The 111377-nt window shown below is 70.3% G+C and carries 105 protein-coding genes, 1 tRNA gene and 1 pseudogene (2 of these 107 cut by a window edge); 36 read left to right on the forward strand and 71 right to left on the reverse strand.

Annotated features, from left to right (window positions below; genetic code table 11):
• From bcsZ to ACESMR_RS17320, 7 genes are all read right to left on the reverse strand, one after another.
• On the reverse strand, positions 1-332 hold the start of the coding sequence (gene bcsZ, locus ACESMR_RS17290) for a cellulose synthase complex periplasmic endoglucanase BcsZ (RefSeq protein ID WP_373048359.1). 922 nt of this gene lie to the left of the window's left edge; only the first 332 of its 1254 coding nucleotides appear in the window; the start codon lies at positions 330-332; the stop codon falls past the left edge of the window.
• The gene (locus ACESMR_RS17295; protein ID WP_373048360.1) at positions 329-2458 is read right to left on the reverse strand and encodes a cellulose biosynthesis cyclic di-GMP-binding regulatory protein BcsB; all 2130 of its coding nucleotides are present in this window, start codon (positions 2456-2458) and stop codon (positions 329-331) included. The genes bcsZ and ACESMR_RS17295 overlap by 4 nt, the downstream gene beginning before the upstream one ends.
• Complete coding sequence (gene bcsA / locus ACESMR_RS17300; RefSeq protein WP_373048361.1) at positions 2455-4560, reverse strand: UDP-forming cellulose synthase catalytic subunit; 2106 nt, start codon at positions 4558-4560, stop codon at positions 2455-2457. Before bcsA ends, ACESMR_RS17295 begins: the two co-directional genes overlap by 4 nt.
• A 36-nt stretch (positions 4561-4596) precedes the next feature.
• Positions 4597-5589 (reverse strand): cellulose biosynthesis protein BcsQ, encoded by a 993-nt coding sequence (bcsQ, locus tag ACESMR_RS17305; RefSeq protein WP_373048362.1) that lies wholly within the window; start codon positions 5587-5589, stop codon positions 4597-4599.
• Between the two features lie 325 nt (positions 5590-5914).
• Entirely contained in the window at positions 5915-6718 is an 804-nt protein-coding gene (locus ACESMR_RS17310; RefSeq protein WP_373048363.1) for an ABC transporter permease, read from the reverse strand.
• Entirely contained in the window at positions 6715-7662 is a 948-nt protein-coding gene (locus ACESMR_RS17315; RefSeq protein WP_373048364.1) for an ABC transporter permease, read from the reverse strand. Before ACESMR_RS17315 ends, ACESMR_RS17310 begins: the two co-directional genes overlap by 4 nt.
• Complete coding sequence (locus ACESMR_RS17320) at positions 7659-9170, reverse strand: ABC transporter substrate-binding protein (RefSeq protein WP_373048365.1); 1512 nt, start codon at positions 9168-9170, stop codon at positions 7659-7661. The genes ACESMR_RS17315 and ACESMR_RS17320 overlap by 4 nt, the downstream gene beginning before the upstream one ends.
• A gap of 168 nt (positions 9171-9338) precedes the next feature.
• Here ACESMR_RS17320 and ACESMR_RS17325 point away from each other — a divergent pair, with 168 nt between their 5' ends.
• The 4 genes from ACESMR_RS17325 to trhA all read left to right on the forward strand — a co-directional run bounded on the left by ACESMR_RS17325 (position 9339) and on the right by trhA (position 14183).
• Complete coding sequence (locus ACESMR_RS17325; protein ID WP_373048522.1) at positions 9339-9998, forward strand: ABC transporter ATP-binding protein; 660 nt, start codon at positions 9339-9341, stop codon at positions 9996-9998.
• On the forward strand, positions 9995-12361 hold the full coding sequence (locus tag ACESMR_RS17330; protein ID WP_373048366.1) for an ABC transporter permease: 2367 nt from the start codon (positions 9995-9997) through the stop codon (positions 12359-12361). The genes ACESMR_RS17325 and ACESMR_RS17330 overlap by 4 nt, the downstream gene beginning before the upstream one ends.
• 2 nt (positions 12362-12363) lie before the next feature.
• Positions 12364-13503, forward strand: coding sequence for an efflux RND transporter periplasmic adaptor subunit (locus ACESMR_RS17335; protein ID WP_373048367.1), 1140 nt, complete (start codon positions 12364-12366; stop codon positions 13501-13503).
• A gap of 62 nt (positions 13504-13565) precedes the next feature.
• The gene (gene trhA, locus ACESMR_RS17340; protein WP_373048368.1) at positions 13566-14183 is read left to right on the forward strand and encodes a PAQR family membrane homeostasis protein TrhA; all 618 of its coding nucleotides are present in this window, start codon (positions 13566-13568) and stop codon (positions 14181-14183) included.
• Here trhA and ACESMR_RS17345 read toward each other — a convergent pair.
• The 4 genes from ACESMR_RS17345 to wrbA form a co-directional block, all read right to left on the reverse strand.
• Positions 14180-15157: a glutathione S-transferase family protein gene (locus tag ACESMR_RS17345; protein WP_373048369.1), complete on the reverse strand. Its 978-nt coding sequence runs from the start codon at positions 15155-15157 to the stop codon at positions 14180-14182. The genes trhA and ACESMR_RS17345 overlap by 4 nt on opposite strands.
• A gap of 42 nt (positions 15158-15199) precedes the next feature.
• The gene (locus ACESMR_RS17350) at positions 15200-15994 is read right to left on the reverse strand and encodes a metal-dependent hydrolase (RefSeq protein ID WP_373048370.1); all 795 of its coding nucleotides are present in this window, start codon (positions 15992-15994) and stop codon (positions 15200-15202) included.
• Between the two features lie 74 nt (positions 15995-16068).
• Positions 16069-16935, reverse strand: a complete 867-nt coding sequence (locus ACESMR_RS17355) for a hypothetical protein (protein WP_373048371.1) — start codon at positions 16933-16935, stop codon at positions 16069-16071.
• A gap of 112 nt (positions 16936-17047) precedes the next feature.
• Complete coding sequence (gene wrbA, locus ACESMR_RS17360; protein WP_373048372.1) at positions 17048-17647, reverse strand: NAD(P)H:quinone oxidoreductase; 600 nt, start codon at positions 17645-17647, stop codon at positions 17048-17050.
• 173 nt (positions 17648-17820) lie between these two features.
• Between wrbA and ACESMR_RS17365 the strand changes: the two genes are divergently transcribed.
• The 3 genes from ACESMR_RS17365 (at position 17821) to ACESMR_RS17375 (ending at position 22083) form a co-directional block, all read left to right on the forward strand.
• The gene (locus tag ACESMR_RS17365; RefSeq protein ID WP_373048373.1) at positions 17821-18984 is read left to right on the forward strand and encodes a pectin acetylesterase-family hydrolase; all 1164 of its coding nucleotides are present in this window, start codon (positions 17821-17823) and stop codon (positions 18982-18984) included.
• 112 nt (positions 18985-19096) lie between these two features.
• Complete coding sequence (locus ACESMR_RS17370) at positions 19097-21286, forward strand: PAS domain-containing protein (protein ID WP_373048374.1); 2190 nt, start codon at positions 19097-19099, stop codon at positions 21284-21286.
• 65 nt (positions 21287-21351) lie between these two features.
• A complete protein-coding gene (locus ACESMR_RS17375) occupies positions 21352-22083 on the forward strand; it encodes a Bax inhibitor-1/YccA family protein (RefSeq protein ID WP_373048375.1) in 732 nt (243 codons plus the stop codon).
• Positions 22084-22092: 9 nt separating this feature from the next.
• Here the strand turns inward: ACESMR_RS17375 and ACESMR_RS17380 are convergent, their stop codons facing one another.
• From ACESMR_RS17380 to ACESMR_RS17390, 3 genes are all read right to left on the reverse strand, one after another.
• Entirely contained in the window at positions 22093-22461 is a 369-nt protein-coding gene (locus ACESMR_RS17380; RefSeq protein WP_373048376.1) for a hypothetical protein, read from the reverse strand.
• A 50-nt stretch (positions 22462-22511) separates the two neighbouring features.
• Entirely contained in the window at positions 22512-25106 is a 2595-nt protein-coding gene (locus ACESMR_RS17385) for a hypothetical protein (protein ID WP_373048377.1), read from the reverse strand.
• 141 nt (positions 25107-25247) lie between these two features.
• Positions 25248-26099, reverse strand: a complete 852-nt coding sequence (locus ACESMR_RS17390; RefSeq protein WP_373048378.1) for an EGF domain-containing protein — start codon at positions 26097-26099, stop codon at positions 25248-25250.
• Between the two features lie 240 nt (positions 26100-26339).
• Here ACESMR_RS17390 and ACESMR_RS17395 point away from each other — a divergent pair, with 240 nt between their 5' ends.
• Both ACESMR_RS17395 and ACESMR_RS17400 read left to right on the forward strand, forming a co-directional pair.
• Positions 26340-28217: a hypothetical protein gene (locus tag ACESMR_RS17395; RefSeq protein WP_373048379.1), complete on the forward strand. Its 1878-nt coding sequence runs from the start codon at positions 26340-26342 to the stop codon at positions 28215-28217.
• Positions 28218-28315: 98 nt separating this feature from the next.
• Positions 28316-28915, forward strand: coding sequence for a hypothetical protein (locus ACESMR_RS17400; RefSeq protein ID WP_373048380.1), 600 nt, complete (start codon positions 28316-28318; stop codon positions 28913-28915).
• 64 nt (positions 28916-28979) lie between these two features.
• On the opposite strand, the gene ACESMR_RS17405 is transcribed toward ACESMR_RS17400, so the two are convergent.
• Positions 28980-30464: an MXAN_6640 family putative metalloprotease gene (locus tag ACESMR_RS17405; protein ID WP_373048381.1), complete on the reverse strand. Its 1485-nt coding sequence runs from the start codon at positions 30462-30464 to the stop codon at positions 28980-28982.
• A gap of 2 nt (positions 30465-30466) precedes the next feature.
• Positions 30467-31267, reverse strand: a complete 801-nt coding sequence (locus ACESMR_RS17410; protein ID WP_373048382.1) for an HmuY family protein — start codon at positions 31265-31267, stop codon at positions 30467-30469.
• Between the two features lie 85 nt (positions 31268-31352).
• Between ACESMR_RS17410 and ACESMR_RS17415 the strand changes: the two genes are divergently transcribed.
• Positions 31353-32918, forward strand: coding sequence for a S8 family serine peptidase (locus tag ACESMR_RS17415; RefSeq protein ID WP_373048383.1), 1566 nt, complete (start codon positions 31353-31355; stop codon positions 32916-32918).
• A 55-nt stretch (positions 32919-32973) separates the two neighbouring features.
• On the opposite strand, the gene ACESMR_RS17420 is transcribed toward ACESMR_RS17415, so the two are convergent.
• The 4 genes from ACESMR_RS17420 to ACESMR_RS17435 all read right to left on the reverse strand — a co-directional run bounded on the left by ACESMR_RS17420 (position 32974) and on the right by ACESMR_RS17435 (position 35639).
• Complete coding sequence (locus ACESMR_RS17420; protein WP_373048384.1) at positions 32974-33285, reverse strand: hypothetical protein; 312 nt, start codon at positions 33283-33285, stop codon at positions 32974-32976.
• Positions 33286-33457: 172 nt separating this feature from the next.
• Positions 33458-33640: a hypothetical protein gene (locus ACESMR_RS17425; protein ID WP_373048385.1), complete on the reverse strand. Its 183-nt coding sequence runs from the start codon at positions 33638-33640 to the stop codon at positions 33458-33460.
• Between the two features lie 240 nt (positions 33641-33880).
• Positions 33881-34660, reverse strand: a complete 780-nt coding sequence (locus ACESMR_RS17430) for an ABC transporter permease (protein ID WP_373048386.1) — start codon at positions 34658-34660, stop codon at positions 33881-33883.
• Positions 34644-35639, reverse strand: a complete 996-nt coding sequence (locus ACESMR_RS17435; RefSeq protein ID WP_373048387.1) for an ATP-binding cassette domain-containing protein — start codon at positions 35637-35639, stop codon at positions 34644-34646. Before ACESMR_RS17435 ends, ACESMR_RS17430 begins: the two co-directional genes overlap by 17 nt.
• A gap of 346 nt (positions 35640-35985) precedes the next feature.
• Between ACESMR_RS17435 and ACESMR_RS17440 the strand changes: the two genes are divergently transcribed.
• Entirely contained in the window at positions 35986-36204 is a 219-nt protein-coding gene (locus ACESMR_RS17440) for a hypothetical protein (protein WP_373048388.1), read from the forward strand.
• A gap of 67 nt (positions 36205-36271) precedes the next feature.
• On the opposite strand, the gene ACESMR_RS17445 is transcribed toward ACESMR_RS17440, so the two are convergent.
• Genes ACESMR_RS17445 through ACESMR_RS17455 form a run of 3 tightly spaced genes read right to left on the reverse strand, consistent with a single transcriptional unit; the run spans position 36272 to position 39200 of the window.
• Positions 36272-37294 carry a methyltransferase gene (locus ACESMR_RS17445; RefSeq protein ID WP_373048389.1) on the reverse strand — a complete coding sequence of 341 codons (1023 nt, stop codon included), beginning with the start codon at positions 37292-37294 and terminating at the stop codon, positions 36272-36274.
• Positions 37291-38418 (reverse strand): aminotransferase class V-fold PLP-dependent enzyme, encoded by a 1128-nt coding sequence (locus tag ACESMR_RS17450; RefSeq protein WP_373048390.1) that lies wholly within the window; start codon positions 38416-38418, stop codon positions 37291-37293. The genes ACESMR_RS17445 and ACESMR_RS17450 overlap by 4 nt, the downstream gene beginning before the upstream one ends.
• The gene (locus ACESMR_RS17455) at positions 38415-39200 is read right to left on the reverse strand and encodes a tryptophan 2,3-dioxygenase family protein (RefSeq protein WP_373048391.1); all 786 of its coding nucleotides are present in this window, start codon (positions 39198-39200) and stop codon (positions 38415-38417) included. Before ACESMR_RS17455 ends, ACESMR_RS17450 begins: the two co-directional genes overlap by 4 nt.
• A gap of 429 nt (positions 39201-39629) precedes the next feature.
• On the opposite strand from ACESMR_RS17455, the gene mxcH reads away from it, so the two are divergent.
• The 5 genes from mxcH (at position 39630) to ACESMR_RS17480 (ending at position 45403) form a co-directional block, all read left to right on the forward strand.
• The gene (gene mxcH, locus ACESMR_RS17460) at positions 39630-42029 is read left to right on the forward strand and encodes a TonB-dependent siderophore myxochelin receptor MxcH (protein WP_373048392.1); all 2400 of its coding nucleotides are present in this window, start codon (positions 39630-39632) and stop codon (positions 42027-42029) included.
• Between the two features lie 54 nt (positions 42030-42083).
• A complete protein-coding gene (locus ACESMR_RS17465) occupies positions 42084-43280 on the forward strand; it encodes an MxcI (RefSeq protein WP_373048393.1) in 1197 nt (398 codons plus the stop codon).
• 68 nt (positions 43281-43348) lie between these two features.
• Positions 43349-44833, forward strand: a complete 1485-nt coding sequence (locus tag ACESMR_RS17470; protein WP_373048394.1) for a PepSY-associated TM helix domain-containing protein — start codon at positions 43349-43351, stop codon at positions 44831-44833.
• Between the two features lies 1 nt (position 44834).
• Positions 44835-45131, forward strand: a complete 297-nt coding sequence (locus ACESMR_RS17475; RefSeq protein ID WP_373048395.1) for a hypothetical protein — start codon at positions 44835-44837, stop codon at positions 45129-45131.
• Positions 45128-45403, forward strand: a complete 276-nt coding sequence (locus ACESMR_RS17480) for a hypothetical protein (RefSeq protein WP_373048396.1) — start codon at positions 45128-45130, stop codon at positions 45401-45403. The genes ACESMR_RS17475 and ACESMR_RS17480 overlap by 4 nt, the downstream gene beginning before the upstream one ends.
• A gap of 7 nt (positions 45404-45410) precedes the next feature.
• Here the strand turns inward: ACESMR_RS17480 and ACESMR_RS17485 are convergent, their stop codons facing one another.
• Positions 45411-45986 (reverse strand): hypothetical protein, encoded by a 576-nt coding sequence (locus tag ACESMR_RS17485; RefSeq protein WP_373048397.1) that lies wholly within the window; start codon positions 45984-45986, stop codon positions 45411-45413.
• Between the two features lie 180 nt (positions 45987-46166).
• Positions 46167-46880 carry a hypothetical protein gene (locus ACESMR_RS17490; RefSeq protein WP_373048398.1) on the reverse strand — a complete coding sequence of 238 codons (714 nt, stop codon included), beginning with the start codon at positions 46878-46880 and terminating at the stop codon, positions 46167-46169.
• A 480-nt stretch (positions 46881-47360) separates the two neighbouring features.
• On the opposite strand from ACESMR_RS17490, the gene ACESMR_RS17495 reads away from it, so the two are divergent.
• The 3 genes from ACESMR_RS17495 (at position 47361) to ACESMR_RS17505 (ending at position 51073) form a co-directional block, all read left to right on the forward strand.
• Positions 47361-48152 (forward strand): hypothetical protein, encoded by a 792-nt coding sequence (locus ACESMR_RS17495; RefSeq protein WP_373048399.1) that lies wholly within the window; start codon positions 47361-47363, stop codon positions 48150-48152.
• Positions 48153-48250: 98 nt separating this feature from the next.
• Positions 48251-48913: a hypothetical protein gene (locus ACESMR_RS17500; protein WP_373048400.1), complete on the forward strand. Its 663-nt coding sequence runs from the start codon at positions 48251-48253 to the stop codon at positions 48911-48913.
• 174 nt (positions 48914-49087) lie between these two features.
• On the forward strand, positions 49088-51073 hold the full coding sequence (locus ACESMR_RS17505) for a hypothetical protein (RefSeq protein ID WP_373048401.1): 1986 nt from the start codon (positions 49088-49090) through the stop codon (positions 51071-51073).
• Positions 51074-51403: 330 nt separating this feature from the next.
• On the opposite strand, the gene ACESMR_RS17510 is transcribed toward ACESMR_RS17505, so the two are convergent.
• Together ACESMR_RS17510 and ACESMR_RS17515 are read right to left on the reverse strand one after the other, a co-directional pair.
• Positions 51404-51835, reverse strand: a complete 432-nt coding sequence (locus ACESMR_RS17510) for a hypothetical protein (RefSeq protein ID WP_373048402.1) — start codon at positions 51833-51835, stop codon at positions 51404-51406.
• A gap of 154 nt (positions 51836-51989) precedes the next feature.
• Positions 51990-52214, reverse strand: a complete 225-nt coding sequence (locus ACESMR_RS17515) for a hypothetical protein (protein ID WP_373048403.1) — start codon at positions 52212-52214, stop codon at positions 51990-51992.
• 198 nt (positions 52215-52412) lie between these two features.
• Between ACESMR_RS17515 and ACESMR_RS17520 the strand changes: the two genes are divergently transcribed.
• On the forward strand, positions 52413-52892 hold the full coding sequence (locus tag ACESMR_RS17520; protein ID WP_373048404.1) for a hypothetical protein: 480 nt from the start codon (positions 52413-52415) through the stop codon (positions 52890-52892).
• 23 nt (positions 52893-52915) lie between these two features.
• Positions 52916-53458: a hypothetical protein gene (locus ACESMR_RS17525; protein WP_373048405.1), complete on the forward strand. Its 543-nt coding sequence runs from the start codon at positions 52916-52918 to the stop codon at positions 53456-53458.
• 3 nt (positions 53459-53461) lie between these two features.
• On the opposite strand, the gene ACESMR_RS17530 is transcribed toward ACESMR_RS17525, so the two are convergent.
• The 8 genes from ACESMR_RS17530 to ACESMR_RS17565 all read right to left on the reverse strand — a co-directional run bounded on the left by ACESMR_RS17530 (position 53462) and on the right by ACESMR_RS17565 (position 57200).
• Positions 53462-53977 carry a hypothetical protein gene (locus tag ACESMR_RS17530; RefSeq protein ID WP_373048406.1) on the reverse strand — a complete coding sequence of 172 codons (516 nt, stop codon included), beginning with the start codon at positions 53975-53977 and terminating at the stop codon, positions 53462-53464.
• A complete protein-coding gene (locus ACESMR_RS17535; RefSeq protein WP_373048407.1) occupies positions 53974-54426 on the reverse strand; it encodes a hypothetical protein in 453 nt (150 codons plus the stop codon). The genes ACESMR_RS17530 and ACESMR_RS17535 overlap by 4 nt, the downstream gene beginning before the upstream one ends.
• Before the next feature lie 3 nt (positions 54427-54429).
• The gene (locus tag ACESMR_RS17540) at positions 54430-54993 is read right to left on the reverse strand and encodes a hypothetical protein (protein ID WP_373048408.1); all 564 of its coding nucleotides are present in this window, start codon (positions 54991-54993) and stop codon (positions 54430-54432) included.
• Between the two features lie 8 nt (positions 54994-55001).
• The gene (locus ACESMR_RS17545; protein WP_373048409.1) at positions 55002-55286 is read right to left on the reverse strand and encodes a hypothetical protein; all 285 of its coding nucleotides are present in this window, start codon (positions 55284-55286) and stop codon (positions 55002-55004) included.
• Positions 55283-55513, reverse strand: a complete 231-nt coding sequence (locus ACESMR_RS17550; RefSeq protein ID WP_373048410.1) for a hypothetical protein — start codon at positions 55511-55513, stop codon at positions 55283-55285. Before ACESMR_RS17550 ends, ACESMR_RS17545 begins: the two co-directional genes overlap by 4 nt.
• The gene (locus tag ACESMR_RS17555; protein WP_373048411.1) at positions 55510-56136 is read right to left on the reverse strand and encodes an HK97 family phage prohead protease; all 627 of its coding nucleotides are present in this window, start codon (positions 56134-56136) and stop codon (positions 55510-55512) included. Before ACESMR_RS17555 ends, ACESMR_RS17550 begins: the two co-directional genes overlap by 4 nt.
• Entirely contained in the window at positions 56133-56879 is a 747-nt protein-coding gene (locus ACESMR_RS17560) for a hypothetical protein (protein WP_373048412.1), read from the reverse strand. Before ACESMR_RS17560 ends, ACESMR_RS17555 begins: the two co-directional genes overlap by 4 nt.
• 75 nt (positions 56880-56954) lie before the next feature.
• The gene (locus ACESMR_RS17565) at positions 56955-57200 is read right to left on the reverse strand and encodes an HGGxSTG domain-containing protein (protein ID WP_373048413.1); all 246 of its coding nucleotides are present in this window, start codon (positions 57198-57200) and stop codon (positions 56955-56957) included.
• A gap of 67 nt (positions 57201-57267) precedes the next feature.
• Between ACESMR_RS17565 and ACESMR_RS17570 the strand changes: the two genes are divergently transcribed.
• The 3 genes from ACESMR_RS17570 (at position 57268) to ACESMR_RS17580 (ending at position 58967) form a co-directional block, all read left to right on the forward strand.
• The gene (locus ACESMR_RS17570; RefSeq protein WP_373048414.1) at positions 57268-57645 is read left to right on the forward strand and encodes a hypothetical protein; all 378 of its coding nucleotides are present in this window, start codon (positions 57268-57270) and stop codon (positions 57643-57645) included.
• A 483-nt stretch (positions 57646-58128) separates the two neighbouring features.
• Positions 58129-58347 (forward strand): hypothetical protein, encoded by a 219-nt coding sequence (locus ACESMR_RS17575; protein ID WP_373048415.1) that lies wholly within the window; start codon positions 58129-58131, stop codon positions 58345-58347.
• Positions 58348-58439: 92 nt separating this feature from the next.
• Complete coding sequence (locus ACESMR_RS17580) at positions 58440-58967, forward strand: hypothetical protein (RefSeq protein ID WP_373048416.1); 528 nt, start codon at positions 58440-58442, stop codon at positions 58965-58967.
• 244 nt (positions 58968-59211) lie between these two features.
• Here ACESMR_RS17580 and ACESMR_RS17585 read toward each other — a convergent pair whose 3' ends face one another.
• The 7 genes from ACESMR_RS17585 to ACESMR_RS17615 form a co-directional block, all read right to left on the reverse strand.
• On the reverse strand, positions 59212-60999 hold the full coding sequence (locus ACESMR_RS17585) for a helix-turn-helix domain-containing protein (protein WP_373048417.1): 1788 nt from the start codon (positions 60997-60999) through the stop codon (positions 59212-59214).
• Positions 60996-62432, reverse strand: coding sequence for a DnaB-like helicase C-terminal domain-containing protein (locus ACESMR_RS17590; protein WP_373048418.1), 1437 nt, complete (start codon positions 62430-62432; stop codon positions 60996-60998). Before ACESMR_RS17590 ends, ACESMR_RS17585 begins: the two co-directional genes overlap by 4 nt.
• Before the next feature lie 72 nt (positions 62433-62504).
• Complete coding sequence (locus ACESMR_RS17595; protein WP_373048419.1) at positions 62505-62780, reverse strand: hypothetical protein; 276 nt, start codon at positions 62778-62780, stop codon at positions 62505-62507.
• Entirely contained in the window at positions 62777-63031 is a 255-nt protein-coding gene (locus ACESMR_RS17600) for a hypothetical protein (RefSeq protein WP_373048420.1), read from the reverse strand. The genes ACESMR_RS17595 and ACESMR_RS17600 overlap by 4 nt, the downstream gene beginning before the upstream one ends.
• Positions 63031-63438, reverse strand: a complete 408-nt coding sequence (locus ACESMR_RS17605) for a hypothetical protein (protein WP_373048421.1) — start codon at positions 63436-63438, stop codon at positions 63031-63033. The genes ACESMR_RS17600 and ACESMR_RS17605 overlap by 1 nt, the downstream gene beginning before the upstream one ends.
• The gene (locus ACESMR_RS17610; RefSeq protein ID WP_373048422.1) at positions 63435-63779 is read right to left on the reverse strand and encodes a hypothetical protein; all 345 of its coding nucleotides are present in this window, start codon (positions 63777-63779) and stop codon (positions 63435-63437) included. Before ACESMR_RS17610 ends, ACESMR_RS17605 begins: the two co-directional genes overlap by 4 nt.
• Entirely contained in the window at positions 63779-63976 is a 198-nt protein-coding gene (locus ACESMR_RS17615) for a helix-turn-helix domain-containing protein (RefSeq protein ID WP_373048423.1), read from the reverse strand. The genes ACESMR_RS17610 and ACESMR_RS17615 overlap by 1 nt, the downstream gene beginning before the upstream one ends.
• A 124-nt stretch (positions 63977-64100) precedes the next feature.
• On the opposite strand from ACESMR_RS17615, the gene ACESMR_RS17620 reads away from it, so the two are divergent.
• Entirely contained in the window at positions 64101-65060 is a 960-nt protein-coding gene (locus ACESMR_RS17620; protein WP_373048424.1) for a hypothetical protein, read from the forward strand.
• Positions 65057-66214, forward strand: coding sequence for a tyrosine-type recombinase/integrase (locus ACESMR_RS17625; RefSeq protein WP_373048425.1), 1158 nt, complete (start codon positions 65057-65059; stop codon positions 66212-66214). Before ACESMR_RS17620 ends, ACESMR_RS17625 begins: the two co-directional genes overlap by 4 nt.
• Positions 66215-66231: 17 nt before the next feature.
• Here ACESMR_RS17625 and ACESMR_RS17630 read toward each other — a convergent pair whose 3' ends face one another.
• Together ACESMR_RS17630 and ACESMR_RS17635 are read right to left on the reverse strand one after the other, a co-directional pair.
• Complete coding sequence (locus tag ACESMR_RS17630) at positions 66232-66738, reverse strand: hypothetical protein (protein ID WP_373048426.1); 507 nt, start codon at positions 66736-66738, stop codon at positions 66232-66234.
• Between the two features lie 108 nt (positions 66739-66846).
• Positions 66847-66923, reverse strand: a tRNA-Arg gene (locus tag ACESMR_RS17635).
• A gap of 175 nt (positions 66924-67098) precedes the next feature.
• Here ACESMR_RS17635 and ACESMR_RS17640 point away from each other — a divergent pair.
• A complete protein-coding gene (locus ACESMR_RS17640; RefSeq protein WP_373048427.1) occupies positions 67099-68463 on the forward strand; it encodes a hypothetical protein in 1365 nt (454 codons plus the stop codon).
• 181 nt (positions 68464-68644) lie between these two features.
• The gene (locus ACESMR_RS17645) at positions 68645-70303 is read left to right on the forward strand and encodes a hypothetical protein (RefSeq protein ID WP_373048428.1); all 1659 of its coding nucleotides are present in this window, start codon (positions 68645-68647) and stop codon (positions 70301-70303) included.
• Positions 70304-70313: 10 nt separating this feature from the next.
• Here the strand turns inward: ACESMR_RS17645 and ACESMR_RS17650 are convergent, their stop codons facing one another.
• Complete coding sequence (locus ACESMR_RS17650; protein ID WP_373048429.1) at positions 70314-70832, reverse strand: adenine phosphoribosyltransferase; 519 nt, start codon at positions 70830-70832, stop codon at positions 70314-70316.
• A gap of 148 nt (positions 70833-70980) precedes the next feature.
• Between ACESMR_RS17650 and ACESMR_RS17655 the strand changes: the two genes are divergently transcribed.
• Positions 70981-74349 (forward strand): hypothetical protein, encoded by a 3369-nt coding sequence (locus ACESMR_RS17655; RefSeq protein WP_373048430.1) that lies wholly within the window; start codon positions 70981-70983, stop codon positions 74347-74349.
• A gap of 46 nt (positions 74350-74395) precedes the next feature.
• Here ACESMR_RS17655 and xerD read toward each other — a convergent pair whose 3' ends face one another.
• Positions 74396-75322, reverse strand: coding sequence for a site-specific tyrosine recombinase XerD (gene xerD, locus ACESMR_RS17660; RefSeq protein WP_373048431.1), 927 nt, complete (start codon positions 75320-75322; stop codon positions 74396-74398).
• A gap of 114 nt (positions 75323-75436) precedes the next feature.
• Here xerD and mgtE point away from each other — a divergent pair, with 114 nt between their 5' ends.
• A complete protein-coding gene (gene mgtE, locus ACESMR_RS17665) occupies positions 75437-76756 on the forward strand; it encodes a magnesium transporter (RefSeq protein WP_373048432.1) in 1320 nt (439 codons plus the stop codon).
• On the opposite strand, the gene ACESMR_RS17670 is transcribed toward mgtE, so the two are convergent.
• The 10 genes and pseudogenes from ACESMR_RS17670 to ACESMR_RS17715 all read right to left on the reverse strand — a co-directional run bounded on the left by ACESMR_RS17670 (position 76753) and on the right by ACESMR_RS17715 (position 85703).
• The gene (locus tag ACESMR_RS17670; protein WP_373048433.1) at positions 76753-77370 is read right to left on the reverse strand and encodes an L-threonylcarbamoyladenylate synthase; all 618 of its coding nucleotides are present in this window, start codon (positions 77368-77370) and stop codon (positions 76753-76755) included. The two genes, mgtE and ACESMR_RS17670, sit on opposite strands and share 4 nt — an antisense overlap.
• 85 nt (positions 77371-77455) lie before the next feature.
• Positions 77456-77749: a general stress protein B gene (locus tag ACESMR_RS17675; protein WP_373048523.1), complete on the reverse strand. Its 294-nt coding sequence runs from the start codon at positions 77747-77749 to the stop codon at positions 77456-77458.
• Positions 77750-77833: 84 nt separating this feature from the next.
• On the reverse strand, positions 77834-78124 hold the full coding sequence (locus ACESMR_RS17680; RefSeq protein ID WP_373048434.1) for a KGG domain-containing protein: 291 nt from the start codon (positions 78122-78124) through the stop codon (positions 77834-77836).
• A gap of 59 nt (positions 78125-78183) precedes the next feature.
• Positions 78184-78390 (reverse strand): annotated as a pseudogene (locus tag ACESMR_RS17685) (KGG domain-containing protein); the annotation flags it as partial.
• A 197-nt stretch (positions 78391-78587) separates the two neighbouring features.
• On the reverse strand, positions 78588-78884 hold the full coding sequence (locus ACESMR_RS17690) for a KGG domain-containing protein (RefSeq protein ID WP_373048435.1): 297 nt from the start codon (positions 78882-78884) through the stop codon (positions 78588-78590).
• A gap of 35 nt (positions 78885-78919) precedes the next feature.
• Positions 78920-79288 carry a general stress protein B gene (locus tag ACESMR_RS17695; RefSeq protein WP_373048436.1) on the reverse strand — a complete coding sequence of 123 codons (369 nt, stop codon included), beginning with the start codon at positions 79286-79288 and terminating at the stop codon, positions 78920-78922.
• Between the two features lie 58 nt (positions 79289-79346).
• Positions 79347-79793, reverse strand: coding sequence for a KGG domain-containing protein (locus ACESMR_RS17700; protein ID WP_373048437.1), 447 nt, complete (start codon positions 79791-79793; stop codon positions 79347-79349).
• A 2-nt stretch (positions 79794-79795) separates the two neighbouring features.
• Positions 79796-80719: a RimK family alpha-L-glutamate ligase gene (locus ACESMR_RS17705; protein ID WP_373048438.1), complete on the reverse strand. Its 924-nt coding sequence runs from the start codon at positions 80717-80719 to the stop codon at positions 79796-79798.
• Positions 80720-81361: 642 nt separating this feature from the next.
• A complete protein-coding gene (gene glnD, locus ACESMR_RS17710) occupies positions 81362-83965 on the reverse strand; it encodes a [protein-PII] uridylyltransferase (RefSeq protein ID WP_373048439.1) in 2604 nt (867 codons plus the stop codon).
• 55 nt (positions 83966-84020) lie between these two features.
• Positions 84021-85703 carry an N-acetylmuramoyl-L-alanine amidase gene (locus tag ACESMR_RS17715; RefSeq protein WP_373048440.1) on the reverse strand — a complete coding sequence of 561 codons (1683 nt, stop codon included), beginning with the start codon at positions 85701-85703 and terminating at the stop codon, positions 84021-84023.
• Between the two features lie 155 nt (positions 85704-85858).
• Here ACESMR_RS17715 and ACESMR_RS17720 point away from each other — a divergent pair, with 155 nt between their 5' ends.
• Positions 85859-86437: a DUF4382 domain-containing protein gene (locus tag ACESMR_RS17720; protein ID WP_373048441.1), complete on the forward strand. Its 579-nt coding sequence runs from the start codon at positions 85859-85861 to the stop codon at positions 86435-86437.
• Between the two features lie 72 nt (positions 86438-86509).
• Here the strand turns inward: ACESMR_RS17720 and mutS are convergent, their stop codons facing one another.
• On the reverse strand, positions 86510-89173 hold the full coding sequence (gene mutS / locus ACESMR_RS17725) for a DNA mismatch repair protein MutS (RefSeq protein WP_373048442.1): 2664 nt from the start codon (positions 89171-89173) through the stop codon (positions 86510-86512).
• Between the two features lie 119 nt (positions 89174-89292).
• Here mutS and ACESMR_RS17730 point away from each other — a divergent pair, with 119 nt between their 5' ends.
• Positions 89293-91029: an ABC1 kinase family protein gene (locus tag ACESMR_RS17730; RefSeq protein WP_373048443.1), complete on the forward strand. Its 1737-nt coding sequence runs from the start codon at positions 89293-89295 to the stop codon at positions 91027-91029.
• 59 nt (positions 91030-91088) lie between these two features.
• Positions 91089-91568, forward strand: a complete 480-nt coding sequence (locus tag ACESMR_RS17735; RefSeq protein ID WP_373048444.1) for a YchJ family protein — start codon at positions 91089-91091, stop codon at positions 91566-91568.
• Between the two features lie 68 nt (positions 91569-91636).
• Here the strand turns inward: ACESMR_RS17735 and ACESMR_RS17740 are convergent, their stop codons facing one another.
• The 13 genes from ACESMR_RS17740 to ACESMR_RS17800 form a co-directional block, all read right to left on the reverse strand.
• Complete coding sequence (locus ACESMR_RS17740; RefSeq protein ID WP_373048445.1) at positions 91637-92986, reverse strand: TonB family protein; 1350 nt, start codon at positions 92984-92986, stop codon at positions 91637-91639.
• A gap of 239 nt (positions 92987-93225) precedes the next feature.
• Positions 93226-93885 carry an adventurous gliding motility protein CglE gene (cglE, locus tag ACESMR_RS17745; protein WP_373048446.1) on the reverse strand — a complete coding sequence of 220 codons (660 nt, stop codon included), beginning with the start codon at positions 93883-93885 and terminating at the stop codon, positions 93226-93228.
• A 36-nt stretch (positions 93886-93921) separates the two neighbouring features.
• A complete protein-coding gene (locus ACESMR_RS17750) occupies positions 93922-95337 on the reverse strand; it encodes an AgmX/PglI C-terminal domain-containing protein (protein ID WP_373048447.1) in 1416 nt (471 codons plus the stop codon).
• An 89-nt stretch (positions 95338-95426) separates the two neighbouring features.
• Entirely contained in the window at positions 95427-95699 is a 273-nt protein-coding gene (locus ACESMR_RS17755; RefSeq protein ID WP_373048448.1) for a hypothetical protein, read from the reverse strand.
• A 231-nt stretch (positions 95700-95930) separates the two neighbouring features.
• Positions 95931-97274, reverse strand: coding sequence for a tetratricopeptide repeat protein (locus tag ACESMR_RS17760; RefSeq protein WP_373048449.1), 1344 nt, complete (start codon positions 97272-97274; stop codon positions 95931-95933).
• 55 nt (positions 97275-97329) lie between these two features.
• The gene (locus ACESMR_RS17765; protein ID WP_373048450.1) at positions 97330-100848 is read right to left on the reverse strand and encodes a tol-pal system YbgF family protein; all 3519 of its coding nucleotides are present in this window, start codon (positions 100846-100848) and stop codon (positions 97330-97332) included.
• An 80-nt stretch (positions 100849-100928) separates the two neighbouring features.
• The gene (locus ACESMR_RS17770) at positions 100929-102473 is read right to left on the reverse strand and encodes a tetratricopeptide repeat protein (RefSeq protein ID WP_373048451.1); all 1545 of its coding nucleotides are present in this window, start codon (positions 102471-102473) and stop codon (positions 100929-100931) included.
• Positions 102474-102497: 24 nt separating this feature from the next.
• Positions 102498-103388, reverse strand: coding sequence for an outer membrane beta-barrel domain-containing protein (locus tag ACESMR_RS17775; RefSeq protein ID WP_373048452.1), 891 nt, complete (start codon positions 103386-103388; stop codon positions 102498-102500).
• A 16-nt stretch (positions 103389-103404) separates the two neighbouring features.
• Positions 103405-104229 carry an outer membrane beta-barrel domain-containing protein gene (locus tag ACESMR_RS17780; protein WP_373048453.1) on the reverse strand — a complete coding sequence of 275 codons (825 nt, stop codon included), beginning with the start codon at positions 104227-104229 and terminating at the stop codon, positions 103405-103407.
• A 29-nt stretch (positions 104230-104258) separates the two neighbouring features.
• Positions 104259-105506, reverse strand: coding sequence for a hypothetical protein (locus tag ACESMR_RS17785; RefSeq protein WP_373048454.1), 1248 nt, complete (start codon positions 105504-105506; stop codon positions 104259-104261).
• Positions 105507-105817: 311 nt separating this feature from the next.
• Positions 105818-107512, reverse strand: coding sequence for a hypothetical protein (locus ACESMR_RS17790; protein ID WP_373048455.1), 1695 nt, complete (start codon positions 107510-107512; stop codon positions 105818-105820).
• Positions 107513-107618: 106 nt separating this feature from the next.
• Positions 107619-108344, reverse strand: coding sequence for a 50S ribosomal protein L3 (gene rplC, locus ACESMR_RS17795; RefSeq protein ID WP_373048456.1), 726 nt, complete (start codon positions 108342-108344; stop codon positions 107619-107621).
• 169 nt (positions 108345-108513) lie between these two features.
• Entirely contained in the window at positions 108514-108966 is a 453-nt protein-coding gene (locus ACESMR_RS17800) for a hypothetical protein (RefSeq protein WP_373048457.1), read from the reverse strand.
• Positions 108967-109085: 119 nt separating this feature from the next.
• Between ACESMR_RS17800 and ACESMR_RS17805 the strand changes: the two genes are divergently transcribed.
• From ACESMR_RS17805 to ACESMR_RS17815, 3 genes are all read left to right on the forward strand, one after another.
• Positions 109086-109628 carry a rhodanese-like domain-containing protein gene (locus ACESMR_RS17805; protein ID WP_373048458.1) on the forward strand — a complete coding sequence of 181 codons (543 nt, stop codon included), beginning with the start codon at positions 109086-109088 and terminating at the stop codon, positions 109626-109628.
• Positions 109625-110059: a MauE/DoxX family redox-associated membrane protein gene (locus tag ACESMR_RS17810; protein WP_373048459.1), complete on the forward strand. Its 435-nt coding sequence runs from the start codon at positions 109625-109627 to the stop codon at positions 110057-110059. The genes ACESMR_RS17805 and ACESMR_RS17810 overlap by 4 nt, the downstream gene beginning before the upstream one ends.
• 129 nt (positions 110060-110188) lie before the next feature.
• Complete coding sequence (locus ACESMR_RS17815) at positions 110189-110629, forward strand: hypothetical protein (RefSeq protein WP_373048460.1); 441 nt, start codon at positions 110189-110191, stop codon at positions 110627-110629.
• Here the strand turns inward: ACESMR_RS17815 and ACESMR_RS17820 are convergent.
• Positions 110626-111377 carry the 3' portion of a HupE/UreJ family protein gene (locus tag ACESMR_RS17820; protein ID WP_373048461.1) on the reverse strand. Its footprint extends 283 nt past the window's final position, so 752 of the gene's 1035 nt are visible here — the last part of the coding sequence; its start codon lies off the right edge, out of view; it ends in the stop codon at positions 110626-110628. The genes ACESMR_RS17815 and ACESMR_RS17820 overlap by 4 nt on opposite strands.

The following is a 111377-nucleotide window of genomic DNA, read 5'->3' on the forward strand; positions in this document are numbered from 1 at the left end:
CGGTCGCCGGCCACCAACGCGAAGAAGAGCCCGTAGGACTGTCCCTCCGAGGTCGACTTGTCCCGATCGGTGCGGTCGATCACCCGACCGTCCTCCGAGACGAAGCGGGCCACGTAGTGCTCGAAGAGCGGCCAGTCGCAGGCGCCGAGCGCAGGCGGCATCGCGATCACCGTCGCTTCGTCCGCGGCGCCCGCCCCCTGCTGCCCGGGTTCGGGAAGCGGCGGCAGGAGCTCGCGGCGCTGCGCAGCGGCCGGCTCGTCCGGCGCCGCGTTTCGGACCGGCGCCGTCGCACAGCCGGCGGCGAGGACGAGCAACAGGATCGCTCCCCTCACGCAGTGGGCTCCAGCGAGGTCCCGGCGAGGCGCGCTTCGGCGCGACGCTGCAGCGAGCCGCGCAGCGGCCAGGCGACCGCCGCGGCGCCGAGGACGAGGAAGGGAACGAGGGCGAGCCAGTGGTGGGCGAGGAACCACCGCAGCCGGGTCCAATCATCGATACCGCCCCGGTGCCAGGTGGGTCCGATGCGCCAGGTCCAGCGCTGCCCCGAGCCGAGGAGGAGCAGGTCGCCCTCGCGGGTGCGGCTCTGCGCGTAGCCCCGCATCTCCGGCACGCCCGGCAGGGCCGAGAGCTGCGCCGCCGTCACCGCCACCACCGTGCGCCCCTCGGCGAGGGGCGACTCCATCGCCATCACCGCCGCGGCCTCCTGCACCCGGGAGACGATGGGCCGCGCCCGCTCGAGCTCGCGCTGCGCCGGCCGACCCGCAAGCAGGGCGAGGAAGGGATCGGTCTGATCGGGGATCTGCAGCACGGGACGGCTCGCGCCGAAGACGAGGGGGAAGCGCCCCGCCCAACGGCGCAGGAGGGTGTGGTCCTCGGAGAGGCCGACGAGGATCAGGTCCTTGTCGAGATCGGCCTCCACCGCCTCGGGAGAGAGCACCGTGATCCGGCTCCCCGGCTCGCCGGTGATCGCGCCGAAATGCGCGAGGAGCGAGAGGACGGTGGAGATCTCCTCGGGCTCCGGCTCGCTCGGGAGCACCACCGCCGTCTCGGAGAGATCCGCCATGCGGGTGAAGGGGTAGCCGTCGTGGACGAAGCTCGCCACGTCCGGCATGCGGGCGAAGTGGCGAAGCGTGTCGACGCGGAAGGTGGAATCGGGAAGGAGGCGGATCTCCGCGTCCTTGCCGTCGCCAGCGTTGCCGCAGCTGCCGACCTCCTCGGGCCAGGTGACGTGGACGAAGAGCTCGTTGTAACCGCGCAGCGTGTCGCGGTGCACGCGGATGCGCTGCCGCATCGCGCCGGGGTTGCCGGGGTCCAGCGGCGCCAGCGTCGCCACGTACTGGCCGTTGAGCTCGACGTCGAGCCGGGGCGCTTCGACGCCGAGCGGCACGGTGCCGGTCCAGAGGAGGTCGAGGTCGACCCACTCCGAGGGCCAGATGAAGAGATCGGGCGGAAGGCGAAAGCGCAGCGGGATGCTGCCGCCGCCGGTGCCCTCGTGGACGAGGGCGTCGGCCTTCGCGAGCCTGCCGAAGGTGAGGGGCTCGTCGGCGGCGACCCAGCGCGGCGCGTCGTAGGGCTTGCGCAGCTTTGCAGGCGGCGCCGCCTCGAGGAAGGCGACCTCGCCGGTGAGCGCGCCGGTGCCCGCCGCCAGGCGCCGGACCACCAGCTCCAGCTCGGCGGGCGTGCGACCTTCGAGCACGAGGAGCTTGTGGAGGGCTTCGGGCTGGAAGGGGCTGTCGGTGATCCGCACGGCGGGGCCCTGCGGCTCGGGGAGGCCGAGCCAGGCGGCGCCCGCCGGCGAGTCGATCAGCACCACCGCGTGCGACGGGGGCAGCTCGCCCACGTGCACGGGGAAGTCGACGGCGAGGCCGCTGTCCACGCCGACCCCGCCGGCGTAGATCGCCGCGAGGCGGACCCGCTCCGGCGTCGGCGCCTCCGGGAAGACCACGGGGATGGTCGCCGCACGATCGTAGCCCCGGTCGAAGAAGGGGAGCGGGAGGATCGAGAGATCGTTGGGGAGCGGCAGCGGGCTGCCCCGGGTGATCACCCTGCCGCTGCCGACGATGCGCCAGGTGCCGGGCAACACCTCGCCGCAGGCTCCCTCCTGCACCGGTACCAGCTGCAGGCTGAGCACGTTGCGATCGCCGACGAGCTTGGGGTCGATGGCGATCGCGTATTCCGTCTTCTCACCGGGCCGGAGCGTCGCCACCGGCTCCTGGTTGATCCGCACCTCGATGCTGCGCACCTCCGAGGCCGCAGCGCCGGGGTCGAGGGTGAGCTGCAGCTGCGCCTCGGTGAGGACCTCGTCGCTCCTGCTGGCGAAGGGCAGCTCGAGCGCGGGCTTCACGTGGTAGCGCTGCACCGTCGGCGTCAGCCCCAGATCCGAGAGCGAGGTCTCGTGGGTGGCTGCCGCTGCAGGAAGCGCGAGGAGGAGCAGGCAGGTTGCGACGACGACGCGGATCATGCTGCACCTCCCGGCGCGCCGGGCTGCGGCGCCGCACGCCGGTGGCGAAGGAGGCGGAAGCTGCCGGCGAGCGCCTTGCCGGTGATCTGGAGGAAGGCGGCGACGGGGCGATCGCGCTGCTCCTGCTTGCGCCAGCCGAGCCAGGCATCCGCGCGGGAGAAGAGCGCCTGCACCAGGTGGCTCTCCTCGTCGACGGTGAGGTGGGGGAAGCGCACCCGGAGCGCACCGCCGTCGTGGCGGACCACCTGCACCGGCAGGGGAAGCTCGTCGCCGCCGGTGAAGATCGAGAGATGGAGCGCGTCGCCGCGGTGGAAGGTGCGGTCGCCGCCGAGCGAGAGGCTGGCGCCACCGAGGGAGAGATCGCTGGTGGTGCAGCGGAGGGTGCGGCCGTCCTCGAGGCGGAGCATCGCCGGCAGCTTCACCGGGATGCGGTGCTTCTGCCGCACCTGCCTCGTCTCCCACGCCACCGCCGCGGTGGCTGCGAGGATGAGGAGGTTGTAGGCGGTCCAGCCGAGGTTGACGCCGAGGACGCCGAAGGCGCCCTGCCCCGTCGCGAGGCGCCACACGCCGAAGCCGAGCGCCACGAGGTTGAGGCCACAGAGCGCGAGGTAGGGCATCGCGATCCGCCTGTCGAAGAAGATGCTGTCGACCTGGCCCGCTCCCTTCGCGGTGACGTTGAACGTACCGGCCTTCGGGTTGAGGAGCGCGATGGTGGTCGGAATGGTGATGTAGGCCGCGAGGCAGGTCTCGTAGATCTCCGACCAGAAGGAGTGGCGGAAGCCGCCCTGCGTGCGGGAGTTGGTCACGAGGGCATGGGCCATGTGCGGTGCCCAGTGGGCGAGCACCGCCAACGGGATCGCGTTGAAGATGTGGAGGTCGAAGACGAGGTAGCCGAGCGGCGCGGTGAGGAAGATCAGCCGCGGGATCCCGTAGAGGAAGTGGAGCATCGCGCCGAGGTAGCAGAGCCGCTGCGGCAGGCTGAGGCCCCGGCCGAGGAGCGGGTTGTCGACGCGGAAGATCTGCGCCATGCCGCGGGCCCACCGGATGCGCTGTCCGACGTGGGCGGAGAGGCTCTCGGTGGCGAGGCCCGCCGCCTGCGGCAGCGAGAGGTAGGCGGTGTTGTAGCCCTTGCGGTGCATCTTGAGCGCCGTGTGGGCGTCCTCGGTCACCGTCTCGACGGCGACGCCGCCGACGTCCTCGAGGGCGGAGCGGCGCAGCACCGCGCAGGAGCCGCAGAAGAAGGCGGCGTTCCACAGGTCGTTCGTGGGCTGGATCAGGCCGTAGAAGAGCTCGCCCTCGTTGGGCACGTTGCGGAAGGTTCGCAGGTTCCGCTCGAAGGGATCCGGCGAGTAGAAGTGGTGCGGCGTCTGGAGCATGCCCAGCTTCTTGTCCCGCAGGAACCAGCCCATGGTGGTCTGCAGGAACGAGCGGGTCGGCACGTGATCGCAGTCGAAGATCGCGATGAACTCGCCGCGGGTGCGGCCCAGCGCCGCGTTGAGGTTGCCGGCCTTGGCGTGCTTGTTGTCCGGGCGGATCAGATAGCCGACGCCGGCCTGCGCGGCGAAGGCGCGGAAGGCGTCACGCCTGCCGTCGTCGAGCAGGTAGATGTTGAGCTTGTCGGCAGGCCAGTCGAGGGCCTTTGCCGCCAACACCGTCGCCCGCACCACGGCGAGCGGCTCGTTGTAGGTGGGGATGAAGACGTCGACGCTCGGCCAGCGCCTGGTGTCCTCCGGCAGCGGGACCGGCTTGCGCTCCAGCGGATGCAGCGACTGGAAATAGCCCAGCAGCAGCATCGTGAAGGCGTAGAGCTCCGCGAGGAGGAGCAGGCCACCGAAGACCACGTCGGCGGAGAGCTCCGCCGCCACCGTCATGGTCAGGCGCCAGTAGAGGTAGCGGGTCGAGGCCGCCACCGAGATCACGATGAGGGCGAGGGTCGCCAGCCTCCCCGCGAACCGGTTGAGGATCAGCGCGAAAGCGAAGATCACCGCGCCCAGCACCGCCTGATCGCGGATCTCGAGCGGCGTCACCACCACCAGCGCCAGCATCGCCAACCCGAGAAAGGCAGCGACCGGGCGCACCACCCCACCGATGGAAGCGCGCACCGCGCTCCCGCTTCGCTTCGTCTCTGCAGCCATGGACTACCCCGCCACCCTTGCGCCACGCAGCGGATGGATCGCGCCGGCGCCGGAGCGGGCGCGGAGCCACTCGCCGAGCTGGGCGAAATCCGCCGCCACCTGCGAATCCACCGCTTCCTGGAGAACCGACGCGCGGTGCAGAAGCGCCTCGCGCACCACCTCGTCGCGCTGGATCGCGAAGGGGAGCACCCGATCCGGCAACGCCGCCCGGAGGCTCGCCACCAGATCCCGATCGAGCGCAGAGCGGCCGTCGAAGCCGTTCACCAGGTAGACCGACTCCGCCTCGACGTCGGCGAGCACCGACTCCGTGGCGGGCACCGAGGCGTAGGAGGTGGGGTTGGGCGTGAGCACAACCAGCACCTCGTCCGCGAGCGAGAGGGCCTGCCGCGACCAGGCGTTGCGGCCCGCTGGCACGTCGAGGATCAGGTACTCGCAATCGGAGGGCGCGAAGGCCTCGATGCGGAGCCGGAGCCACGCGGGATCGGCAGCGAGGCGGCTCTCCGTCTCCGCGAGATCCGCGTCGGCGAGGAAGCCGAAGGGCAGCACCGCGGCGCCGCTCCGCTGCTTGCCGATGTAGGCGGTGGCCTCGTGGACCGAGAGCCCAGCCCGTCCCATCCCGACCCGCTCGAGGGGATCGAGGCCGAAGTGGAGCGCGAGGACGTTCTGCGGATCGAGATCGACGGCGAGGACCCGGTGCCCCCCGGCAGCCAGCGTCTGCGCGAGATTCGCAGCCACGGTGGTCCTCCCCGTGCCCCCGCAGAGCGAGACCAGCGCCACGATCCGGCGCCCGGCGGAGCTCCCCTCCCCGAGCTCGGAGGCGCCGGGCGCGGGCCGCGCCACGCGGCCGAGGTCGCGGTTGGTCGCACCGAGCAGGGGCCACTTCGCCGCAGCGGCTTCCCGGCGCTCGAGCTGGCCGAGCTCCCGGTAGCCGAAATTCGGCGTTCCCACCGCGTCGAAAAGTCGACGAACGTCGGTCAGCAGATTCTTCTCAGGCATCGTCCAACCCCCCCACAGGCGTGCATGCCGGCGGACCACGGCACGAGGGGTACGAGAAATCACACCCCCGGCTCAACCCCCAAGTGGGGGCACCCCCCTAGGGGTGACATGGATGCGGGTGGAGGCGCCATCCCACATTCGGGCGGCTCTCCCATGGAGACCCACGGCTCCCTCCCCTATTCGAGGGAGGCGCTCGGAAAACTTGGAGACATGGGGTGAAAGGCATCGGATCGCAGCCCGACATACCCGGCATCCCCTCCCCACGGGAGGTAGGCACTGGCGCCATCTCCGCGGGGGACGCATGCGTCGACCGCCGAACGATGGCTCATGGGCCGACGTGGGGATCGAGGGCGTCCCGGAGGCCGTCGCCCAGGACGTTGAGCGCGAGCACCGCGGCGGAGATCGCGAGTCCCGGCACCATCGCCACCCACCACGCCTGCTCCAGCCAGTCCTTGCCGTCCCGGAGCATGTTCCCCCAGCTGGGAAGATCGGGCTCACCGCCGAGGCCGAGGAAACCGAGGGCAGCCTCGGCGAGGATGGCGAAGGCGAAGGAGAGCGTCGTCTGCACGAGGAGCGGCGGCGCCACGTTGGGCAGCAGGTGGCGGAAGACGATCCGCAGCTCCCCCGCGCCGAGGGCCCGCGCCGCCTCCACATAGCTGCGGGAGCGCTCCTCGATCGCGGCAGCCCTGCCGATGCGCGCGAAGATCGGCGTGTAGACGATCCCGATCGCCAGGGTGAGATTGATGAGGCCGGTGCCGAGGATCGCGAGGAGCACCAGCGCGAGGAGCACCTCCGGCAGCGCGAAGAGCACGTCGGTGCTCCGGGAGATCGCGCCGTCGATCCAGCCACCGAAATGGCCAGCGAGAAGGCCGAGGGTACCGCCGACGAGGAGCGCGAAGGCTACCGAGACCGCGGCGACCTGCAGCGAGATCCGCGCCCCGTGGAGCACGCGGCTGAGCAGATCGCGACCGAGGGAATCCGCGCCGAGCAGATGCGTTGCCGAGGGCGGCGCGAGCGGGTGCTCGCCGAGGGCCTGGGGATCGAAGGGCGCGATCCAGGGCGCCGCCAGGGCGACCAGCACCCAGGCGCCGAGGAAGTAGACGGCGGCCCTCGTCGACTTCGCCTTCATCGCTGCCCCTCGGTGATCCGGGGATCGACCAGGCCGTAGAGCAGATCGACGGCGAGGTTGATCGCCACGAAGGCGGTGCCGATGAGGAGCACCACCGCCTGGAGGAGTACGTAGTCGCGGCGCTCCAGCGCCTGGAAGGCGAGCTGCCCGATCCCCGGCAGGGAGAAGACCTGCTCGATCACCACCGAGCCGCCGAGGAGGTAGCCCGCCTGGATCCCGAGCACGGTGAGGATCGGCACCAGGGCCGGGCGGAGCGCGTGGCGCAGCAGCACGGCGAGCGGCCCCAGGCCCATCGCCTTCGCGGTGCGCACGTGGTCCGCCTGCAGCGCCTCGAGCATTGCGGAGCGGGTCATGCGGAGCAGCACGCCGGTGACGGCAGCGCCGAGAGCGAGGCCCGGCAGCAGCATCGATCGCAGGTTGGCGGCGGGATCGGCGAGCGGCGACACCCAGCCGCCCGGCGGCAGCCAGCGCAGCTCGAGCGCGAAGACGAGGATGAGGACCGTGGCGAGCCAGAAGCCGGGCATGGAGATCCCGAGAAGGCCGGTGCCGGAGGCGAGTCTGTCGGTGGCGCTGCCCGGGCGCAGCGCCGCCACGATCCCCAGCGGGACGCCTGCGGCGAGGGCGACGAGGAGCGCGATCGCCGCGAGTTCCAGCGTCACCGGGAGCCGCTCGGCGATCTCCGCGGCAACCGGTCTGCCGGTGGTGGAGGTGCCGAGATCCCCCTGCACCACCCCGCCCAGCCAGCGGCCGAATTGCACCGGCAGCGGGCGGTCGAGGCCGTAGCGGTTGCGGAGCGCCGCAGCGTCCGCCTCGTCGTAGCGGGCGCCGAGGAACGCGGTGACGGTGTCGCCGGGGACGAGACGCACCAGCGCGAAGGCGAGTAGCGCGAGGCCGAGGAGAACGAAGCCCGAGACGAGGAGCCTGCGGAGGACGTAGCCGATCACCGCTCGATCCTCGCGTGGCGCAGGCTGCGCGTGGTCGCGGTGGGATGGACGCGGTAGCCGTGGAGCTCCCGCCTCCACGCGGAGATCTGGCGGTTGAGATGGAGGAAGGCCATCGGCGCGTCCTCGACCACGAGCGCCTGCACGGCGCGGTAGGTCGCGGCGCGCGCCGCGCGATCGACCGTCACCCGCCCCTGCTCGAGGAGCTCGTCCAGCGCCGGCAGCCCGCATTGCTGCTGGTTGTATTTGCCTGCGGAGTGGAAGAGCTCCCAGGTCCACTCGTCCGGATCGACGAAGCCCACCCAGCCCGCCAGTCCCATGTCGAAATCGCTGCTGCCCAACGCATCGAAGAAGAGGCTCGACTCGAGCGCGACCAGCCGGACCCGGATGCCGGCAGCGGCGAGCTGCTGCTTGACCACCTCGCCGGCGCGCACCTGGTAGGGGAAGGCCGAACCCACGATCAGCGTGGTCTCGAAACCCTGCGGATGCCCCGCCTCCGCGAGGAGCGCCCGGGCCTCCGCTGGACGCGCCTGCGCGTGGGGTGCGATCGGCGCGTAGGCCCAGTGGGACCGGGGGATGTGCCCTCCGGCGAGGCGCTCCGCCTCCCCCAGCTTCACCAGCCGGATCAGCTGGTCGCGATCGATCGCCAGCGCCACCGCCTGCCGCACCCGGACGTCGTCGAAGGGCGGCCGCCTGCAATTCATCCCCACGTATTCCCAGAACGTACCCGGCACCGATCCCACCACGATCGCCGGATCGGCCTCGAGCAGCGGCACGTCGCGGGCGGGGACGTCGAGGACGAGATCGACATGTCCGGTGCGGAGCGCGATGCTCCGCGCCGACTCGTCGGCGATCGGCCGGAAGATCACCCGCTGGCCGTCGGCGACGCGGCGCATGACGAGGTGTCGATCCCGCCTCCACTCCACCAGCGCGAAGGGGCCGCTGCCCGCGTCGACGGCGTCGATCCGCCCGTCGTTCGCCTCCACCACCCGGCGGTCCACCACCGCGTTCATCGGGTGGGCGAGATAGGTGAGCAGCGGCGCGAAGGGTTCGTCCAGGCGGAGGATCACCGTCCCCTCGTCGGGCGTCTCGATCGACCGGACCTTCGCGAAGTGGGCCGCGCGAATCTTCTCCCGGCGGATCCGCTCGATCGACCAGGCGACGTCCGCGGCGGTGACCTGCCTCCCGTCGCGGAAGCGCGCACCGGGGCGCAGCAGGAGCCGGACGACCCTGCCGCCCTCCTCCACCGACCAGTCGCGGGCCAGGCCCGGCGCGACCTCGCCGTAGGCGGCGCCGTAGGAGAGCAGGCTCTCGTAGAGGTTCTCGGCGAGGCGGATCGAGCCCGCGTCGACGGCCCGGTGGGGGTCGAGGGTCTTTCCGTCCGCCTGCAGGGCGACGACGATCGCGTCGGCGTCCCGCTGCGCGGGCACGCTGCAGCCGAAGGCGCCGGCGAGCAGCACCGTTGCCGCGACGAAGAACCACAGAGACCGCCCGATCGCCCTACCCTCCACGAGTCCGTTGGAGCACCTACCATCTCCCGATTCGACCACGAGATCCAGCGGCTGGCGGGGTCCGCACGTTGCGTCCACGTGCACAGCACCTATGGTCCCGGGGTGGAGAACGAGGCCCCAGCACCGCAGCCGCTCCTCGTCGCCCGGCAGATCAGCAAGATCTACCGGATGGGCGAGGTGGAGGTGCACGCGCTGCGCGGCGTCGACTTCGATCTGCGCGAGGGTGAGTTTCTCGTCCTCCTCGGCCCCTCGGGCAGCGGCAAATCCACGCTGCTCAACATCCTCGGCGGCCTCGACGTGCCCACCTCCGGTTCGGTGCGCTACCGGGATCGGGAGCTCGCCGCAGCGGACGAGGCGGGGCTCACCGCCTTCCGCCGCAAGCACGTAGGCTTCGTCTTCCAGTTCTACAACCTGATCGCCAGCCTCACCGCCCGGGAGAACGTGGCGCTGGTCACCGAGATCGCCGATCACCCGATGGCGCCGGAGGAGGCGCTCCGGCTGGTCGGCCTCGCGCACCGCCTCGATCATTTCCCCTCCCAGCTCTCCGGCGGCGAGCAGCAGCGCGTGGCCATCGCCCGCGCGGTGGCGAAGAACCCCGACATCCTGCTCTGCGACGAACCCACCGGCGCCCTGGACATCCACACCGGCAAGGTGGTGCTCGAGGCGCTGCGCCGGGCGAACCGGGAGCTCGGCACCGCCACCGCGGTGATCACCCACAACGCCGCCATCGCGAAGATGGCGGACCGCGTGGTCTCGATCGCCGACGGCCGAATCGCCCACGAAGAGCGCAATTTGCATCCCCTCGGCCCGGCGGAGATCGAGTGGTGAGGACCCTCGACCGCAAGCTGCTCCGGGAGCTGCGACAGATCCGCGGGCAGGTGGTCGCGATCGTCCTCGTGGTCGCCTCGGGGATCGGCGGATTCGTCTCGATGGCGAGCACCTGGGCCACCCTGGACGGGACCCGTGCCCGCTACTACGCCGAGAGCCGCTTCGCCGACGTCTTCGCCACCCTGGTCCGCGCGCCTCTCTCCCTCGCCGGCAGGATCGAGGCGCTGCCCGGCGTGCAGGCGGTCGAGACGCGGATCGTCGCAGCTGCGCGGGTCGCGGTCCCCGGCTTCGAGGAGCCGGTGCTGGGCCGCTTCGTCTCGGTGCCGGAGAGCGGCAGGCGCCCCCTGCTCGACGACCTCCACCTCCGCCGTGGCAGGTGGATCGATCCGGCGCGCAGCGACGAGGTGCTGGTGCACGAGGCCTTCGCCGCTGCCCACGGGCTCGAGCCCGGCGACACCATCGACGCCGTCCTCCGCGGCAGGGAGGAGAAGCTCCGGATCGCCGGCATCGCCCTCTCGCCCGCCTACGTCTACCAGGTCACCCCAGGCAGCCTCTATCCCGACGACGAGCGACAGGGCGTCTTCTGGATGGGCGCGGCGTCCCTCGCCACCGCCTTCGACATGGACGGCGCCTTCAACGACGTCGCTCTCCAGCTCGCCCGCGGCGCCGACGAGGCGGAGGTGATCGCCCGGCTCGATTCGATCCTCGATCCCTGGGGCGGCACCGGGGCCTACGGCCGCGAGGACCAGGGCTCGCACAGCATGCTCTCCCACGAGCTGCGGCAGCTCCGGAGCCAGGCGGTGATCGTCCCCTCGATCTTCCTCGGTGTCGCCGCCTTCCTGCTCCACCTCGTCCTCGGCAGGATCATCGCCGGCCAGCGGGAGGTGATCGCGGTCCTCAAGGCGATCGGCTACCCCACCCGCACGGTGGGGCTTCACTACCTGAAGCTGGTGGCGCTGATCGCCGCCGCTGGAGGCGCCGCCGGCGCCATCCTCGGGGTGGCGCTGGGGCGGCTGCTCGTCCGGGCCTACGCTCCCTTCTTCCGCTTTCCGCGCCTCGCCTTCGAGCTCCAGGGCGAGGTGCTCGTCGCCGGGGTCCTCCTCGCCCTCCTCGCAGGCCTCGCCGCCACCTGGGGCAGCGTCCGCCGGGTGGTGCGCCTGCCGCCAGCGGAGGCGATGCAGCCGCCGGCGCCGGCGCGCTTCCGGCCCCTCCTCGTCGAGCGGCTGGGCCTCGCGCAGCACCTCTCCCCCGCGGCGCGGATGGTGCTCCGGCGCCTCGGCCGCCACCCGGTCAAATCGGCGCTCTCGTCCCTGGGCATCGCCCTCTCCCTCGGCATCGTGCTCGCCAGCACGGGCCTGCTCGGCTCGATCGAGCAGGTGGTCGACCACGTCTTCCGGCAGGAGCAGCGGCAGGACGCGACCCTGCTCTTCTTCGACCCGCAGGCGCCGCGGGTGATCCACGAGATCGAGCGGCTCCCCGGCGTGCTCCGCGCCGAGCCGCTGCGCATGGTGGCGGCCCGCCTCGGTGCAGGGCACCGGACGGAAACGGTGGCCCTCGAGGGGATCGCCGCGGGCAGCGAGCTCCGCCGCGTCCTCGGCGCCGGCGCGCGGGTGGTGGGGCTGCCGCCGGCGGGGCTGGTCCTCTCCCGGGAATTGGCGGTGCAGCTCGGCATCGAGGCGGGCGAAACCGTCGGCGTCGAGATCCGGGAAGGCGAGCGTCCCACGCTGCGGATGCAGGTGATCCGCCTCGTCGACGATCGCATCGGTCTCAACGCCTACGTCGATCTCGACCACCTGCGGCGAATTCTCGGCGAGGGACCGCGGATCTCCGGCGCCCGGGTGCAGCTCGATCCGGCGCGCGAGCGGGACTTCCTCGCCGCGGTGGAGCAGATCCCGGAGGTGACGGGCACCACCCTGCGCTCCTCGGCGCTGCAGGCCTTCGAGGAGATCTCCGCCGAGACCCAGAACGTCACCACCGGGATCCTCGCCTTCTTCGCCTCGATCATCGCCGTGGGCGTGGTCTACAACACCGCGCGCCTCACCCTCGCCGACAGCAGCCGCGAGCTGGCGAGCCTGCGGGTCCTCGGCTTCACCCGCGGGGAGATCTCCCGGATCTTCCTCGGCGAGCTGGCGACGCTCGTGGTGGCGGCGGTGCCCCTGGGCTGGGCGGCAGGCTGGCTCCTCGCCGCCTTCATCGCCGCGACCCTGCCCTCCGATCTCTACCGCCTCCCGGTGAACGTGCCCCCGCGGGCGCTCCTCTCCGGCGTGGCCATCATCTTCGCCGCCGCTGCGGCGAGCGCGCTGCTGGTCCGCCGCAGGCTCGACCGGCTCGATCTCGTCGGCGTGCTCAAGACGAGGGAGTAGGCATGCGCGGCAAGCGGATCGCCATCTGGATCGTTCTCGCCCTGATCGGCGCCCTCCTCGTGTGGCTGGCGCTGCGGCCCCAGCCGATCGCGGTGGAGGTCGCCGAGGTCGCGCGGGGAACGCTGGAGCGCACCGTCGACGAGGAGGGACGCACCAGGGCGCGGGAGCGCTACGTGGTGAGCGCCCCCGTCGCCGGCGAGCTGCAGCGGGTGGAGCTGGAGGCAGGCGATCCGGTGGCGGAGGGCGAGGTGGTGGCGGCGATCGAGCCGGCCTCCTCGACGCCCCTCGATCCCAGGAGCCGGGCCGAGCTCGAGCAGCAGCTCCGCGTCGCCCAGGCGGCGGAGCGCCGCGCGGCGGCGGCGCGCTCCTTCGCCAGCACGGAGCTGGCCCGGACCCGGGAGCTGGTCGCCTCCGGCGCGGCGGCGCGGCGCTCCCTCGACGCTGCCGAGTTGGAGGCGGAGGCTGCAGCGCGGGAACTCGAGGGGGCCCGCGCCACCACCCGCGCGATCCGGGTGCAGCTCGGCCTCGGGAAGCAGGACGGCCAGCCGCCGATCCCGGTGCGTGCCCCTGCCGGCGGCAGGGTCCTGCGGGTGCTGCAGGAGAGCGCCTCGGTGGTGGCGGCGGGCACACCGATCCTCGCGGTGGGCGACGCCGATTCCCTGGAGATCGTCACCGACGTCCTCTCGGAAGAGGCGGTCCGGATTAGCCCCGGCGCGAAGGTGATCATCGAGCGCTGGGGCGGCGAACGAGAGCTGCGCGGCAGGGTGCGACGGGTCGAGCCCGCGGCCTACACCAAGGTCTCTGCCCTCGGCGTCGAGGAGCAGCGCGTCGACGTGGTGATCGACTTTCTCGACCCGCCGGAGGAGCGGCGCGGCCTCGGCGACGGCTACCGGGTCGAGACCCGGATCGTCACCTGGAGCGGCGACGACGTGATCGCCGCTCCGCTGGGCGCTCTCTTCCGGCAGGGCGAGACCTGGGCGGTCTTCGTCGTCGATGGCGACAGGGCCCGGCAGCGCGCCGTGCGGATCGGGCACCGTGGCGCGGAGCGCGTGGAGATTCTGGAGGGCCTCGAAGCCGGCGCGCAGGTGGTGCTCTACCCTGGCGACCGGATCGAGGACGGGACGCTCGTGGAGCCGCGCTGAAAGTGCGTGACACCGCCGTGAAGGGGCGGTGCGAGGATCCGCTGCAGCATCGGAGGTCTGCAGTGGATCGCGAGCGCGAGGAATCCTGGAACGCCGGCACCCATGCTGTCGGCACCGTGCTCGGATTGGCGGGCGCCGCTGCGCTGGTCACCACCGCTGCGGCAAGCGGCGATCCCTGGCGCATCGTCTCGGTGGCAGTCTTCGGCACGACGCTGGTGCTGCTCTACCTCGCCTCGACGCTCTACCACGCGACCCGGACCCCTGCCGCCAAGGCGCGGCTGCGCATCCTCGACCACGCCAGCATCTACCTGCTCATCGCCGGGACCTATACCCCCTTCACCCTCCTGCCCCTGCGCGGCGGCTGGGGCTGGAGCCTCTTCGGCGTGGTCTGGGGCCTCGCGGCGGTTGGCGTCGTCGCCAAGCTCTTCTTGACCGGCCGCTTCCGCCTCCTCTCCACCCTCCTCTACGTGGGCTTGGGCTGGGTGGTGGTGGTGGCGATCGTGCCGCTCGTGGAGCGCGTGCACGCAGCGAGCCTCGCCTGGCTCTTCGCCGGCGGGCTCACCTATACCCTGGGCACCCTCTTCTACGTGAGCCGGCGCCTGCCCTACGCCCACGCGATCTGGCACCTCTTCGTGCTCGGCGGCAGCGCCTGCCACACGGTGGCCGTGGCGCTGATCTAACGCGTCGCCAGCCCGCCGCCGAAGCGATCCCGGTCGTGCGGCCGATCGAGATCGATCGCCGGGCCCTTCGGCACCACGCCGCGCGGGTTGAGGAAGGGATGGCTGCGGTAGTAGTGCTCCTTGATGTGGCGCAGGTTCACCGTCTCCCGCACGCCATCGGTCTGGTAGACGTCGCGAAGGAAGCCGGAGAGCGCCGGGTACTCCTCGATCCGCCGCACGTTGCACTTGAAGTGGACGTAGTAGACCGGATCGAAGCGCACCAGCGTGGTGAAGAGGAAGACGTCCGGCTCGGTGAGCAGGTTGCCGCAGAGGAAGCGCTGCCCCGAGAGGATTCCCTCGTAGCGATCGAGCGCGGCGAAGAGGCCGGTCACCGCCTCGTCGTAGGCGGGCTGGGTCATCGCGAAGCCCGCCCGGTAGACGCCGTCGTTCACCGACTCGTAGAGCCCGTCGATCGTCTCCTCGATCCGCGGCAGCAGCTCCGCCGGGCAGAGGGTCACCGGGCTCTTCGCCACCGCGTCGAACCCGGTGTCGAGCATGCGCACGATCTCGCGCGACTCGTTGTTGACGATGGTGCCGCGCTCCTTGTCCCAGAGGATCGGCACCGTAACCCGGGTGGTGATCCCGGGCTTCGCCTTCACGTAGAGCTGCCAGAGCTTCTCCGCCCCGTTGACCTCGTCCCTGGTGGCGCCGGGGTGGTCGGAGAAGAACCAGCCGTCCTCGCCCATGTAGGGATCGACCACCGAGACCGAGATCGCCTCCTCCAGCCCCTTGAGCTTGCGCAGGATCAGGGTCCGGTGGGCCCACGGGCAGGCGAGCGAGACGTAGAGGTGGTAGCGGCCCGCCACCGCCGGCAGTCCCGAGGAGCCGTCGGCGGTGATCCGGTCGCGGAAGGTGGTCTGATCGCGCTCGAAGCGGCCCTTCTCGTCCGAGCGGTAGCCCTGCGTCGTCCAGACGCCGTCGATGAGTCGTCCCATGGGTCCGATTGTAGGGAGCCGGCGTCGCCGGCGCCGCCCCGATCAGAACGAGACCGCCTTGCCCGGCTCGAGGACGCGGAGCCGCGCACCGGCCTGTTTGGCGGCGAGGGCGGATTCCAGCGCCCCCGGCGTTCCCGCGAGCAGCGGGAAGGTGCCGAAATGCATGGGCACCACCGCCTTCGCGCGCAGGACCTTCGCAGCCTCCGCGGCATCCTCCGGCCCCATGGTGAAGTGGCCGCCGATTGGCAGCAGCACGATCTCCGGCGTCCACTTCGTGCCGATCCACTCCATGCCCGGGAAGTAGCCGGTGTCGCCGGCGTGGTAGAGCGTGGGGCCGTTGGCGATCTCGATCACGAAGCCCACCGGCTCGCCGGCGTAGTGCGCCGGCTGCCCCTCCGCTGCGGCGTAGCTGCTCGAGTGGACCGCCGGCACCAGGTGGATGGTGGCGTCCCGCACGCGGAAAGCGCCGCCGATGTTGCCGGTGGGCTGCTTCGCCCCGAGCAGCTTGCCGAGCTCGTTCATCGCCACCAGCTGCGTCCCGCCCTTGTCCACGTAGTCGGTCGCGGCGCCCACGTGGTCCGAATGGCCGTGGCTCACTAGGACCGCGTCGATCTTCGCCGGGAGCTCGAACTCCTTCGGCGCCTTCGGGTTGGCGAGCCACGGATCGATCAGCAGGTTGGCGCCCCCCGGCGTCTGGACGAGGAAGGCGGCGTGGCCGAGCCAGGTGATCCGGACCTTGCCCTTCTCCTTCGGCAGCGCCGGCGGCTGCGATCGTGCGAGGTCGGGCAGCGCAAGGATGGGCAGAAGCAGGGCGAGAACGAGGGCGAAGAGGCGCATCGAAGGCTCCCTTGACGAGGTGCACAGGGCGTAACCGGCGGCATCGCCCCGCGCAAGCGCGAGCGCGGGCCCCTTCAGGCAGTGGCACCCCGCCGCTGCCCCTCGAACCACGCGGTGAATGCCGGCCACGTGGCGGCCCAGGCCACGTCGGCTGCGCTCGATCCCTCCACCACCGCGCGCAGCGCAGGCTGCAGCTCGGCCCCCACTTCCGAGAGGGCGAAGGCGTGCACCAGCCGGATCGCCCGGGCCAGGCTGCCGCCGCCGTCGAGGGCTCGCTCCTGCCCCTCGAGGAGCGCCACCGCATCCGCCGGGCGCCCCTGCCTGCAGTGGAGGATCGCCTCCGGCAGCACCCAGCTCACCAGATGCGTCTGCACCCTGCGGCGGCGCTGCTCCGCCAGCGCGCCCTCCGCCTCGGCGAAACCGCCGCGCAAGGCGTAGCAGAGCGCCACCTGCGAGGGTAGGCCCTCCCAGACGTAGGCGAGGGCCCGCGCGTAGGGCTCGCGGTGCAACCCGCCGTAGCCCGCGAGCGCCTCGTCGATCCGGCCCTGCAGCAGCAGCGCCATGGCGAGGTTCCACCGGGCCACGATCCGCACCGACCACATCCAGCGGTGGCGCCGCTCCACCGCCGCGAAGATCGCCGCCGCCTCCCCGTGCCGCCCGAGGGCGAGGAGGCGCAGCCCCTCCGAGTTGGTCTGGTTGATCGCCGGCAGGCGCGCCCGCAGCACCACCAGCAGCGCGACCACCGCCACCGCCAGCGCGAGGACCACCGCCACCAGCCAGTCGATCACCGGCTCGAGCAGGTCGTTCAGGGTCCACGGGTCCAGCGTGTGATACGCGCCGGCGAAGAGGAGGACGAAGAGCAGCACCGCGAGGAGCGGATAGGTGACGAAGGAGAGGCGCTGCCTGCCCTGCAGCTCCTGCGGCAATCGAACGACGTGCATCTCTTCTACCCCCCCCGGGAAGCCGCCGGGAGGGTAGCCGTTTCCCACCGCCGCAGGGAAGCGTCTCCCCACAGCGGGAAAACGGGCCCGCCGGGCCCGCGGCCAGGTTCCTTCAGCCCTTGAGCTTCCGCGCCACCTCCACCAGCCGGCGGGCCTGGTAGCGGATCGCCGCCTTCGCTTCCTCGGGGATGCCCTGGCCCATCGCGGTGACACTCACGCCGTAGGGGTTGCCGCCTGCTGCGAACATCGTCTGGTCGGTGTAGCCGGGGGGCACCAGAATGCAGCCCCAGTGCATGAAGGTCGTGTAGAGGCTGAGCAGCGTGGCCTCCTGGCCGCCGTGCGAATTCTGGGCGCTGGTCATGGCGCTCACCGCCTTGTTCGCCAGCTTGCCCGCGCCCCAGAGCGGCCCGGTCTGGTCCATGAACGCGCGCATCTGCGAGGCGGCGACGCCGTAGCGGGTCGGCGCGCTGAAGAGGTAGGCGTCCGCCCATTCGAGATCGTCGAGGATCGCCTCGTCCACGTGGGCGGTGGCCTCCGCGTGGGCCTTCCACTTGTCCTGGCCTGCGACCACGCCCTCGGGAGCGGTCTCGTGCACCTTGCGCAGCCGGACCTCGGCGCCTGCGTCCCGGGCGGACTCGCAGGCGGTCGAGGCCATCAGGTGGTTGTGACCGTAGGTGCTGTAGTAGATCACCGCCAGCTTCACGTCTGCCATCTCTTACCTCCAGTGGGGACCCGGGGCGGTCCCGGGGCGGAAGGGCACGGTAGACAGCGCGGTCCCGCTGCAGAAGTCCCGGGGCGGGCCGTGCGCCGCTCGTTCCCGTTGCGAAAGGGACGAAGCGGCGGTTCAAATGAACGCTTCACGCTCGACCTCATCGGAGGGTCTTCATGGTTCATCGTGCGCTCGTGGTGCTCACCCTCTGCGCGCTGGCTGCAACGGGATGCGGCACGGAGGACGACGACGGCGGTGCCGGAGGCGCCGGCGGATCGGGTGGTTCCGGTGGCGCCGGGGCCTGCGTCCCCCTCGCCGGCGCGCCCCTCGACGTACCCGAGGCGACGTGGACCTGGGTGCCCATCGAGGGCAACCGCTGCCGCGACGGCTCCGAGACCGGCATCGGCGTCTACCGGGATCCCGCCGCGACGCGCCTCGTGATCTACCTCGAAGGCGGCGGCGCCTGCTTCAACCAGCTGAGCTGCAGCACCAACCCCGCCAATTACGACGAGACGCGGCTCGGGACCAGCTTCGGCGGCGTGCTCGATCCCGAGGACGCCGCGAACCCGCTGGCGGGGTCGAGCTTCATCTACGTGCCCTACTGCACCGGCGACGTCCACGCGGGCAGCGCCGAATCGGCGAACGTGCCCCGGGGCCCGGAGGGCCAGGCCTTCGTCGGCCACGACAACATCGCCCGCGCCCTCGAGCGAATCGTGCCGACCTTCGGCGAGGTGGACCAGGTGGTCCTCACCGGCATCAGCGCCGGCGGCTTCGGCACCTGGCTCAACTACGAGCAGGTCTCGGAGGCCTTCTGCAGGGAGGACGTGGTGCTGCTCTCGGATTCCGGTCCGACCCACCCCGCGCCCTACCTCGCCACCTGCCTGCAGGAGCGGTGGCGCGGCCTCTGGAATCTCGACGAGACCCTGCCCGCTGGCTGCACCGCGTGCACGGCGGACGGCGGCGACGTCACCGGACTCGCCGACTACCTCGCCGACACCTACGCGGACGGCCGCTTCGGCCTCATCTCCTCGACCCGCGACGAGACGATCTCCCTCTTCTTCTCCTTCGGCGCCGACGAGTGCGCGAACCTCGACGCCGGCTTCCCCAACACCGTGGCGGGAGCGGCGGCCTTCGCGACCGGCCTCGCGGAGCTCGTCGAGGTGTTCCTCGTCCCGCAGGAGAACGCCACCGCCTACGTCATCGATGGAACCCAGCACACGTGGATCCGCACCTCGCTCTACGACACCACCGTGGACGAGACGGCGCTCGTCGATTGGGTGGCGGCGCTCGTGGACGGGCCGATCCCCACCGAGGTGATGCCGCCGCCGGCGGAGCAGTAGCCCGCAGCGAGAGGCCCCGGCAGCAGGAGAGGCCGGGGCCTCGTGCCGTCTACTGGTCGATACGCGGCGGCGCGCGGGTGGAACCGCCCCCCCGGGTCGGGTAGAAGGCCCTATGACTTCCAAGCGGCCCGAGGGAGCCGGGGCGACCACTCCCGCTTTCGACTTCGCGGCGATCTTCGAGCTCTCGCCCAACCCCTACATGCTGCTCGATCGGCAGCTCCGCTACGTCGCGATGAACCAGGCCTACCTGGACGTGACCGCGAGCCGTCGCGAGGAGCTGCTCGGCCAATACATCTTCGACGTCTTCCCGAACGACCCCGACGATCGCGCCAACCCCAGCGCGAGGCTGCTTCGCTCGTCGTTCGACCGGGTACTCGAGACCGGGCAGCGGGATACCCTCGCCCTCATCCCCTATCGGGTTCCGCGCAAGTTCGGGGATCGCTCCATCCTCGAGGATCACTTCTGGAGCGCGACCCACACCCCCCTCCTCGACGAGCGCGGCGAGGTGGCGTTCATCCTCCAGCACACGGTCAACGTCACCGAGCTGCAGCAGCTCAAGGAGGCGGTCCGGCAGGCCGAGGAGGCCCGTGCCCACGTCATGCCGCTGGCGCAGAAGGAGGCAGGCGTGCTCCACCGGGCGCGCCAGGTCCAGGATGCGAACCGGATCCTCGGCGAGGAGCGCGCGCACCTGCTCCGCCTCTTCGAGCAGTCGCCGGGCTTCATCTGCTTTCTTCGTGGCCCCGAGCACGTCTTCGAGATCGCCAACAACGCCTACCTGCAGCTCGTTGGCCACCGCGACGTCATCGGCAAACGGATCCGCGACGCGCTGCCCGAGATCGTGGAGCAGGGATACCTCACCCTCCTCGACCAGGTGTTCGAATCGGGGAGGCCCTTCGTCGGCAGAGGCGCGCGGGTGACGCTGCAGGCGGCACCCCATGGGCCGCTGGAGGAGTTCCTCGTCGACTTCGCCTACCAGCCGATCCTCGAGGCGGACGGGACGGTCGCCGGGATCTTCGTCTCCGGGCACGACATCACCGAGCAGAAGCGCGCCCACGACGAGCTCGCCCGGTACCGGCACCGCCTCGAACAGATCGTGGCCGAGCGGACCCGGGCCCTCGAGGCGAGCGAGGCCGAACGCCGGCAGACGGAGACGGCGCTCCGCCACGCGCAGAAGATGGAGGCGGTCGGAAACCTGACCGGCGGCGTGGCGCACGACTTCAACAACCTGCTCCAGGTGATCGGCGGCAACCTCCAACTCCTCGCCAGGGAGCTCGAGGGCCAGAGCCGTGCCCTGCGTCGGATCGAGACCGCGGCGCGGGCCGTGGACCGCGGCGCCAGCCTCGCCTCGCAGCTTCTCGCCTTCGCGAGGCGCCAGCCCCTCGACCCGGTGGTGCTCCATCTCGGCCATCTCGTCGCCTGCATGGACGATCTGCTCCGCCGGGTGCTCGGTGAGGACATCGACCTCCACAGCTCCGTCGCCGAGGGGCTCTGGAACACCCTCGCCGACTCGAACCAGATCGAGAACGTGGTCCTCAACCTCGCGATCAACGCCCGGGACGCGATGGAGGGCCGGGGCCTGCTCCGAATCTCCGCCTCCAACGCCACCATCGGCGCGGAGGCGGCAGCGCTCGCCCCGGACATCGCCCCCGGAGAATACGTCTGCCTCACCATCGCCGACACCGGCTGCGGGATGACGCCGGAGGTGCTCGAGCGAGCCTGCGAGCCCTTCTTCACCACCAAGCCGGAGGGCAGGGGCACGGGGCTGGGGCTGAGCACCGTCTACGGATTCGTGAAACAGACCGGCGGGCACATGCGCATCTGGAGCCAGGTGGGCGTCGGCACCTCGATCACCATCTACCTGCCGCGCACCGAGGGCGCGCTTCCGGTGGCCAGCCAGGCCGACACCAGCGCGGTGGAGGGCGGCAGCGAGACGATCCTCGTGGTCGAGGACGACCCGGACGTACGGGCGACGGCGGTGGAGATGCTCGGCGCCCTGGGCTACCGCGTCCTCGAGGCGCCCAACGGCGAGGCGGGTCTCGCCCTCTTCGAGCAGGGCGCGCCGATCGATCTGCTCTTCTCCGACGTGGTGATGCCGGGACCGGTCCGGAGCACCGAGATGGCCGACCGAGCGCGCGCGCTTCGGCCCGGGCTGCGGGTCCTCTTCGCTTCGGGCTACGCGGAGAACGCGGTGGTGCACGGCGGGCGGATCGACGAGGGTGTCCACCTCCTCAACAAGCCCTACCGGCGCGAAGAGCTCGCCCGCAAGGTGCGCCAGCTCCTCGGCACGTCGATGCGGGCCTGATCCATCGTTGCGCCGGGCAGCGGCGCTCCGATAGCGTCCCGGTCGCAACCACAGAGAGGACCGACATGCGCTCGGGAAATCCGATTCTCAAGGAAGGCACCTTCGCCCCGGTCGGCAGCGGCGCCGCCATGACCGTACAGGGTACGGTGAGCCGCACCCTCGTTCTGCTGCTCCTCGCCGTCGCCGGCGCCGCCACGGTCTGGGGGCCGGTCATCGCCGATCCGACCAGCCCGGTGGTGGGCACCGGCATCCTCGTCGGCGCCCTCGGCGGCCTGGTCGTCGCCATGGTCACGATCTTCAAGCGCCAGTGGGCGCCCTTCACCGCACCGATCTACGCGCTGCTCGAGGGCGTCTTCCTCGGCGCCCTCTCGGCGACCTTCGAGGCCCGCTACCCGGGGATCGCCATCCAGGCGGTCGGACTCACCTTCGGCACCTGCTTCGCGCTCCTCGCCCTCTACAAGGCAGGCGTCCTCCGCGCGACCGCTCGTTTCCGCCGCACCGTCTTCGCCGCCACCGGCGCCATCGCGGTGGTCTACCTGGCGAGCATCGTGATGGGCTTCTTCGGGATGGAGATGCCCTTGCTGCACGACAGCGGACCGATCGGGATCGGCGTGAGCCTGGTGATCGTCGCCGTCGCCGCCCTCAACCTCGTCCTCGACTTCGACCTGATCGAGAGCGGCGCGGCGCAGGGCGCGCCGAAGTACATGGAGTGGTACGGCGCGTTCGCCTTGATGGTCACGCTGGTGTGGCTCTACCTGGAGATCCTCCGGCTCCTCTCCAAGCTCCAGCGCCGCTGAGAGGCCCGGTCAGGGGATCGGAAGCTCGAGGCGCGCCGTCTCGACCTCCAGCCAATCGCCGCGCGCGATGCAGGCGCCGCCCAGCGGCGGGAGCTCCACGAGGAAGCTGCCCACCCGGACCCGGAGCGGTTCGAGCTCGACCACCTCGCCGATGGCGAGGTGGCCAAAGCCCGCGCCGCGCTGGACGAGCCGGGGCTCGCGGGCGGCGGTGCGCCACACCCAGCGGAGCGCCGGTGCGTGGAGCGGGCCGATGAGCGTGCTACCGAGCCGGACCTCGCAAGGGAAGACGAGCACACAGGCCCGGAGGATCCCGTCGGAATAGACGGCGGTTCCGCCGGGCTCGTCCGGGAGCGCGATCACCCTGCAGGCCGGTGCCATCCATAGACGGTGGGGCGCGGCGCCCCACGATGGAAGTCCGCGGACCGAGCCTACTGGGGGCTGGGCACGAGCAACACGGCCCGCGACGTACCGTCCTCCTCCACCCCGTTCGCCACGATCGTGCCGTCGGCAGCCACGTCGCGCGCCTCGCGCAGGTGGAGCGTGCCGACGGGTGCCACGTCGTCGAGCAGGACGAGCACACCCGCCTGCGGATCGTAGACGAAGGCGCCGGGCTCCCCTGCCCCGTCGAAGGCCCTGCCCACCACCACGCCGGCATCGTTCACCGCCAGCGGCTCGACCCGCCCCACGGTGGCGGGATCGCCGAAGCGGTCGGGGAGCCAGTCGACGACCCCCCGTTCGCGATCGAAGACGAAGCCGTGGCCATGGATGCCTGCGACGAAGCGGCCGCTGTCGCTCACCGCCAGCGGCGTGGCGCCGGGACCGAGTCCGAGCCCGGTCGTCGTGCCCTCATCGACCACCACCGCATCTTCGGCGGTGGAGCCGACGAGCGCGCCGTCGTTCGAGATTGCGAAGGCCCTGCCCTCGAAGAGCAGCGACCAGTTGCCGTCCGCACCCCGCAGGCAGGCGTGGTACCCGCTCGCGACGAAACATTCGGCGGCGATGCGACCCGCATCGTCGATGTCGTAGCCGAAGCTGTGCCCGTCGCCGCCAGCGACGCCGGCGGGTTCGAGGTCTTCGGCGCCGAGCGGCCCGCCGGCGAAGGCACGGAAGAAGCGCAGGTCGGTGAACTCGTCGAGAACGATGCCGTGGCCGACGAGCCTGCCGCCCGGCGACGTCCGGACCGGAAGCGGCGTGTAGAGCGGACCAAATTCCCCGCCGACGAGGACGAGGCCGGAGGCCGCACTCCACCAGGCCGGGCGGAGCAGCGGCGCGGCGATCGACTCGTCAAGGGCGGAGAGGAGCAGGGCCACGTGGTGATCGGCGGTGAGGCCGATCGCCTTCGTCCCGGTGCCCTCGGCGCCGTCCGGCAGCACCTGCGCCGTGTAGCTCGCTGCGATCTCTCCTGCAGCCTCGACCGGCGGTGCCTCGACTGCAGCTGGCCAGTCGATGGGTACGAGGAGCACCGCCGTCGATTCGGCCCCCTCGCCGCGGGAGCCGGTGGCGGCGATGTGGCCGTTGTTGCTGATCGCCGACGCCGACTCCAGGAACCAGCTCTCGCCCGCGGGCAGCTCGATCAGCTGCTCGAGGGGCAGGCTCTCGCCCCGGCGCGGGTCGAAGAGCCAGGGCTTCGCCACGCCGTGGGCATTCTCCGCCTCGCCGACGGCGAAGCCGCCGTCGTTCACGTCGCGGGGCTGCACGAAAAGATCGCGGAAGGGATGGCCGTCGATGTCCTCGATCGCCAGCGGCGCGCCGCCGGTGAGCCGGTCGACGAGGAGGCCGACACCGCTCTGGGTGAGGCGCGGCACGTGGTGCGTCGCCACCACGAACCTCCCGTTCGAGCTCACGCCGGCTGCATGGTTCGGGAAGGCGGAGGCAGCGAGGAGGGGCGTGAAGGTGTCGCCGTCGAAAAAATAGCCGTGGTTCTCGACGGCGCCGCTGCTTCCGACCAGGCTGCCGTCCGCGGTGATCGAGGTGGCGCCGCCGCTGCCGAGGTGCTCCCAGCCGATGCCGGGGGTGTGCCGGCAGATCGAGAGCGCGAAGTGCTCCTCGCACTCACCGGCGACCTGCCCCGCGTCGTTGATCGCGGCGACCCGGCTCGAGCCCGCGGCGCTGGCCCCGATCCGCTCGAGCCTCGTGCCGTCGTGGGTGAAGGCCTGGTCGACGGCAGCCCAGGAGCCGTAGCCCGCGATCGTCCCGGCGCCGTTGATTGCCTTGCCGTAGGTCGTCGTCGCGGGATCGCCGAGGTTCTCGATTCCCGCCCCCTCGGAGAAGCGGAAGGCGAAGACGCGCAGGTTGCCGGCGGTGGGCCGCTGGTAGAAGGTGCCGACCAGCTGCCCCGCGTCGTTGACGTCGCTGGCCTCGCTCCACTGCTCGCCGCCGCCGTCGACGGTGCCTACCGGCACCAGGCGGAAGCGGGGCGGCTCGTAGCCGAGAGGCGGGCGCTCCTCGGAGGTGCCGCAGGAGAAGGGTGTCCCCTCACACGGCACGCAGGCGCCGCTCGGATCCCTGCCGTAGCCAGGCGCGCACGCATCGCAGCGCTCGCCCCGATAACCTTCGGCGCAGGTGCAGATGATGGCGCCCGTCTCGTCGGAGCAGGTGCCGTGCGGGCCGCAGGTTTCCGGGGCGCAGCGCTCGTCCGCGACGCAGCTGCCGGCCTGCTCGTGGTAGCCGTCGGCGCAGGCGTCACAGCGATCGCCCCGGTATCCTTCGGCGCAGGTGCAGATGATGGCGCCGGTCTCGAGGGAGCAGGAGCCGTGCGGGCCGCAGGTGTCCGGGGTGCAGCGCTCGTCCGCGACGCAGCTGCCGGCCTGCTCGTGGTAGCCGTCGGCGCAGGCATCGCAGCCTGTTCCCGCCCAGCCGGCTTCGCAGACGCAGGTGCCGTCCGTCTCGTCGCAGCTGCCGTGGTCGCCGCAGGCGACCGACGCGCAGCGGGCTTCGACGCGCTCGGGTGGTTCGTCGTCTCCGCAAGCGCACAGCGCCCAGGCGATGGCGAGAAGCGAGTTCGTGAGCAGCGATCGTACCATCGGGCATCCCCCCCAGAATGCAACGAGGCGCGCCCGCCCCACCCGCCGCCGATGGCCAGGCAGGGCCGGCGTGGCCTCAAGTTCGCCGAGGGCGCCTCCGTCCAGCGGAGGCCCCCCCGAGCTGCATACGAATGCTGCCGATCAGTTGTTCGGCACGTAGATGCACTGGTAGCTGCCCGGCGTGTTCACGCACTCGCGGGTGACCGGGCAGGGATTACCCATGCACTCGTCGATGTCGTCGCACGAGAAGCCGCTGCCCTCCCAGCCGCTTTCGCAGAAGCAGTCGTAGCCGCCCACGGTATTGGAGCACCGGGCGTGCACGTCGCAGGCGTCGGTGCCGGCGGTGCACTCGTCGACGTCGACGCAGGCGGTGCCGTTCCAGCCGAACCCGTCGGCGCAGACGCATTCGTAGCTGCCGGGGGTGTTCGAACAGACCTCGTTCGTCCCGCAGGTGAAGGTCCCGGCGGTGCACTCGTCGACGTCGACGCAGCCCTGGCCGTCGACCCACGTGTAGCCGTCGACGCAAGTGCACTCGTAGGCGCCCTCGGTGTCGACGCAGACCGAGTTCTCGCCGCAATCGTCGAGGCCGAGGTCGCACTCGTCCAGGTTGGTGCAGGTTTCGCCGTCGCCGGTCCAGCCGCCGATGCAGACGCACTGCGGGCCCGCTTCTGTCTCCTCGCAGCTGGCGTTGGTGTCGCACGTCAGATCGTCGCAGGTGGGCTCGACGGCCCCGCCGGAGCCGCCGGCTCCGCCTGCGCCAGCGGTGCCACCGCTACCGCCGGCGCCCCCCATGCCCCCGCTCCCGCCGGCGCCACCGGTGCCGCCCGTTCCACCCGTGCCGCCAGTCCCGCCCGTTCCACCCGTGCCGCCGGTTCCGCCCGTGCCGCCGACACCTCCCGTACCACCGCCGCCATCGTCCCCGTCGCCTTCGCTGCCACCACAGGCAGCCAGCAGCGCCACGCACACCAACGGAACCAGAAGCTTCTTGCGCATTGCTCTCGTCCTCCCCGGCGCGGCCCTGGCCGCTGCCACCGTGATCGCCATCGTGTAGCGGACGCCAACACCGGGAGGTAGTGCGGGAATTTGCACACCAGCGAACCCCAGCCGGTGAGGGCTCGCACCCTGCGTCCCGATACAGGATCCCCTGCCGAGGTAATGCAGAAAGGCGCACTCCCCCCACTCCGGTAGGGCTGCAAGCCTCGCTGCTGCACCAACATGCCAGGGGGAAAAGACATGAGCCGGAAGGCCATCGTGGTTGCCGTGATCGTTGCAGCAGGGTGTGGCAGTGAGGATTCGAAACCCGGCGGACCGGGGGGGCCGGACGGCGCCCCGACCGTCGACGCTGCGCAGCTCCGAGTCGAGCAGCGGGCGCCCGGCACGACCGATCGCGTCGTCGGCCTCGCCGGCGCAGCGTCGGGCGCCAGCCGGGTGCGAATCTTCGGCGAAGGCGGCAACGTCGAGTTGGCCAGCGGCAGCGTCTCCGCCGACGGTGCCTTCGACGCCATCGACGTCGGCGACAACGAGCACGAGCGTCTGTGGGTGGTGGCGGCGAACGAGGCTGGAAGCTCGCAGCCGGTCGAACTCACCAACGACATCGTGGCCCCCGACGTCGGCCTCTCCGGTGGTCCTGCCGATCCGGCGGCCACCCGCTCCGCCACCTTCGTCCTCGACTGTTCCGAGTCAGCCTGCACCTACGCTTGCGAGCTCGACGGCACGACAATCGAAGAGTGCCGTTCGCCGGTGGAGCTCACCGATCTCGACGACGGTGCCCACCGCTTCGAGGTGCGCGCGATCGATGCAGCGGGGAACGCCGGAGACGTGAAATTCCACGAGTGGAACGTCGTGCTCTCCAGCCCGGTGGTGACGCTGGTCGAGCGGCCGGGACCAATCACCCAGGCCACCGAGGCACGGTTCGGCTTCACCTGCTCGATGGAGGGCTGCACCTTCGAATGCGCCCTCGACGACGGGGCGCTCTCCCCCTGCACCTCTCCCACCGTCCATACCGTGGACGAGGGCGACCACACCTTCGCGGTCCGGGGCATCGTCGGGCGCACCGCCGGCGAGACCACGGTGCACGAATGGCGGGTCGATCGGAGTGCGCCGCTCCTGCAGATCGAGCAGATGCCCGACACGCTCACCATCTCGAGCGACGCCGTCTTCCACTTCGGCTGCGAAGGCGACGAGGTCTGCACCTATAGCTGCACGCTCGACGACGGGGCAGAACTCGCCTGCATCTCGCCGCGCTCCTACTTCGGCCTCGCGGAAGGCCCGCACACCTTCACCGTGGCTGCCGTCGACGAGGCCGGGAACGAGGCGGTCGCCACCTGGTCGTGGACGATCGACCGCACCGGTCCCTCGGGCCTCTTCGTGCGGACGCCCCCGAACCAGACCACCGCCGACGCCGCGGACTTCACCTTCTCCTGCGACGATCTGCCCTGCACCTACGCCTGCGCCCTCGACAGCACCGTGCTCCAGCCCTGCGAGGAGACCTTCTCCACGAGCGGGTTGGCGGAGGGCGTCCACCACATGCGTCTCCAGGCAACCGACGCCATCGGCAACACCGGCTCCGTCGCCCTCTTCACCTGGGAGCGGGACCTGACCGGGCCAGGGGCCGAGTTCATCAGCATGCCGCGACCGATCGAAGCCAGCACGTCGGCCAGCTTCGACTTCCGCTGCGACGATCCGCCCTGCAGCTACACCTGCTCGCTCGACGGCGCCACGGCGGCGGGCTGCTTGCCGCCCGTGCAGCTCTCGTCGCTCGCGGAGGGTGACCACCGCCTGGAGGTCGTCCCCTCCGACGCTGCGGGGAACACCGGCGACCCGATCGCCTTCTCCTGGTCGATCGACACGACGCCCCCGGTGATCACCCTGGTCGGCGCCCCCAGCGGCACCACCAACGTCACCGACGTCGACATCCAGATTCTCTGCAGCGAGCCGGACTGCACCTACACCTGCTCGATCAGCGGCGGCCGTCCGCAGTCGTGCACGTCGCCCTGGCAGCAATTCGGCCTCCGTGACGCCAGCTACACGCTCGACGTGGTCGGCACCGACCCGGCTGGCAATACGGGAACGGCCTCGGCGAGCTGGGTGGTCGATACGTCGGCGCAGTGAGTCGGCGGCAGCCGAGCAGGAGCCTGCTTGCCTGTTTGAGTATTTCGATCTAGCGTTCACCCGCTCGCGTTAGATGACTGGACGCGAAGGAGGCGCAGATGAAGATCGGCAAGCTCACGCTCCTGCTCGGCTCCGCCCTGCTGGCAGCCTGCGGAACGGGTGAAGAGGACCCCTCGTCGCTCGGATCCCTCGAAGGCGCTGCCACCGACGGCGGCCGTGGCAACGGGGAACATCGGCAGGACGGCGAAGGGCACACGCCCCCGGGCGGCGGCGCCATCGGCGAGGACTGCATCAAGTTCGAGGACGAGGAGATCGGTGCTGCGGGCCTGGGCTACGACTTCGGCGGTTCGCAGATCACCATCGATTCGTGGCTCGAGAAGGACGACTCGCCAGGGGAGCAGATCGGCTTCGCCTACACGGTCGTCGGCGACGACCTCGACATCCGCGTGAAGACGGGCGGCGAGGTGTGGGAATCCACCCTCCCCGTCGGCACGGGAAGCTGGTCGCACCCCTCGGGTCTCACCGCCGGTCCTGAGGCCCCGGCGATCTCGCACATCGTCTTCTGTGGCGACGGCGAGGACACCGGCGCCGGTGGTTCCGGCGGTGAAGGCGGAGCCGGCGGTGCTGGCGGGTCCGGTGGTGCAGGTGGCGCTGGCGGCAGCGGCACCGGTGGCAGCGGCGGCATCATCCTGATGTAGGCGCAGCAGCTGCTCTTTCTCACAAGGGCAGGCCTTCCGAAAGGGGGGCCTGTCCTTTGCTTTCTCACCGGTGGCGGCAGGCCGAGCGCCGGAGAAGCAGGAGCGGCACCACCACGACGCCGAGCAGTCCAGCGCTCCCGCCACTGCTGCAGCCGCCGTCCTCCGAGGCAGCAGCCGGAGGCTCCGGCTCCGGAACAGGCTCGGGATCCGGATCGACCGCGCCGAAAGTTGCGGCGCAGGCGTCGACCTCCTCCTCCGTCCCGACGCAGAGCGTGGGCCTCCGGCTCGGATTGACCCGGCTCCCGTTGCTCAACGCGACGATCACCCGATCCGCGCCGCCGGCATCGATCACCAGCCGGCCATCGGCAGCGGCGATCACCTGCACCGCGCCACGGTTGCGCCCCCCCGTACGTGCCACCGCGAGCAGTGCCAGATCCGCCAGCTCCGCAGCGTCCGGCGCGACGACCTGGGCCGCGAGCACGGACCTGCCACCAGGATCCACCTCGAAGTAGCGGGTCGAGGCGTGGTAGACGCGCAGCCGCTCCTCCACCACCGGCGCCTGCAGCGCCGCCATCTGCGGCTGCGGATAGTCGGCGCCGTTCGCATAGGCAACCGCCGGATCCGCTGCTTGTGCCAGGTGGAGATTCCAGGCCCCGAAGTCCAGGAACGCTTCCGCGAACGACGAGCCGTGGCCCTCCGCGAGCAACTGGTCCAGGGCATCGAGCCAGGCGCCCTGCCCCGAACGCTCCAGCAGCGCAGCGATCAAACTCCGATCGAAGCGCTCCTCGAGGAAGCGGAAAAAGATCGCGCTGCCGTAGGCGAAGCGCGGCACCGGTCCCGGCGGCGGCACGTCGATGGAGCGCCCCGGATCCTCGAGATAGCCACCGACGAAGGCCTCGAAGTCCGAGAGCGCGGGGTCGAAGGTCTCGCTCGCCCAGACCGCCGTGCCCTCCGAGAGCACCACGTCGCCGCCAGGGCCGTAGGCCGCCTGCACCGCGTGGAAGAACTCGTGGCTCGCGAGGATCCGGGCGCCGACCGTCCGGCTCGGGTAGCCGTACCCGGCGAAGTCGTTCTCCTGCACCATGTAGCCGACGCAGCCGCTCGCCCCGCAGCGATCGGTGACGAAGGCGCCGTCGGCGCTGTGCGCGAAGTCGAGGAGGTAGACGTCGAACCTGCCGTCGCCGCCGTTCTCGCCGGTGATCGCCTCGTCGCCCAGGGGGATCCGGAAGCCGAGCCCGTCGTAGAAGGTGAGGACCTCCTCGTAGATCGCAGCCACCGTCTCGACGTAGTCCGGGACGCCGGTCTCGTCCGCGTCCGCAGCAGGCACCGCGTGTTCCCCTGCCCGCGTGAAGTGGATCCGGAAGGCGCCGCCGCCCGAATCGTGGTGCTCGACCACGTCCGCCGCGTCGTATCGCCAGAGCTGCGCCCGCTCCACCTCGGTCGGCCGGATCGCGTGCAGCAGGGTGCCATGGACGTGGTGCGCGGGCTCGCTCCCGCCACATGAGGTGGCGAGGGCCAGCAGCGCTGCGGTGCGGATGCGGACGCTCATCGCTACTCCAGGAAGGCCCAACGCACGATCACGTTTCCGGAGCCGCCCGCTGGTGGGGTGTCGTCGGTCTGGCACGTCTCCTGGTTCTCGCCGTAGTAGGCGTCGACCGTGAACTTCGCCATCCGCCCGTCGGCCGTGCGGATCACGTAGACGTTCCCCGTCATCTTCACGCAGCCGGTGTAGGTGTAGAAGCTCGCCAGTGCGGTGGCAGGCGAGCCGGGAAGGCCCGAGCCGTCGTTCATGAACTCGCAGGTCTCGGTGTAGAAATCGTCCCGCCGCCAGGCGGCCTCGTCCGTCGGCCCTGCCGCCGTCTCGAACGAAGTGCCGGGCGCCATCCGCGCGGCGGTGACGCACGAGGGGCCCGAATCGCCGGAGTTGATCCGGATCAGGTAGCGGCGGAAGGCGATGTCCCAATCCGCCGACTCGAGCGCCTCCTCGTCCGTGATCTCCACCTTCTCCAGCCCGGCGTCCGTGAAGCGGGCGTAGACGAAGGCATGCGGCGGGTTCGCCCCGAAGCCGCCGGCCGTAGCGTCGACGTGGGAAACCCAGGTGCCGTCCACTGCCTCGTTGATCCCGACCTGCCCCGGCGCGACGGTGTCGACCAGCTGCATCTCCTGGATCATCGTGTCTTCGCAGGGAACCGGCGCCCCCTCGCAGACGAGGCCGCCCCCCGACCCACCGCTGCCGCCGTCTCCGATGCCGCCGCCGCCCGTGCCCGACGAGTCGTCGGAGGTGCCGCAGGCGCTGGCGGCGAGCGCCGCGGCGATGGCCAGGTAGAGCGATGCACGGAAGACGCGCTTCATCGGTTGCCCCTCGGTTGGTGTCGATGCCGGGATTGTCACCGGGGCGACGCTGCCCGACAAGGGCCGCTCGTGCGAAACTGGGCGCATGAACCTCCTGCTCGCATCGTTGCTGCTCGCCGGTACCGCCGCCGTGCCCCGGACCGCAGGTGACGCGCCGCTCTCCCCGGACCTGCTGGTCCACGGAGGAGGCAGCGGCGAGCTCCCTGCTCCGACGCAGCCGATCTTCTTCCGGGATGGCGATCGCGACGTCCTCGCCACCCGCGGCGCCTTCGATCCTCCCACCGGCCGCAGCGCGGTGCAGCTGCGATGGCCGGCCCTCGATGCCAGCGCCAGCGCGACCGTCGGCCCGGAGGCGCTGGTGCGCGGCACCGAGGCGGAGCTGCGAAAGCTCGGCCTCGTTCCCGTCCGCCTCCTCTTTCCGTCGCTCGATCTCTGGATGGTGCGCAAGGCCGGCGCCGACGGGCTCGAGATCGCCGCCGCCCTCGCCGGAACCGGCGTGGCGGCCTATCCCGATCTCGCGTTTCCCCTGCGCCAGTGGGGCGCGCAGCCGCCGGACGACCCGCGCTTCTCCGGCCAGTGGTACTTCGAGCGGATCGGCATCACCGACGCCTGGGAGATCACCACCGGCTCGCCAGAGGTGACAGTCGTCGTCGTCGACAACGGATGTGATCCTGCCCACCCCGACCTCGCCGGAAAATACGAGCCCGGTCGCGACGTCGTCGACGACGACGACGATCCCTCCCACGTCCCCGGCGCCAGCGGCAACGAACATGGCACCGCCTGCGCGGGCATCATCGGCGCTGCAGCCGACAACGGGATCGGTATCGCAGGGGCCTGTCCGCAATGCAGGGTGAGCTGCGTGCGGATGCTCCGCCACGACGGACTGCCGCAGCCGGTCTCCGTCTCCGTCGCCGCCTTCGCCTTTGCGCACGAGATCGGCGCGGCCGTGGTCTCCAACAGCTGGGGCTACGTCGAGGCGATCCCCGCTCCTGCGCTGCTCGCCGATGCGATCCGCGAGGTGCACGCGAACGCGCGCGGTGGCCGAGGCGCCGTGGTCGCTTTTGCTGCCGGAAACGACGGCCGCACCGTGGAGGCGTGGGAGCTCCTCGGCGTCGAGGGCGTGCTCGGCGTGGGCGCGATCAACACCTACGACGAGTCGACCGCCTTCACCAACGGCGGTGCGCCAGTCGATCTGGTGGCGCCTGCAGGCACCCTCACGACTGACGTCTCGGGAGCGGATGGCGGCGACGCAGGCGATTACACGTCGCTCTTCGGCGGCACCTCCTCCGCCTGCCCGGTGGTCGCCGGTGTGGCGGGTCTGCTCGCCAGCGCCGCGCCCGACGCCACCGCCACGGAAATCGACGAGGCGCTCCTCGCCACCCTGCGGCCGGCCCCCTACGCGGCCCCCGACGAGACGGGCCACGATGCGATCTACGGCTACGGCATCGTCGATCCCACCGCGGCGCTGCGCCGGTTCGTCCCGGAACCGGGTGGCGGCGGCGGTGCTGGCGCCCCCCCGTCCCAGGACGACACGGGCTGCGCTGCCGGTGGCAGCGACCTCACCGGCCTCGGACTGCTGGCCGTCGCGGCGCTCCTGTCGCGTCATGGCCGGCGACCGCCTGCGCCGCCATGCAGGGTGCACACGAGATGAGCCGAGGGCGGCGACGCGAGGCGCCGCCGGCAGGGCCGCACGCAGGACGAGCCGCTCACACATCGCCACCTCCCGGCGGCGGCCTGCCGTCAGGGCCAGGCATCCGGGGCACCACCGGCGCCTTGCCGCGGATCACGTCCCAGCCGAAGGTGGCATAGGCGAGCCCGTCGATGCTGATGCTCCAGTCCGCCCGATCGCCGGCGTTGCGCGCCGGGATCGGCAGCGAGATCCCGGGCCCCGGGCCGTGCTCCTCGAGCCAGGCGAGGAGCGCCGCGCCGGGTTCGCCGTCGGTGAGGAGCGGGGGCGCATTCTCGATCCGCCGTCCCCGCGGGTCGTAGAAGACGAAGCGGCCGTCCTCCGTGGCCACGCTGCAGCCGCCCTCGTGCACGTACCAGTGGTGGCATTCTCCGGCGTCGCCACCCGGGTCATCGCCCTGGCCTTCGAGTAGCTGATCTTCCCGCTTCGCAGCGCCTCGCTCATCAGCGGCAGCCGGCCGAGCGCCCTGGCCACCCGGACCCGCTCCCTGGCGACGAGGGGGTTCAGCCCGACGCGCGCCAGCTGAGCCAGGCGGCAGCCCTGCTCCTGCCGTGATCGGCCCAGCCCTCGAGCTCGTCGAACGCACGGATCGCCTCGAGCTGCCGGTGGAGCAGCGCCGCCTCGTACGCAGCGGTGGTGGCGATCTCGGCCTCGAGGCGGTCCAGCTCCCTGCGCCGCTCCGCCATGCGGCGCAGCCGCTCCGCTTCGCTCTGCGAGATGGGCGTTTCGCCGGCCTGTGCTGGTGGTCGCGCCCATGAAGCCGCGCGACGATGCGACCCGACCGCGTGCGTGTTTCCGCAGAAACACGCCGATTTGGCTGCCACAACCGGGCGGCTCGCTGCGCCCCTACAGCCCGCTCGGGGCTGTTTCCGCGGAAACACCGCCCCTGCCGGGGTGGAGACGCCGGGGCATTCCCCGAGGTCTCTTCAACGCTTTCGCCCGTAGAGCCACATCGTCGCCGGCGCGAAGAGCGCCGTGACGCACGCAGGCGCGAGCAGGGCCAGCCCCACGGCGCCCGCCGTCACCTCGCCAGCCAGCACGCCCCGGATCGCCGAGACGATCAGCGTCACCGGGTTGATCGCCACGAAGGCCTGCAGCCAACCGGGCATCGTCGCGGGGTCGACGTAGATGTTCGAGACGAACGTGAGCGGCATCAGCACCAGCCAGCTCAGCGTCATCACCGTGGACGGCGTCCGCACCACCAGCGCCAGGGTGACGAAGATCCATCCGATCCCGAAGGCGAAGACGTTGAGCAACACGAGACTCGCAGCGATTCCCACCGCGCCGCTCGCCGCCCGGTACCCCATGATCAGACCGATCGCGACCACGATCAGCGAGGAGATGCTGAACCGGATCACGTCACCGAGCATCGCGCCCAGGATCGGCGCCGACTTCCAGATCGGCAACGAACGGAAGCGGTCGTAGACCCCCTTGCCGAGATCGCCGTTGAGCGTGAAGCCGGTGTAGACGGCGGTGAACATCACCGTCTGCACGAGGATGCCCGGCAGCAGGAACTGCAGGTACGCGTCCGTCGATCCCGCGAGGGCGCCGCCGAAGAGGTAGGTGAAGACGACGGTGAACATGATCGGCGTCACCACCACGTCGAAGAGCTGCTCCGGCATGTGCTTGATCTTGAGGAGCGTACGCCAGGCGAAGGTGAGCGAGTTCGCCACCGCCCGCGCCCGCACCTCACCCGACCGCCGCATCGTCTCCTCCTGCCTCCTCGCCGTTCTCGACAGCGGCGTGGCCCGTCAGGGTGAAGAAGACCTCGTCGAGGCTGGGCCGCCCCAGCGAGAAGTCCGAGAGGACGATCCCCGCCCGCTGCAACGCGGCGAGCGCCGGCGCCGCACGGGCGGGATCGGCGAGTTTCGCCGACAGCGCCCGCGGATCTACCGCCGAGGGAAAACATGCGCCGAGCTGCTCCACCAGCAGCACCCGCGCCGCCTCCCGCTGCGCGGGATCGCCCAGGCGCACGTGGAGCACGCCGCTGCCCACCGAGGCCTTGAGCTCGGCGCTCGTGCCCTCCGCGATCACCCGCCCGTGGTCGACGACGGCGATGCGGTCGGCGAGCTGGTCCGCCTCGTCGAGGTATTGGGTGGTGAGGAGCACCGTCGTCCCCTCGGCGACCATCTCCCGGATCGTCGCCCACACCTGCGCCCGGCTGCGCGGATCGAGCCCCGTCGTCGGCTCGTCGAGAAAGAGCAGCTCGGGCCTGCGGATGAGGCTCGCGGCGATGTCGAGGCGACGCCGCATGCCGCCGGAATAGCCCTTCACCTGCCGATCGGAGGCATCCGCCAGGTCGAAGGCTCGCAGGAGCTCCCGCGCCCGCTCCCGCGCCGCAGCCCGGGAAAAGCCGAGCAGCCGCGCCAGCAGCACGAGATTCTCGGTGCCCGCCAGATCTTCGTCCACCGAGGCGAATTGGCCGGTGAGGCTGATCTGGCGGCGCACCAGCTCCGGCTCCGCGACCAGGTCGATGCCGAGAATCCTGGCGCTGCCGCCGTCGGGCCGCAGCAGCGTCGAGAGCAGCCGCACGAGCGTCGTCTTGCCCGCGCCGTTGGGGCCGAGCAGGCCGAAGATGGTGCCGCGCCGCACCTCGAGATCGATGCCGTCGACCGCGCGGTTGCTGCCGTAGCGCTTCACGAGGCCGCGCGCCTCGATGGCCAGGTCGGTCTGCTGCTGCATCATCTTCCCTTCCCCGTCGCTGGCCACGGCCCGGTCCAGCGAGCGCATGCAGAGCGGGCCAGCGTACGAGGTGGCGCACGCCGAAGCCGAGGAAAAGCGACGACGCCAGCGGACTCGCCGCCAGGTCCTCCGGCGTCGCCCCGGGTGACCGGCACCCTGCGTTCCACCGCCGGTGGGGTGGCAGAGCGGCGACAATTGTCCACATCGCGAGAACCGGGCCGTCTGCGTTATCTCGCGCGTGGAGAAGGGGGGAGGCAATGACCGACGAAAGGCGTGCAAGAGAGGGGGGCGCCGCCACGCAGGGGGCCCTGGCGAAGGTGCGGCATCCGCAGCGGAACGGAGCCCCGCGGTGAACGACGTCGACTTCCGGGAACTGGCCCGCCTCGCGGAGGCCGGCGGCCCCCTGGCCGCCAGGGCCTTCGAACACGTGCGCCGCGAAGTGCAGCGCCTGCAGGCCGAGCTGGAACGCTGCCGCGATCAGGCGCGCGAGCTGCGCAACGTTCTCGCCGGCGCGACCCGGCTCGCCGACCGGATCGTGCTGGAGGCCGAGGCGCAGGACGAAGACTGAACCCGGCGGCGCCCGCTCGGCCGGCGAGGGCAGGAGGGCAGGCTCCCCTGCCCTCCCCCCGCCCCGACTACCTCCGCACGCCGGTGACGATCTCCACCGGCCCTGGCAGCACGCGGATCGCGTCGAAGCCGAGGCGATCGAGCGCGTCCACGTAGAAGGAGGCTTCGCGCAGCCTGCTCACGCAGCTGTCCACCCCCACGAGGAAATAGCTCCAGAAGAATTGGGTCGCGAGGCGCGCCGGCGTGCGGAACTCCTCGCAAATCGCGATGCGGGCGCCGGGCCGCAAGGCCTCCCGCGCAGCGGCGAGGAGCCGCAGCGCCACCTCGGTCGGCCAGTCGTGGAGCACGCGCACGAAGGAGAGCACGTCGTAGCCTGCAGGTAGCGGCGCCGCGAGGAAGTCGCCGCCGACGAAGCCCAGGCGCTCCCCTACCCCGCTCTCCCGGCGCACCGCCTCCACCAGCGGCGCCACCGCAGGCAGGTTGAAGACGTCGGCGCCAAGCGATCCCTGCTCTCCGAGCACGGACGCCGCCAGCGTCCCATCCCCACCGCCCACGTCGAGCCAGCGCTGCGCGCCGCCGAAGATCGCCGCGCCGTTGAGGCGAAAGCTCTCCCGGAAGGGCCCGAGGCCTGCGGTCATGCTCCGCTCGAACGAGGCGACCTGCGCCTCCGACGCCGGTGGCCAGTCGAAGCACGCCCGGGAGACGGCGTCGGTGCCGCGCAGCAGCGCCGGCAGGCGCCCCTCGATCTGCCGCCACGGTTGGCGGTCCCGGTCGCGCTCGATCGAGGCCGGACCGAGGACGCGCTCCGCCGCGGCGCGCACGCCGTCGACACCGCGGTAGCGGGTCGCCTCCAGCGTCTCGCCGTCCTCCGTACGCACCGCCAGCTGGAGGCTCTCCAGGCAGTCGAGCAATTTGTAGAGCCGCAGCGGCTGCAGCTCGAGGCGCGCGGCGAGCTCGCCCAGGCGAAACTCACCTGCCTCGAGTGCGGCCAGGACGCCGAGGTCGCTCGCTGCCTGGACCACCTCGATCGCCTTCGATCCGTTCCAGAGCAGGTGGAGGAGCGAGGCGGGATCGAGCCGGATCGCGCTCATGCGGCCTCCCTTCGCACGCGGGCGAGTGCTGCGAGGAAGCGCTCCACCTCCTCCGCGGTGTTGTAGAAATGCGGCGCCACCCGCAGCGCGCCGCGCCAGCTGCAGACGAAGCCCTCCCGTACCAGCGCCGCGGCGGCCTGCCGATCGCCGGCGAAGTGGAGGGCCACGATTCCGCCGCGCTGCGCCGGCGCTCGCGGCGTCGGGCTCTCGATCCCCGCAGCATCCGCCCACTCGAGGATGCGCCCGGTGAGACGGAGCGAGTGGTCGCGGATCGCCTCGCTGCCTGCGCTGCGGACGAGATCGAGGCCGACCCGTGAGAGCATCGCGGGCAGCACCGCAGGGGTTCCGGCGGCGAAGCGGAGCGCGGAAGGGGCACGGCCCCGTGGCGTCTCGAAGGAGAAGGGATCGCTCCCGGCCATCCAGCCGGTGGCTGCTGGCTCCAGCGTGGGCAGGAGCTCCGGACGCACGTAGAGGAACGCGCTCTCCACCGCGCCACAGAGCCATTTGTGCGCCCCGCCCAGCAGGAAGTCGGGCTGGAGATCACGCACGTCGACCGGCAGCGCGCCCACCGTCTGGTAGGCGTCGACGATCACCAGCGCCCCGACACGGCGGGCTGCCCGCACGATGCGCCGCAGATCGAGGAGCCTGCCGGTGCGGAAGCTGGCGTGGGTGACGCAGACCGCGAGCACCCGTTCGTCCAGCACCGCCTCGATCGCTGCCTCGGGCTCCTCCCCCGTCGCCACCACCTCCGGCTCGGCGCCGTAGCGCCGGAACGACTCCCAGATGAACGGCACGGTGGGAAACTCGAGGTCGGTGGTGATCACGCGCCGCCGCGCGCCTTCGTACGAGAAGCAGGACGCGACGCGACCGAGCAGGGTCGAGACGCTGCCGTCGGTCACCACCGTTCCCGGTGCGGCGCCGAGGAGCTCCTCGAGGCCGGCGTGGTAGCGCTGCAACTCCCGCCACCAGCCCTCCCAATGCTCGTCCCGCCAGTCGCGCAGTGTCTCCGCGTAGCGGGCGAGCACCGCGTCCATCCCGCGGGGGAAGGCGCCGGTGGAGTTGCTGTTCAGGTAGACCGTGCGCTCGAGGATCGGAAATTCGGCGCGGAGCGCTGCCAGGCTCACGACGCCTCGCTCCGGCGCTGCGCGCCAGGCGCATGGCCGCCCGCGCGATCCCACGATGCGGTGAGTTCGCCGCGCAGCTCCCAGAGCCGCGGCAGCAGCGGCTGCGTCATCCGCCCCACCAGCACCTGGGTGGAGACGCCGTCGAGGGCGCGGATCTGCTTGCCCACGCCGATGGTGCGCCGCACGAGCTGGTAGTGGAGCACCAGCCAGTTCTGGTAGCCCTCGTCGAAATCGACGAGCTGCTCGCAGATGCGCTTCACGTCGTCGTTGCCCGGCGCGTAGGCCTCGGCGATCGGCAGGTGCCGGCGCTCGAGGAGGCGGTCGAGCGCTGCTGCGAGCGCCTCGCCCACGAGGCGGACGGCGTTGAAACCCGGCGATTCCTGGCCGCTGCCGTTGCCCAGGCTGCGGCGGATCACCTGGTAGGCGTCGGGGGTGAGGGTCTCCAGCACCTGCATCGAGGCGTGCAGCGAGGTGAAGATCCGGCAGGAGCGGGAGAGCGCTTCCGAGGCCTGCCAGAGCGCGTCGGCGTCGAGCGCTTCCACCACCGCGGCGCCCTCGTGCGCGACCAGCTTGAGCCAGAGCTCCTGGGTCTGGTGGACCACCTGGAACATCAGCTCCTCGGGGGCGACCAGCTCGTCGCGGCTCGTCTGCAGCGTGAGCAGCTCCGGCGTGCGGAGATAACGCTCGTAGTCGAGATCACCGGTGCCGACGGGCCGCTTCAGGATCGCGTTGTAGATGGGCTCGTCGAGCTGGCGTCGAAGCTGCTTCGCGAATGCGCTCAAAACATCCTCCTCTCGATCGTGGGGCGGCCGCGCGGCCGGCCGCCCCCAGGACAAAGACGGCACAGGTGTCGAATTTGCATCTCTCTTCGGCCACGTCGAGGGAGCTGATGTATGCGCATCTCGGACTCTCCGTGAAGACGACAACGACCTACACGCCGGGCGTCGGCGCTGGCGCGAGGCCGCACCGGCAGCGGCGCTGCCAGGTTGCAGCGCCGGTCGGTGGCGTGGCGCGTGCGCTCGGCCGCAACGTTCCCCTTGACCGCAACCTCGCTTTCGTGGCGGAATGCGCCACGGTTGACTTTGACATCGATTCTCATTTTCTAAATTCGGATCATCATGCTGCTGCACCCCGTGCCCTCCTCCCGCCGCTCCGACGAACGCACGACGTGGGTCCGCCGCGCGTCTCGCCGCAGCATCCGGTCGGCGCTGGTGGCAGCGATCCTTCTCGCCGCCCCCTCCACCTGGGCAGCCGGCGCCGGCCTCACCGCTCCGCAGATCGTCACCCCAGCTGAGCCGGCGTACCCGCCGGAAGCGCTCGCCGCCGGGCTCGAGGCGCGGGTGGTGCTGCGGCTCACCATCGACCAGGAAGGCCACGTCGTCGATGCCGAGGTCGTGGAAGGTGCGGGCCACGGCTTCGACGTGGCAGCCGCCGCAGCCGCCGGCGAGATGCGCTTCTCGCCGGCGCTGCGGGGCGAGACCCCGATCGCCTCGCGGATCCTCTTCTCCCACGACTTCCGCCTCGAGGCCCCCCCGCGCCCTGCCCCGACGGCGGCACCTGCCGGGGACGGCGAGGTGCCGCTCGAGGTCGTCGTGCGCCGCAGGTCGGAGGCGGAGGAGCTCCGTCGCTCGGCGGAGGCCGTGCAGGTCCTCGAGCTCGAGGGCGAGCACACGGAGTCCGCCGATCTCGGCGAGGTCCTCGCTCGGACCGAGGGCGTCGGCGTGCGCCGCGGCGGCGGCCTCGGCTCGGGCACCCGCTTCTCGCTCGCCGGCTACACCGACGATCAGATCCGCTTCTTCCTCGACGGCATCCCGCTCGAGCTCGCGGGGCAGCCCTTCGGCATCTCCAACGTGCCGGTCAACCTGGTGGAGCGGGTCGAGATCTACCGGGGCGTGGTGCCGATCCGCTTCGGCGCCGACGCCCTCGGTGGCGCGGTGAACCTGGTCACGCGGCGGGAGCGCGAAGGCACCCACGGCTTCGCCTCCTACCAGCTCGGCTCCTTCGGGACCCACCGCGTCGCCCTGGGCGGCAGCCACCTCGACGAGACGAGCGGCTTCTTCGCCAGGGCCTCCGCCTTCTTCGATCGGGCGGAGAACGACTACACGATCACCGTGGAGCCGGAGGATCCCGAGACCTCGCGGGTCCTCGAGCCCACCGAAGTCGACCGCTTCCACGACGCCTACCTCGGCGCCGGCGGCGGGGTGGAGATCGGTTTCGCCGACCGCGCCTGGGCGCGCCGCCTCTCGCTGCAGGGCTTCCTCGCCGGCCTGGACAAGGAGCTGCAGCACAACCTGGTGATGCGCATCCCCTATGGCGATGCGACGTACGGCCAGCTCAACGGCGGCCTGACCCTCCGCTACGAGCACGACCTCGGTGCCGACACCACGCTGCACGCGCTCGCCGGCTACACCCGCGATCGCACCCACCTCCTCGACGTGGGAACCTGTATCTACGACTGGGAGGGCAACTGCGTCCGGCCCGACTCGACGCCCGGCGAAGTCGAGTCCCGTGCCCGCGACCAGGTGCAGGAGACCGACAGCGTCTTCGGCCGCGTCAACCTCGCCTGGGAAATCGCCCCCGACCACGCCCTCCGCTTCTCACTCGCTCCCACCCTCGTCACCCGCAGCGGCGAAGAGCGCCGGCAGCTCCCCGGCGAACGCGATCCGCTCGGCGCCCGTCGCGACATGCTCGTTCACGTCGGCGGCCTCGAATACGAAGTGGACCTCTTCGACGACCGGCTCGAGAACATCACCTTCGTCAAGAGCTACCTGCAGGTGCTCCGCTCCGAGGAGCCGCTGCCCGGCGACGTCTTCCGCAGGCAGGACCGGGACACCCACGGCTTCGGCTTCGGCGACGCGCTCCGCTACCGCTTCCACGATGTGGTCCAGGCCAAGACCTCCTACGAGCTGGCGACGCGTCTCCCCCGGCCCGACGAGCTCTTCGGCAACGGCGTCCTCGTCGAGCCCAACCTCGCCCTCGAGCCCGAGCGCAGCCACAACTTCAACCTCGGCGCGACGGTCGACGCCCCCACCCTCGCCGGCCAGGTCCGCTTCGACGTCAACGGCTTCCTCCGTCTCGCCGACCAGCTCATCTTTCTGGTGGGCGACGACAACGGCTACATCAACCGCAACGTCGAGGGGGTGCGCTCCCTCGGTGTGGAGGCAGCCGCAGGCTGGACCTCGCCGGACGGGCTGGTCGCCGTCGACGCCAACGCCACCTGGGTCGACATGCGAAATACCGCGGCGGAGGGCCCCTTCGCCCGCAACGCCGGCGATCGTCTCCAAGGCCGGCCGTGGCTCTTCGCCAACCTCGCGGTGCGTTTCGACGTGCGCGACACCCTCGGCAGCGGCGACCTCTCGCTGGCCTGGCAGAGCCGCTACGTGCACGAGTTCTTCCGCAACTGGGAGAGCGACGGCGCCCTCGAATACAAGGACATCGTCCCCTCCCAGCTGCTGCACGCCGTGACCGCGACCCAGCGGGTCGACACCGATCTCGCCGCGCTCAGCTTCGGCGCCGAGGTCCAGAACCTCACCGACGCGGCGACCTTCGACTTCTTCGGCCTGCAGCGGCCGGGACGCTCGTTCCACTTCAAGACCACCGCCGAATTCTAGCCACCGCGCGGCGCCCCCACCGCCGCGCCCCTTGCCTGCAACGGAGCAACGCAGATGAAGAAGCACCTCCCGCTCGTCCTCCTGGCAGCCGCCCTCGGCGGCTGCGCCACCGAGATCGCCGACGATTCGACGCCGCCCATCGGCGAAGGCGCCGTCTACCTGATCCACTCCGCGGTCCAGGGCACCGACGAGCGCGCCAACTACTTCACCCTCGTCAATCGCCTCGAGGACGGCTCCCTCGACTACGGCCACTCGCTCGAGCTGATGGGCAGGCCGCGCCTCTACGCGCAGGAGGGGCTCGGCTTCTTCGCCATCGCCAACGCCGAGGATCTCAGCATCACCCGCTACGAGATGACCGAGGACGGCTCCTTCCTAGAGGGGGCGAAGATCTCGCTCCGGTCGAAGGGCGTGCGTTCCCTCGGCGCGCAGGCGGTCCACTTCGTCAGCGCCACCAAGGCCTACTACAAGGACTCCAACGAGGCGCAGATCATCGTCTGGAACCCCACGGAGATGATCGTCGAGAAGACGATCGAGCTGCCGCGGACGCTGCTCCGCGAAGGCTGGGTGACCAGCCTCGGCGACTGGGCCGCCCGCGACGGCGAGGCCTTCTTCACCGTCGGCTGGAGCAGCACCACTTACGATCGCGTCGCCGCCGGCTCGGCCCTCGTGCGCATCGACACCACCACCGACGAGGTGACCGTCACCGAGGAGACGCGCTGCCGCGGCATGGAGACCGCCGGCAACGTCGACGGCACGCTCTACTTCTTCAGCGGCGTGATCAACGGCTTCGGCCACCAGGTCTATCCCGACGAGGGCGGGCAGCAGGATTGCTTCCTCCGCATCCTCCCCGGCAGCACCGGCTTCGACGCCGAATTCGTGGGCAGCCTCTCGGACGCCCTGCCCGCCGGCACCGCCGCCACCGCAGCGGCCCTCACCGCCGACGGCGAGGTCTGGGCGCAGGTGGTCGATCTCGACACGGCCCCCACCGCCCCCGGCTCGACCTACGGCGAGTGGTACGCCGCCGACTGGACCTGGTGGCACATGCAGGTGGAGACCCTCGCCGAGCCGGTGCAGGTCCCCGGCTCGCCCGGCGCCTACAGCAGCTTCACCGTGAGCACCGACACGGGCTTCTACATCAGCCAGACCGCGGCCGATTACTCCGAGACGACCCTCGTCGACCTGGGTGGCGGCCAGCCGCAGCCCGGCCTCTCGCTGGGCGGCTTCGTCCTCGACATCGTGCGCGTGCGCTGAAGCGCCCCTCGCCCGGTGACGCCCGTGGTGGCGCCATCGGGCCTTCGCCTCACCGGAGAACGAACGAGATGGCCAGCCCCGCCAACCGCGCCCATCGGATCCTCTGGGACGTCCACGCCTGGGTCGGCGTCGTCGCGGGCCTCCTCCTCTACGTGATGTTCTTCACCGGGGCCTTCGTCCTCTTCCGCAGCGAGCTGCGTACGTGGGCGGAGCCGACGCGGCAGGCGTCACGCCAGTCGGTGGAGGAGGTGGTCGCGCCGCTCCTCGCCTCCAACGACGACGTCGCCTGGGTCTTCGAGCTGGGCGACGGCGGCACCTCGGTGATCGGCGGCCAGACCCGCGCTGCAGGAGCGCGGGCGCCCTTCACCATCGACGGCGCGACCGGCGCTGCCGAGCCCGAACGCACCGCCGTCGAGCGCATCCTCTGGCACCTCCACTTCCTCTACCAGCTGCCCTTCGGCTTCTACCTCTCCGGCTTCGTCGGCATGGCGCTGGTGCTGGCCGTCGTCACCGGCACGGTGATCCACTGGCGGAACATCCCCTCGCAGCTGCTGCGCTTCCGCCCGACGAAGGCGGCGAAGATCGTCTGGACCGACGCCCACAAGGTGCTCGGCACCGTCGGACTCCCCTTCCTGCTCATCTTCGGGCTCACCGGCGCGGCGATCTGCCTGGGCCCGCTGCTCCTCGAGGCCCATGCCGCCGCGAGCTTCGGCGGCGATCACGACGCAGGCGAGGAGCTGCTCGGCTTCGTCCACGCCGACGTCGAGCCTGCTGGTGCGAAGGGCCCCCGCCTGCCCTACGACGAGCTCGTCGAGAAGGCGAAGGGCGCGATCCCGGGGCTCGTGCCGGAGTGGATGCGCTTCCAGCACCCCGGCGACGCCAATGAAGTGGTGAACCTCTACGGCTCCCACGTCGAGGGGGAGCCCTTCGGCTATGCCACGGTGCTGCTCCGTGCCAGGGACGGCGAGGTCCTCGCGGCGACCGTCCCCTCCGAGCGCGGTCCAGGCGCACGCACCACCGCCGCGATCTACGGCCTCCACTTCGTGAGTTACGGCGGCATGGCCCTGCGCCTCGTGCACGCCTTCCTCGCGCTCGGCGGCTGCGTCACCATCCTCAGCGGCTTTGCCGTCTGGCTCGCCCGCCGCGAGGCCCGGCACGCCACCGCCTTCAACCACATCCTCCTCCGCCTCGTCGTCGGCACCGGCGCCGGCCTTCCGCTCGGCACCGCCGCCCTCTTCGCAGCGAGCCGGCTGCTCCCGCCCGACCTCGCCTGGCGGGTGGGCTGGGAGAACGTCGCCATCTTCGGCACGTGGCTCGCCGCAGCGGTCTACGCCTTCGCGCCCCTCGCGCCGCGCCGGATCGTGCGCGATCTGCTCGCCACGACCGGCCTGCTCTTCGGCGCCGCCGTGCTGCTCGATCTGGCTGCAGGCGTGCGCTGGGAGGCAGCCGGGATGAACGTCGCCCTGGCGGGGCTCGCATTGCTTTCGACCTGGATCGCCACGCGAATCCACGTTCCGTCGCGGGCCCCGGCGCTCGCGCTGCAGGAGAGCTGAAGTGGAGCTCGCCACCGGACTCGCCCTCCTCTTCGTCGGCGTCGCCCTCGCGCGCTCTGCAGCGCCGGCGCGCCTGCCGGTGCAGGCGGTGCGCCTCGCGGGCCTCGTGCTCGTGGCGGTGTCGGCGCGCTGGTTCTTCGGGCCAGGAGGCGCCTTCGTCGGAATCGTCCAATACCTGCTCGGCCTCTCGCTGGTGGCGAGCGCCTACGCCCTCGCCGTGCCGCTCCATCCGCTGGTGGCCCCGGTCGCCACGGGTTGCATGGCCCTGGTCGCCGTCGCCCTGGAGCTCGCGCGATGAACCTCGCAACCGATCACGGCCTCGGCCGCACCACCGCTGCGCTCCTGGGCAGCCTGCCCGCGGCGCTGGCGACGAGCGTCGCCATGGTGCAGCTCCTGCCCTTCGGCCTCGAGCTCCGCTTCATGCTGGGCTTCTTCGCGTTCTTCGTGCTCTGGCCCGCAGCGATCTGCGTGCTCTTCCTGGCACGTTCGGGTCTGCGGGCGTGGGGCCTGGCGATCCTGCTCACCGCTGCTGCGGCGGGCCTCGCCGCCCTCTGCAGCGGCGCGACTTGATCGCGCCTCACGGCCCGCTCCACCCCACCGCCACGTCGAGGGTGGTGGCCCAGCCTCCCGACGAGAGGAGCCGCTCCCCGCGCAGCTGGAAGGAGAGCGCCAACGGCGCGGGCGTGAGCAGGTAGCCACCTGCAACGGACGCCACGCCGTCGAAGCCGCCAGCAGGGACGGACGGACACGCAGCCACCTCGCAGCCGACCTGGTACCACTCGTAGCGGGCGAGGCCGAGGCCGCCGCGGAGGAGGAAGCGCGATCGCTCCGTGCCGAGGGCGAGCACACCCTCGGGGATCGCCAGGAAGGCGCTGCGGAAGTTGTAGGCGGTCAGGCCCGGCTCGTTCCAGGTGGTCTCGCCGGCGGCGCTGGCGGCGAGGGTGCCGCCGAGGCCCCAGCGCGAGTCGAGCCAGGCCTCGCCCTCCAGCGCGGCGCGGCCCGCGACGCCGAGGTCGCTGAAGCCGCCGCCGAGCCCGACGCGAAGGGAGAAGGGGCCGAGGGGATCCGGCCCGCCGGGGCGATCCCCCGGCGGATCGCCGTGGGCCGCGAGGGGAACGAGGACCGCAAGCAGGGCGAGCGTACGTGCGAGCATGGCCGACCTCCGTGCCGGGCAGGCTGCGTCGCCGATGGAGCCCTCGCCAGCGCCCCCGCTCACGCCAGGGACGCCCCGTGTTTCCGTGGACCGTGGGTCGGGTCGGGACTCGCCCCACCGACGGCAGTGCCCCCCGGCGAACCGGGCGGGCACGGACCAACACGATTGCCTCGGCAGCGACTAGTACGGCGCCGGGTAATCGTCGCAGTCGATGATGTGGATCGGGATGCTGAGCTTCGAGGTGTGCTGATCGTAGGCGCCGTCGTCGCGAACGTGGATCGTCAGCCAGTAGTCGCCCACGTACGAGTAGTACGCATCGACGGTGGCCGTGGCGATGCACTTTCCTTCCACCTTGTAGGGCGGCATGAAGTGGCCGATCGAGAGGTAGGGATTCCTCGACTGCCACTCGACCTCGAGGTCCTCGCAGCGCGTATCCTCGTCCGACAACACCGCGGCGATCACCACGTTCGTGTCGTCCTTGCAGATGAACTTGTTCGCAGGTTCGTAGGTGTACTCGAACCAGAACTTGATGTCCTTGATCGTGGGCCGGTGATCCTCCTTGACGATGGTGTCCAGCGCGCCGTTGTCTTCGCCGCAGACCAGCTTGACCTTGATCTCCGTGGTCTTCTTGGGCTCGACGAGGGCCTTGTAATGATCCTTCTCCGACTCACAGTCGGGATCGGGCGACTGGACCCGAACCTCGTAGACCCCCGGCGGCAGCACGACGAGCTCGTCGCAGAACGTGCTGCCGTTCAGCTTGTGATCCTTCTTCTTGCAGTCGATCAGGTACGACTCGTCCCGATCGAAGACGTTCTGGATCGCGATCACGGCGAGGTTGCCGTCCAGGTAGCCGTCCAGCGCCAGGTGCACGTTGCCCGCTTCCTCCCCGAACACGCCCGTTCCATCCGACGTGTCGGAGGACGAGCCGCAAGCAGACACCACCCCAGCCAGCGCGACGAGCGCGCAACCCATCCATACATTCTTCATCCGAGAATCCCCCACTTCGTGATGCATCATCCCGGCAACCGGGCGAGCGAGCCCTCGTGCAACGAGTGGACCGCCCGCCAGCTGGCCGAAAGCGCTCGCTCGCCTGGTCGCCATGGGCATCGGCGTGGGAGGGATGGGTACTTCGCTCGCCCGATTGAGAACGTGTCTACCGACGCACTGGATCGGGCATCCTGGGTTTGGTAGCCCGGCGGGGGAGCGCGGGGAATCTGCTTCATCACCCGTGGAACCGGAGGTTCCACATGCGGAGGCGCCGTTCCCAGCCCTCGCGTGATCTCCGGGCGCCACAAGCCCGCCGATCGCGGCCCGCTCGTTGCACACGGGCTTCCGGCCCGGTCACGGATCGGTGAAAGCAATCGGGGGAAAATCATGCACAAGCGTACGGGAGTATCCGCGCTGGTCGCGGTGGCCGCGCTGCTGTCGGCGTGCAGCGGAACATCCAGCAGCTCCGCGGAAGCGTTCTCGAGTGGCGGCGACGCGGGTGAGCTGCACTTCGCGATGAAGGGCGAGGGCGTCGATTCGACCATCGTCATCCGCAACGTCTTCGAGCCGGACGACTTCTATTTGATCGAGTGCATGGAGAAGGATCACCTGCTCGACGGGCAGGCCTTCTGCGACGAGCTGGTGGTGCTGCCGCCTGGTGTCTACGAAGTCAAGGTGCAGTCGCAGGATCCGAATTGCCGCTCGGAGAAGGACCACTACAAGATTCTCGTCGAGCCTCGCAAGACCGTCGAGCTCGACGTCAAGCTCTTCTGTTCCGACGACGGCGGCGGCCTGGACGTGATCGTCACCAGCTGGAACCAGCCCTCGTTCGACTCGGTCCAATTCGAGACCGAGGGCGGTGCGTACACGAACAAGAACATCTGCCAGTACGAGGAAGACGTCTGGGTCACCATCAACGTGAAGGATTCCGACACGGACTGCGACGACCTGTCCGTGAACTGGTCCGTCACCGACGGAGCGGCTGCTGCGAGCCTCATTCTGCAGGAGACGACGGGGCCCCACGCTCCGGACGGCTCGGTCTGCCATTTCTCGGCGCTGCTCGACTCGTCGGTGGTTCTCGGGACCTACCGGGTGACCTTCACCGTGTCCGACGACGAGACGCCGACGAATTTTCTCAAGTTCCCCGTCTACATCATCGACTGCGGCAACGGGAGCTGACGCGCGGCACGACGAAGTTCCGGGTCCGCCGGTTCGCCGGCGGAGGTCCATGCGGCAGCACCCGGGGTGTGTCCCGGGCGGCCGTGCAGGGAGGAACAATGAATCGCAAAGCATGTCTCGCGGCGGTCGTGCCGCTACTGGCTCCCCTCGCCGCGAACGCCGCGGCGCCTTCGCCGGAGGGCCTGGCCACAGGAGCCCCCGCGACATCGCTCGTTTCGCTCCACACGGCAGCGGGCGCGAGCCTGGCGCTCGGGCGGCCCGAGATCCTCGAGGGGGAGGTGATCTTCGGCACCGCGTTCGATCTCGGCGCCGCCTTCCATCTCACCGACTGGCTGGCCGTGCCACTCGAGCTCCGCTATCGGACGGCGTCGGTGGGACTCGACAGACTGCAGAGCCGCTGGATCGGTTTCGACACCTCGACGGTTCTCGTCGGCTCGGGGGCGAGCTTCGCCGTCCTCGGGACGGAGCGCTACGAGCTGCGCGCCACCGCACGCGGCGGCCTCGCGCTCCAGAGCAGCGAGGTGATCGACCGCACGGACTTCTTCGCCTGGAGCTCGAGCGGACCCTACGCCGGAGCCGGTATCGACGTCGCCGTCTTCCCGCTGGCGGGGGCGCGATCGCTGGAGGTGGGTCTCGCGGTGAGCGGAGACGCGATCTTCACCTCGATGGAGAGCGATCAGCGCTTCGCCTGGGAGACGGAACCGGCAGACCGGGTCGACGTTTCGACGGCGCTGCTCTTCCGGGCGGGCTGGCACCTCTGATCTGCGATCCTCGCACGGTCTGCGCCGGGCGCCGTGACCCGATGCCTCCGCCCCAGACACGTCCAAACGAGCACCAGGGCCGACGGCCGGCAGCTTCGTGGTGCAGCTTTCCGCACTATGCTCGTGCTCCTCCCGGATGGCTCTTCTCCTGCTCTTCCTGTGTGGAGGCGACACATGCGACACCATCTGGCCGGGGTGATCCTGCCCCTGCTCGCGGCCTGCTCCGATCCAGCCCCCCCTGCAGCCAGGCCCGCGCCGCAGCCACCCGGCGAGCCGGTGCGCCTGCTCGGAATCGAAGTCGGCGAGGCGTCCCTGTTGGAGGAGGCCCGGGTGGACGAGCGGGTTCTCGTCCAGCCGGCGCTCCGAGACGTCGGTGACGATCCCGCCCCCATGCTGGTGGTGCGAGCGACCGCCGCCATGCCGTCCCGCGCGCGGCTCGAAGCTGCGGATGGCACCCTGCTCTTCGATGGCCTTCTCGAGATGCAGGAGGGGATCGGCCGGATCCCCCTCGAAGGTCTGCTCTCGGTCCAGGTTCCGTACCGACTCTCGCTCGAGCCCGCGGAAGCCGTGCGCTTCGGCACCGCGTCGGTCGATCGCGTGGAAGCGTGCTTCTTCCTCGATGGCACACTCGGCCCGGAGCACGAGGCGGACGTCCACCTTCCGGTCCTGGCCGCCGCCCACCTCCATCGACTGGTCGGCGATTCCTTCGAGGTGAACGTCGCCGCCACCGACGCCACCGGGATCACGTTGCTGGAGGCGTGGGTCGGCCCGGAGCTCGAGCCGACCCGGCCGCCCGTGCAGGTGCCGCTGGCGTGGGACGCTGCGACCTGCCGCTTCCGCGGCGTGGCGCTCGCGCCCGAGTGGATGGCCGGCGGCGTGTGGAGCCTCCGCGGGATCGCCGCAGTGGACGCCGCGGGCAACGAAGGCTCGCTCGCGCTGGCGGACGGCCTGCCGGCAGGAGCACCGCTCCGCTTCGAGATCGGCAATCCGGTGCCCTTCGAGCCACCGCTGCTCGAGCTTCCCTTCCGGGAGGCCGATGCAGTGCCGCCGGAGATCACCGCTGCGGCGCTGGTGAGCGACGAAGCGACGGCAACGGTTCGGGTCACCGCGGCGGACGGCGGCGCGGGTGTCGCCAACGCGTGGGCCGTCGTACGCCTGCCGACCGGGGCGTCGATGTTCGGGGAGTTGGAGGAGGTCGCGCCCCGGCAGTGGGAGGTGGTGCTCGCCTTGCCGGAAGGCACGGCAGCGGGCGTGCAGCGCCTGGAGACGATCGGCGTTGCAGACCGCTCCGGAAATCGCGCGGAGCTGGTGGCCGCAGGCGAGGAATACCGGCTGCTGCACTGCGGCGCCGCCGGCTGCACGGACGTGGCGTCAGGGATGGCGGTTGCTTCCGAGACCCATCCCGGCACCGGTCCTGATCGCCAGGGGCCCGTTCTCCGGATGCTCGCCGGCGCACGTGCGGTCGAGTCGCTTCCCGCAGACGTCGGCCTGCAGGTTGGCTGGGAGGATCCCGGTAGCGCCGTGGTGCAGATGGAGGCGACGCTGGAGCCGCGCTGCGGGACCGGATCTCCCATCCGCCCGGCGTTCGTCGCCGAGGACGGCAAGTGGACGGCTTCGGTGCAGTTCACCGCGCCCGGCCAGCTGCAGGTCTGCTCGTTGGAAGCGACCGACGCAGCGGGAAACACGTCGCGCTACGTGGCCCGTGACGGCTACTACGAGGGACCTGCAGGTCCGAGCGGCCTGCGCGATCTCACCCTGGTCGTGGGGGGCCGGGAGACACCTCCCGTCGACACGGTGCTGCAGGCGGTCGCACTCGACCAGGACGCTGGCGCGCCTGTCGCCACGCTCCGCCTGCAGATCGCAGGCAGCGAGGATCCGTCCGAGGTGGAGGCGCTGATCGCCGTGGAGTGCGAGGGCGGCACGCGCCGGAGCGCCAGCCCGCAGATCTTCGCGCTCGGCGGCGGCACGTATGCCGCACAGCTGCCGATCCTTCCCTCGCTCTGCGGCGGCACGCTCCTGCCCACCGAGATCGTGCTCCGCCATGGGGACGACCGGCTGGTGCGGTACCAGTATGACCCCGCGCAGCCGACGTATTACCGCGTCGAAGGGTACGGCGATCTCGAAGCGACCGACCTGCCGGTGCCGGTGGTGCGTCGCTAGCGGTGCAGGCGTACGTGGTCGGGAAGCCACCGAAAACAGAAAGGGCGGGAGCCGAAGCCCCTGCCCTCTCGCCAAACCCTGAATTTTCGAGGGATTTTCTGGTGGCCCCAACAGGACTCGAACCTGTGGCCTACGGTTTAGGAATGCGAAGAAGCGCCGTCCGTAGAGTGCTCGTCCGTGTCATTTCGCCCGCTTAGCGGACACGACGGACGACAGCGAACGGGACGAACGGAGAGCGGGTGTTGTCAAACCTGTTGTCAGCCGCTGGCCACGAAAAAGGGCGGCCCCCACCGGAAGCCGCCCCCGTGCCGTTCGCCGTTGCGCCCTGGGTTACGAGGCCGCCTTCTCCTCGGCCTCTCGGGCGGCGCGCTCGGCTTCGCGCTTCTCGGCGGCGGCGCTGTGGAAGTCGTGCCACGCGAAGAAGCGCTCGGCCGGGAGCATGCCGGCGCGGCGGAGCGACCTGACGGTGCTCGCGTAGAGCGCACGGGTCTGCGCCGGGGTGGGGTCGCCCTTGGTGAAGAAGATCAGCAGCGCGCGATCGGGCGCCGTGCGGACGAGGCAGGAGTTGTCCTGATCGCAGAGGGCGTTGAGGGTCACGCGGATCCCCAGCTTCGCGCCCCAGGCGTCGAGGTGCTGGACCTTGTGCTCCCTCTCCCACCGGGCGGTCGCGGCATCCCTTGCCGCCTGGTCGACGGTCGGCTCGGTGGTGGTGGCGGGCTTCTGCTTGCGGGACTTCTCGGTCTGTGGGTAGATCTCGGGCATGGCTGCGTCCTCCTAGACAGGGCAGCGGTCGTAGAAGGGCGTCAGGACCGGCCAGGGTCCCGGCGCCCTTCGTGCATTGTGACTCCGCGCGCACGTCCTCCCGCGGCAGCTGCGCGGAAGCGCTGCCGGGGAATCCTTGGATGGTGGGCGGGTGCTATTTGCGCTTGCCGCGTGGCCGCTGCTGCTCGGCGTCGACCATCTCGAGGCCGCGCTGCAGGAGCTCCTTCACCACGTCGACCTCCTGCACGCGAACCGAATCCCGCAGGTATTCGGGCACCTGCTCGCGGACCTCCGCCTCCCGCTGCTCCCGCAGGGCGCAGATGCGCTCCCACAGATCAACGGGGAGCCGGTAGGTCCTCGATTTGGTGTTCGCCGCCACGGAGCTGCCTCTCGACGCGAGGTGAGCGGCAAGGTCTACCCGATGCTCCGTGAGGTCGCCAGAAAGCGCCATCGTCCCTCCCCCATTCACTTGCCGTGCAGCCTAGCGCCACCCTGTAAGACGGCGCAAGACTCCGTAAGCCAAGAAGGCGATTTTGCTGCCAGTGCGTTCCTCCCTTTTTCTTCCTTGGGAGGGGGCATGCGGCAGGTCATCGCGGCGGTGGCACTGGCATCATTCCTGGCGCCCGGTGTGGCGTCCGCGCAGGATGGCTACCCGCGCCTAGTCGAGAAGGATGGGCAGGTCTGCCTACAGGAGCTCGACAGCTATGGAGTCGTCGAGGAGCGCTGCCAGGCGAAGCCATCCTCCCCGGCAGCGGTAGACCTTGGCATTCGACCGGCGTTGGCTTCTCCGAATCCGGCGCCGATTGATGCCGCGGAGTCGCTTAGCTGGGCCTCTGTGAAGTACAGCTGGAGCGCCGCGTTCAAGTGGTCGGCGATCACGAGCGGCGTTGCCGGCACGGCGCTGCTGGTCGACGGCATCTCTGATGACGGAAGCGATTCCAGCACCGCCGGATGGCTCTTTGTCGGAAGCGCCGCGCTCAGCTTGGTGCTCGCCCTTGTGATCGACGGGAGCGCCGCGGATGACGTGGCTGATGCTCGTAGGGTGCTCGCGCGCTGAGGGCGCGCTAGGGGGGGACGGCAATGCGGAAGATCATCTCGTCGGCGGTATTGGTTTCCATGCTGGCGCCGGGGGCTGCGTTGGCGCAGGCCCCACGGTTCTACGAAAAGGGGGACGAGCTCTGTGTCGAGGCATACGACGGGGAAGGCTACCTCGTCGAAATGTGCCGCCCGAAGCCGGGGACACAGCTGCGCCAGCCGGAACTCGGCGAGAGCGCTCCCTTCTCCGGGCGGCGGTGGTCGACCGATCCCATAGCCACCGCGCGCCGGCACGCTGGTGACGACGAAGGGGGCGGCGGGGCCTTCGGTGGCGGCTTCGTCGCAGGCCTCTTCCTTGGCCTGGTGGGCACCGCCGTTGCTGGCGTGGTTGCATCCAGCTCGAACGTCACGCCCCCGGAGCCGCCGGAGGAATACCCGCAGGAAGCGAAGTGGGCCTACCGGCAGGCGTATACGAACGAGGTGCAGAGCACGCGAACCGGCAGCGCCATCGCTGGCGGCGTCGTGGGAACGCTCCTGCTTGCCGGCGCCGTGGTGGGCATCATCGTCGCCACGGGCTCCATCGACTAGCCGCTAGCCCGTCGCCCTCGATGCGTAGGCGATCAGCAAGATCGACTTGGTGGAGAGCAGGCGCCGGGTGTCGAACAGGTCCTCTGCGACGCCCATCGTGAAGGTCTGCGGGTCGTCATCGCTCCGCCTGCACCATCCGCCGAAGGCCATCGATCCATCGGTGCCGTAGGCGAAGATCTGCGCCCCGTGGAGTCGCCATGCGGGCTGCAGCGTTCCCTGGAAGCCGCGCAAGGCGCCGCGCCAGGAAGGGCTACCGTCCCAAACGCCACGCTGCTCGAGGATTTCGAGGGTGTGCGCGTTGAGGGATTCGCTTCCCGTTGCCGGCGAACGGAAGAAGGCAAGCGCCGCAGGCACGACTAGCACGTCATGGGTGCCGGTGAACGAGGGTTGCGCCATGTGCTCGGCGAGCAGATGAGCCCGTGCGTCCCTGGTTAGCTCGAGGGCGCGGTTGAGCAGTTCGACCGGGATCACGTCGTCGACGCCAAGATGCTGGTGCGGGCGCTTCAGGGGAAGACTCACAGGCGCACCCCCCAGACCTGGATCAGGCAGGACGCATCCGCCGCGGCGAGCGACGAGTCGTAGATCTGCACGTAGGTCGTCGACTGCGTCTTGTCGCCGGGGCTGTAGAGCTCCTCGGCGCCGAACGGCTCGACTCCATCGGGATGGCCAACCGCCATCCAGGAGAGCGCGTCATCCAGCATCGGAGCGGTGAGCGTGACCTTGAGCAGGCCCACGCCGACGCGGGAAACGCTGCAGCCCTCTGCCCATTGGGTCGTGTAGCTGCTGCCGTTCCACTCCACGTAGGCAGAGGCGGCGGGGGCTGGGAGAAGGTGCTCGCCCTCCTCGGTGTGGCCTGCGAGGAAGTTGGGGACGAAGGCTTCCGAGAACCGAGGGATCGCGTTCGCGTCGTCCGGGGTGAAGGGATCGTCGACCTGCCGGTCATTTCGAAGGTACGGGATCTCGCTCATGGGTCAGCCCTCGTAGACGAGGAAGGCGCAGTCACCGTGCGCGAGGGCGAGCCCTGCGGCGGTGGTGCCTTCGTAGCGGTTGACGGCGAGCTTCGTGGTGGTGGTGACGCTCGCCTTGCAGACGCGGATCAGCTTGGCCGCCGAGCCATCGAACGCCGTGATCGGAGCCCACAGCGAGGCACCAGCGATGCCGAGCCGCGTGGAGCCGAGGGCCTGCGAGAGCGTGACCTCGATCACGCCGGGAGATCCGATCGACGAGGTGATCGTCGCCACCGACGCCCCCACCGTGCCGAGCAGGTAGGAGCCGGGATCGACCACGTACTCCATCTCGCCGGCATCCCACCGCAGGACCAGCATGGCGCGGGCGATCTTCGGGGTGTCGTGGTGCCCACTGGTGGCGTGCTCTGCGGTGGTCACGTCGTACACGTCACGGAGCCAGGCGAGGTTGCGGTTGATTCCTAGCGGCTCGGGCGCGCCCACGCTTTCGACGCCGATGGGATCGCGGACGGCGTACCGGAGAGGTCGCTGGGCGCTGCCGGGGAAGGTGATCGGTTTCAGCTGCGGCACGTTGCCTCCTAGTCGATCGGCGCTTCGCGCGTGAGGGTGAGCCGGCCCACGCCGGACGGAGAGCGAGCCGACCACGTTTCGGCGGTCGGCACGTAGACCTGCAGCTGCGTCCCCCTGGTCAGCGGCGTGCCATCGTCAGGGCCGATGCTGTCGCCGATCCGCAGGTAGACGGTGCCGCAGTCGACGGTGAGCAGGTACGGCCCCTCGGGCACTTCGAAGGTGCGGCCAACGGGCGGGATGAACTGCTGATCGATCCCCTCGCCGTGACCGAAACAGCCCCAGCGCCAATTCACCGATCACCGCCGAATCCGAGCGCCTTGGCCTTCCTGCGCATCTCGAGGATCTGCTCGGGGATGGGGTCGCCACCGAGAGCGGCGAAGCGGGCGACCTCGGCCTCGCGCTTCTCCACCATCGCGCGGAACTGCGCGTGGCGCTCCATCACGTCGGCGGGAGCGCTGCCGTGCGAAGCACGCTCAACCTTGGTGCTGCGGATGTTCGGGGTCCATTCCAGGCGGGTCATGTCGTTCTCCAGTAGCGAGGCGCTCGGTTTTCGATGTCGAGAAGCCGGATCCAGTCGAGGATCGTTGCGTCCGTTCGGCTTGCCTCGGGGGCCGAAGGGAGTGCAGCGATCCAGGTGTCGGGGTAGGCAGGCGATGTGACGGGGGCCACGTCCTCGAGCCGTCCGCGCTTCACCACGCGCACCATCTCGCCGCCGCGGTGCTCGAAAGCGTGCTCGGTGCAGTGGAAGCGGAAGCTCATCCGCAGCTCTTCGCGGCGCACGGCGCCGACAAGTCGGCTGCCGAGGTAGGAGCGGGATGGCTCGATGGCGAAGGCGATGCCGTGGGGGGTTGGGAAGAGCCGCAGCCCGCCGCCGTGGTTGTCGCCGACGACGCGGTGCCGCTCATGGTTCCACCGCACCTCGATGCGATCCCCCAGTGCGAGGGAGTCGTCGAAAGCGCCGGGGCGGATGATCTCGCGGAAGGTGCGGTCGTACTGGCGCAGGGTGATTGACGGGCTGTCGTAGAGCACGGCGTAGCCGACGAGGAGCGCGTCATCCGTCGACGCGGTGGCCTGGGGGCTACGCCGTTCGTAGGCAGGGAGAGCGCCCCAGCGAACCGGGGCGCGTCTCTGCTCGCTCGTCACGCGCCCCAACCTTCGTCGGCGACCGGCTTGCCGGCGATGCGGGAAGCGATCCTGGCGAAGGTGCTGCGGCGGGTCGGTGCATCCTTCGCCCGCAGATCATCGCCGCCGGAGAGAGGACCGACGCCGGGGGCCTTGAGCTTCGGCGTCACCTCGAGGCCGATCTTCTGTGCTTCCCGTAGCCATGCGCTGGTGCGGGACTGGTTGTCGCGCAGACCGATGGAGGTGATCGACGGCAGGTTGGGGAGGGCCAGGTCGACGCGGACGCCACCGCCCTGGAGCACTTCACGGAAGCGGCGCTCGTCGTCGACCAACTCCGCCACCTCGGCGAGCTTGTCGGCGATCTGCTGCAGGAGCGCCCGATGGCCGGGAGCCAGGGCGCCGCAGATCTCCTGCGACACCTCGTTGGCCGTCTGCGAGATGCGCGTCTTCTGCATCTGCAGGGCCTTCTCGACGAGCCGCCGCTTGTCGTGCAGCGCGTCCAGCTGCGCCCGTGCTTCCTTGTCGGAGACGGTGAGGTCGCGGTCGAGGACGCTGGTGTCCCCATCGAGGAGAGCAGCTGCAGCTTCGTCGGAGCCATGGCCGGCGGAGATGGTCTGCCACTTCTCCCGGATCTGCCGCTCGATCTCGGCGAGGTCCCCCTCGAGCTGCTTCTGCTTGGCGACCTGCGCGGCGTAGCGCGGCACCTCGGCGAGGTTGAGGGGCAGCCCCTCGGGGATCTCGATCGTCTTCTTCGTCTTCGCCATCGTCTTCTCCTTCGGTGCCGCTTCCTGCGGCGGGTCATCGACCGGGCGGGCACTCCTGCCCCGCTGGCGGTCGGGTTACTTGCGAGGGGTCAGCCCTCGCGCCTCGAACATCGCGGTCACAGCACGGGCGAGTCCTTCTGCGGTGCGGGGGCCGGTGCTCCAGCCGCCGTGAGCGGCGCAGCGACCGTTGCGTGGAAAGCCGGTCTGCGGGTTCTCGACGGGCCGGCAGCCGCACTTGCGGCCATCGGGGAGACGAGCGCCACAGACCGCGCGGGCCTGGATCTCGGCGGGTGTCATCTGGCGGGAAGCTGCAGCGCCCATGAAGTGCAGTCTATCGCAACCGTGTTGCAAATACGACTGTTATGCAGGTGCGTTAGGATGGGCACCCATGCAGACCACGCCCTACGATCTGAAGCCGCAGCCGAGGTTCTCGACGGTCGACGCTGCGATCCGCTGGCTCGTCAACGCGCGCCCGGATTCGCCGCGGTCGGTGGATCTCTCCGGCGTCTCCATCGGCTTCGATTCGTCCCGCTTCTCCCGCGACGAGACGCTCGCCCTTCGCAGCGAGCTCCTCGCCATCGTCGGCACGCTCGACGTGGAGGAGCGGAACGCCCTGGCGATGCGTGCCGCCGGCCACTCCTACCGGGAGATCGGCGAGGCGATCGGGGTGCAGGGGAAGGCTGCCGCACGCCGTGTCGACGCCGCACGCTCGAGGATGGCGGACAGGATGCGGGCGAAGGGGTTGATTGCGCGCGAGGTGGTCTAGGGGGGGCACCTCGCAGACCCAGCAGCTGGCTTCCTGCGAACCGCGCTCAAGACCCTTTGCACGTACCGCCAGCGATGGGGGTTTTCAGGGGTCTAGAGGCCGTTCCACGCGATCGCACCCACGTTCCACGGCCCCTTGTCGCATTCTCGGTGGCTGGGTGGGCTGGCGGATGCCACGGGGACCGACGCCGCCGCGATGGTTCCGCGCGAAAAAGTTGGCCGTTTCGGAACGGCTCCATCCGAAGCCCGTGAAACAGCGTGGAACGTGGCCTAGGACCAAAAATCCTCGATTTCGACCCCGCGTTTTGGACCGTAACACGCGCGGTTTCTCGATGGCCGGCCCCACCTTTTGCCTACCCCATATGGGTAACGAAGTGCCTAGAACGGCCCCAATCGCCCTGTTTCTCCCCGTCTAGCGGGTGCGGTGCCGTCGCCGTCCCGATGGTGCCCGACGCTGCTACGCTAGGTCGCAGGAGGTGGCCACATGGCGGCGAAGTACCGAGCGAAGAACGCGACGTTCGAAGAGGCGGGGTTGGTGTGTGTCGTCGAGGAGAGCCAGCGGGGCTTCTCCTGGGCGATCTACCGAGGGGGGGCGCTGGTCAGCATGCTCTCGGCCAACGTCTCGTTCGAGGAGGCGTGCGAGCGTGCGAGGGAAGCGGCATGGCGAGCAGGTCAGGCCGAAGCGGCGAGCGAATCAAAGTGAGTGCCGACTCCCCGAAGCGCTCTAGCTACCTCGAAGCACTGCCGCCCCCCACGGGCGCACTCGACGAGGTGTACGCCGCCCACGGAAGGGCGATGCACGCGGCGCAGCGGCTCGAGAGAGCACTTGGCATGCTGCTAGTCTTCCACAAGGCGCTAAAGTCCACGGCGGCCGACGTGGAATTCGTCGAGAGGACGGAAGCGGAAGTCGAGCGGATCTCGCGCCTTCCTCTAGGCCAGCTCAAGAACGAAACAAAGCAGGCATTCGAGCGGCTCGGCCTGCCGGTGGCGCAATTGCTCGCGATCCTCGACAAGGTGGTCGCCCAAAGGAATGAGGTTGCGCACCACTTTTTCTCCATCAACAGCTACTTGCTTGATGACCCTCACTGTCGCGTCGGCCTGGTCCTCGATCTCACGGTGGCCGGCAAAGTTATCGGCTCGGCCGCAGACGCTTTCGAGAGAACGGTACTGCAGGTCCTCGAGCGCAATCGCGTCGATGCCGCGGCGCACGATGGCTTTCTTCGCTCCCAGCAGCAGCATTCGCTCGTTGGGCGCTTGAATGACGCGGGGGTCCTTACGGACTTCTTGGCCGCGGTCGAGAGCCTCAACCCACCGAAGCCTTGAGCCACCATGGAACCACCGTGGAGCGGGGCGGGCCGTAGCACCCAAAGACGACGGCCCGCCCTCTTCCCCCTGGCTGCCGGGGTGAGGGGCGAAGCCCCACATCACACCGGCCAGCACGTCTAAGAAAGACGTTTTATAGGGAGCGGACCACCGTAACCTGCCGGTATTGCTTGGCGATTCCGGCGGTCCGGTCCGTGGTGGCTACCTTTCTGCCTAACCGGGTCCGCGGGGGCTACCTTTTTGCCTAAGCCGCCTTGCCGCGAACGGTAGCGAGGGCGGTCAGAAGACGAGGTCGCAGCGGCACCAACGGCGCCTGCTCGGCGCGCGAGATGGTCTTCTGATCCACGCCGATGGCGGCGGCGATCTGCGCCTGGCTCATCCCCTGCGCTTCCCGCCAGCCCTTCAACTCGCGGCCCGTGCGCGGCACGCTGGCGACGCTCGGCCCGTAGTGCGGCGGCACGCCGTGGATGATGCGGTCGATCCACCAGTTCGGCGCACGGATTCGGTACAGCGCCTCCGGGTTGACTATCTCGTCGGCGGTGACGGTGATCCCGATTTCGCTGACGAGGAGGTCGAGGTCGCGGTCGAGGGCCTGCTTCGCTGCGGGCCACCTCTTGCGCTGCGTCCGCAGGCCGGCGCGGATGCTGGCGTACTCCCACAGCGTGCCTGCCCTGAGCGTGGTGCCCTCCGGGTTGCGGTCGTAGTGCCACTGGTAGACGAGGAAGGCGAGGAGGCGCAGCGCCCGCGACGGGAGCTCGAGGGCACGCTCGGGGATCAACGTGAAGTTCGGGCTCTTCGCCGCGCGGTGGGCGCCAGCGTAGATCGCCGGGTTGATCTGCATCTTCGCGGCGACGAGGGAGCGCCCCGCCTTCCCGATCTCCTCGACGCCAGCTGGGATGTCGATGAGGCCGAACGGTCCCACCCGCACGAAGCCGACCGTGTTGTCGTCGAGGGCTCGGTGGTGGCGGAGCTCGGCATTCTTCATCCGCCAGATCCGCTTCACCACGGACGCCGCGAGTTCGCTCTCGCTCGCCTTCTTCGATGCGAGGCGGCGCGCGTAGCTCGTCCTCTCGCGGTGCTCCCGCCACGTCCATCGGAAGTGTCCCGTAGCGCCCTGCTCGCCGGCCATGCGCCAGAACAGGATCCAGTCGCGGACGCCGTCCTCCTGGAGTTCGTCGAGGAGGCCGCGAAGGATGGCGCCGTCGATGGGGCTGCTCTTGTCGAAGGCGATCCGCAACTGCACGGGCCGCGGTCGTCCGTCCCATACGAGCTCGACCCAATCCTCCGCCGTCGTCGCCGACGCCCACGGCGATTCAGGCCCGCTCCGCCCGCCCGCCGAGAGGATGCGCAGTGATTCGTGAGCCTCCCGGTTGGCGCTGATTCGGACGACTGGATGGGAGCCGCTCTGCCTCACCCTTTCCTCCGCGAGATGCAGGACGGCGAGAGCGCCGTCGCGCCAGTGGCGAACCCATCCTCCGCGGTCGATGACGACGCAAAGGAATCGGCCATGCTCGTCGGCGACGCGCTGCAGAATGCCCGACAGCTCGGGCTCGAACTCGTCGAGGAAGCGCTCCCGCACCCACGCGAGAACCTTCGCCGCGTCCGCCTGCGACGGGAAGCTGTCGAGAACCTGCTCTGCGAAGCCGATGCGCGGGAGAGTGACGGCGACAAGCCACGCGATCTTGCCCGCCTTGGAGTCGAGCGCCCAACTCCACCACTCGCCCACGGCGGGCCGTGCGAGCACAGCGCGCCGCAGCGGGACCTCGACGAGGAGTTCGACGGCGTGCTCGAGGTCCTCGACGGTCCGGTCGACCCCTTCCTTGCGCCACTGCCGCATTAGCGCCGCCGCCTTGCGGTAGGTGAAGACCTCGCCGTTGATGGTGGCGGTCATCGGCTGCGGATTCGGCTCCGATTCGTCGTGGTATCCGGGGAGATGGAGGCCTGGAGGCGACAGGATCGGCGCGTCCCCGGCTGCCTCTGCGCGCGCAACGAGCTCGTCGTAGCGTTCCTCGATTCTGGTGCGGGCATTCATCGCCCGAAGCCCTCCACCTTGCGCGGGGCGGCGGGCTCGCGGTGGCGGTTCCCGTCGAACGCGAGGTCGATCCAGCCGTTGAAGTCGGCATGCTCGGTCGGACGGGCGCGCAGCTTCGCCACGCCCATCCGCAGGTCCTTGCTCGGCGTGCGCCCCAGGACGAGGAGGGAATCGGCGCTGAACTCGATCTCCCCGGACTCTTTCCCCATGCCGACGAAGCGCGAGGGGTCGCCCTCGCCGAACGCCTCGATGTTGCCGCCGCCGGAGGTCTTTTTCGTCTCGCCGGAGAGCGTCGCGTAGTGCTCCCGCCCCGTGCTCGACACGAGGACGATGGCGGTGTTGTAGGCGATGGCGACCGCGCGGGCGGAGTAGGAGGCAGCCTTGATGCGCTCCCGCAATTCCCGTTCGGTGCCGTCGACGATCTGCAGGAAGTCGAGGACGATGAGCATCGGCAGCGCGCCGGGCTCCTCCTCGGGATGGAGATCCCGCAGCTCCGCAGCGGTGGACCGGAGCTCTGTGTGGCTCCAGGCCAGTGCCGTAGGGGTGTGGTAGGCGAAGGGCAGGTTGCTGACGTTGTTGAGCGCCCCCACCGCCGCGGCGTAATCCTGCTGGTCGGCGTTGCCGAGGAAGAAGTCGGCCCACCGCTTATCCCGCCCGCTCCGCAGCCCCATGATGCGCGCAGTAACGTCGAGGTCGTCGAGCTCGAGGCCCAGATAGAGCGACGGGTAGCCCTGCTCAGCAGCGGTCAGCGCGAGTTCAAGCGCCAACTGCGACTTGCCGGTGCCGGTGTTCCCGACGATGACGTGCACGCCGCGCCCCAGTCCGCCGCCCATGATCTTGTTGAGCGTCGGGAGCGACGTGGGGATGGGCTTCTCTCGCTGCGTCAGACGGCGCAGGAGGCGCTCGAAGGGTGCGGCGAAGGCTCCGGGGCCGGTGACGAATCTGCGGCTTCTGGGGGCAGCACGCTCGGCCACACGGTCGAGACGCTCGACGACGATGCGCCGCGCCTCGCTGGCGGGCACCTCTCCCGACGCGATGCCGCGGGCGACGGCGAGCACCTCGCGCGCTACGGCTTGTCGAGTCGCCTCTTCCTTTCGTTCCGCTGCGCGGGCCTTGATGATTGCGGCATCGACGCCGGCATTCGCCTTGGTGAGGCTTCGCTCCTCCGCGTCGGTCAGGGCGTCGATGACCTTGGAAGTCAGTAAGCCGGCCTTGTTGAGCCGCAGCTTGATCAGGTCGGTGGCGATACCCTCGGGGTGCTGCTGCATGTCGCGGAAGATGATCCGCGACTCCTGCGCCTCGAAGTCATCGACGCTGAGGTCGGCGACACCGGGGAGGCGGATGACTGCCGGGTCGATGAGAATGGCGCCGAGTAGCTTGCGCTCGATCGCGATGTTGGGGTCGAGAACCGGGTTCTCTGCTAGGGTTTCCATGTCGTTCCTTGCTAGGGGTTCGATGTAGGGGGGCGCCCACCGCGGCAACGGGGGCGCCCTTCGTCTTTCTGGTCAGGCCGCACGCCGATCACCCATCGCGGCAACGATGGAGTCGGGCGCCGCCGGCAGACGCGAGAGCGCATCGGCGAGGCGGGCAACGGCGGCGGCAACTTCGGCGTCGGGCTCGAAGCCGGTGAGGGCTGCGAGGTCCTCCGCTGCGGTGAGCGTCTCGAGGAAGGCGGGCTCGATGATCCAATCCGCGCACTCGTTCCCCAGCTGCGCCCCCACCTCGACCATCTCGCGCAGGTGGGCGGCGAACTGCGGCGGCGTCATGTCGTAGGGGTTCACGGCGCCTCCATGCCGGCAACGATCTCGCGGGCCTTGCGGGCGAGGGCCTCTGCCTGGGAAGCGGTGCGCTCCGCCTGGCGGATCAGGTCCTCGAGGAGTGCCTTCGGCGTGTTGGCGGCGTCGGTGAGCGCTCGGGCCTCGTCGCTGGCGAAGTGCGCAGGCAGCCGCCCTGCACCGCGGACAGCGGCGGCACGCTGGCGGTAGCGGTCGACGGCGGCCACGAGGTCGATGCTGTGGGTGGGGGCGCTCATCAATTCACCTCCTTCGGCGAGGTGGGCGTGGCGAGCATCTGGCAGACCAGCCACTTCCCACCTGCGCACGCCATCAGGCGACCGCTACCGGGAACGAAGGCGCTGCGAAGTGCATCGCGCAGCGGGGCGCGTTTCTCTTCGGGGATGGCACCGCAGGAGAAGAGGTGGTCGACCGACTCGTTGCCGAGCGCGGCAACGTAGTCGTTCCCCGCTCCGTCCCGCTGGCCGTTCCATCCCATCGCCAGGGCGACGGCGCGGCCCGGTTCATCGTCGAGGGTGCAGACGACGAGCACCACTTCGTCGAGGCGCACGCCCTCCCAGCCGAGCGCGCCTGCAAGCTGCACCAGCGGCAGTTGCGAGCGGCGCAGGAGTTCGCCCGCGGGGTGTCCCTGTGGCAGGCGGATCATGCGACCTCCTGCGCCGGAACCGAGTAGCGCTCGATCCAGGCGTCGAGGGCCTCGGGGCCGTGCATCGCTGCGCTAACGAGCGTCGAGGCAGCCTGCGTGTGCTCGCCTAGGGCGTGCGCGAGGAAGTCGAAGCAGATGTGGTTGGGCCTGTTCCTGCTGACGACGGAGCAGACGAGGCGAATCGCCCACTCCGGCGAGCCAGGGTGGAGCTCCTCGACGTTCCACTCGGGCGAGGGCACGTCTTCGAAGAACTTCTCTCCGCAGCCGACACGCGCCGCGAGGATGCGGCAGGCGGCGCCTCGGAGCTGGCGGGAGACTTTCCCGTAAGGGCCGCGCTTCATTACGCGGCCTCCGAGGTGGCGCCGCGCTCGACCTTTCCCGCGACCCAACGCTCGAGCTCGGCGGCGGGGATTCGCACCGAACGCCCAAACCGCACCACCGGCAACTCACCGCTGGCGGCCATCTCGTAGACCTTCGATCGACCGAAGCCGAGCCGCTTCGCCGCTTCCTCGACCCTCAAGAGAATCTGTCCGTCCATAGGGGAACCTCCTTTGTTCCATGGACAGATTCGCAGAGCGTGGACAGCCAAGCACGGCGAGTGATATAACGCCGGTATGACGATCCGAGCGGCACCCCCACTAATCGATGGCGAGCTGTACGACGTGAACGGAAGACTGCACGATCGCCATTTGCCGGTAGGCGCATGGCGCGTGCACTCGCGCGTGCTGCTGGAGGATGGCTGGCTGAAGCCGAGCCCCTGGATCGATTACGTGCCCCCCGAGCAATGGGACTTCTGGGAGCTCTCGCAGGAGGACCGAGAACGCGAGAGGGAATACGCTCGCCTGGCAAAGGGACAGCGAGCGGCAGAAGCGCAGCCGGGGCTGCTCGAGCGCTTCGTGGGGCTAGGGGGAGCGAGCGACGGGCGCATCCGCGCGTTCGCCGCGCGATACGGAATGCTCGGCCTCTGCAAGCATTCGATTCCTATTGGGCACGCGCGCCTTACCGAGGGCTGTCATTGGGGTGGGCCGGAGCGCGTGGAGATCTGGAGGTTCATCGCTAGCGGAACTGGGGCAGCGCTGCGCATCGCGGCCGCCCTTCATCGTCAGGAAAAGCCAGCAACGAGCGACTGGGCTACGTTTGGATCCGTCTACTCGTGGTTCGTCGGACGGGATGACGACTCGCGTCGCAGAGATGGCCAAGACGGCCCGTTCAACCTGCCGCCGGGATGGCGTGCTGAGGGGTTTGCGGTCGACCTGGTCCGGATGCTGGACGAGGGTGGACTCGACTCGCACCGGAGCCATCTCGGCAACAGCCTCACCGGCTGGCTTGAGTTTGGTGGCGTGCAGCCGGTGCTTTCGTGGGGATCCGGAAGACCCCAGATTCGATTGGGATCTGCCCATCCCGAACAATGGTCTTTGTTCGGGGCACTTGTTGTGCAGCTGGTGTCCGCGGTCGCCCGGTCGGACGGGCTTGAAGTATGCGCGGGCTGTGGGGGTGCGTTTACGCCGGAGCGAAAGGCTCGCGGTCAGCGCTACTGCGCGACCTGTAGAGGCGACAAGGTCCCGCAGAAATTGGCTGCTCGCAGTTACCGGGCGCGCCGTCGCGCCGAGGGGTCAGCATGAAGCTCACCAAGCGCAGCGATGGCCGCTACACCACCGCCGTCAGCCTGGGGCGCGGGAAGCGGAAGTACGTCTACGGGACCAACCCCGACGACGTGAAGCGCAAGGCGGTGGCAGTCCTCTCCGCACACTACGAAGGGAAGACCATCACCACGGCGAAGGGCAGCGTCGGCGCCTTCCTCGACCGCTGGATCAAGCACCTACAAGCCGAGGGGCGGCTGCGGCCGCGCACGCTCGCCGGCTACGAGCAGTACGTCGAGCTCTACCTCAAGCCGGGGCTCGGCTCCGTCCCCCTGGCGAAGCTCACCGCTGCGGATGTTGCCGAGTTCCTCGCGGCGCGGAAGGCACGGCCCCGCGATGGACGGAAGGGGCGCACGGCGGAGAAGCTCTCGCCGCTCACGATGCGCCACTGCCACGCGATCTTGCGGCGTGCGCTCAAGCAGGCGATGCGGTGGGAGCTCATCGCCAAGAACCCCGCATCTGCCGACTTCATCGACGCCCCCAGGGTGCAGCGTAAGGAGGCCCGCTACCTCGGCGCCGCGGAGGCCCGGAAGCTGCTCGGCGTGTTGAAGGAGGACCGTCTCGGCGCCCTCTTCCTCGTGATGATCGCCACTGGCCTACGCCCCTCGGAAGCCTATGGGCTGACGTGGGCGCGGGTGGATCTCGACGCCGCGGTGCTGCACATCCGCGAGGGCCTCGAGCGCGACCGCGAGACGCGGCGCTGGTTCCTCGGTGAGCTCAAGACGGAGAAGAGCCGCCGCGACCTACCGCTGCCGGCGCCCGCTGTCGGCGCGCTCCGCGAGTACCGGCTGCAGCAGAACGAGGAGAAGATGGCCTTTCGGAAGGAGTGGCGGGACGCGCCGCTCCCCGACCTCGTGTTCACCACGCGGGGCGGGAATCCACTCGACGACGCCCACGTCCGGCGCACGTTCCGTGAGCTGCTCGAGGTGGCCGGGGTCCCGCACGCCACGCCCTATGCCCTGCGCCATTCGTGGGCCAGCCTGGCGCTACTGCAGGGCGTTCCGCTGCGAGTCGTCGCAGAGGGCCTCGGCCATACCGGCGTCACCCTGGCCGCCACAACCTACGCCCACGTTGCCCCGGAGCTGCAGCGGGACGCCGCCGATCGGATCGGCAAGGTGTTGTTGGGCGAAGACTAGAGGCCATCCAGCCGAATTCAGCGGCGCATCAGGCTTCGGATGATGAAGAGCGCCCAAGGTTCGCCGGTTCGGATCACGCGGAAGCGGTGCTCAATGTGATCGCGTAGCTCGTCCAGCTGGCCGAGATCGGGGTAGGTGATGGCCGTGCATGTCTGCTCGTCGTACCAGCGCGCTCCCCGGACTATGTCGCCGTAGAACTCAACCACCTCGCACAGAGACTCGGTCGTTCTGCGGTCGAAAACAGAGGCGGTCCTTCTCAGCAGCCGTTCGTACCTCGCTAGCTCGTTCTCCAGCGCGATGACAACCTCGGCGAGATCGTCCGGATCTTCCACGTCGACACATGCTTCCGCGCGGGCGTGAAGATCCGCGAGCAGCGCCTCGTGCTCCCGCACCGCTGCGATACGCTCATCGAACAGGTTCGCCTGCTCGTGTTTGCGCTGGTCAACTCGCCCCTTCACGACGTAGCCGAGCAGCGTGCCCGCAACGCCGATCCCGGTTGGGGCGACAACCTGCCACCACTCCATCAAGACACCGCCTGCCAGCGGCGGAGGCGCTGGTGACGTGAGCAGCCTCCCTCCCTCCCCTGTTGTCAGAATCTGTTGTCAGGAGAGGGAGGGAGGCGAGCTAAGTATTGGTGGCCCCAACAGGACTCGAACCTGTGGCCTACGGTTTAGGAAACCGCCGCTCTATCCACCTGAGCTATGGGGCCAAAAGCCGTTTCGTCCCGGCTGCTTGGCCGTGACGGGTGAGAGGTACACCACGGGAACGGCCCGGGCAAGGGTGAAGGCGCCGCCCCCGCGCGGCCGTCGCGACTTGCCCGAATCCCGCCACCAGGTGTCAAGTGGAGGACAGGGCCCGCCGCCCTGCCGCAACCGGGGGAAGAGATGCAGCTGCGAACCACGACGCCGATGGGCCTGCTGGCCCTTTGCCTTCTGCTCCTCGCCTGTGGCGACACGGAACGGGACCGGCCCGCCGGCACGGGCGGAACCGCCGGAACCGGCGGCTCGGGCGGCAGCGGCGGTGGGGGTGGCAGCCAGGCCCGCGAGCAGCTCTGCGACGCGCTCTGCGAGCCCCTCGTCGCCTGCGGCCTCGCCGGCGGCAGCCACGACGCCTGCGTCGCCACCTGCGTCGCCGACGAGGCGACCGGCGACGAGGCCCTCGCCGCCTGTGCCGCCTGCGCGGAAGCGGCCAGTTGCACCGCGTTCACCGCCTGCCTCTCGAGCTGCGCGCCCGCCGACCACGACCTGGCGGTGGAGCTGCCCGCAGGCGACGGCGCCACCGGCGAGCTCTTCGTCGCCGTCTTCGACGGCCCCACGGGCGAGCTCCTCCAGCACGGCAGCGCCCCCATCGCCGACGGGGCGCCCACGCGCATCGATCTGCAGGGCGCGCTCTCGTCCGCACGCGCCGCCACCGTAGCCGCCTTCCTCGACCTCGACGACGACGGTGCCTGCGACCCCACCGACACCGCCTGGCGGATCGAGATGCCGCCAGCAGCGGACGACGTCGTTCTCACCCTCGACGAAGCGGAGGCGGGCGGTCCGGACGAAGTCTGCGGTCAGTTCACCGACACGCCCCGCCACCTCCGCATCGAAGGCAGCGGCTTCGCCGCACCGGCCGGCGCCGTCGCCCTCGTCACCGCCACCGACGACTTCGAGGAGGAGATGGATCCGCAGCTCGAGGCGGCGGTCGTCGACGGCGCCTTCCGCATCCAGCTCGACCGCTTCCTCGCCCCGGAGACCAGCACCGACCTCGCCTGGATGGTCGACCTCGACGGCGACGGACGCTGTCACCCGACCCGGGACGCAGGCGGCACGGCGCAGGTCGAAGGCCCCTACCCCACCCACCGGACCCTCCCCGTCACCCAGGCCGCGGCGAGCGACGCGCCCTGCGAGCGCTTCGTCGGCATGGGCTACGATCTGCGCCTCGTCGGCAGCGCGTTCGAGCCCTTCGAGGGGCAGGAGATCCGCGCGGTGATCCAGGACGCGGCGGGCGCCCGCCGCTCCTTCGGCATGGCGCCGATCGAGGACGGCGCCTTCAGCCTGCTCGTCCGCCACGGCGTGATCCCCGGGATGGAGCAGCGGGTCGCGCTCTTCGTCGACGAGGACGGCGACGAGCGGTGCACCGCCGCCGACGCCGCGTGGTGGGTGGTGATCCCCGCGGGCGACGGCCACATCGAGCAGAACTTCGCCCGTCCGGACGCCACCGACGTGGATGCCTGCGACGCCCACCCGCCTGGGACGTGGGACTGAAGGTCAGATCGGCCGCAGCACCCTGCACGGATTGCCTGCCGCCACGGACCCGCGACGGCAGATCACCGGCGCCGCGGCACCACCCAACCAGACCTCCCCACCTCAGGTAGTGCGGTTCGCCGCACTCCCCCACCCACGCCCCTCGCTGCGATGCAGATCGTTCACACGACCGGAGGGGCGGATGAACGAGCGGACGAGGCGCGGCCTCGCGCTGGTGTTGCTTCTTGCTGCAGCAGGCTGTGGTACTGGGGACGAGCCGGATGAGGGGCCGGGGCAGCAGCAGCCGGAACCCGAGCCCGAGCCGGAGCCGGGGGAGAAACCGGCGCTCACCGCTGCGGCGCTGCTGGTGCGGATGGAGGCCCCCGGCACCGCCGACCTGGTGCTCGGTACGGCGGGCGCCGCCGCCGATGCGGAACGGGTGATCGTCTACGCGGACGCGAAGCTGGAGGAGGAGCTGGTCCGCACGCCCGTCGCTGCGGACGGCTCCTTCGGCCCCGTCTCGTTCGGCGACAACGCCCACGCGCGGATCTGGCTCGTCGCCGAGAACGAGCACGGCCTCTCGGCTGCCGCGGCGCTGGAGAACGACGTCGAGGGTCCGATTCTCTCGCTGCAGGAGAAGCCCGCCGATCCCAGCGCCAGCGCCGATGCCCGTTTCGAGCTCGCCTGCTCCGAGGCGGATTGCACCTTCGCGTGCAGCCTCGACGGCGCGGCGATGGCGCCCTGCGCTGCCACGATCGACTACGGCGATCTCGCCGAGGGGGCGCACGGCTTCGTCGCGATCGCCACCGACGCGGCTGGAAACGAGAGCGCGCCGATCGCCTGGGACTGGAACGTGGATCTCACCGATCCGGTGGTGACGATCACGGGGAAGCCGGCGGATCGGAGCAGCGATCCCGCGCCGGTCTTCACCTTCGAATGCTCGCGCGAGGGCTGCACCTTCGAGTGCGCCTACGACGGGGAAGCGTTCGCGCCCTGCACCTCGCCGCGCACCCAGTCGGTGACCAGCGGCGAGCACAGCTTCGCGGTCCGCGGCCTCGCGGGCCTCTCGGTGGGCGAGCCGACCAGCTACCAGTGGCTCGTCGATCTCGCCGGGCCGGTGGTCTCCTTCGATCAGCAGCCGCCGGCCCACACCAACGAGGACGAAGCGCACCTCGCCTTCTCCTGCGACGAGGCATGCACCTTCCTCTGCAACGTCGACGGCGCGGGCTTCGCCGCCTGCGAATCGCCGCAGACCCTGACCGGCCTCTCCGAGGGCGTGCACCTCTTCGAAGTGCGGGCGACCGACGCCGCCGGCAACGAGAGCGAGCGCTTCGTGCGCTGGACGGTGGACTTCACGCCGCCGACCGCCGCCTTCACGGCGCTGCCGGCGCCGAACCGCGCCGCAGCGACCTTCGAGTTCGGCTGCAACGTCGGCGGCCCCTGCACCTTCACCTGCGCCCTCGACGGCGAGGAGCCGTCTCCCTGCGCCAGCCCGGCGGTACGGAACGGGCTCGCCGAAGGGCCGCACGGCTTCACGGCGGTACCCACGGACGCTGCGGGCAACGAGGGCGCTGCCATCCACCACGCCTGGACGATCGACACGGTGGCGCCGGTGGTCTCGATGCCGGACGCGCCGACGGGCACCACCGGCAACTACCAGGTGACGATCACGCTGGTCTGCGACGAGCCGAACTGCACCTTCGAATGCCAGGTGAACGGGGGCATCCTGCTGCCCTGCACCTCGCCCCACACGATGAGCCTCTCGCCAGGCCCCTACACCTTGCGCCTCGTCGGCACCGACGCTGCCGGCAACACCGGCGAGGCCACCGCGGGCTGGACGATGGGCGCGGTGGAGATGTAGCCCTCGCCTGTCAGTAGGTGACGATCGAAAAGATCTCGTCGTGCTCGAGGAGCTTCCTGCCGTGCAGGAAGCCGAGCTCGGCGACGAAGCCGAAACCGACCACCTCGGCACCGCGCCGCTCGACGAGACGCTTCGCCGCGCGCGCGGTGCCGCCGGTGGCGAGGATGTCGTCGAGGACGAGGACCCGCTCGCCGGGCTGCACCGCGTCCACGTGGATCTGGAGCACGTCGGTGCCGTACTCGAGGCCGTAGCGCTCCTCGTCGACGTGCCACGGGAGCTTGCCGGGCTTGCGGACGATGGCGAAGCCCGCGCCCAGGGCGTAGGCGAGCGCCGAGCCGAAGATGAAGCCGCGGGCCTCGATCGCCACGACCTTGTCGATGTGCTTGCCGACGTAGTTCTCGGCGAGGAGATCGAGGGTGCGCCGGAAGGCGACCCGGTCGCCGAGGACGGGGGTGACGTCCTTGAAGACGATCCCCTTCTGCGGGAAGTCGGGAACGTCGCGGATCAGCTCGCGGATGATGCGGTCCATGGTCGCCTCTGCTGCCTGAATTCGGCCGGGCAGTCTATGCCAAGAAGGCGAAAGCCGGCTCCCATGGGTGTGGAGTGCGCTTTTCCGCACTAGGTCGAGCCGCGCGCTGCCGCATATCTCCTGCAGCGAGTGGCGGAGGGCTTCACAGATGATGCGGCGGATTGCGGGACTGGCGCTGTTGCTCCTGTTGGCACAGGCCTGTGGCGGGGATTCCGGCGGCAAGCCGGCTGGCAATGGCGGCACGGGTGGCACCGGCGGCACCGGCGGTTCGGGCGGCACCGGCGGTTCGGGCGGCACCGGCGGTTCGGGCGGCACCGGCGGGTCGGGCGGCACCGGCGGTGCGGGTGGCACCGGTGGTGACGGCGGAGCCGGGGGCATCGGCGGCGCCGGCGGTACGGGCGGCATGGGCGGTGGCGCGGGCGGCATGGGCGGCGCCGGCGGCTCGCTCTGCGAGCCCGGCAACGACTGCGACCCCGACGAGCCCTGCATGCGCGGCGAGACCCGCTGCGAAGGCGGCATCGAGAGCTGCGAGGCGGTAGCGCCCCTCGCCAACGGCACCCTCTGCGGCGACGACCAGGTCTGCAGCGACGGCGCCTGCGTCGCCTGCGAAGAGGGCAGCGCCTGCACCCCGGCAGCCGAGTGCAACGTCGGCGCGATCGCCTGCGGCACCGGCACGCCGACCTGCACCGATACCGGCGTCGCCGCAGACGACGGCACCCTCTGCAGCACCGGCATCTGCGAGAGCGGCAGCTGCTTCGATCGCCACACCTTCGTGATCCCGAGCGGCGCCGCGCAGCAGGCCTGGGCCCTCACGCCGCTCGATCCGATCACGGTGCAACTCCTCGACACCCGCGAGCGGCCCGTCGCCGGTGCCGATGTGGCAATCACCGGACCCGACGGCGTGCAGATCGCCCCTGCTGCCGGCGTCACCGACGAGAACGGCCGCTTCACCTTCGACGTGCGCCTCGGCCGCGCGGTCGGCGCCTTCGACCTCGTGGTCACCGGCGGCAACGCCCACCCGACCGCCGTCCCGGCGACCTCGCTCCAGCCCGACGCCGGCACCATCGCCACCCTGGTGAACGAGAGCTTCGTCTTCGGCGACCTCGGCCTGCCGGGCTTCGGCCCCGCAGCGCTCATCGGGGTGCCGAGCGGCGTCGCCATCGCCAGCGACGGGACCGTCTACCTCGGCGATTCCTCGCATTGCAGGGTCCTCGCCGTCTCGCCCGGCGGCATGATCCGCCGCATCGCCGGCAGCACCTGCACCACCGCGAGCGGCGACGGCGGCCCCGCCCTCCAGGCCACCTTCCGCGGCCTGCGCGACATCGCCCTCGACGAGAGCCGGGGCCGCCTCTACGTCGCCGACAACGGCGCGCGGGTGGTGCGGACGATCGATCTCGCCTCCGGCCAGATCAGCCACCTCGCCGGCGGCGGCAGCGCAGCCGGCCCGGAATACGGCGCCGGCGGGCCGGCGACCGACGCCTCGTTCCAGGACCTCGGCGGCCTCGCCGTGGCGCCCGACGGCTCGGTGACCATCGCCGACCGCGGCCGCGACCGGATCTGGCGGGTGGATCTGCCCACCAACACCATCGAGACCTGGGTCGCCTTCGCCACCCATTGCCTCGAGGGCGAGGTGGTGATCACCGACGTGAGCGCCGTGGCCACCGGCGGCGAGCCGGTGTGGAACGCCGCCGGCGACGCCTTCCTCTCCGGCACGATCTGCGGCACGAAGATCGGCGCCGTCTTCCGCGCGGGCATCGTCCGCCGCGACGCCGCCGGCGCGCTCCACCACGTCGCCGGCCACGCCAGCGGCGACAGCACCAGCGAAGGGATCCCCGCCGCCTCGGTGGCGATGGTGGGCGGCATCGGGCTCGCCCTCGACGAGGGGGGCAACCTCTTCTACAGCGAGTACCACAGCCACCGCGTCCGCCGGATCGACGCAGCCACCACCCGCGTCACCACGGTGATCGGCACCGGCGGCGCCGGCGGCGGCGGCGACTACGGCCCTGCCACCTCGGCGCGGCTCCAGGCGCCGCTCCACCTCGCCATCCTCGGCGACGAGTTCCTCGTGGTCGACTCGGTCAACCGCGCGCTCCGCGTGGTCTGGGGCGTGAACGCCACCACGCCTTCCGCCGCAACCCTCGCCCTCGCCGCGGGCAACGGCGCCCTGCCCTTCCCCGTCGACGAGATCGGCGCGTTCTCCGTCAGCCTCCAGGACGACGCGGGCCAGCCGGTGGTCGGCGCGCCGGTGCGCTGGGAGGCGGTGGACGCAGGAACGGCCCTCGACGCCCCCACCACCGCCACCGACGCGACGGGTCTCGCCACCGCCAACGGCAGGGCCCCGCTCGCCCTCGGCGGCTTCCGGGTCCGCGCCCACTTCGACGACATCCACGGCGTCCCGGTGGCCGGCAGCCCGGTGGAGTTCGTGCACGAGGTGGTGGCGCCGCCAGCAGGAACGATCTTCTCCGCCTCGAACCTCACCCACGCCAGCGGCAACAGCGCAGGCGAGGAGCCTGCAGCCATTGCGCGGACGGGCACCATCCGCGGCATCGCCGTGGCGAGCGACGGGGCGATCTACTTCTCCGATCGCGAGAATTGCCGCGTCCGCAAGATCACGTCGCAGGGCGTGCTCGTGAACGTCGCCGGCGGGAACGGCTGCAGCTATGGCGGCGACGGCGGACCCGCGGTGGACGCGCAGCTCTACTGGCCCGGCGGCCTCGCCCTCGACGAGGCGAGCGGCCTGCTCTACGTCGCCGACAGCGCCAACCGCCGCATCCGGCGGGTCGACCTCGTCACCGGCCTCATCGACACCATCGCCGGTGGCGCCACCAGCAACACCGCGCCCTACGGGGACGGCGGCCCCGCCACCAGCGCGTGGGTGAGCCACTTCACCCACCTCTCGCTCTCGCCGGACGGCGGTCTCTACGTGGGCGACAGCAACGCCGATCGCCTGCGCCGCATCGACCTCGCCACGGGGATCATCGACAGCGTCACCGGCGCACCGGCGAGCACCTTCTGCAGCCCGGCACCTGCGGACTACACCATCCGCGACTGCGGCGTGGACGGCGCCGAATGCTCCAGCGCGTGGGATGCACAGGGCAACCTCTACCTGGCAGCCAACTGGTGCGGCGGCTCCTTCGGCACCACCATGCGCCACGCGGTGATGAAGCGCGATCCGAGCGGCGCATGGACGCACGTCGCCGGCGCGCCCAGCACCTCCGGCAGCACCGCCGAGGGCATCGACGCCACCACGGCGTATCTCGCGAACCAGCCGCACCTGCAGGTGGCGCCGGACGGCGCGGTCCACCTCGCCTTCACCGGCGGCCACCGGATCCGCCGCATCGATCCGACGACCGGCATCATCGACACCGTCGCCGGCAGCGGCACCCTGGGCAGCGCCGGCGACTACGGCCCCGCCACCCAGGCGCAGCTCCACACGCCCAACGGCTTCGGCTTCACCGTCGATGGCCACCTGGTGATCGGGGACGGCTACAACCGCAGCGTGCGCGTGGTCTGGTAGCGGCGGCGCAGCGCCGGCACGGTCGCCCGCCGATCGTGCCGGCGCGTCACGCCCGCGGGTGGAAGCGGTCGTAGAGGCCGCGCAGCCGCCGCGAATCGACGTGGGTGTAGATCTGCGTCGTCGCCACGTCGGCATGTCCCAGCATCTGCTGCACCGCCCGCAGATCCGCCCCGCGCTCGAGCAGGTGGGTGGCGAAGGAGTGCCGCAGCTTGTGAGGGGAGATCGGCCGATCGATCCCCGCCTGCACCGCGTACTTCCGCAGGATCTTCCAGAAGCCCTGCCGGGTGAGCGGCCTGCCGGTGGGGCCGACGAAGAGCGCCCGACCCGCCCGGCCCCTGCAGATGGTGAGCCGCGGGCCGTCGAGGTAATGCTCCACCGCAGCCCGCGCGATCAGTCCCACCGGCACGATCCGCTCCTTGTTGCCCTTGCCCTTCGCGATCAGGTAGCCGGCGGTGAGGTTGAGGTCGTTGAGCTCGAGCCCCACCAGCTCCGAGACACGCAGGCCCGTGGCGTAGAGCAGCTCGATCATCGCCTTGTCGCGGGCGCCGGTGGGCTTCACCACCTCGGGTGCGGCGAGCAGCCCCTCCACCTCGTCCACGGTGAGGTAGATCGGCAGCTTCCGCACCGCCTTCGGCCGCTCGATCACCCGGGCCGGATCCTTCTTCGTGATCCGGTCGGCGCAGAGGAAGCGGTGGAACATCCGGATCGCCGCCAGATGCCGCGCCTGCGAGCGCGCCCCGAGGCCGCGCTCGGCCAGGTGGAGCAGGTGGGTCTGGATGTGGTCGGGCTCGATCGCTTCGGCGTCGCCGAGCCCCGCCTTGTGCAGGTCGTCGAGGTAGTCGCGCAGATCCTCGCCGTAGGCGTCGACGGTCTTCGGCCCGAGGCCCCGCTCCACCCGGATGTAGCCGAGGAAGAGATCGAGGAGCGGATCGAGGGGGCCGAAGGTCGGCGTGCGGGTGCGGGGGCGCGGCACCGGGCCACTCTACGCCCGTCCCGCCGGCACCGCCCGGAAGCCGCCTGTGGACGAACCAAAAGCTCGACTTGCCCCGTGCCCTGGGGCACCACTGGCGCGAGCCGGGGTGCATCGATGAGCAAGGAACTCGAGTCCCTGAACGAAGAGGAACTCCTCGAAGCCTGGCCGCTCCTCAGCACGGAGGAGCGGTCCGAGGGGATCCGCCTCCTCGACCGCCAGCAGCAGGAGGATCTCTTCCTCGCCCTCGGTGGCAGGGATCAGCACGCCTTTCTCGCCTCGCTGCCGCAGACCGAGCGCCGCTCCTGGGTGCGGATGCTCCCCCCGGACGACGCAGCGGATCTGGTGCAGGAGGCGCCGCCGGAGGAGCGGCAGCGGCTCCTCGCGCTCCTCGATCCGCCGGCGCGCCTCGAGGTGCAGGGGCTGCTCGCCTACGCGGAGGACGAAGCCGGTGGCCTGATGAGCCCCCGCTTCGCCAGGGTGCGCCCCGATCTCACCGTGGATCAGGCGATCACCTGGCTGCGCAAGCAGGCCCGGGAAAAGCTGGAGACGATCTACTACGTCTACGTGATCGACGCGGAGCAGCATCTCTGCGGCGTGGTCTCCTTCCGCGAGCTCTTCCAGGCGCCGCCGGACAAGCGCGTCCGCGACGTGATGCAGGTCGACGTGGTCACCGCCCGGGACGACCTGGATCAGGAGCGCTTGAGCCGCCTCTTCCGGGATTGGGGCCTCCTCGCCATCCCGGTCGTGGACGAGGCCGGCCGGATGAAGGGCATCGTCACCGTCGACGACATCGTCGACGTGGTCGAGGAGGAGGCCACCGAGGACATCCAGAAGATCGGTGGCTCCGAGGCCCTCGACGAACCCTACCTCACCATCTCGCTGCCGCGAATGCTCAAGAAGCGCGGCGGGTGGCTCGCGGTGCTCTTCCTCGGCGAGATGCTCACCGCCACGGCGATGGCGGCGTACGAGGACGAGATCGCCCGGGCGGTGGTCCTCGCCCTCTTCGTCCCGCTCATCATCTCCAGCGGCGGCAACTCGGGTTCGCAGGCGTCGACGCTGGTCATCCGCGCCATGGCCGTGGGCGAGGTGAAGGTGCGCGACTGGTGGCGGGTGGTGCGCCGCGAGTTCTCCTCGGGGCTCGCCCTGGGGCTGCTCCTCGGCGCCATCGGCATCGTCCGCGTCCTCGCCGGCGAGGCGCTCTTCCACACCTACGGCGAAGCGGCGGTAGGCGTGGCGCTCACGGTGGGCTTCAGCCTCGTCGGCGTGGTGCTCTTCGGCACGCTCTCCGGATCGATGCTGCCGCTGCTCCTGCGCAGGCTCGGCCTCGATCCGGCCAGCGCGTCGGCGCCCTTCGTCGCCACGCTGGTCGACGTGACCGGCCTGCTCATCTATTTCAGCGCCGCGAGCCTGCTGCTCCGCGGCACCCTGCTCTAGCCGATCGCTTCGACCGGCCCCTTGCCCTCGCGCAGCACCTCGACGTGATCGTCCACGAGGGAGACGACGGTGGAGGGCTCGTTGAGCTGGTAGCCCCCGTCGATGATCAGCTCGAGGCCGTGGCCGAGCAGCGACTTGATGTCGCGGGGATCGAGCAGGGTCTCGTCGCCGTAGGTGGCGGAGGTGGTGAGCAGCGGGTGGCCGAGCCGCTCCACCAGCGCCATCGGGATCGCCGCATCGGGGACGCGGATGCCCACGGTCTTCTGCTTCGTCATCGCGATCTCCGGCGTCAGCTTCGTCGCCGGGAGGACGAAGGTGTAGGGACCGGGCACCAGGCGCTTCATCACCTTGTAGGCCCAGTTGGAGACCTTCGCGTAGCGCGAGATGTCGGAGAGATCGGAACAGAGGAAGGAGAGCGGCTTGCCTGCAGGACGCCCTTTGAGCCGGTAGAGCTTCTCGACCGCCTTCTTGTTCATCAGATCGCAGCCGATCGCGTAGTACGTGTCGGTGGGATAGGCGATCACGCCACCGGCCTCGAGGCTGGCAACGGCGCGCTCGATGTGGCGCGGCTGCGGGTGGTTCGGATCGATCGCGAGAATGGGTGCGTCGGCCATGGCGGCGCAACCTACCCATTCTCCACCCGTTGCACAATTGCCCGCGAGCGGAGGTGGCCCCTCATCCACCTGCGCTTCGTCCGGGTCAACGGCGCTTCTTCCCCTCTTCGATCAGCTCGCGGACGCGCTGCCCGCCCTTGTGGCCGATCTCGGAGTAGAAGCCCGGTCCCTTCTCGCGTGCCACGGTCTCGCCGCCCTTGCGGCCGATCTCCTCGTAGAACGCGTGACCTCGTTCACGCGCGACCGTCTGGCCGCCCTTCTTGCCGATTTCCTCGTAGAAATCGTGCCCGTAGCGCTCCCGGACGATCTTGCCGCCCTTCTCGCCGCCGAGCCGGCCGGCCTCCTGGACGGTCATGCCGCCCTTCTTCTGCTCTGCCATCTCGCTCACCTCCCTTCCTCGAGCAATTTCGAGGACGGGAAGCGGAGGGATCGGCCCCCGCCCCCCGGGAGGAGATGCGGGCCGTTATTTCTTCTGGCCCTTCTTGCCCTCTTCGATCAGCTCGCGGACGCGCTGCCCGCCCTTGTGGCCGATCTCGGAGTAGAAGCCGGGGCCCTTCTCGCGGGCGACGGTCTCGCCGCCCTTCCGGCCGATCTCCTCGTAGAACTCGTGACCGCGCTCGCGGGCGACGGTCTGGCCGCCCTTCTTGCCGATCTCTTCGTAGAAGCCGTGACCACGCTCGGAAGCGACCTTCTCGCCCCCCTTGCGGCCGGCCTCCTGCACCGTCATTCCGCCCTTCTTCCTCTCGTCAGCCATGCCACTCCTCCTTCCGCCGAGTAGGGACCGCCGCCAGGCGACGACCCGTGTTCCTCGACCTACTTCTTCTTGCCTTCCTCGATCAGCTCGCGGACGCGCTGCCCGCCCTTGTGGCCGATCTCGGAGTAGAAGCTGGGGCCACGCTCACGGGCGACGGTCTCGCCACCCTTGCGGCCGATCTCCTCGTAGAACTCGTGGCCACGCTCGGAGGCGACCTTCTCGCCACCCTTGCGCCCGGCCTCCTGCACGGTCATCCCGCCCTTCTTCTGCTCAGCCATTCGAGAACCTCCGTTGTGAACCGCGACCCACCGCGGGTGCACTCACTTCCTCTCGCTCTTCTTGCCTTCTTCGATGAGGTCGCGGACGCGCTGGCCGCCCTTCTTCTGCTCGGCCAACTGGAACCTCCTTCCGGCTGAAGCGGCCCCGCGCGAGAGCGACGGGGCCGCTTCAACAAGAGGCACGGCTACTTCCCGTGCTTCTTGCCTTCCTCGATCAGCTCTTTGACGCGCTGGCCGCCCTTGTGTCCGATCTCCTCGTAGAAGCCGTGGCCGCGCTCGCGGGCGACCTTCTCGCCACCGATGTGGCCGCCCTTCCTGCCGATCTCTTCGTAGAACTCGTGACCGCGCTCGCGGGCGACGGTCTCGCCGCCCTTGCGCCCGATCTCTTCGTAGAACTGGTGGCCGCGTTCGCGGGCGACCTTGTCGCCACCCTTCTTGCCGGCCTCCTGGACGGTCATCCCGCCCTTCTTCTCTTCAGCCATCGTCTGCCTCCCCCCATCCGCGTAGCAGCGGGCCATCACTCCTCGGACTTGTTCGTCCCCGCGGAGCGCTTCCCTTCCTCGATCAGCTCGCGGACCTTCTGGCCGCCGCGGCGGCCGATCTCCTCGTAGAAGGGCATGCCGCGCTCGGCCTTCACCGTCTCGCCGCCCTTCTTGCCGATCTCCTCGTAGAAGGCAGCTCCACGCTCGGCCTTGACGGTCTCGCCGCCCTTCTTGCCGATCTCCTCGTAGAACTCGCGGCCGCGCTCGCGGGCCACGGTCTCGCCGCCCTTCCGGCCGATCTCCTCGTAGAAGGCCCGACCGCGCTCGCGCTTCACGCGCTCACCACCCTTGCGGCCCGCCTCTGCGACGCTCATCGCGCCCTTGCTCTTCTTCTCCTCGGCCATCACCTACCTCCTTGAAACGAGAATCCCGTGTTGTGTCGTGTCGGCGTACCGCTGCGGATCAGCGGCTGGTGGTGCGGCGGGTCGTGCGACGCGTGGTCGCCTTCGCCTCACCGGCCTCGAGCATCTTGGCGCGCTCGATCAGCTCGCGAACGCGCTGGCCACCCTTCTTGCCGATCTCGCTGTAGAACTGCGGCCCGCGCTCGCGAAGCACGGTCTCGCCACCCTTGCGGCCACCGATCATGCCGCCCTTGCGGCCGGCCTCCTGCACCGTCATGCCGCCGGTCGACGCCTTCACCTGGCGCGCGCTGGCGGTGGTGCGGCTCTTCGGCGCAGCACGGCTGCCGGTGGTCGCCCGGGCCGTGGTGGCGCGCTTGGCCGTGGTGGTGCCGCGGGCGCTCGTGCCGCGGGTGCTGGTGGAGCGCGCGGTGCTCCGCGCGGTGGTCCCGCCGCGGCTGCTGGTCGCGCGCGTGGTCCGGCCCGTCGTCGTCTTCGTCCTCGTCGCCATGTTCAACCTCCCATTCCTTCGATAGGTGCCGCGACCACCGTCAGCCTGGCGTGAGCACGACGCGCAGCGTGGTGCGCGATCGCCTCCGCCATGTCCCGCCCGGTGGCGCGGAAGATTCCCTCCCAGTTCGGACTGCCATTCACCTCGATCACCGTCGGCCCCGACGGACCGAAGGCCAGATCGACCCCGGCCCAATCGAGCCCCAGTGCGCGTGCCGCGCGCACAGCCATCGCCTCCGCTTCCGGAGGCAGTTCGATCGCGCGCGGCTCGGCGCCGATCGAGACGTTGGTGCGGAATTCGCCGGGAGGCGCGATCCGCTCCATGGCCGCTTCCACCCTGCCGCCGACCACGAAGGCCCGCACGTCGCGCCCGCCGTGATCGACGTAGCGCTGCAGGTAGAGAGCGGCGCGTTCTTCGAAGAGCGCCTCGGCGCGCCGCCTGCCCGAGGCGTCGTCGCGGAGGAGCTCGATCCCGTCCCCCAGCGATCCCCACATCGGCTTGGCCACCGCGGTGCCGAGGGCGCGCAGCGCAGCCGCTGCATCCTCGCTGCGCTGGACCACCTGCACCTCGGGGGTGGCGATGCCGGCGCTGGCGAGGAGCAGGCTGGTGCGGAATTTGTCCTGGGCCGCGAGGAGTCCGTCGAGCCGGTTCATGATCGGCGCGCCGGCCATCTCGAGGGCCCGGTAGATCTCGAATTGCAGGTCGGGATCGCCCTTGCGACCAATCCCACGGACGAGGAGCAGGGCATCGAAGTCGGCGGCGGGGATGCGGGCGCAGTGCACCTCGGCGCTCCCGTCCCGCACCGCGACCGAGAGCGTCGCCGGGTCGATCGCCACCGCCTCGCCGAGCCGTTCGCAAGCCTCGATCAGCCCCTGGGAGCTGGCGTCTTCCGATGCATACGCCGAGATGATGCCGAACCGAACCACGCCTACCCCTTGTCCCCACCGGCCGCTGCCCCCGCTGTGCAGCTTCCGACCACCAGAACGTTCCGCATCCCACCAGGCGGTGTGCAAGCTGCCCACAGGGCCCGTGCGGGCCCTGCCTGCTTCTCGCCCCACCTGCGGTGGGCCCGGCGCCCTTCCAGCGCCGGCGGTGGATGCTCTTCCGCCGTTGCATGCTGTTCTCCACCAAACCTAGGGAGCCTCGTCGGGGGGGGAAGCCCTGCCGGGGTCGGCGCCATCGGCGACGCCGGGCGCGGCTGCGGAGGCGGCGCGCGTCGCTGCAGGAGGCGAGAGCGGCGCTGCTCGACGCGTCGGGTCAATCGGGGATGCAACGAAATGGAGAGCGGCTGCGCTGCGGCGGCCAGCGACCGGTGCGCACGGCGCGGCGATCGCGGGCCGACAGACCCGGACCGGCAGCGCGGCAGCTGCGGCGAGGCGCGGGAGCAGCCCGGGCGCCGGCGTTCTCGACTCGAGGGGAGCGGCAGCGCCTTCGGGGCGCATGGCTCGTGCCCCGGATTCGGGGGCCTGCGCTCGACGGTGGCGGCCGCTGGAGGAAGCGCCGCCCCCCCCGCCAGGCAGGCTGCTGGATTGGCCCGGCCGCGGTTTCGAAGCGGGCGAGGAGGCGGGCTACGGCCCGGTCGGCACGGAGTCGACCGCACCGCGGATCAACGCCTCGATCTCGGCGATCCGCTTCGATTCGACCAGCTTTCCACCCTGGGCGTCGCAGACGTAGAACGAGTCGATCGCCCGGTTGCCCTCCGTGGCGATCCGGGCCACGGCGATGGTGAGCTGCGCGCGGTGGAGCGCCGAGGTGACCGCGTGGAGCAGGCCCCGGCGATCCTCGGCGAAGACGTCGACCACGGTGAAACCGCGGGCGGAGCGGTTGTCGAGCTTCACCTTGGTGGCCACCGGTGGCATGTGGCGGGGCGGCAGGCCCGAGGGCCGGAGCATCCGGCGCAGGACCTCGTCCGAGGTGGTCTCGCCCCGAACGACGCTGCAGAGGTCCCGGCGCGCACCGCGCCAGCGGCCTCGCTCCAGCCGCCCGCCGTGGGGCCCACGCACGACGAAGACGTCGAGGGCGCGGCCGTCGGAGGTGGAGAAGACGTCGGCGCGGAGGATGTCGATCCGGTGGGCGGTGAGCACGCCGGCCACCGAGGCGAGGAGGCCCGGTTTGTCCTCGGCGGTGAGCGCGACGGTGGTGAAGCCGTCGCCGTCCCGCACCGAGGTGGAGAGGGTGCGACCGGCGCCGAGCTCGAGGAGGCGCAACGAACGTGGCGCGTCCTCCGGATCGGCGAAGGCGAAATAGCGCCGCGGCATCCGCGCGAGGAAGCGCTCGGTGCGGTCCGCTGCGAAACCCCGCTCGAGCAGCGCCTCCCGCGTCGCCGAAATCTCCACGGTGGGGAGCCCCTCGCCGTCGAAGATCGACGCCGCCTTGTCGTAGAGCTCCTGCAGCAGCCTGCCCTTCCACGAGGTCCAGGTGCCGGGGCCGACGCTGGCGATGTCCACGTAGGTGAGGACGAAGAGCATGTCGAGCCTGCTGCGATCGCCCATCTGGCGGACGAAGTCGGCGATCAGCTCCGGATCGGAGAGGTCCCGCCGCTGCGAGACGTGGCTCATCAGCAGGTGTTCGCGGACCAGCCACTCCGCATCGGCTGCGTCACGGGCGGGAACACCGAGCCGCTCGCAGACCGCGCGGACCAGATCGGCGCCCTTCTCGCTGTGGTTGCCGCCCATGCCCTTCCCCGCGTCGTGGAAGAGCACGCCCAGGGAGAGCGCCAGCGGGCGCGGGATCTCCCGCGCCACCAGCGAGAGCTGCGGCTCCTGCTCGATCAGGTCGCCGGAGCGGAGCTGGCCGAGGCGCTCCATGGCAAACACCGTGTGAACGTCCACCGTGTACACGTGGTAGAGGTCGTGCTGGTGCTTGGCGGTGACCCTGCCGAACTCGGGGAGGAGCGCGCCGAGGGCGCCTTCGCGGTGCATCTGGCGCAGCCACTGCCCGCGGCCGAGCTTCGAGAAGGCGTCGCGCAGCGCCTCGGTGACCCGCGGATCGGCGCGGACCGTCTCGTCGATTCGCGGCGCCTCCTCGCGCACCAGGTCGCGGGCGTAGGGATAGATCTCGACGCCCATCCGTTCGGCGAGGACGAAGAGCCGCACGAAGAGCGAGGGATCCCGCCAGAGCGCGTCGCGGCCTTCGAGGGTGAGCCGCCCCTGCCAGAGCTTGAGCCCCGGCTCGACGGGCCTGCTCTGCAGCGGCCCTGCCGTGCGCTGCGGCGCGCAGCGATCGACCAGCTCGTCGGCGAGGCGGCGGAGCGCGGAGGCGGCGAGGTAGTAGTCCCGCATGAACTGCTCGACGGCGAGACCCTCCGGATCCTTGTCGCGGTAGCCGAGGGCGTGGGCCACCTGCTCCTGCCAGTGGAAGGTGAGGTGATCCTCCTTGCGGCCGGCGAGGTAGTGGAGCTGGTTGCGGACCCGCCAGAGGAAATCGCGCGCCTCCTTGAGGCGCTCGACCTCGCGGGTGGGGAGCACGCCGCGGACGAGCAGGTCGGTGAGGCCTGCCGCCTTGAAGCGGGCCCGGGCCATCCACAGCGCCGCCTGCAGATCGCGCAGGGCGCCGGGCGATTGCTTGACGTTGGGCTCGAGGAGATGGACGGAGCCGCCGAACTTCTTCCGCCGCTGGCCGAGCTCGCCGATCTTCGCGTCGATGAGCTCGTCGACCTGCTTGGTGGTGAGATCGCGCAGCACCTTGCGCTCGAGCAGCGCGTAGGTGTCGCGGTCGCCGGCGACGTAGCGGCAGTCGAGGAGCGCGGTGCGCGCCGTGTGGTCCTCGGCGGCGATCTGCGCGCATTCCTCCGGCGTCCGGGCGGCGGCGCCGACCTCGAGCTTGCTGTCCCAGAGCGCGGTGAAGAAGGCCTCGGCGATGGGGCGGATCACCTGCTCCTCGACGTCCTGGTGCACGAGCAGCAGATCGATGTCCGAGTAGGGGGCGAGGTCCTTGCGGCCGTAGCCGCCGATGGCGGCCAGCGCGATGCCGGGGGGGTTGCCCCGCTCCGCCAGCACCGCGTCGAAGAGCGCGGTGACCACCTCGTCGAGGAGCTCGGAGGTGGCACGGACGATCTCCCTGCCGGAGGCGCCAGCGGCAGCGCGGGCGCGCAAGCCCTCGCGGCCCTCGTCGAGGTGGCGGCGGAGGGTTTCGATGCGGGCGTGGGGATCGGCGACGGAGCTGGCGTTCATGGCGACGCCACCCTAACAACGCCGGGGGCGGGCTGCACGCCTTCGCCGCGCCTGCTCAGAATACCCCGTTGGTGCCGGTGCCGGACGGGACCTTGCCGCTGGCGATCGCCTCGCGCTCGGCAATGAAACGCCGCACGCCCTCGGCGATGCTGCGGGCGGTCTCCTCCTGGTATTTCTCGGTGCGGAGGCGGTTCTCCTCGTCGGGGTTGGAGACGAAGGCGGTCTCCACCAGGATCGCCGGCATCTTCGCGCCGACGAGCACGAAGAAGAGGGCCTGCTTCACGCCGAGGTCGCGGATCTTCTGGCCCCAGGTGCGGCGCAGCCTGGTGACCATCTCGCCCTGCACCAGGCGGGCGAGGCGGACCGAGTCGTCGGTATTCGCCTTGGTGGCGAGGTCGGCGAGGATGAACTGCAGGTCGCCGATGCTCTTGCTCGACGACGCGTTCTCGCGGGCGGCGAGGCGCATCGCGTAGCGGTCGGAGTTGAGGTTGAGGGTGTAGGTCTCGATGCCGTAGGCCTTGCGGTTGGCGGCTGCGTTGATGTGCACCGAGATGAAGAGATCGGCGTGGTGCTCGTTGGCGAAGCGGGTGCGCTCCTCGAGCTCGAGGAAGACGTCCTTCTCCCTGGTGAGGAAGACCTCGAGCCCCATCGCCTCGAGCCGCTTCTTCAGCTTCCGGGAGATGGAGAGGGCGAGGTCCTTCTCCCGGGTGCCGCGCTTGCCGATGGCGCCGGTGTCCTTCCCGCCGTGGCCGGGATCGATCACCACGCGCTTCACCTTGAGGCCGGCGACGAGGGAGAGCGGGATCTCGCCGCCGGTGGCGTCCTCGAGGGCGGCGAGGCGGTCGCGGTCGAGCTTCTTCTCGGCGGGCTTCTGCTCGATGCGCTTCGCCTCGGCGGGCCTGGGCTCGGTGCGCTTCTCGGGCGCCGCCGGCTGCTCCGGCGGGGCGTCGCCGGTGCGGGCGAGGCGGTCCCGGCGGAGGTCCTCGGCCAGGGCCACGTCCTCGGGGCGGTTGGCGTCGGCGCCCTTCCCGTCCAGCGCGGCGAGGATGTCCACCGCGGAGGGAAGGTTGCCGCCGGCGATGGCCTCGGCCGCAGGGGCGGGTGCAGCGGCCTGCGCCGGGCTGCTGTCTCGCTTTTCGTCTCGCTTTTCCGCTGCTGCATGCTTCGCCGCGGGAGCGGCCTTCGCCTGCTGCGGCGCCGGCTTCTTCTCGGGCTGCTTCACCGCTGCGGCGACCCGCTTCTGCTCCTTCTTCGGCGCAGGCAGCGTCGCGCGGAGCGCCTTCGCCTCCGCCGCCCGATCGCCACGGGGCCAGGACGCGAGGAGCTTGTCCAGCGTCTGCCCGGCAGCGGCGGGATCCCGCTTCTGCTGCAGCTCCGCCGTGTGGAAGAGCGCGTCGTCCGCGAGGGCCGAGCGCGGGCAGGCATCGGCGAGCTTGCGGTAGCGCCGCATCGCCTCCTCGCGATCGTCCTGCAGATAGGAGATCTCGGAGACCTCGTGCCACGCCCGCCCGGCGTTGAAGAGCGCGCCGCAGCGATCGTCGCCGCGCAGCTTCTCCGCCCCGCGGTCGAGGCGCCGGATCACGTCCATCCAGTGGTGCCGGTAGGCCTTTCGCTTCTCGTCCTTGCGGAGCGCGAAGTAGTCGAGCCGGGCCTGCTGGTAGTCCTCCGCGACGCCTGCCAGGGCGGCGGCGGGCGGGGCGAGAAGCGCGAAGAGCAGGGAGAGGACGAGGGCACGCATGCTGGTACGCGACGCTCCCACAGGCGCTATCGGCCGGCAAAAAAGCGATAGCGGCGAGCCTGTGGGAAACGCCCGTCGTCCCCGGGCCGCGATCGGCCGCCCGGTAACCAGCGTGCCTCCCTCTCGTCTGGAGGGGCGAAGGAGCAAATAATCCTATGAGCAAGAACGCACTCTTCCTGGCCAGCACCCTGCTTCTCGCCGCCTGTGGCGGCGGCGGAACGCTCTCGCTCCGCCTCACCGACGCCCCGCCCGACACCGAGAACATGGAGTCGGTCTTCGTCACCATCGGTCGGGTGGAAGCCCACGTCGTCGACCACGACGAGAAGACCCACGACGACGACGCGATGGATCATGCCGCCGACGGCGACAAGAAGTGGCAGACCATCGCGCTGCCCGAGGGCGCCGCCGAGCGCACCTTCGATCTGCTCGCCCTCCAGAACGGCGTGAGCGCCTTCCTCGGCGAGGACGGGGTCGACGGCAAGGTCACGCAGATCCGCCTCTGGATCGACGAGGCCGGCCGCAACGAGGTGCTGATGAAGGACGGCGCCACCTGCGTGATGCAGGTCAAGGACGCCGACAAGCCGGTGAAGATCAACCATCCCTTCAAGGCGATCGCCGTCGACGGCGACGAGCGCGAGGTCACCATCGACATGGACGTGAAGGAGTCCGTGACGATGGAGGGCACGTGCGCCTACACCTTCAAGCCGGTGATCAAGATCAAGAAGGTGAAGTAGGCTTCGATCGACCGAACGATGCGCGAACGCCACCGGCCCAGCGGCTGGTGGCGTTCGTGTTCCTGCCCTCGCTCAGGCCTTGCGCGCCTTCTCCTGCAGCTCGGCGAGCAGCGCCAGCGCCTGCAGCGGCGTGGTCCTGTCGATCTCCACCGCCTGCAGCTGCTCGAGCAACGCGGCGATCCCGGGCGCGGGCCGCTCGGCCTTCGGCGCGAAGAGCGCGAGCTGATCCACCGACGCCTTGCGCGCCCTGCCCTTCCCGGCGAAGACGGCGCGGCCTTCCGGATCGAGCTCGTTCTTCTCGAGGTTGACCAGGATCTCCCGGGCCCGCCCCAGCACCTCCGCAGGCAGCCCCGCGAGCCGCGCCACCTCGATGCCGTAGGAGCGCGACGCGCCGCCGGCGATCAGCTTGCGCAGGAAGATCACCTTCCCGCCCTGCTCGCTCACCGCCACGGTGGCGTTCTTGACCCGGCTCTTCTCCCGCGCGAGCTCCACCAGCTCGTGGTAGTGCGTCGCGAAGAGCGTGCGGGCGCCGACGCGATCGTGCAGGTGCTCCGCCACCGCCCAGGCGATGGAGAGGCCGTCGAAGGTCGAGGTGCCGCGGCCGATCTCGTCGAGCACCACCAGCGATCGCGCGGTGGCGCCGTGGAGGATCGCGGCGGTCTCCACCATCTCCACCATGAAGGTCGACTGGCCCCGGGCGAGGTTGTCGCTGGCGCCGACGCGGCAGAAGATCCGGTCGACGAGGCCGATCCGCGCCCGGGCTGCGGGGACGAAGGAGCCCGCCTGTGCGAGCAGCGCGATCAGCGCCGCCTGCCGGAGCACGGTGCTCTTGCCGGCCATGTTGGGGCCGGTGATCACCACCACCTGGTGGCCCTCGCGATCGAGGTGGACGTCGTTGGGAACGAAGGCCTCGCCGGCCAGCGCCCGCTCCACCACCGGGTGGCGCCCCTCGACGATCTCGAGCACGTCGGAGTCGTCGACCTCGGGCCGCACGTAGCCCCAGTCGGCGGCGATGCGCGCCAGCGAGAGGAGCGTGTCGACGGTGGCGATCGCCGCTGCGGCCCGCTTGATCCCGCCTGCCTGGGAGAGGATCCGCTGGCGAAGTTCCTCGTAGAGCTCGATCTCGCGGGCGACCCGCTTCTCCTCGGCGGTGAGGACCTTCTCCTCGTAGGTCTTGAGCGCCTCGGTGACGAAACGCTCGGCGTTCACCGTGGTCTGCTTGCGGAGGTAGTCCGCCGGCACGAGATGGAGGTTGGAGCGGGTGATCTCGATGAAATAGCCGAAGACCTTGTTGAAGCGGACCTTGAGCGACGAGATCCCGGTGCGCTCCCGCTCCTCCGCCTCGAGGCGGGCGAGGAACTCCTTGCCGCTGGTGGAGAGATCGATGAGCTCGTCGAGGGCGGGGTCCCAGCCCTTCGCGAACATGCCGCCTTCGCGGGTGGTGACCGGCGGCTCGTCGGCGATGGCGCGGCGCAGATCGGCGGCGAGGGGGTCGAGGCCGGAGAGCTCGGGGACGAGGTCGTGGAGGAGCGGCGCGGTGCATCCGCCGAGCTGCTCCCGCAGCGCGGGGAGGCGCTCGAGCGAGAGGCCGAGGGCCCGCAGATCGCGGGCGTTGCCGGCGCGCAGCGAGAGCCGGCCGAGGATGCGCTCGAGATCGGAGAGTTCCTTGAGCAGGCCCGAGAGCTCTTCGCGAAGCACGCCGCGGCCGGCGAGTTCCTCCACCGCGTCGTGGCGGGCGCGGATCGCTTCGAGGTCGAGGAGCGGGTAGAGGATCCAGCGCGAGAGGGTGCGGCCGCCCATCGGCGTGAGGGTCTTGTCGAGGAGGCCGAGCAGCGAGCCCTTCTTCTTGCCGCCCTGCAGGCCCCGCGCGATCTCGAGGTTGTTCACCGTGGCCTCGTCGAGGACGAGGTGCCCTTCCGGATGGAAGACGGTGATCCGATCGACGTGGGCGGCGGTGGTGCCGCGCTGGGTGTCGCCGAGGTAGGCGAGCGCCGCGCCCGCTGCGGCGGTGGCTGCCGGCAGCGGCGTGAGGCCGAAGCCGTCGAGGCTGGCAACGCCGAGCTGCCGCTTGATCCGCTCCTCGGCCCTGCGGGGATCGAAGGCGCTCTCGTCGGGGTGGTCGTGGACGAAGGCCGTGGCGCAGGCGCTGCGCAGCGCCTCCTCGAGGCCGCTGCCGGGAGGCACGATCACCTCCCGCGGCGCGGCGCGGCCGAGCTCGTCGAGGAGGAGCTTGCGATCGCCCACCTCCGCCGCCCGGAACTCGCCGGTGGAGGCGTCGAGGAGCGCGAAGCCGAAGCGATCCTCCAGCGGCACCACCGCAGCGAGGAAGTGGTCGGCGTGGGCGTCGAGGATCTGCTCGTCGAGGACCATGCCGGGCGTGACCAGCTGGGTCACCTCGCGGCGGACCAGGGTCTTCGCCGTGGCGGCGTCCTCCACCTGCTCGCAGATCGCGACCTTGAATCCCTGCTCGATCAGCTTGGCGATGTAGCCCCTGGCGGCGTGGTAGGGGAAGCCGCACATCGGCACCGGGTTGTCGCCCTTGGAGCGCGAGGTGAGCACGATGCCGAGGGCCTGCGAGGCCTGCACCGCGTCCTCGAAGAACATCTCGTAGAAGTCGCCGAGCCGGAAGAAGAGGATGGCGTCCTGGTGCTGCGCCTTCGTCTCCAGGTACTGGCGCATCAGCGGGGTGACGCCGTCGAAGGCGATCTCGGGCGGGGCTGCGGGCTGGGTGCTCATCGGGCGCGCAGCCTACCCGATCCCGGCGCCCTGCCGAAGGCCCTCTCGCCTGCCCGGCCTCCCGGCGGCCGATCCGGCGAATGCGTGCACCGGTACCGGGCCGGTGCTACCTAGGGAGCGTGCGTGTCCCCGTCTTCCGCGACGCCTTCCGCGACCTGAACCGCCTCCGGCAGATCGCCGCCGTGGTGGTGCGCCACGGCTTCGGCGAGTTCCTCGACAGGAGCCGCGCCTGGGAGTCGCTCGGGAAGAAGGTGGAGGTACCCGCCGATCCGGCGGTGGCCTCCAAGGCGACCGCCGCCCGTTTCCGCGACATGCTCGCCGAGCTGGGGCCGACCTTCGTCAAGCTGGGCCAGGTGCTCTCCACCAGGCCGGACCTCCTCCCCGCCACCTGGGTGGACGAGCTGCGCTCGCTGCAGGACCGGGTGCCGCCGGTGGGGATCGAGGCGATCCGCGCGGAGATCGAGGCCTCCCTGGGCAGGCCCGTCGCCGCGAGCTTCTCGTGGATCGAGGAGAAGCCCCTGGCCTCCGCCTCGATCGCGCAGGTGCACCGGGCGCGGACCGCCTCTGGCGAGCTGGTGGTGGTGAAGGTGCAGCGGCCGGCGATCGAGGAGAAGATCCGCTCCGACGTCGCCATCCTCTACTACTTCGCGCAGCTCCTCGAGGCGGTGGTGGAGGAGACCGGCCTCTACGGCCCGGTGGGGATCGTCGAGGAGTTCGAGCGATCGCTCTCGGAGGAGCTCGACTTCGTCCACGAGGCGGAGAACGTCCGCGCCTTCTGGGAGCGTGCCGCGGAAAGGCCGGGCCTGCGGGTGCCGCAGGTCCACGACGAGCTCTCGGGGCGGCGGGTCCTCACCCTCGAATACCTCGAGGGCCCGAAGATCACCGAGGCCTGCCCGCCCCACGAGCCGAAGAAGCTGGCGCGGACGCTGATCGAGTCGGGCTTCCGGCTCCTCTTCGAGGAGGGGATCTTCCACGGCGATCCGCACCCGGGGAACCTGCTCGTCCTCGAAGACGGCAGGATCGGCGTCCTCGACTTCGGGCTGGTGGGGCGGCTCACCCCGCAGATGCAGGAGACGATCGTCCTGCTCGTGATCGCGGTGGCGCTGCGGGACGCGGACTCCGCGGCGCGGCTCATCTACCGGGTGGGCCTTCCCGATCAGCGCACGAACCTCGCCGCCTTCCGGGCCGACATCGACGGGATCCTGCGCCGCTACCTCGGGCGATCGCTCAAGGAGGTGCCCTCGGCGCAGGTGATGCGGGAGCTCCTCGATCTCACGGTCCGCTACCACATCCGGATCCCGAAGGACTACGCGCTCCTCGCCAAGGCGGTGATGACCACCGAGGGGATCGTCCGGGCGCTCGATCCGGAGCTCGACCTCCTCACCTTCGGCGTGCCCTACGCCCGGGAGCTGCTCCAGGGGCGCTTCGACCCGGCGGCGTTGCTGGGAATGGGCACGCCGATGAAGTCGATGCTGCGCCTCTCGACGGTGCTGCAGGACGTACCCACCCAGCTCTCGCAGATCCTCCTCGATCTCGAAGGGGGCAAGTTCACGGTGCAGGCCCGCTCGCCGGAGGTGCAGCGGATCGAGGGCGCCATCCGCGGGATGGGCGTCACCGTCTTCCTCGGCCTGATCGCATCGGCGCTGGTGATCGGCGCGTTCTTCTCGCTGGCGCGGATCGACTGGCTGGTGGGCGGGCGCATCCCCTTCGCGGTGATCGTCGCTGCGGTGGGGCTCCTCGGCGCCGGTGCGCTCTTCTGGGCGGCCTTGAGCTGGTCGGCGATGCAGGGGCGCTTCCGCAAGATCCGCCTCTCCCGCTGGCTGGGGCGCGGGCGGGGCCGGATCGGGCGGCGCTGAAAGCGGGAAAGGCGCGCTCGCCCATTGCGCCGCGCCACCCACTCGTCGTAGGAGGCGCCATGGCCTGTGTCTGCGGAAACGAAGGAAGCTACGAGACCTGCTGCGCCCCCTACCACCGGGGCGAGGCGCTGCCCCCCACCGCCGAAGCGCTGATGCGCTCGCGCTACAGCGCGTACGTGAAGGGGGAGATCGACTACATCCTCCAGACCCACGATCCGGAGACCCGCGAGGTGGCGGATCGCGAGGAGATCGAGCGCTGGTCCCGCGAGGCCGACTGGAAGGGCCTCGAGATCCACCGGGCCAGCGGCGGCCCCGGCGACGAGAAGGGCGAGGTGGAGTTCACCGCCAGCTGGCGCGAGGCGGGCCGGGATCGCACCCACCGCGAGTGCTCGCACTTCCGGCCCGGCGAGGGCGGCGGCTGGAATTACGTGAGCGGCCACCAGGTGCAGGTGCCGGTGGTGGCTGGTCCGAAGACCGGCCGCAACGATCCCTGCCCCTGCGGCAGCGGCAAGAAGTTCAAGAAGTGCTGCGCCGCCTGATCCAGCCCCTGGCCCGTGGCGCCTCTCACCACCGGTACGCATACCGGCGGTGAGAGGCCTCCTCGCCTTCAGCTGCCGGCGGCGCGGAAGATCCAGGGGTAGCTGACCACCACCTCCCCGCCGCCCTTCGGCGCCGGGAAGCGCCAGCGCTGGATCCTGCCGACGATGCAGCTGCCGACGGCGCCGTCCCCCACCGAGTCCTCGGTGACGTGGGCCACCGAGACCCCGCCGGTGCCGTCGATGGTGAAGAGCACCGCCACCTTGCCCTGGAGCGAAGGGTCGCGCTGGAGCGCCTGCTCGTAGCAGTGGCGGATCTGCGCCCACTTCGACCGGATCACCCTGCCGATCACCTCCTTGTCGAGGCCGCCGACCACCCGGGTCTCGCCGGGGAGGATCCGGGTCGGCATCTTGCCGCCGGCGCCGAGCTCGAGGCCGCCGCCGCCCGGCCCGTTGCCGAGGGCACCGGTGCCGATGCCGCCGAGGTGCAGGCCGTCGCCACCGCCGCCGGGGCCCACGCCTCTGGAGCCGAGGGCGCCGACGCCGTGGGCATCGCCGAGCCCGTGGCCGCCCTGGAGCCCACCGAGGGCCTCGTTGATCCCCTGCCCGAGGCCGCTGCCGGAGAAGAGCTCGCCGCTGGCGGCGCCGGCGCCGTCGAGGAAGCGGAGGATGCCGCTTTGCAGCGCGAGCGCACGGTCCCGCTCCCGCTTGCGGCCCGGGTGCCGGGAGCGGGCCTTCGGCTCGACCTCCTTCACGTCGAAGCGGCCGATCCGCCCCTCCTCCGCCGGCGCCTTTGGGGCCGCCGGGCGGGCGAAGTCGGGTTTCGGCAGCGGCTCCTCCTGCTTCGGCAGGTAGACGACCTGCCGCCGTCCCTCGGCGAAGAGCGCGTCACCGAGCGCCACCTCGCCCCGCGGCGTGACGCCGATGGCGGCGAGGAGGAAGCCCGCCCCCATCGCCGAGAAGGAGAGCGCCCGGGCCCAGGCCAGGTCCACGGCGCCACCGCTGCGACCGCTGCGCTCCACCGCGGCGCCGAGCCGCAGGGAGATCGCGAGGGGGCCGATCCGGATCACCCCCTGCCCCGCTTCGCCGAGGAGAAGCGGCCCGGCGCAGGCGCTGCCCACGCCGTCGCTCCAGGCCTCGAGCCTGCCGCCAGGCGGGGCGACCAGCTCGACGCCGCCGGCGACCCTGCGGGCCACCACGTGGCGCCCCTCCACCGGTGCGGCGATGGTGCAGCCGGGCAGGTCGCCGACGCTCACCTCTGCATCGGCGGCATGCACCGCCTCGAGGAGCTGGTCACCCCACCCGACGGCGATCTCCAGCACCACCCGCCCGCCTGCAGGCACGGCGCTGCCCTCGCCAAACCAGAAGCTGGCTGCGTCCCTGCCCCGCTCGCCACCACGTGGCGCGATCGTCTCGTTCATGGATCCTCCGGAAGGCACGCCGCCCAGCGAGGGCGCGCACCGGCGCAAGACGGCGGCCCCTCGAGGGCCCCCTTCGATTTCTCGTCTGCGCTGCTCCGGAGCAGCGGGCGGCGGCGCTCCCACCACCCGATCGATCGGACAACCACCAGCGGATGGAGGTTCCCCGCCCAGGAACGAGAAAACCCCGGCTGCACGGGGCAACCGGGGCTTTCTCGTTCACCGGCCTTTCGGCCGGCGGATCAGAACGTGTACTTCACGCGGGGGGCGACGGAGAGCCCCATCGCCTCGGTGCCGAGGAACATGCGGCCGGCGATGTCGAGGCCGAGCGAGAAGTGGTCGAACTGGGTCGCCCACTCCGCACCGAGACCGGCGCCGACCAGCGGCACCGGGCCGTCCTTGCCCGCGAAGGCAACCGGCTCGAGGAAGCCCACGCCGCCGAGGAGGCGACCGGTGAGCATCAGCCGGGGCGCGACCTGGTAACCGTAGAGGGCAGAAGCCTCGATCAGGTGCGCGCTCCAGTTGTTCGACAGGACCGTCGCCGCCCCGGTCTCCGGGTCGATGGTGCTGTCCTGGCAGGGAACCGCCGCCGCCTCGTTGTAGAGGTCGCCGAAACACGAGCCGGCAGAGGTGCCGATCGCGTAGCCAGCGCCCAGCGAGAAGAGGTGGTCACCCTGGGCATAGAGGTCGTAACCGGCGCCCAGGTGGAAGTACACCTGTGCGTCGGACGGGCTCTTGCCATTGCCCCCCATGGTGAAGAAGGCGCCGAGGTCGGTCTCCGTGAAGAAGCCGCGGCGGATCTGGGTGGGAACACCCTGCATCGGAGTGGCCGCCTGGGCCACCGCGGGCACGAGGACCGCGATGGCGAGGGCGACGGAAAGAAGAGGCCGGAGAAGCTTCATGGCTGTCGTCGTTGCCTTCACGAAAGGGGGACGGGATTACTCACCGGCAGCGCGGAACACCCAGGGATACGTCACGATCACCTGGCCGCCGCCCTTCGGCTCCGGGAACTTCCAACGACGGATGCGCTGGGCCATGCACCGCGAAACCGCGCCGTTGCTGCCGACGCTGTCCTCGGTCACGGATGCATCCGCCACACCGCCAGAGCCGTCGATGGTGAACATCACCGAAACCTTGCCCTGGAGGTTGGGATCCTTCTGCAGCTCGCGCTCGTAGCAGTACTTGATCTCGTTCCAGTGGCGACGAATCACCTTGCCGATGACCTCCTTGGAGAGGCCGCCGACGACGGTGGTCTTGCCCGGAATGATGCGGGTCGAGCCCTTGCCCTTGCCGCCGAGATCGATCGAGCCGTAACCGCCACGGCCGCGACCGCCACCCTTGGTGCCCAGGCCGCCGAGGCCGAGGCCGGTACCGCCGCCACCGGGGCCGGTGCCACGGGAACCGAGGCCGCCGACGCCGTGGGCGTCACCCATGCCGGCGCCGCCCTGGAGGCCACCGAGCGCGTTGTTGATGCCGGTGCCGAGGCCGCCGGGACCGAAGACGTTCGACGCGGCGCCGTCGTCGGGGCCCATGGCGCCGAGGAGGCCGGCGGAGAGCACCTTCTTGCGGTCCTCTTCGCGCTTGTTCGCGTCGACCTTGGGGGCGCCCTTCTTCGAAGGATCGGCGTCTTCCTTCTTCGCCTCCTTCTTGCCGAACTTGCCCTCGTCGTCCTTGGCCTTGGCGCCTTCCTTGAGGCCCGAGAGGTCGAGCTTCTTCTTCTGGGGCTCGGGCGCCTTGAGGATGAGCTTCGTGAACCGGTTCTGGTTCTTGAAGAGGTCCTCGGCGAGGAGCTCACCGGCAGGCGGCGTGACCAGCATCGCGGCGAGGATCACCGCGTGGATCATCACCGAGACCGAGAGCACCTTGGTGAAGTAGAGGTCGATGCCCTCGAAGAAGCCGGACTTCATCCGCGCCGCGGGCTTGGTGAAGCGCACCACGAACTCGATGGTGCCGACCTTCATCCGCGCCCGGTCGTTGAGACCGATGCTCGCGCTGGAACCGGCGTTCTCGTCCTTGCCACCGCGGCGCACCACGATCTGGCCGCCGTTGGGGGCGGTCAGGTTGGCGCTGTCGCCGGAGATGGTGGCGAGGACGTGGTTCTCGACGCCCTCGGCGTAGACCTGGAAGTTGTTGCCCTGGGCGCCGCCGATCTTGACCGACCCGCCTTCGAACTGGGTCGCCTCGATGATGGCGTCGCCCCAGATCAGGGCGACCTCGAGCGCCCGGTTGCCGCTGGTCGGCCGGAGCTCATCGGGAAGCTCTTCGTAGAAGAGCGAAGCGGCGCTGCGGCCCTTCAACCCACCGAGAAGGGAACGCTTGCCGTCACCACCTGCTGCCTTCTTCAACTCGATCATCTAGCCCCTCGCGGCCTGCGGCGCGCCTCGACTCGCGCGCGGCCAAACGGCTTGACCAAGGCTCGTGGCGCGCCGGGCGCCGTCGAACCTCAGAGGTTGTCTACGCTCTTCTGCAGCTCGGGAAGGAAGTTCTCCCGCATCTGGATCAGGGACGAGAACGACGTCCTCTTACGGGCCATGCCGTACGTACCCTCGGGCTTGGTGAGCTCACCTTCGAGGGTCACGTCGTTGAAGTCGACGACCGTCTTCTTCTTGTAGACGACCTTGTCGGCTTCCTGGATGACCGTGTCCTGGGCCTGGGCGACGCCGCCGACCGCGAGAATGCCCGTCGCCAGAAGTGCCGCAACCACGAACCGCTTCATCGCTTCCTCCACTGCGCCATACCGTGCTGCCAGCAGGCAGCAGGGCCGGTGGACCGAACCAGCCACCGGTCACCGCCCGCTTCGACAACGGAACGGCGCCGGGAGTTCCGAGCTCCTCGACGAGCCGGGAACCGCAAAAAACACCCTTGTTTGGGTCAGGTGGGCAGTCTACCTGCCCACCGACCTGCTGCCAACCCCTACCCCCGCGCACCGCGGCGGCAGGGGCTGTGATCACTCTGCGGGAGCCGGGGCGGGGGCCTCGGTGGCCTCCGCTTCCGCATCCGCGTCGGCTGCGGCGTCGCCTTCCAGGGCGGCATCGCCCTCTTCCGGCATCGCCTCGCCCTGGGGCATCTCCTCGCCTTCGGGAGCCTGCTCGACGCCCTCGAGGAAGTCGGTGTTGCCGGCGTCCTCGCTGTCGCCACCGGTGCGGAGCTTCGGCTCCTCCGGCTCGGGCTCCGCGGCCTGCTGCGCAGCGGCGCCTGCCTGGATCTTCATGTCGATCACCTGGAGGCGCTGCTGTGCCGTCTCACGACGCGGGAGGTCCCCGGGGAGCGACAGGTAGCTCTGGAAGAGCTGCTTGGACTTGTTCAGATCCTTGAGGGGCCCGTAGTAGAGCTCGGCCATGCCGAAGACTGCCTCGGGGTGGTTGCCCCGGAGCTGCGTCACCTTCTCGAAGGACTTCACCGCCTCGGGGGCCTTCTTGAGGCCGGTGAGGGCGAAGCCGTCCATCAGATGGACTTCGTAGTTGTTCGGCTCGAGCTCCGCCGCCTTGATGAAGGAGGTGTGGGCCGCCTTGTAGTCGCGGAAGGCCAGGGCCACCGCGCCGACGTTCATGTTGCAGCTGTAGCAGGCCGGATCGAGCTCCACTGCCTTCTGGAACTGGCCCAGGGCCTTGCGGCGATCGTCGCTCTGGAGCGAGATCATGCCCAGGTTGTTCCACACGCCGGCGTCCTTCTCGTCGAGCTTCTTGGCTTCGACGAGAACGAACTCCGAGAGGCGGTAGTTGCCCTGGTCGTAGTAGACCAGGCCGAGGTTCTTGTAGGCCTCGGGGTTCTTCGGCGTGCGCGACAGCAGCTTGCGGAGCGCACCGACGGCCTCGTCGTAGCGCTTCTGCAACCGGTAGACGACGGCGACGTTGTTCAGGTAGTCGACGTCGAACTCGTCCGCCTTCAGCGCCTCCTCGTAGAGCTTCGCCGCGTCGGCGAGGCCGCCCCGCTGCCGGAGAACCCGGCCGAGGTTGAGGATCGCGCCCTTGTGCTGCGGGTTCGCCTGCAGCGCGCTGCGGTAGGACTGCTCCGCGCCGCCGAGATCGCCCTTCTCCTCGGCGATGATGCCGAGGTTGTAGTGGGCGTTGGCGAGGGAGGCGTCCTTGCCCGCTGCCTTCGCAAAGGCATCGCGGGCCGCGTCCCAGTTCTTCTCGTTCATCGCCGCCACGCCCTTGGTGAAGAGCTCCTCAGCGGTCTCTTCCTTGGGCTTGACGATCTCCGTCACCTTGGGCTTCGGCGGCGGAGCGCTGGCGCAGGCGGCTGCCAGCGAACCGGCGAGAACGGCCAGGAGAATCTTGCTCGTACGCATGTTGGTCGGTCCCGTGGGGCGGGCGCGTCTCCACGCCCGCCCTCGATACGCTCGGTTACTTGGCAGCGGCCTCGTCGAGAATCAGCGTTCCGCTCTTCTTTTCCGGAGCGGGCGCCGCCTTCTCGTCGGCCGGCTTCTCCTCCGCCTTGGCGGCGTCAGCCACGGGCTGCGCCTCGGCGGGCTTCTCCGCATCGGCCTGCACGGTCTTCTTGTCGAAGGCCGAGCCGAAGGTGGCATCCAGGCTGGTGGCAGCCGGAGCGCCGGAGAAGAACTCGGAGCCGGTGAAGCTCACCTGGCGGATCTCGCCGTACTCGCCCGGCTTGAACCGGTTGAGGGCGTCCTGCGATGCGAGCGTGAACTCGTTGTAGACGTTCAGCTCGTAGGACTTGGCGAGGGCCTTCTCGTAGGCCTCGATGGCCTTCTCTTCCAGTGGGAAGGCGCGGTTCTCGAGCTCGCTCCGGTACATCATGAGCTGCTCGTCGTCCAGGCCCACCGGATCCGGCGAGTCGAGGAAGTTCCGGGCGAAGTCCTGGTACATCATGCCGATGCGGGTCAGGGCTGCGATACCCCAGTCGCCGGAGCCCACCGCGAGGACGTCGGCGTAGGCCTTCTCCATCTCGGGCGTGGTCTTCACCTTCGCCTGGAGCTGCTTCTTCAGCGTGCGGACGTTGTCGAACTTGACGTTCACGTACGCCTTCCACTTCGGCTCGAGCATCACGAAGAGCGAGTGGGCGTAGGCGTCGATGTAGTCGATGTTCTTCTTGTCCTTGGCCGAGATCTTCGGGAACTCCTTCGCGCAGACCTCGAGGACCTTCGCCGCCTCGCCGGCCTTGCCCAGCTTCTGGAGGGCGAGGGCCTGCTTGTAGCGGGCGTAGAAGACGGTGCCTGCAGACGCGGACTTCTCGTAGTTCCTGACGAACTCGCCGAAGGCAGCCTCCGCCTTGCTCCAATCCTTCGACTTCTCCCGGATGAGGGCGATGTTGAAGGCCAGGGTCTCGGCGGGGATGCCGTCCTTCATCTTGGCGTAGCGCTCGATGTACTCGCGGTAGAGCGCGATCGCCTCGTCGTAGCGGCCCAGACCCTCGGTCCAGAGCGCCGCGTTGTAGAGGGCGTCGGACGCGCGGCGGGCCTCTTCGGCCTTGGCCTTGATCACGTCCTCGGGCTTCTTGAGGTTCGGCTTCTTGTCGCCTTCCCTGGCGCGGATGCCGACCGACTCCTCCCACTCGTAGGCGTAGCGCTTGTAGTACGCGGCGGCCTTGGTGAAGTCGGCGGTGCGCTCGTAGAAGCCGGCGAGGGTCAGCATCGCCGGGGCCTTGTGCTCGCTGGTCGCGTACTCGGTGAGGATCTGCTCACCGACCTCGATACCGCGGTCGAGCTCCTTGGCCTCCTCGAAGATGATCATCGCGTAGCGGAGGGCCTGCGCTGCGTACTGCGACTTCGGGAATTCCTTCACGAAGTCCTTGAACATGTTGGCCGCTTCCGCCTTCTTGCCGTCCTTCTTGTAGACCACGAGGTCGATGTACTTGTACTGCGACCCTTCCATGATCTTCGCGAGCTCGGTGGTCCACTTCTGGCCAGGGCGGGCGAGCTTCTTGTTCTCGTAGAACGCGCGGGACAGGCGGGCCAGGTCGTACCACTCCTCCTTCACCTCGAGGATGTTCAAGGAGAGGTCGGCGGCCTTCTGCGCCTGGGGATCGGTCGGCCACTTCAGGATGATGTCGCCGAACCGGTTGGCGGCCTCGGTGAAGTGCTTGCGATCGTAGTAGATGAACGCGGACTTGTAGCGGACGTTGATCTCGTCGCTGTCCGGGATGCGGTCATCCTTGGCGGCGATCTCGGCGTACCGGTCGCACGCCGCGATCATCTTCTGCTCCCACTTCGGGATGGCCTCTTCCTTGACGTCCTTGGAGATCGTCGAGGCGCTCACCCGCTTGGTGGTCTTCGCGCGACCCTTGCTCTTGTTCTCGTCGACCTTCTGGTTGTCGGCGAGCTTCGACCGCTCGAGCTCACCCTTGTCGATGGCGATGAGCTTCTCGTAGGCGAGCAGGGCGTTGTACGCGGCGGTCTTGCTGTAGGAGCCTGCAGGATCCTTGGCGTAGGTCAGCTCGTACTGCTCGGCTGCGTCTTCCCACTCCTCCAGGGTCCAGAGGATTTCCGCGTAGTAGTAGCGGAGGTTGTAGGCGTAGTCCGAGTCGGCGAACGAGTCGAGGTAGTCCTTGTAGATGCCGGCGGCGAGACGATAGGTCTTCACTTCCTTCGTCTTCTGCGCCTCCTGGTGGTAGTCGGTCACCAGCTCGCGCATCGCGCCTTCGGTCAGGTCGTACGCCGAGGCGATCGCCGCCTTGTTGTTGGCGTTGGCAACGGCCCAGGCGGAGCCCGGCTTGTAGTTGCCGACCAGGACCTTCATCTGCTCGACGACCTTGTCGCGCTCGCGCATGTCCTCGTACGAGCGAACGATGTTCGACTGGTACTCGGGGGCGCGCGGGTCGTTCGGCTCCTCGTCGATGAGGAGCGCGTAGGTGTCGATCGCGAGGTCGGACCGCTTGTCGCCGAAGTACTTGCCGGCGAGGCGCGACATGTAGTCGCGGGCCTTCTCACGCGAGGTGACGCTCTTGTAGTAGATGTTCGCCTTCTGCACCTCGCCCAGCTGGGACCAGGTGAGGACCATGTCGCGGAGCGCTTCCCACTTCAGCGCCACCTCGTTCTTGGTCTTGGCTGCCTCGGAGCGGGTCACCACCTCCTGCAGCTTCTTCAGCGAGCCCTCGTAGTCACCCGCGTTGAAGGAGCACCAGGAGAGCTTGTAGAGCGCGAAGTTGTAGATGCGCGGCTCGTTGACGCTGGCCTGGAGCGCCTTCTCGTAGGCGGCCTCCGCCTTCGCCAGCTCGTTGGCGGCGAAATAGTGCTCACCCATGGCGACGTAGGCGTCGCCGGCGAACTGCGAGTTCGGGTACTGGGTGACCAGGTCGCGGTAGCGCGCGATCGAGCCGTTCTTGTCGCCCTTCTCGTAGAGGTTCACGGCGAGGGCGAAGAGCACCTCGTCCTTGCGCATGTACGTGGGCGAGTCCTTGAGGATCTGCTCGTAGAGGCGCAGGGCCTCCGCGCGGTAGAGCTCGGACTGGTGGTTGTTGATCTTGGGCTCGGCGCCGCAGGCATCGAGGCCCTTCGCGTCCTGGCACTCGCGGAAGCTCACCAGCTTCTTGTCGAGCTCGCCCCACTCCTGGAAGTAGTAGTACTTCGACTTCTCGATCCAGAACTCGGCGAGCTGGAAGAGCGCGTCGCTCTTCTGCGGACCGGGCTGCAGGCGGGCGATGATCGCCTTGAGCTGCTCGATCGCTTCGTCGCGCTTTCGGTCCGCCTCGGCGGTCCGCTTGCTCTCCTCGAGCTGCGGCCTGCCGCCGGTGAACTCGGCGGGACCGGTGCGCTCCTGCTCGGCGGGCGCCTCTGCCTTGGCGGCATCCGCATTCTTGCCGCCGCCCTTGTTCGCCTGGGCAGCGGGGGCCGCACCGGCAACGCCGGGACCGCCGATGGAGACGAGGCTGGCGGCAACCGCCAGCACACGGAACATGGACTTCATCTAAATCCTCCAGGACCCGCGCACCCCACGGGGTGCGCGGGCGCCAGGGACGGAAAGGAACCGAGGCCTAAGGGGAAGGACTACTCCTGCTCCGGCTGGGCGCAGGCGTTCTTCAGCGTGAACTGGTAGTAGCCGATCTCGTCGAGCCAGAACTCGTTCTGGAAATTCCAGTACTCGTAGTCCTCGGCAGGAATCACCGGCCGCTCCAGCGTCTGCGACGCCAGGCGCGCCTCGAACTCGGCGCCCCGCTCGAGCCGCTCCTTCTCTGCCTTGGCCGTCTCGAACTTGATGATCTCGGCCTGTGCGTCGAAGTGGCGGATGGTCGCGACGGCGTCCTCGAGGCGGGCGCGGATGAACTTGCCGGCGACGTTCTCGAGGATGTTCTTCTGCTGGTCGATGACCTGGATCATCTCGGCCTGCAGCGCCGAGTTCTTCAGCGGGCCGCTGGCCATCAGCTTCGACTTCTCGCTCTCCAGCTGGTTGATGTAGCGCTGGAAGCCGGAGACGCGCTTGTTGCCCGCGAGGTAGTTGTAGACCGCGCGGGGCAGCTTGGTGCGCTGCGAAGCCTGGGAGATGAGGCCCCAGTAGTAGGCGAACTCACGACCCTCGTCCAGGAGCGGCTGCACCCGGGCCGGCACGGTCGTGTAGTTCTGCGTGTACTTGCCGAGGGCGTCCTTCGCCTCGTCGTACAGGCAGGCCGTGTAGTAGATGGTCGACTTCAGCGTCCACGACTCGGGAGCGAAGGCGCCCTCGAACTGCGGCGCGTGGAGCGCCTGCAGGGTGCCGAGCGCCCCGCCGTAGTCGTCGTTGAAGAAGCGGGCCCAGCCGTTCTCGAAGAGCGCCTGATCCCAGTGCGGCGAGAAGCGCGGCACCGCCTCGTAGAACTTCACCGCGTTGGCGTAGTCACCGAGACCGTAGTAGGTCCGGGCCATGCCGAGGCGCGAGAGGTCGCGGAGGTCGTTGAGCTCGAGGTAGGTGAGCTTGAGGCTGTTCTGCAGCGAGAGGACCTCGTTGAAGTAGCCGAGCGCCTCCTGCGAGGCACCCTCGAGGTTCCCGCCCTGCTGCCCCTTGGCGATCGACACGATGCCGAGGAGGTAGCGGGCCCGCGCGTAGTAGGAGTTCTCCGGGGGAACCACCCCGAGGAACGCCTCGGCGTCCTCGAGACGGCCTGCACGGTACGAGACCATGCCGACCATGTAGTTCACCTTCTGGAGGTACTCCGGCCGCAGCCGCTGGAACTCGTCGTTGTACTCCTTGTCGAAGAGCGACGGGACGAAGAGGTCGTCGTCCAGCGCCTCGGAGACATCGACGATCCCCTCGACGGCCTGCACGTAGTGCGGGTGCGCGGGACCTTCCTTGAGGATGTTCGCGTAGGTGTAGAGCGCGCTCTGGTAGAGGCCCATCTTCTCGAGCGTCTGCCCGAGGTAGAACTCCGCCTTCGCCCGCTCCGCGGTGGCGCCACTCTGCGCGATGAAATCGTGCATGTAGGCGGCGGCGCGGTCGAACTGGCCCGCGTTGTAGGCCTGGATGGCGGGCGTGAGGTCCGCCTGCGCGATGGCGATGCTCGGCACCGCCAAAGCCGCAGCGACGAGCACGCCGCACAGGGTCTTGCTGATGTTGCGCATCATCTCAGTGCAGTCCCCGAAAGCTTAGAAGGTGTACGAGACGCCGCCGTACACGCCGACGTTGTTGAGCACGTCGGAGGACGGCTCTTCGATCAGGCGCTTGGCGAGGTTGACGTCGCCGCTCTGCTGGAAGTCCGCGTCGGCGCACGAGGCGTTGACGGCAGACTTACCGCCGTGGAGCGCGGTGAGGTCCTCGAGGTTGCAGCCGTTGATGGCGTCGACCTTCGCCGTGTAGACGAGGTCCTTCACCTCGAGCCGCACCAGGAAGTTCTCGTTCAGCCGGACGCGGAAGCCCGCACCCACCTGGCCGACGAACTTCATGCCGGTGTCGCCGAACGTGGCGCCGTTGTCGCCGCTGGCACCCTGGAGCTGGATCTGGGTGCCGCCGACGCCGGCGCCGGCGCTGAGCACCAGGCCGAAGCTGGCAAGCGAGCCTTCGTAGAAGGCGAACTTGCCGTAGATCGGGGTGACCTCGAAGCCGCCGGTCGCAGCCCACAGCAGCGTGAGCGCGGTGGCGGCCTGCGGGGCCTGGCGACCGGTGTTGATGAGCTCTTCGGTGAACGCGGTCTGCTCGCTCACGTAGAAGTACATGCCCTGTGCCTGCAGCGCGAAGTTCTCGTGCAGGTGGTACAGGTACTGGGCGCCGGCGCCGAGGTGCGAGGTGAACTTGGAGTTCAGCTGCGCGATGGCGGGATAGAGCACGACCTCGTGCTTGCCACCGTCGGAGACGCTCTTGCGCTGCACGGTGTGCAGACGCAGGTTCTCCGAATCCACGGTATCCGCGACGCCCTCGAAGCTACCGAGGGTCGTTGCACCGGCAGGCTCCGCCTGGGTGGCGGTGTCCTGCGCGAGCGCGACGGAGGGGAGCGCCGTGGCCAGAAGCCCGGCGAGAATACGATTCGCGTGAGTCTTCATCGGATGGGCAGCTCGCTTAGAAGACGACGGAGGCGCCGACGTTGAACATGAGGACGTTGGTGATGCCCTGCTCGAGCTTGCCGGCCTGGGGATCGGCCCCGGGCTGCTCGCGCTCGGCTTCCTGCAGGACGATGCCGGTGCGGTACTCGTCGGGATGGACGATGTCGAACATCTCGAGCCGCAGCAGCACGGCGTCGCTGATGAAGAACCGGAAGCCACCACCGGCGGAGGCCGCCCAGGTCGCCTTCGATTCCTCGAGGTAGCCCCGGCACTCGGCGCCGCGGCTGCCCGAGTCAGTCGCGCCGTTCTGGCAGTAGGCGATCGACTCGCGCTTCAGCCCGACGGCGCCACCGCCTGCGGTCAGGTACGCCTGGAAGTGGATCGGCAGCTCGGTCACGAGATTGAGCTTGCCGTAGATGGGGGTCCAGCGCGGCATCAGCAGCGCCTGCCACTCCATCGTCCACATGTCCTGGAAGTCGTCGACCTTCAGGTTGGTGTTGCCCGAGGCGAACGGGTCGTTCTCGTAGATCTTGGGACGCGCCTGATCACCGACGTCGGTGATGGAGCCGAGCGCGAAGCCCGGCCGCAGCTCGAGTGCCCAGGCCTCCGAGAAGTTGTAGGCCAGACCCAACTGGAAGTTCGTGTGGCTGGTCAGCCGGTTGGTCAGGGTGAACCCGACCGTCGGCGTGACCTCGAACTTCTGCCAGGTGGTGTGCTTGCGGTTGCGGACGACCACGCGCTCCACCACGTCTTCGGCCCGGGCAAAGTCCGGGGCGAGTACCGCAGCGACGAGGAGGGTGGCCAGGATTGTGAGCAGGCTCCGGTTCACAAGTCTTTCCATGGAGAGTTGTTGCTTGCCTCGCGCCTAAGTCACTGGCACATCGAAACGTCGGTTCCCACGTCGACGTCGTAACAGACCTCGACCGTGTGGAGCGGATCGGGTATCGACCGACCGCTGAAGCGGACCACGTTGCGTTGGGTTCCGCCCGAGCAAATCACATGCTCCCACCCTTCTGGAAGCCCCCTCGCTACATTCCGTGAACAAAGTCCGCGAATGCAGTCCGGAAAGGCGGCCGAGCAGGGTGCGGCATCGTTGCACGAAACGGCATCGTTTGGCACTACCACTACGTCGATCGTGTGCTGGATCGGCATCCGACCCAGTGGAAAATCGCTGCGGAGGCCCGACGAGCCCAGTCCGAGCTCGGAAAGTCCCGCCGAATAATCGTCCGCGCAGATGCTGACCGCTGCCCCGCCGCTCGCCTCGGCGAGCGCGACGTAGCGCGGCGCATGGAAGGCGCACTCGGCTCCCGCTGCGCCTGCCGCGCCGTCGACGCGGCAGGGAACGGCGCTGTCGCTGGTGCAGCCGATGTAGTCACGGCCGGTGTCGTCCGGAAAATCCAACACGTCCCTTTCCGTCGCGACGATGGCACCAATCCGGACGGACGCGTCGTTGCCGAAGCCTTTCAAGCCTCGAAAGAAGCGACCGAAATACGCCACCGAGCCCCAGGTCGGAGAATCCTCGCACTTGCAGGACGGGCCTGCAAGACACGGCTCGTCATCGACGTAGGGACCGCAGGAGGAGTCCTCCTCGTCCGAGACGAAGATAACCGAGAGCGCCGCGTCCGGCCGGAGAAAACCGGCGTTTCGCGTGCTGCGCAGCGGCTCGGAGAGCGCGAGCGTCGCAGCGAGGAGCCCCTTCTCCTCGGGGCTGCCGTCGACACCGACCTGCACCAGCAGCCGGAAGGCATCCACCGCCGCGGCGGCACTGCCGTCGCCGACGTTGCAGCGCACCACGCCGCCGACCGGCGCGCAGGCGACGAAGGGCTCGGTGGCACCGGCGGGACGGCGCAGCCAGCCCGGACCGATGCCCAGCGCCTCCTCGGCGCGGTCGACGTCGGTGGTGATCACGCCGAGATGGAAGTCGACGGGCACTGCGGCCTCGGCGAGTTCCGCGACGAAACCGGCGAAGTAGGTGGCGAGCTTCTGCTGCACGTCCGCCATCGAGCTCGAGCTGTCGACCACCCAGAGGATGTCGACCTTGCGCCGGGCCTCCTGGCGGAACGTGTCGCACTGCCTGGGCCTGGCGGGCCGGTAGCTCCCGGGCCGGCCTTCCACCACGTCGACCAGCGGCGGCGCCGCCTCGTCGGACGGCATGCCCACCACCACGCGGTAGGCCTCCGGCCGCGGCTGCAGCGGCGCCTCGTCACCGCAACCCGCCACCGAGAGACAGGCGAGACCCAACGCCCCACCCCACCCCGCGCGCACGCCTGCCGAACGCGCGCGAGGCACGGAACGGCAATCGAGGGCGGAAAAGGGCAGCGACATGCCGATCCCTTCTGCAGAACCCGGTGGGTTGGGAAGATGGAGAGGCGGATCTGCTACCACGTCGGCCCACCTCGTTCAAGGGAGGCGGGCCCGCCGCAGCGGCGCTATCCGCCGAGGGGCGCCGGGAGACAGAGGGAGAGCACCCTGCCGTCCACCGTCTCGTCGACGCTGCAGGACCAGCCTGCCGGGCAATCGCCCGCATCGACGCAGCGCCTGCTGCAGACGCTGCCACTCGCCTTGGCGATGCAGATCTGCTCGCTGCACGCGGCGGGACCGAAGGTGCAGTCGGACCCCACCGCACCGCCACCTGCGGGAAAGCAGATCCGCACCGTCTCCGTCGGCTCGCCTTCGGTGCGGGCCTCCCTGCAGACGAAATCGCCAGGTGCACCGGAGGCGGTGTCGCAATCGATATCGCCGTCGCAGGCTGCGGTGCACAAACGGCTGGCGCCGAGGTCGAGACAATGACCGTCCTGGCAGGGCGGCCTGCCGGGCTCGCACGCATCCCCGAAAAGGCCGCCCTTCGGGGCACAGACGCCGCCGTCCGGCCCCGGCGGGCTCCGGCAATCCCAGCGCAGCTCGTCGCCGCTCGCCTCGAGGCCGCAGCAGGCGAACGACGCGTCGCCGCAGGCGTCGTCATCGTCGCATCGACCGGTGCACAAGCCGGCGGCGCCGCTGCGCAGGCACAGGCCCGAGAGGCAGCCCGCGGCCCCCGCCTCCCCGCAGGCCTCACCGAGGCGCCCCGCGCCGCCGCTGCAGCTGCCTGCTGCAGGGACGCAGACGTCCTGCTCGCCGACGGCGGCACACACGAAACCGAGGCCGGCTGCATCCAGGCAGTCGTCGTCGGCGGAGCAGAGGGGCGCGCAGAAGGATTCCCCTGCGGTGTCGTCGGCGATGCAACGGGAGCTGCGGCCGCAGGCGTCGTCGTCGGCGCAGGGGGCGCAGGCCCTGCCGTCGGTGGCGGGCTCGCAGCGGTTGGTGGCGCCGTCGCAGAACGAGCCCACGGGGCAGCCGCGATCGCTCTCGCACCAGCCGGCGCAGGTGGCAGCCTCGGGCACGCATTGAAAGGGGCCGGCGCCGTCGCCGGAGAGATCGGCGCAGCGGAAATCCGCCGGGCAGACGCTGGTGCAGGCCTCGGTGTCGCCGCAGGCCGGGTTGCAGGAGCGGCCGCAGAAGCGCTCGCCGGAGAGGAAATTGGTGACGCAGCGGTCGTTGCCGTCGCCGCAATGCGCGTCGCCGGTGCAGGCGGCGCAAAGCCCCCGCCCCGCCTCGCACGTCTCCCGCTCCGGCAGGCATTCGCTTCCGCCGCCCGCCCGCGAGCGGCATTCGTATCCAGCCGGGCAGGTGCCGCCGTCGCAGGGCGCCGAGCAGAAGCGCTCGCCGGTGCCCAGCGCCTCGACGCAGCGCCCGCCAGCAGGGCATTGGGCATCGGCGCTGCAGGGGGAGCAGAGGCCGCGGCGCACCGGCACGTAGCAGCTGCCGGCCTCGGCATCACAGCGGTGGCCGGTGGGGCAGGCGTCGTCGGAGGCGCAGCGGAAACCGGGCGCGCAGCGGGCGGAGGCGCCGCCCTCCTCCAGCTGGCAGGTGAGCCCCGCGGGGCAGTCGGCGGTGGTGCTGCACGCGGTGGTGCAGACGCCGGCGCCGCCGTCCAGCGGCAGGCAGGCGGCTGCGGGTCCTTCGCACGCAGGCCCGCCTCCGGGATCGCAGGGATCGCCGGGCTGCAGGGTCTGCGGCACCCGCACCTCGCAACCGAGGAGGAGGGGCGCGAGGAGGAGGAGGAGGAGCGCGCGCAACGAGGACATCGCCCCCGTTGTACCGCAAGACGCCCCCCGGGCGCCCGAAACGACGGCGGCGGCCGCCGGAAGAACCGGGGCCGCCGCCTGGCGTCGCAACGGGACGAAGGTGGGCTTAGCCGCGGCCCTTCGAAGCCTTCATCGGGTTGATCGGACGCTTGGTGGTCTCGACCTTCTTGGCGCGCGGCGGCTTGATGGCCGGGCGGACCACGACGAGGCCGTCGTTGTGACCGGGGATCGCGCCGCGGATCAGGAGCAGGTTCTGCTCCTCGTCCACGCCGACGACCTGGAGGTTGCGGACGGTGATCCGGTCCACGCCCATGTGACCCGGCATGCGCTTGCCCGGGAAGACGCGGCCCGGCGTCTTGCGCTGGCCGATGGCGCCGACGTGGCGGTGGTACTCGTGGACACCGTGCGAACCGCGGGCGCCCTGGCCTGCCATGTTGTGGCGCTTCATCACGCCGGCGAAGCCCTTGCCCTTGCTGACGCCGGTGACGTCGAGCCACGCGCCCATCGGGAAGATCTCGGCACCCCAGGTGCCGCCGACCTCGAGGCCCTCGGCCTCCGCCTGCTTCAGGCGGAACTCGCGGACGTAGCGGCTGGGGGCGAGGCCGAGCTTCTTGAAGACGCCGAGCTCGGGCTTGTTGAGAAGCTTCTCGCGCTTCTGGCCGAAGCCCACGCGAACGTTGATCTCGCCCTCGGCGACGACGGGCTTGAGGCCGAGGATGACGTTGGGGCCGGCGCGAACGACGGTGACGGGGACCTGATCGCCGTTCTCGTTGAAGACCGAGGTCATGCCGATCTTCGTGCCGAGCAGGCCCTTACCACGAAACGTGCTCATGAATTCTCCCTCGAGAGGTTCCCCACCGTGTGGGAACATCGAGCCTGATGGTTGCCCCCAACCGCCCGGTCCGGGTGATTGGGGACGCGCAACCTAGGCGAAACGACGCCAGGGCGCAAGCGGATCGGGCGGGAAACCCCGCGGAGAATGGCGCTCTTCCTGCGGTTGGCTACTGCGCCGCGGCGCGGGCCTCCCGGGCGTAGTGGAGCGCCAGCGAGCGGGCGAGCTCCGCCGCGTGCCCCAGCCCCTCCACCGCGAGCCGCTCGAGGAGCGCCCCGGACTCCGGGTCGTGGAGGGCGGTGGTGAGCCGGGCGATCCGCCTGCAGCGGGCAGAGAGGGCGTGGGCCGTGGCCAGATCGGCCCGGAGGAGCCGGGCCACCTCTGCCGCCGGGGTGGGCAGGGCCTGGGCGCTCGGCTGGGGCGGGACGCCGTGCACCGCAGCGATCCGGGCGCCCACCCGATCCCGGAACTCGGCCCGGGCGGCGGCGATCGCCAGCCACCTGGCGCGGAGGATCGGATCGGGGGTGCGCCGCGCCCTGCTGGCGCCCAGCTCTGCTGCATGCGCCAGGGCGGCGTGCAGGGCGAGAAGCTCATCCACGATGCGCTGCCGGTCGTCGGACATGGGTCCCTCCGCGAGAGGGGAAGGTGGCGGCTGCCTGCCGGTGGCGCAACCGCCCCGGGGACGAACCCTCGACCGACTTGCGGATGGTTTCCGCAGGGGTCGGGTGTTATGGCTCCGCCATGGTACGCCGCCCCCTCGAACACCCACCGGTGCAGGCCCTCGCCCTCGCCTTCTTCGCGGGTCTCCTCGGTCTCGTGGTGAACGCGGCACGGAGCGACGGGCTCCCCCTCGATCGGCCCATCCTCGCCGCTTCTGGCGCCTCCGCCGAGGCGACCTGCGCCGCCCCCGAGCGGCACGTCGCCGCCATCGAGCTGGCGGAGGCCCGCGCCCTCCACGCCGCCGGCGCCGCCTTCGTCGACGCGAGGCCCGCCAGCGACTACGCCCTCGGCCACGTGCCCGCAGCGTTCCATCTGCCCTCCCGTGGGGAGAAGCCGGAGGCGGCACAGGTGATCGGCGCCCTGCGCGGCGCGGCGACGGTGGTGGTCTACGACGACGGCGCCTCCTGCGCCCTCGCCCGCCACCTCGGCGAGCGCCTCCTGGAGGAGGGCATGGCGGACGTGCGGGTGATGCTCGGCGGCTTCAGCGGCTGGCAGGATGCAGGCGAACCGGCGCAGTCCGGGCTCTGCGAGGCCTGCGAAGCGGTGGCGGAGGGAGCGGAATGACGGGCGCGCGGCTCGCGGTGCTGGTCCGGATCGCCCTCGGGGCGGTCTTCCTCTATGCAGGCGTGATCAAGGCGTTCGACCCGCAGGGCTTCGCCGAGGACATCGCCAACTACCAGCTGTTGCCGGGAACCCTGGTCCCGCTGGCGGCGGCGGCGCTTCCCTTCGTGGAGATTGCCGCAGCGGTGGCGCTGATCGTGGGCCGGTGGAGCCGCGGCGCCTCCCTCCTCGTCGGCGGGATGATGGCGGTCTTCACCGTCGCGCTGCTCCAGGCCTTCGCCCGGGGGATCGATCTCAACTGCGGCTGCTTCGGTGACGCGGCACCTGCGGATTGGACCACCCTCGTGCGCGACGTGGTGCTCCTCGGCGCGGCGGCCTTCGTCTACCGCTTCGACGCCGGTCGCTTCTGGCCGCGCCGCTCGCTGGCAAGCTGATTCCGCGCCGGGGAAAACTCCTTCCCTCCCCGGGGCGCCCGCCTCCCTTCCCCCACCGCCGGGCCGTTCGCATCCTCCATCCGGCGGGTGGGCGCGGTGCTTGCTTTGCAGCACCGGTGGGAGGCAGCAATGAACGGTCGACTCACCGAGGGATTGTCGTTCGAGTGGCGCGCGGAGCGCCACGTGGAGGAGCTGCTCGCGCAGCTCGCCCAGGTCGAGCTGCCGCCGGAGCAGGCCGCGCGGATCGCCGAGCTCGCCGCCTCGGCCCGGGCGCGCCGCACCCGCCTCGAGCGCCGCCTCCAGGCGCTCCGCACCCCGCCGCGCCTCGCCTCCCTGCCGCAGCCGATCGATCGCATCGACGAAGCGCTGGAGGTGGCGCTGGCGCTGACCCGCGCCGCGGCGGATCGCTACGCCGCCCTGGCGGAGCTCTCGCGACGCCTCGCGGATCCCGAGTCGGCCTTCTCCTGCGAGCTCAACCGGATCGCGGCGGAGGAGGCGGCGATCCTCCTCGACGGCATGCTCGCCAGCGCCGTCGACAGCACCGTGGGCGCAGGCGTGGTCGCGCTCTAACCGAGCAGGCGCTCGACCAGCCAGTAGGCGCCGAAGAAGCCGATCACCGCGGAGAAGCCCGGTACCGCCGTGCGGGCGTACCAGGGCTGCCGCCGGGAGAGCAGCAGGAGCGGCGCCACCGCCAGGACCACCGCCAGCTGCCCCGCCTCGACGCCCAGGTTGAAGCCGGCGAGGGTGGCGGCGACGCTCCCCTGCCCCAGCCCCAGCTCCCGCAGCAGGCCCGCGAAGCCGAAGCCGTGCACGAGGCCGAAGAGGAAGGTGAGCCCGACGCGGCCACGGTGGCTCCGGCGCACGACGTTCTCCACGGCGACGACGACGATCGAGGCGGCGATCAGCGGCTCGACCACGCCGGAGGAGAGCTCCACCACCCCGAGCACCGAAGCCCCCAGGGTGATCGAATGGGCGACGGTGAAGGAGGTCACGAGCTTGACCACCTCGCGCATGCCGGTCGCCACGAGCAGCAGCCCCGCGAGGAAGAGGAGGTGGTCGAAGCCGGTGAAGATGTGCTCGACGCCGAGCACGAAGAAGTGGAGGAAGCCGCCGGTCGCGCCGCCCTGCAGCGTGATCTGCGGCTCGCTCGCGTCGACGGAGAAGGCCTGGACCCTCTCGCCGAAGCGCGCCTCGCCGACCACCCGGTGTCCGGGCGGCAGGGCATCGAGGTAGCCGAGGGCGAGGTCGAGGGCGCCGCCGACATCCCCGGCGCACCGGAAGGCGCCGGCGATGCGGACGCCGCCCAGGGGATCGAGCG

The sequence above is a fragment of the Vulgatibacter sp. genome (assembly GCF_041687135.1).
Lineage (GTDB): Bacteria > Myxococcota > Myxococcia > Myxococcales > Vulgatibacteraceae > JAWLCN01.

Bases quoted from the DNA above. Each gene is read 5' to 3' on its own strand.
- ACESMR_RS17295 (WP_373048360.1), bottom strand. From the start codon at position 2,458: ATGATCCGCGTCGTCGTCGCAACCTGCCTGCTCCTCCTCGCGCTTCCT.
- bcsQ (WP_373048362.1), bottom strand. From the start codon at position 5,589: ATGCCTGAGAAGAATCTGCTGACCGACGTTCGTCGACTTTTCGACGCG.
- ACESMR_RS17310 (WP_373048363.1), bottom strand. From the start codon at position 6,718: ATGAAGGCGAAGTCGACGAGGGCCGCCGTCTACTTCCTCGGCGCCTGG.
- ACESMR_RS17325 (WP_373048522.1), top strand. From the start codon at position 9,339: ATGGGCGAGGTGGAGGTGCACGCGCTGCGCGGCGTCGACTTCGATCTG.
- ACESMR_RS17335 (WP_373048367.1), top strand. From the start codon at position 12,364: ATGCGCGGCAAGCGGATCGCCATCTGGATCGTTCTCGCCCTGATCGGC.
- ACESMR_RS17345 (WP_373048369.1), bottom strand. From the start codon at position 15,157: ATGGGACGACTCATCGACGGCGTCTGGACGACGCAGGGCTACCGCTCG.
- ACESMR_RS17350 (WP_373048370.1), bottom strand. From the start codon at position 15,994: ATGCGCCTCTTCGCCCTCGTTCTCGCCCTGCTTCTGCCCATCCTTGCG.
- ACESMR_RS17355 (WP_373048371.1), bottom strand. From the start codon at position 16,935: ATGCACGTCGTTCGATTGCCGCAGGAGCTGCAGGGCAGGCAGCGCCTC.
- wrbA (WP_373048372.1), bottom strand. From the start codon at position 17,647: ATGGCAGACGTGAAGCTGGCGGTGATCTACTACAGCACCTACGGTCAC.
- ACESMR_RS17365 (WP_373048373.1), top strand. From the start codon at position 17,821: ATGGTTCATCGTGCGCTCGTGGTGCTCACCCTCTGCGCGCTGGCTGCA.
- ACESMR_RS17370 (WP_373048374.1), top strand. From the start codon at position 19,097: ATGACTTCCAAGCGGCCCGAGGGAGCCGGGGCGACCACTCCCGCTTTC.
- ACESMR_RS17375 (WP_373048375.1), top strand. From the start codon at position 21,352: ATGCGCTCGGGAAATCCGATTCTCAAGGAAGGCACCTTCGCCCCGGTC.
- ACESMR_RS17380 (WP_373048376.1), bottom strand. From the start codon at position 22,461: ATGGCACCGGCCTGCAGGGTGATCGCGCTCCCGGACGAGCCCGGCGGA.
- ACESMR_RS17385 (WP_373048377.1), bottom strand. From the start codon at position 25,106: ATGGTACGATCGCTGCTCACGAACTCGCTTCTCGCCATCGCCTGGGCG.
- ACESMR_RS17390 (WP_373048378.1), bottom strand. From the start codon at position 26,099: ATGCGCAAGAAGCTTCTGGTTCCGTTGGTGTGCGTGGCGCTGCTGGCT.
- ACESMR_RS17395 (WP_373048379.1), top strand. From the start codon at position 26,340: ATGAGCCGGAAGGCCATCGTGGTTGCCGTGATCGTTGCAGCAGGGTGT.
- ACESMR_RS17400 (WP_373048380.1), top strand. From the start codon at position 28,316: ATGAAGATCGGCAAGCTCACGCTCCTGCTCGGCTCCGCCCTGCTGGCA.
- ACESMR_RS17405 (WP_373048381.1), bottom strand. From the start codon at position 30,464: ATGAGCGTCCGCATCCGCACCGCAGCGCTGCTGGCCCTCGCCACCTCA.
- ACESMR_RS17410 (WP_373048382.1), bottom strand. From the start codon at position 31,267: ATGAAGCGCGTCTTCCGTGCATCGCTCTACCTGGCCATCGCCGCGGCG.
- ACESMR_RS17415 (WP_373048383.1), top strand. From the start codon at position 31,353: ATGAACCTCCTGCTCGCATCGTTGCTGCTCGCCGGTACCGCCGCCGTG.
- ACESMR_RS17425 (WP_373048385.1), bottom strand. From the start codon at position 33,640: ATGGCGGAGCGGCGCAGGGAGCTGGACCGCCTCGAGGCCGAGATCGCC.
- ACESMR_RS17430 (WP_373048386.1), bottom strand. From the start codon at position 34,660: ATGCGGCGGTCGGGTGAGGTGCGGGCGCGGGCGGTGGCGAACTCGCTC.
- ACESMR_RS17435 (WP_373048387.1), bottom strand. From the start codon at position 35,639: ATGATGCAGCAGCAGACCGACCTGGCCATCGAGGCGCGCGGCCTCGTG.
- ACESMR_RS17445 (WP_373048389.1), bottom strand. From the start codon at position 37,294: ATGAGCGCGATCCGGCTCGATCCCGCCTCGCTCCTCCACCTGCTCTGG.
- ACESMR_RS17465 (WP_373048393.1), top strand. From the start codon at position 42,084: ATGAAGAAGCACCTCCCGCTCGTCCTCCTGGCAGCCGCCCTCGGCGGC.
- ACESMR_RS17470 (WP_373048394.1), top strand. From the start codon at position 43,349: ATGGCCAGCCCCGCCAACCGCGCCCATCGGATCCTCTGGGACGTCCAC.
- ACESMR_RS17480 (WP_373048396.1), top strand. From the start codon at position 45,128: ATGAACCTCGCAACCGATCACGGCCTCGGCCGCACCACCGCTGCGCTC.
- ACESMR_RS17485 (WP_373048397.1), bottom strand. From the start codon at position 45,986: ATGCTCGCACGTACGCTCGCCCTGCTTGCGGTCCTCGTTCCCCTCGCG.
- ACESMR_RS17495 (WP_373048399.1), top strand. From the start codon at position 47,361: ATGCACAAGCGTACGGGAGTATCCGCGCTGGTCGCGGTGGCCGCGCTG.
- ACESMR_RS17500 (WP_373048400.1), top strand. From the start codon at position 48,251: ATGAATCGCAAAGCATGTCTCGCGGCGGTCGTGCCGCTACTGGCTCCC.
- ACESMR_RS17505 (WP_373048401.1), top strand. From the start codon at position 49,088: ATGCGACACCATCTGGCCGGGGTGATCCTGCCCCTGCTCGCGGCCTGC.
- ACESMR_RS17510 (WP_373048402.1), bottom strand. From the start codon at position 51,835: ATGCCCGAGATCTACCCACAGACCGAGAAGTCCCGCAAGCAGAAGCCC.
- ACESMR_RS17520 (WP_373048404.1), top strand. From the start codon at position 52,413: ATGCGGCAGGTCATCGCGGCGGTGGCACTGGCATCATTCCTGGCGCCC.
- ACESMR_RS17525 (WP_373048405.1), top strand. From the start codon at position 52,916: ATGCGGAAGATCATCTCGTCGGCGGTATTGGTTTCCATGCTGGCGCCG.
- ACESMR_RS17535 (WP_373048407.1), bottom strand. From the start codon at position 54,426: ATGAGCGAGATCCCGTACCTTCGAAATGACCGGCAGGTCGACGATCCC.
- ACESMR_RS17550 (WP_373048410.1), bottom strand. From the start codon at position 55,513: ATGACCCGCCTGGAATGGACCCCGAACATCCGCAGCACCAAGGTTGAG.
- ACESMR_RS17560 (WP_373048412.1), bottom strand. From the start codon at position 56,879: ATGGCGAAGACGAAGAAGACGATCGAGATCCCCGAGGGGCTGCCCCTC.
- ACESMR_RS17565 (WP_373048413.1), bottom strand. From the start codon at position 57,200: ATGGGCGCTGCAGCTTCCCGCCAGATGACACCCGCCGAGATCCAGGCC.
- ACESMR_RS17570 (WP_373048414.1), top strand. From the start codon at position 57,268: ATGCAGACCACGCCCTACGATCTGAAGCCGCAGCCGAGGTTCTCGACG.
- ACESMR_RS17575 (WP_373048415.1), top strand. From the start codon at position 58,129: ATGGCGGCGAAGTACCGAGCGAAGAACGCGACGTTCGAAGAGGCGGGG.
- ACESMR_RS17580 (WP_373048416.1), top strand. From the start codon at position 58,440: ATGCACGCGGCGCAGCGGCTCGAGAGAGCACTTGGCATGCTGCTAGTC.
- ACESMR_RS17585 (WP_373048417.1), bottom strand. From the start codon at position 60,999: ATGAATGCCCGCACCAGAATCGAGGAACGCTACGACGAGCTCGTTGCG.
- ACESMR_RS17590 (WP_373048418.1), bottom strand. From the start codon at position 62,432: ATGGAAACCCTAGCAGAGAACCCGGTTCTCGACCCCAACATCGCGATC.
- ACESMR_RS17600 (WP_373048420.1), bottom strand. From the start codon at position 63,031: ATGAGCGCCCCCACCCACAGCATCGACCTCGTGGCCGCCGTCGACCGC.
- ACESMR_RS17605 (WP_373048421.1), bottom strand. From the start codon at position 63,438: ATGATCCGCCTGCCACAGGGACACCCCGCGGGCGAACTCCTGCGCCGC.
- ACESMR_RS17610 (WP_373048422.1), bottom strand. From the start codon at position 63,779: ATGAAGCGCGGCCCTTACGGGAAAGTCTCCCGCCAGCTCCGAGGCGCC.
- ACESMR_RS17615 (WP_373048423.1), bottom strand. From the start codon at position 63,976: ATGGACGGACAGATTCTCTTGAGGGTCGAGGAAGCGGCGAAGCGGCTC.
- ACESMR_RS17625 (WP_373048425.1), top strand. From the start codon at position 65,057: ATGAAGCTCACCAAGCGCAGCGATGGCCGCTACACCACCGCCGTCAGC.
- ACESMR_RS17630 (WP_373048426.1), bottom strand. From the start codon at position 66,738: ATGGAGTGGTGGCAGGTTGTCGCCCCAACCGGGATCGGCGTTGCGGGC.
- ACESMR_RS17640 (WP_373048427.1), top strand. From the start codon at position 67,099: ATGCAGCTGCGAACCACGACGCCGATGGGCCTGCTGGCCCTTTGCCTT.
- ACESMR_RS17645 (WP_373048428.1), top strand. From the start codon at position 68,645: ATGAACGAGCGGACGAGGCGCGGCCTCGCGCTGGTGTTGCTTCTTGCT.
- ACESMR_RS17650 (WP_373048429.1), bottom strand. From the start codon at position 70,832: ATGGACCGCATCATCCGCGAGCTGATCCGCGACGTTCCCGACTTCCCG.
- ACESMR_RS17655 (WP_373048430.1), top strand. From the start codon at position 70,981: ATGATGCGGCGGATTGCGGGACTGGCGCTGTTGCTCCTGTTGGCACAG.
- mgtE (WP_373048432.1), top strand. From the start codon at position 75,437: ATGAGCAAGGAACTCGAGTCCCTGAACGAAGAGGAACTCCTCGAAGCC.
- ACESMR_RS17670 (WP_373048433.1), bottom strand. From the start codon at position 77,370: ATGGCCGACGCACCCATTCTCGCGATCGATCCGAACCACCCGCAGCCG.
- ACESMR_RS17675 (WP_373048523.1), bottom strand. From the start codon at position 77,749: ATGGCAGAGCAGAAGAAGGGCGGCATGACCGTCCAGGAGGCCGGCCGG.
- ACESMR_RS17680 (WP_373048434.1), bottom strand. From the start codon at position 78,124: ATGGCTGACGAGAGGAAGAAGGGCGGAATGACGGTGCAGGAGGCCGGC.
- ACESMR_RS17690 (WP_373048435.1), bottom strand. From the start codon at position 78,884: ATGGCTGAAGAGAAGAAGGGCGGGATGACCGTCCAGGAGGCCGGCAAG.
- ACESMR_RS17695 (WP_373048436.1), bottom strand. From the start codon at position 79,288: ATGGCCGAGGAGAAGAAGAGCAAGGGCGCGATGAGCGTCGCAGAGGCG.
- ACESMR_RS17700 (WP_373048437.1), bottom strand. From the start codon at position 79,793: ATGGCGACGAGGACGAAGACGACGACGGGCCGGACCACGCGCGCGACC.
- glnD (WP_373048439.1), bottom strand. From the start codon at position 83,965: ATGAACGCCAGCTCCGTCGCCGATCCCCACGCCCGCATCGAAACCCTC.
- ACESMR_RS17715 (WP_373048440.1), bottom strand. From the start codon at position 85,703: ATGCGTGCCCTCGTCCTCTCCCTGCTCTTCGCGCTTCTCGCCCCGCCC.
- ACESMR_RS17720 (WP_373048441.1), top strand. From the start codon at position 85,859: ATGAGCAAGAACGCACTCTTCCTGGCCAGCACCCTGCTTCTCGCCGCC.
- mutS (WP_373048442.1), bottom strand. From the start codon at position 89,173: ATGAGCACCCAGCCCGCAGCCCCGCCCGAGATCGCCTTCGACGGCGTC.
- ACESMR_RS17735 (WP_373048444.1), top strand. From the start codon at position 91,089: ATGGCCTGTGTCTGCGGAAACGAAGGAAGCTACGAGACCTGCTGCGCC.
- ACESMR_RS17740 (WP_373048445.1), bottom strand. From the start codon at position 92,986: ATGAACGAGACGATCGCGCCACGTGGTGGCGAGCGGGGCAGGGACGCA.
- cglE (WP_373048446.1), bottom strand. From the start codon at position 93,885: ATGAAGCTTCTCCGGCCTCTTCTTTCCGTCGCCCTCGCCATCGCGGTC.
- ACESMR_RS17750 (WP_373048447.1), bottom strand. From the start codon at position 95,337: ATGATCGAGTTGAAGAAGGCAGCAGGTGGTGACGGCAAGCGTTCCCTT.
- ACESMR_RS17755 (WP_373048448.1), bottom strand. From the start codon at position 95,699: ATGAAGCGGTTCGTGGTTGCGGCACTTCTGGCGACGGGCATTCTCGCG.
- ACESMR_RS17760 (WP_373048449.1), bottom strand. From the start codon at position 97,274: ATGCGTACGAGCAAGATTCTCCTGGCCGTTCTCGCCGGTTCGCTGGCA.
- ACESMR_RS17765 (WP_373048450.1), bottom strand. From the start codon at position 100,848: ATGAAGTCCATGTTCCGTGTGCTGGCGGTTGCCGCCAGCCTCGTCTCC.
- ACESMR_RS17770 (WP_373048451.1), bottom strand. From the start codon at position 102,473: ATGCGCAACATCAGCAAGACCCTGTGCGGCGTGCTCGTCGCTGCGGCT.
- ACESMR_RS17775 (WP_373048452.1), bottom strand. From the start codon at position 103,388: ATGAAGACTCACGCGAATCGTATTCTCGCCGGGCTTCTGGCCACGGCG.
- ACESMR_RS17780 (WP_373048453.1), bottom strand. From the start codon at position 104,229: ATGGAAAGACTTGTGAACCGGAGCCTGCTCACAATCCTGGCCACCCTC.
- ACESMR_RS17790 (WP_373048455.1), bottom strand. From the start codon at position 107,512: ATGTCCTCGTTGCGCGCGCTCCTCCTCCTCCTCCTCGCGCCCCTCCTC.
- rplC (WP_373048456.1), bottom strand. From the start codon at position 108,344: ATGAGCACGTTTCGTGGTAAGGGCCTGCTCGGCACGAAGATCGGCATG.
- ACESMR_RS17800 (WP_373048457.1), bottom strand. From the start codon at position 108,966: ATGTCCGACGACCGGCAGCGCATCGTGGATGAGCTTCTCGCCCTGCAC.
- ACESMR_RS17805 (WP_373048458.1), top strand. From the start codon at position 109,086: ATGGTACGCCGCCCCCTCGAACACCCACCGGTGCAGGCCCTCGCCCTC.
- ACESMR_RS17810 (WP_373048459.1), top strand. From the start codon at position 109,625: ATGACGGGCGCGCGGCTCGCGGTGCTGGTCCGGATCGCCCTCGGGGCG.
- ACESMR_RS17815 (WP_373048460.1), top strand. From the start codon at position 110,189: ATGAACGGTCGACTCACCGAGGGATTGTCGTTCGAGTGGCGCGCGGAG.